This window comes from Candidatus Enterovibrio escicola, from assembly GCF_002464935.1.
GTDB lineage: Bacteria > Pseudomonadota > Gammaproteobacteria > Enterobacterales > Vibrionaceae > Enterovibrio > Enterovibrio escicola.
On record NZ_NBYY01000028.1, the window covers coordinates 1 to 115343 of the forward strand.

Sequence of the window (115343 nt, forward strand, 5' to 3'; positions counted from 1 at the left end):
CCGTTACATATCCGCAAATGGTCGTGTCCTGAATGCTCTAGTGAGCTAGACCGCGACCTAAATGCGGCACTAAATATAAAAGCTGTCGGGCAGACAGTGTTAGCCTGTGGAGCGTAAGTAAGACTTTAGATCCTCTCGGATTTAAAGCTATACGCTGTGAAACAGGAATCCCCTTCCTTTAGGTGGGGGAGGATGTCAAATTCAGACTTTGACAAACATTATTAAACGCGATTTTTTATTTCGAGTAATATCAAATAAACGATGCTTTAATCAGTATTACTTGCAGGTAACTCTGTTCTCTCGTATAACTTTCTTTTCTATACGACGTCGGCGAAAAAAGGCTCTAAGCTGTTCCCCACAAGCCTCTTTCATCACACCACTCTGATAAGTAACATGGTGGTTGACGCTGTCATAACGCAACAGGTTTATAATGCTACCCTCCACTCCCCTCTTTGTATCAGACGCACCAAAAATAACTTTACTAACTCTGCTGTGTACCATAGCGTATGCGCACATTGGACATGGTTCCAATGTGACATATAACACAGTATCGTGCAGACGATAGTTCTGTAGTATTTTCCCAGCTTGACGAAGTGCAATCATTTCCGCATGTGCTGTCGCATCGTGCTGTCCAACCAAACGATTCCATCCTTCACTGATTACAACGCCATCGTGCACCACAACAGCACCAACAGGTACCTCACCTTCAGCCTCCGCATTTGCAGCGAGCTCAATGGCGCGCTGCATAAATTGATGATCAATCTCGATTTGTGTCACTTTTAACCAACTTATTTATAAGCGTCCAATTTATACTGCAGAGTATATTTCAGTGTAAAATTAGACAATGTTTAAGTGAGGAACATTATTAACATTTTAGTCTGAAGCTTAAGTTGTTGTAAATTCCCGTGTAGAAACAGTTTTTAGACCAACTTCTCCATATCTTGGTAGTTATTAAGACTTTGAACTGTATAAAAACTTCTTGTTTATGCTGATTAATTTTAATAGCCCTGAATGTAAATCTGAAGTACGATTATTTCTAATAAAGCTACTAATGTTATTTCTTCATCCGTGACTATTCTCAAGTATGTTCCTTTCTTTGCGTACTGTCTCAAAAGCCCATTTTAATTTTCTATTTGATCCTATTACAAGGAAGTGTAGGAAAAGTAAATTTCAATATCCAAAGCTTTTGCTCTATTTAGGATGTATTTCTTAGTTAACCAAAGACTGTCATTGATGATAAATCGTTTTTCAAACATAAGACGATCCAAAAGCTTCATCACCTTTGATTTTATGTTTTGCCGTGTATTCGTGATGAGACTAACCCATTTTTCGTCGAATGTTTCTTCAAAGTAGCTAGACATATACCCCTGATCTCCATAAAGTGATCCTCAGAGATTATCTGGACGTGCCATGCACTGGTTTTCTGACATCAATATTGGCTGTTGTTACCTTTACCGAAATGATACCGCCTTGCTAGTTGAGCATAAGTGAAGTTTAAAGCCATATAACCATCCTATCGTCCCTAAACCTTGTTTAGCTACCCTCTCAAATAAGCGATGCCGTGGAATACGTAAGTTATGACAGACATGTAGCTTGGTTGAACCAACTAACTCGGTGCGAGTAAGTTGGGCTTGGCGGTGAAACAGATAAGAACAAAGGGAAATCAGAGCAATTTATATCAATTTATGCATTTGCGTATAGCTGACCAAATCAGGAAATTCACCTGTTAGGTGAAGGTAGATATATTGTATGTAATACCTTTTAAAATTACAAAATCCAGATTGATGAAAAGATACAATGATCGTTATTACTTCACTGATTGAAAGGCGAGAAGATTTATCTCTTGTTTTTACACCCAGAATCTGATTTTTTTCCAAAGTAGGAAGGAAAACCTGATAGGAATTGTCGATTTCGGTGAAAAAACAGTCTAATTTATTCATGATAACGTCCTTATGCGACTGATCATTTGATTGAAACGATTAGATCGCAACTTGAGCCTTTAGTTCATTTCGTATGTGCAGCTCAGGTTAATTAACAAATAGTTTCCGACTCTCTACAATCAACGGTATTTCATCGATTGATGTTGTATCTTAATAGCGGGTAATTTTTCGCGTCAACCTTCTAGATATCGCTGATGTTTCTGCTTTAAGTGACGATAGACAGCTTGTCTCCTTACCGTTTATTGGCTGCAACAAAACAACAATCCCACTTACGGATGACGGGAATCCCTAGATTAGTTAGTCTGTGCTATATCTGTTTGGGACACCAATCGTTCTTGATCAACAGATGAATAAAATCTCTTTGGTCTGTGGTATTTTTTTGATTACGCTTATTCATCGATAGATGTTAAGCAACTTTAGGGCAATAAGCACCTCCATTACTGTACCTTTTCAGCTCTCGATAAACGGAGGAACGATGGTACTTAATTGTCTATTTCCCTCCATCATCTGAAATGCACAGATGTTATGTCTGAAGCCGCCATTAAATACTCTAAAAAAACATCGTTAGGAGAGCGATACCTAGGACTTGCTCTATCACGTGTATTTAGGATGTGTTTTATCTTGGCAAATTTCTCATTACTAACCTCGTTGACGTCAGTTCCCTTGGATAAAAATTGCCTTATCAGATTATTGATATTTTAATTTAGTCCTCGATTACTTGACCGATAAGGGTTGGAGAAATAGAAATCAGAGGTTGTAATTTCAGCAACCTATTCATGATCTTCGAACACTGTAACGTTATCTGACGTGATGGTTCTGAAGTTATGGAAGGTGGGATTCACAATATCAATAAACGTTTCCACCCCTGTATCCGTCTTCTTATTAGGTATGTTTCTAATGCAGCAGAGTTTATTGCTTTTATCCACCAAGGTAAGTAGAAAAGATTTATGACCTGTTCCGAGGACTGTGTCAATTTTAAAATAACCAAACTCGGTCTTTTCATCTGGAATATCAGACCATTTCTCAATGCCAACTAAGTTAGTTGTCTTTATTTTATCGCCACCGCTCATCTTGATCTGTCAGTTTCTTCATGATGGGGAAGATCCTTGTATAGTACCCTGACATTACCCATGTCATACGATATATATCGGTCAAGCGTGCTTTTACTGAGTATCATATCGTGCTTTATAGTCAGTTCACCACTAATCACATTTGGTGATGTATGCCTGCTGAGGCGTTCATGAATGAACGCCTTCGTACTTTCTGAAATACAGCTAAAAACCAGCCAATTCGTAGTGTTGGAACGGGTTGCTTTAGCATGTTCTGATGCAAGTCTATGCTAGTATACGCTTTGAAAACTGTCTTGGATATGGCACTTTATTTCTTGACTAATCGTGGAGTGATCACAGGCAAGTGTTCAGTCAATCTATCTAAAGGAATTACCTTTAGCCAATCGTTTCTCATATATAAAATTGGTCATTGTCATTTAACTGTTTATGAGCCATGTAGATCTCGAAGCCAAAAGAGGACGCGTAGAGTGTACTTTAATTTGGCTAACTTTCCGCTAGGTTGTGCATTTTACCTGACGGAGGGTATACTTATTCTTCACGTTTACTGGGTATAGAACTTTGGATGCAGGAAGGCTATGACCAAAGCTAATACTTCATTTTCAGCTTTCCGAAAACGAGCTGTGTTATCATGTAAAACTCATAAAAATTCGTGAATAATTAGCAAGATTTTTACACTTAGATTTGCATGATGTAATCATATCTGATAAGTGTATGGCGCATTAATACCTAATGGTATATTCAGAGCCCAGTATGCCAACAGGAACATCGTCCAGCCGATGAACATCGAAATTGAATACGGTAACATCATTGAAGCTAACGTACCGATCCCCGTACTCTTCACGTAGCGTTGACAATAAACCACCACCAGCGGAAAGAACACCATCAATGGGGAAATGATATTGGATACAGAATCACCTATGCGGTATGCCGCTTGAGACAGTTCAGGTGCAATACCCAATCCCATTAATATTGGCACTAGAATTGGACCCATCAATGCCCATTTTGCAGATGCAGAGCCAATCAGCAGGTTAACGGTCGCCGTCAGTAGGATCATACAAACGATGGTCAGTTGACTTGGCATATTTATTTCTTTTAGAAACGCCGACCCTTCTAGAGCCAAAAATGTACCAATATTAGACTGGCTGAACGCGGCTAGGAATTGCGCGCAGAAGAACGACATGACCAAGTATGGACTCATGGCGGACATGCTATGATTCATCGCTTTGATGATGTCGTTTTGATTCTTGAAGGTACCTGCCACTCGGCCATATACCACACCGGAAATCATGAACATGATAAAAATAAGCGGAACGATGGACTTCATCAGTGGTGCAGAATGGACTATCAATGAACCCGATGGGGAACGCAATGCGGAAGCTTCAGGAATAGACAAGAGAATCAACAGTAAAATACCAGCTAGCATTGAAAATGCTGCACGGTTAAATGCTTTATTTTCAAGTTCAGAGTAGCTACCCATATCTTGGTTGCTTTCAGCATTTACATCAATTGAGAGTCTTTTCAGACGTGGCTCGATTATTCTTTCAGTAACATACCAAACAATACCCACAATAATAATTGAAGATAACCCAGTAAAATAAAGGTTAGACAGTGGATTAACCAAGTATTCTTTGTCGAGTACTTGTGCCGAAGATTGAGTAAAGCCCGCTAGTAGGGGATCGACGGCAGAAGGGATGAAGTTCGCAGAGAAACCACCGGAAACACCTGCAAACGCGGCAACGATACCTGCCAACGGGTGACGTCCGGCAGCGTGAAAGAGAATGCCACCTAGTGGAATGATCAACACATATCCCGCATCAGCCGCAGTGTGAGAAATAATAGCCACTAAAACCAGTGCTGGTGTCAGCAACTTTTTAGGTGTGACATTTAGCATTTTTTTGAGGCCTGTGGTAATAAAACCAGAGGCCTCAGCTACACCGACACCCAGCATTGCCACCAACACAATACCGATTGGGGCAAAACTAGTAAACGTGGTAACCATGTTGGTAAGTGAACCTGCCAAGGCGTGACCAGTAAGCAAGTTCTTAATCTCTACGGTTGTGCCTGTTACAGGGTGTATCAAGCCAAAATTAAACTGAGAAAGGAATGCAGACAGAATCCAGATAATTAACAATCCGTAAAAAAACAATAGAGCCGGATCAGGGATTTTGTTTCCTACGCGCTCAACTGAGTTAAGAAACTTGTCCATAACACTTCTTGATGCACACAGATTATTGTTCGTAGCATGATTACTCATGTAAAGCTCCACGATTAGAGGTGTATATTTACTTCTTCAATGAAAAACCAAGGAATAGATTGAAACAACACGATTTTCAAAAAAAACAGTATTAGATACACTAGTAATCCCGATAATTCCAGTAGAAACACCATATACAGGAAAATGAATGGGGCACAATATCATGAATACACAGCAACGGGTAATTATTCAAATAGGAATTTTACGTTAGTCTAAAAGCTTTAGTATCAAATAATGTCCCATATACAAATCGGTGCGATATCGAGGAAACGAGCTAGTTCGTGTTTAGACCCTCGTTGATAAACAATAAAAAAGCACATATACCCAGATAACTTTAAAATGCTTGATTTCAGAGGTTATCAGGGCGTTTAATTCAAAGTAAATCCGCATAGGAATAATTAGTTTATTGCACATGTAGTTACCAACGACATGTGCGCGCTATATGAATCCTAGTAGGTCAAGTTTACTAAGGTCATGCCTTGTGTTATCCCTTTCTGATGGAGCTGATTACCCTTATAAAGGGATTTCTTGATTATGACATCAGGACATCTTACTGAAACCTGTATCTTCAAGTTATTTAAGCACAGGTGACGTAGACAACTTTTGTTTAATATGTTTTAACGTCACGAGGCGTTGTTGATTAAATCTGGCCTCTAATGCATTAGAGACAAGTTTTTTTACAGTCTCAATTTGTTTGCTGGCGAACGGTCATATCGAGTCTTATAACTTTGTTTATCGCTTTCACATTTACCAACGCTTCACTAACTTAAGCATTGTAATCACGAAGAGTAGGTTGAGGATTTAATAATTGTTTATAGCGAAACATTACTGTCTCTACTAATACGCATTTATTATAACCCCCGTCCTTTTTTACTCCGCCAATTTATCTTTTTCTAATACCTTTACAGCTTCATTTTTAGAATGTTATTCCTCCCAGTATCCAGTGTTGATTCGAGGTGGAATACTGGGTGTTATTCCTTTATTTTTCAGTACGTGGTGACATGCTTTTGTATCATAGGCTCCATCAGCACTGACTTGCTGTATTTTTCGTTGTCATGGGTTAATCAATGTAGGTACAACCTTATTGTCACCCACAGAAACTGTGCTAACTTCTGCAGCAATAACCTCATGATGAGACACATTAACGGTAAAATGAAGTTTGAGCCAGATAGCCGCTTTTTCTTACCGCATTTACGCGTTTTTCATTCACCTTCGCCGTATACCTTTAGGCCTGTGACATCAATAAGGACATGGGCGACAGCTCCTCGACTAGGCAAACGGTACTTAACTTTTATGCTCTTTGAATGCTTACTAATGCAAGTGTATGTAGGGGATCTCAGTGAGAGATTCATCAACGTAAAAATCGAATTGAGAAAGTCTTTTAACCCACGAAGTGGGAGCTTAGAAATACCTTTCACCATCAGTGCCGTTTCAATCGAGGATTTAAAAATATAAATTCACGGCCACGATGACCGTGATGCTTTAGACAATACTCTGCCTTAATGGCAGTGGTGTTTATCCAAAAAGGGACTGAGCTACGGTTTACTAATGCTTGATTATATTATTTCCAGTTGCTAATTTTATGCTTGGCTTTTTACATCATCACCTCCCGCTTAATTCCATGAGGATCTGATCGTAAAAATGGAGATTAGTTCAGATATTTTAGAAACAACGCCGTGTTACCTCCTTCGTTTACGAGTTCCCGCTCCAATGAACTAGAAATATAACCTTTATCTCCGTATAAATACCCCCAAAGCTCGGCAATCATTTCCGGTACAGGTTTTCTATCATCCATGTTTGACGTCATCACTTTGACTGAGATAATGCTACCTTTATCATTGATCATAAGGTATGATTTGAAGCCGTAGAATCATCCCATCATTCCTTTTCCTCGCTTCGCAGTACCTTTAAAAACCTAATTTCTGAGAATGCGTAGGTTATAACAAACCTGTAGCTTGGACGAATCAACGAAAACAATCCCCGTCGGCCTTGCCTGACGGTGAGTGAGGTAAGAGCAAAGCGAACCAGAACACCTTGCATGAGCTTGAGCATTCACGTGTAGCTAACTCATTCAGGAAATTCGTTGGTGAAGTAGAGGCAAACAAAGTGGATGTAATAGGTTTTGAAGTCTCGATACCCCGATTAATGAAAATCTATTACTATAGTCATCATTTCGCTAACGGAGAAGCGAGAAGGCTTGTTTCTTTTTTTGATACCGAAAGAAATTAGGTGTTTTCCCATGCAGGGAGGAAAGTCTAGTAGAAGTCATCAACATTGAGGAAAACAGCGTCTAAGTTATTCATGACCAAGTCTTTATGCAAGGAATAGTTTTCTTCAAACGATCAGATTGCGACTTGGGATATATTCAGCACCTACAACCGTTTATTTGGTGTAAGATAGGAAAAACCGAACACAGTTCTTTATTCATGTTGGATGAATAACTCATGACAACTCTGTTGTGCTAGGAGATTTCGCACACATCACATTAAAAGGTATTAAGAACGGTTAGACATAGCGTATTCCCGTGCTTAAATATTCCGAAGACATTGTGTGTCAACGTATAAGAAAGAGGTGTACATATGCTTTTAGAAGGGTTTTCTAGCGTAAACTTACAAGAAACTTGGATACCATGAAGAAGTCGTTAGGTGATGCAGGTAACTTCGAGTTTATACCTAACGTGATGCTCCTCACGGTTAACAATACGGGATACTCCTAGGTAAATATCCCTCTAATTTCTGAGGTTCGGTTACTCAACTCCAGTAGCCAGATTATAGCTAAACGTTAAGTATATACATATACTTGGATTTTAATTGATCAGTTAGTTGATACGGTTAGTTTACCAGAAAACTTAGTAAACAATGGGCCTAATGTTCCAGAGTTGTTAGTGTGTATTCATGTCACAATGATGTTTTACATCACAAAAGAACAAATAGGAAACTAAATGCTACAGATACTTAACCGTTGGTATAAAAGACGGTGTTTTGATCCACACGCGGTCAGTTTGGTTGCTCTGCTTGTTGTGGGTTTCATTGTCATTTACTTTTTCGGTCATCTTATAGCACCACTGTTGGTTGCAATCGTACTCGCCTATTTGCTTGAATGGCCAGTATCTAAATTGGTGTCGATCGGCATGCCACGTCTTATGTCAGTGATTATGGTATTAACATTGTTCGTTGGTTTAATGCTCATGGCTTGTTTTGGTTTAATACCGACGATTTGGACCCAGATTGTCAATTTGGTGGCGGATATGCCCACCATGTTCAGCAACTTTCAGAATTTCGTATCTCACTTGCCTGAAACACATCCAGATCTGATTCATCCCTATATGGTTAATTCATTCATCGATACTGTACAAAACCGTGTTCTAGGTTTGGGAGCAACCGCAGTAAAAGGATCTTTATCGTCATTGATTAGCCTTGCTGCCTTAGCGGTTTATCTGATTATTGTTCCATTACTGGTCTTTTTCTTGTTAAAAGATAAACAAGAAATGTTGAGAATATTTGGTGTTGTGCTGCCACGTAACCGTCGCTTGACCAATAAAGTTGCGAGCGAAATGAATCAGCAAATATCGAATTACATTCGAGGTAAAGTAACTGAAATTATCATTGTTGGTGTGACTAGCTACATTACATTTTCCTTGCTAGATTTAAGGTATACAGCGTTGCTGAGTGTCGCGACAGGATTGTCAGTACTTATCCCGTATATAGGTGCAGCAGCAGTGACCTTTCCCATATTTATGGTAGCACTTTTCCAATGGGGTATCAGCCCAGCATTGGGTTACCTCATGCTTTCTTACGGTATTATTCAAACCTTAGACGGAAATGTCCTAGTGCCAGTTCTTTTCTCTGAAGCTGTGAACCTTCATCCTGTTGCAATCATTGTTTCAGTACTAGTCTTTGGTGGTTTGTGGGGCTTCTGGGGTGTATTTTTTGCAATTCCGCTGGCAACCTTGGTTAAAGCCGTATGGAATGCGTTAACTATAAGTGATGCAGATGAAGATCCTACCGAAAAATTGTAGTAGGTTAAAAAACAACAGTTGTCCTAAACGTTAAGTTTTAAATATTGAGTTTACTAACGCATGCTAGGTGTTATCATTTTCTTATAAAACTCACTACATATTATAGATGTACGCCTTGATCATCACATCAATAAGAATTAGCTGAAACCTTTATATTGCACATAGGCCTTCTACGGTAGAGTCTTACAGATTGCTACGTGTTTTCCATTGTAAACCTTGATGCCATCCCTTTACTCGCCGTTAGTTAACTTGAGCTGCGCATAAGAAATGAACTAAATGATAAAGTCGCGATCTGATCGTTTGAAAAAACTATTGATTGCATCAGGACTTTGGCATTAATAACTTAGACGGTATTTTCGTCGGTGTTGACGACTTCTTCCAGACTTTCCACCCTGCATGGGAAAAACACCTAATTTTTCTGGTGTTAAACAAAGAAATAAACCTTACACATTTCATGATCATCGTAAAGATGGTATTGACCAAAACACGCTCAATAAATTCGTAAATGTACTTGGTTGGGAGGTATTGATGAATAAACACAGGGCAACGTTCCGCGTCTTGTCTGAAGAGCAAAAAGACAACCTTGACGAAATCAACGCTATCGTTATGATGTTGGCACATCCAACAATGATTAAACGTCCTATACTAAAACATGAAGGTGGTTATTACCTAGGATTCAACAAACTGAAATATAATACTATTTTAGACTTGTAATACAAAAAGGGAAGTTGAACACAATGATAGACAGTGCTGTATTGTCCTTAACTAAGGATCTGATTGGACGTCCTTCTATCACTCCTATAGATGAAGGGTGCCAAGAGCTAATAATTCAACATCTAGAGGCAATAGGTTTCACCATAGAACGCATGCTTTTTGAAGACACCACCAACCTATGGGCGCGTAGAGGAACAGAAGCGCCTCTATTTGCTTTCTCAGGTCATACAGATGTTGTTCCATCAGGTTCTATTGACAAATGGGACACGCCACCATTCGAACCAACTGTGATAGATGAATACCTTCATGGCCGTGGCGCTGCGGACATGAAAGGTTCTCTGGCTGCTATGGTGGTTGCTGTTGAGCGATTTATTGCTGTACACCCAAACCATAAAGGTTCACTCGCTTTTCTTATTACATCAGACGAAGAAGGCTCCTTTATCAATGGAACAACCCGTGTCGTTGACATGCTTATAGCACGCAATGAAATCATCGATATGTGTGTTGTTGGCGAACCTTCAAGTACACATACGGTGGGTGATGTGATTAAAAATGGTCGGCGTGGATCTATCACTGGTAACTTAACCGTGAATGGTATTCAGGGGCACATTGCCTATCCGCAACTGGCTTGCAACCCGATCCATCAAGCGTTACCTGCACTTGTGGAGTTAACTACTATCCAGTGGGATTTAGGTAATGAGTATTTCCCACCGACCAGCTTTCAGATTCCAAGCGTGGTATCTGGAACGGGTGTCAGCAACGTTATTCCTAGTAATTTCCAGGTTCAATTCAATCTTCGTTTCAGTACTGAGCTCACGGCTGATAGCATCAAATCACGCATTCATGAGGTGCTGGATGCACATAAACTTGAATATAAACTAACATGGATCTTTAGTGGCTCTCCCTTTTTAACCGAAACGGGTACACTAATGAAGGCCGTTGTTGAGGCCGTGGATGAAGTCAATCATCAGAAACCAAAACTTCTAACAACAGGCGGAACCTCAGATGGACGCTTTATCGCCAAAATGGGCACACAAGTGATTGAGTTAGGTCCAGTGAACGCAACTATTCATAAAGTGAATGAATGCGTGAAAATTACTGATCTCGAAAAGCTCACGGATATGTACCAGAAGGTGCTAGAAAAATTGCTGACACACTGACTTAATAAATTTTGGCATTGATTTACTAACAGGTTGAACGCGTGATAACTTAATTAAAGTGAGTGATTACTTGGTGCAAGCTAATGTGAAATAAAGCGTTATTTACCTTCTGCACGTGAAAAAGATGAAGAATCCAATCTGATTTATTGCCAGTAATTTTCATGATTTTAATCGCCATAGTCTTCTTTAAAAGAACAAGTTTTCCGATCTTCGATCTCCCCTTTGAGGGTACCGGCGTTATTTTCTAAATATCTAAACTAATGGAAATTCCTACGATCAGATCATCATGGAATTAAGCGGGAGGGGAGGATGGGAAAAGTCAAGCACAAGATCAGAAACTGGAAATAATATAATCAAACATTAATAAACCGTGGCTCAGTGCATTATAAGTCTGATTTAATCAACAACGCTGATGGTATCGACAATGTCCTTGACCCTAACTTAACCTGAGTTGCGCATAAGCAATGAACCAAATGTCCGAGGCGCGATCTGATCGTTTGAAAAAAACTATTGATTGCATAAGGACTTGGGCATTAATAATTTAGATGGTATTTTCGTCGGTGTTGACGACTTCTTCCAGACTTTCCACCCTGCATGGTAAAAACACCTCATTTCTTCCGGTGTCAAAAAAGAAAAAAGTCTTTTCGCCTCTTAGTTAGCGAAGTGATAATTTTCCATTCATCGGGGTATCGATACTTTAAAACCTATTACATCTACTTTGTTTGCCGCTACCTCACCAATGAATATCGAGCCATGGTCAAATCTGGTGTACAGCTTCCAGAGAAGTATCCTGATAATTGACGTTTGTTTCACGAATACTATCTCTAAATTTCATACCTTTGATGATATCCGTGAGTAATTTAAAGCCACGCAGCCTACGCCAGTTAACCTTAGCGGTTCGCATTAATTTGCTGGACATTGCCTGCCAGTGTCGTTTTTCGGCTCCCACAATTCTTGGTTTTGTTCGTTCTTAGCTTCACCGTTGCAAACATTGATTCAATTGGGTTTATCGTTCGAATATGTATCTAGTGCTCGGCGGGGAAATCGTAAAATTTCAGCATTTTTACTTTATCTTTGGTCAGACACTCTGCTGCTTTGTGATATCGAGTATCATATCGTATTTTGAACTGTCCGAGGGCTTTATGTGCCTTTTGTTGTGTCTCTGCCATCCAGATATCGTGAGGTGTTTTTTTGATTCTTGGTTGAACAAATGTTGGGAGTTTGTTTAATACATTAGCCGTTTTATGTATCCAGCAGCGCTGATGACGCGTCATTAGCCAATTCTTTGTCACTGCAGTCCAAAAACAGAAAGCACCATCACCAATGGCGAGTTCAGTCGCGATATTGATACCTTTGGATGTTAGCTGTGACAGAACTTCAAGCCAACTTACTTCTGACTCCCTGTACCCCTCGATAACGGTTGGCACTTCCTTGCGGCTGAAGTCATCGAGGCCGATGACAACAAGTAGGTAAAGCTTGTCATCCATCTAAACTTTGCAGTAAAGATCAGCGACCAAAATGTAGATATAGCTCCGTTTATTTAGGTCGCATTTACGCCCTTAGTCATATTCTGATTCCCACTGCTTCTTGAGTCGAAAAATACTGTTTGTTGACAACCCCTTGGCTTGCTTACCTAAGAGCGATTCTAGAGTGGATTGCATATCGCCCGTAGAAATTTCCCGTAAATAGAGCCAAAGGATAAGTTCTTTTATGTTTTTAGTTCGCTTGCGATAGAGCGGAACCTGTGTGATATTGAACTTGATCCCACTCCCTGTTCTATCTCAAACTATTAGGACTTTGATGATAATGTCGCCGAACCAAGTTTGTAGGTGACGCTCAGAAAAATGGGCATTGCGAACCACTCCCTGCTTTCCGTTAGCTTGGAGTGATGTAATATTATCAAGCAAGGATTAAACCTCGGCTTCTATAGCTTGCGTCAACAACTGCTGTGCGCCTTGTTTCAGCAGTTCATTAAGCGGGTTTTCTAGTTTATGAAGCTCGGTAACGTTATGATTATTGTCCATGCGGTGTATTCCTTGTTGGTTGTTGATCTGGCGAGATTAATCAACAGGTTACATCGCATTATTTCCTACTCATACACCAGAAATTACTATAGCTCACGAATGTCCTGAATTAGTCAGCTACAGGTTTATTACAACCTACTTATTCCCAGATATCAGGTTTTTAAAGGTACCGCGAAGCGAGAAAAAGGAACGATGGGGTGGTTCTACAGCTTCAACTTACATCTCATTGTCAATGATAAAAGTGGCATTATCTTAGTTAAAGTGACGACGGCTAACGTGGATGATAGAAAGCCTGTGTCGGAAATGGCTGACGAGATTTGGGGTGTTTATACGAAGACAAAGGTTATATCTCTAGTCCATTGGAGTGGAAACTTGCAGACAAGGGAGTGATACTGATAACGGGTATGAAAAAGAATATGAAATCTAAGGTGATGAAATTTTGGGACCGCCTGATACTCCGGAAACGCTTTATTATTGAAACCGTTTTTAACCAACCAAAAAACATATCCAAAATCGAGCATTCTCGGCACCGTAGTTATATCAACTTTATAGTCAACTTGCTGAAGGGGTTCATCGCGTATTCATTTCAACTAAATAAGCTGAGTATCAAGATGACTTGGCTTGATAAGCAAGCACTTATGCAGATCTGAGGTTACTTAATTTTTACGGTCTTTGAACGCATTACTAATGCAGGTGTATGTAGGGGATTTCAGTGGGACATTCATCAACGTAAAAACCGAATGGAGAAAGCCTTCTAATCCACGAAGTGGGAGCTTAAACAGAGCTTTCACCATCAGTATCGTTTCAAGTGAGGTATTCAAAAATATAAACCAACGACCACGAAGACATGGCTGATTTAGACAATTTCATGCCTTAATAGCAGCGACGTCTATATAAAAAGTCACTGAGCTAAGGTTTACTAATGCTTGATTATATTGTTTCCAGTTTCTGATCTTGTGCTTGGCATTTCTCTTTCCCATTATAACCTCCTGCTTAATTCCATGATGATCTGATCTTAGGAATTGCCCTTAGTTCAGATATTCTGGAAACAACGGTTATAAAACCTGTGCATTTCACGGAGATATAACATCGAGATTGGCGTGCTGACGTCCTCCTGTAGGGAGAATTTGTTAATGCCATGCTTGGGATTATTCCTTTTTGATAGCTCTCACTACACTTACAAATTAGTGTCATGATCATGATATCAGTAAAGCTTGCTGAAACCTGCATCTTCAAGTTGATGGGATTATAGGCGCTCTGTCGGTGCTTGTTTTTGCTTGGCACGAAACGTACCATGGTATAAAACACACTTTTGGAGAAAAGAATGTTTTCAGGAAGTATCGTAGCATTAGTCACCCCGATGGATAACTATGGTGAAATTGACTATACTAGTTTAAGGAATCTTGTTAATTTCCATGTAGATGCCGGTACAAATGCAATCGTATCTGTAGGTACAACAGGCGAGTCTGCAACGGTTACCGTAGAAGAGCATATTAAAATTGTCCTGAAAACATTAGAGTTCGCTGATGGGAGAATCCAAATTATTGCGGGAACGGGTGGTAATGCGACCCATGAAGCCATCACCTTCAGCAAAATGTTTGCTGGTTCCGGTATTGCGGGATGCCTGAGTGTTGTTCCTTACTATAACAAGCCTTCCCAAGAAGGCCTCTATCAGCACTTTAAAGCTATCTCAGAATCTTCTGAACTACCACAGATCTTGTATAACGTACCAAGCCGTACTGTAACTGATATGTCTCCAGAAACCGTTGCGCTTTTGTCTGAATTTAAGAATATAGTCGGTATTAAAGATGCGACAGGCGATTTAGAACGAGTTCGAATCCATCGTGAATTCTGTGGCGAAGATTTTATTCTACTTAGTGGTGATGATTTGACTGGTATTGAATTCATTGCTAGAGGTGGAGATGGTATTATCTCGGTGAGTAATAACATCGCGGCTGTGCAAATGGCAAAAATGGTTAAGCTGGCCATGTCTGGTGAATTGGATGAAGCCCGTTCAATTAATGAAAAGCTGGTTCCGTTACACAAAGATCTGTTTGTGGAGGCAAATCCAATTCCTGTTAAATGGGCACTACATGAGATGGGTCTTATTGTAAATGGTACATTGCGACTACCATTGACTACGTTGAACATAGCGTTGCAACCAACGGTTAGACAGGCTTTGCTTGATGCGGGTATACTGTAGGAGACCTCATATTAATGAAGGATGTTTTTAAGCTAGTTCCCTATGTAATTATAGTAGTGTTTTTGGAAGCGTGTACAAACGGAAACTATCACCGTCAACCCTCAAACGGTTTTTCCTATTTGGATTCAACACAACTTTATCAATGGAAAACACTGGTTGATCAGAAGCTTGAATTTTCAAGTGCATATCATATACCTTCTGGCGATGTATCTGGCTCAATAGGACGTAGTGTAGATATTCGGCCACCCCAGCAAATCTTGGAATTTATTCAGGGAGCACACTATGAACATAATAGTGATGGTCTCACCGTTTTGATACCCTGCGAAGAAAAATCAGAATGTTTGTGGCAAACAATTAAATCAATGGTGACTGATAACCGAATCCCAATTCGCACTTTGTCTATTGATGGCATTGAAACCGATTGGTTGTCGTGGATCAGTGAGGATGACGATGAAGTAATTGAAAGCCGTTACTCCATTGTTCCTGTGGTTGACCGTGGTCGTGCAGGATTTCTCATTGATATGGTGGAATGGAAGAGTAATGGGCAAACTAGGGACATCAATGGTAATACACGTGATCGCTATACTACGAAAATGACCAATATGATCACTGAGCGTTATGATAGTAATTTACGTAAAAAAGTGCGTATGCTTGCTCAGCAACTGGTGAGTGATATTCCTATTGATTTTGGTAAAGATTATAGTGGATTTCCCGTTATCCTTGCTCTTTCTCCTTATCATGTATTCTGGGAAAAATTCCCCTCTATCTTAGCTCATCTTGGCTTTATAGTAAAAGATCGTAATCAATCACAAGGTACATTAGACGTGAAATATGAGGTTACAGATTATGTAGCAGAGCGAGGAATTGGTGGTAAACCTCTGCAGCTCTACCGCAAAAATTACAAATTCATATTAGGTGATTTGGGGAATCGTACATCGATCAACCTCATTGATAGTACAGGTAAACCAGTTAATGAAGAAATACTCTTGAACTTAAGTCAGGTGCTGGCTGCCGTGGTTGATAATATGAAGGATAACTAGAATTAGACATTAAGCAACCTGAGCTGCGCATACGAAATGAACTAAATGCCAAAGTCGCGATCTGATCGTTTAAAAAAACTATTAACAGCATAAGGACTTTAGTATGAATAACTCAGACGATGTTTTCGTCGATATCGACGACTTCTGCCAGACTTTCCTCCATAGCATGGGGAAAAACACCTAATTTCTTCCGGTATCAAACAAAAAACAAACATTCTCTCCTCTCAGTTAGAGAAGTGATAACTATCCATCAATCGGGGTATCGAGACTTTAAAACCTATTATATCTACTTTGTTTGCTGTTAGCTCACCAACGAATATCCTGTAGTTAGCTACATGCGAATGCTCAAGCTCATGTAAGGTGTTCTTATTCCGCTTTGCTCTTACCTCACTCACCGTCAGGCAAGGCCGACAGGAATTTCCTTCGTTGATTAGTTCAAGCTATAGGTTTATCACAACTTACGAATTCTAAGATATCAAGTTTTTAAAGGTACCGCGAAGTGAGGAAAAGGAAGGATGGGGGTGGTTATACGGTTTCAAATTACACCTTATTATTAACGACCAAGGTGCCTTATCTCAGTTATAGTGATGATGATTAACGTGGATGATAGGAGCCTGTTACGAGAATGGCTAACGAGCTTTGGGAGTGTTTATACGGAGATAAAGGTTAGATCAATGGTTCATTGTAGCGGGAACTTGCAGACTAAGGGAGTGACACTGATAACGGGTGTGAAAAAGAATATGAAACCCAAAGTGATGAAATTTTAGAACCGCTTGATGCTCCGGAAATGATTTATTATTGAAACCGTCTTTGACCAACTAAAAAACCTATCCCAAATCGAGTGTTTTCGGCACCGTAGTTGTATCAACTTTATGGTTACCTTGCAGGTGGTGATCATCGCGTATTCATTTTAACTAAAGAAGCCAAGTATCAAGATGACTCGGCTTGATAAGCAAGCGCTTATGCAGATCTAAGGTTAATTACAATGCTCAAGTTGGTGAATCGCTGGCAAATATAAAATAGGTCAGGATCATTTAACTATTTATGAACCATGCATATCTCCGAGCCAAAATAAGGGTGTGGAGAGTGTACTTTAGTTTTACTAACTCTCTGCTAGGTTGTACATTTCACCTGACGAATGGAGTTATCCATCAATTAGATCGTACTTATCTCTCAGAGTTGTAATGATTTCTTGCCTAGGATTATTGCTTAGGTGAATGGTATGTCCGATGATCCTCTCGGCGATATTAATGTAGGTCTTAGATATAGCCATGAGAACCTCAACCGGTAATTCGTTTTCTTGTGCTAATATTTCACGTTCAGGCATGCGTTCTTTATTGAGCAGGATATCTGGATCAAGAAAATAATTGAGCAGGAACTGACGGAAGTCTTCCTTCGAATTTTCGATGATCTCACCTGCTTGATATTTTGCTGTATCCCAAATGCGTGATGAATCAGGTGTACCTACTTCATCCATGTAGATCAGTTTCTCTTGACCTACTATATCGGTTACATAACCAAACTCAAACTTGGTATCGACCAATATTTGTCCGATGTCTGCTAGTGCATTGCTGATTACGTTAAAACCTTTTCTTAGGTAGTTTTCATACAACATAATGTCGTTTGTAGAAGAGAAGTTAAATGCCAAGAAGTTATCTTCTATATTTTTACGAGTGATATTTATGTCATTTATTTCCGGTATATCCGGTATGTCATTCAAGATGCCTTTAGTTGAAGGTGTGATGAGTAAGTTTGGCAGTAGCTTGTTTTGCATTAATCCTTCAGGCAGGGTAATACCACAAAATTCGCGTTTGCCTTGTGCGTATGTTCGCCACAGTGAACCCGTAATGTACTGGCGACAAACGGCTTCAATTTTTACTGGTTTGGTTTTTTGTACGATCCAAATGAACGGATGTGGGACGTCGAGAACATGGCTATCAGCAAGGCCTTTTTTTCTAAATAACTTAAACCAGTGATTAGAAATAGTGTTGAGTACTACTCCTTTTCCTAAAACGCCTTTCAGGCCGCATTCACCTTTCCAGATACAGTCGAAGGCCGAGATACGATCACTAATGATCATTATAGCCAGTGGTGCATCTGCTGCGGTATTATACCTTTTTTCTTTGATCAATCGCTGACTATCTTCTTCAGTTAGATAGTAAACGGCGCGAACTTTTCCGCTATGCACAGCTTGGTGAGTACGAATTGGAAGATCGTCGTTAACGGCAAGAACTTGATCCGAGAAGTTCATTGATACATTCCTATTTGTTGGGAACGTGGACTCATTTAGCCACTTCTTTACTTCAATTTTTTACCAAGAGACAATCATCCTTAATCATTATTATTGGTATATTGCTTGGTATTGTCTTGAATTGATTGTCGCTTTTATTTTTGAATCTTTGGATGTGATCCTTCACTTCATATCAAATTTTGTTCGTTTGGGGTATTTTAGTGTCATGATATTGCTGATAATTACGGCTATTACGATGAAAACAATCACATAAGAATCATTAATCAAGTCAGTGATCTGGATTCACACCTGTTAGATACAGACCGATAATATATCCAATTGAGCATTGTAAGAATAGTATAGTGCCCTTTAATCATTAGATAATCAGATGATATCAAAAATCTTTCCATCGTTAACCTATCAAATAGACCTATTATTAAAAATGCGAACGCGATATCTATTTTATCTCCTATTTCTTAAATGATGGGGAATAGAAGTTATTCGTGTTAAGATTCGTTTCTTACCCTGTAAGGAGTCAAATTAGGTGTTTTGATAAACATTCCTAAGATTCCAATTTCAGAGTTGATTTCTTCGTAATAGGTTAAGAGTATCGACATGGATATCCGTTCCCCAGTGGTAACAGTGAGTACCGAGTAAACCTCAGATCTGCATAAGAGCTTGCTTATCAAATCGAATCGATCGGCTTTTTTAGTTGAAATGAATACGCGATGAGCTCCACCAGAAAATTGACCATAAAGCTGATACAACTACGGTGCCAAGAATACTTGATTTGGGATAGATTTTTTAGTTGGTCAAAAACGGTTTCAATATTAAATCATTTCCGGAGTATCAGGCGGTTTCACAGTTTCATCACTTTTGGTTTCATATTTTTTTTCATACCCGTTATCAGTGTCACTTCCTTAGTCTGCAAGTTCCCGCTCCAATGGACCATTGATCTAACCTTTATCTCTATATAAACACTCCCAAAGTTCGTTAGCCATTCCCGTAACAGGCTCCTATCATCCACGTTAATCATCATCACTATAACTGAGATAAGGCACCTTGGTCGTTGATAATAAGGCGTAATTTGAAACCGTATAACCACCCCCATCCTTCCTTTTCCTCACTTCGCGGTACCTTTAAAAACTTGATATCTTAGAATTCGTAAGTTGTGATAAACCTATAGCTTGAACTAATCAACGAAGGAAATTCCTGTCGGCCTTGCCTGACGGTGAGTGAGGTAAGAGCAAAGCGGAATAAGAACACCTTACATGAGCTTGAGCATTCGCGTGTAGCTAACTACAGGATGTTCGTTGGTGAGCTAACAGCAAACAAAGTAGATATAATAGGTTTTAAAGTCTCGATACCCCGATTGATGGATAGTTATCACTTCTCTAACTGAGAGGAGAGAATGTTTGTTTTTTGTTTGATACCGGAAGAAATTAGGTGTTTTTCCCCATGCTATGGAGGAAAGTCTGGCAGAAGTCGTCGATATCGACGAAAACATCGTCTGAGTTATTCATACTAAAGTCCTTATGCTGTTAGTGGTTTTTTTAAACGATAAGATCGCGACTTTGGCATTTAGTTCATTTCGTATGCGCAGCTCAGGTTATTTGATATAGGACCCTATCTTTTATCACTGTCTTTATTTAAAACTATGCTGTATCAGCAATAGTGTATTATTCATCGGATATTGTTTTTATAGAGATTGTGTGAGCCGTAGTAACAGCTCCTTCTGTTTCAGGGATGATCCCTTTTAGGTCATTTACACTGTTCGCCTCAACGCCTTGTATTACTAGTGCTCGCCTTTGCTCATGGCCAATAATACTCTGGTAGTAACGGCGAATATTTTCTACGTAACTTTTCGCTTCATCACCGCGGGCATACCCATATCTGGTTTGCTTGTAGTATTGAGGCTGCGTTAGAAGTGGCAACCGTTGTTTGACGTCAGTCCATGAGTCAGGGTTAGCCTTTTGCGATTTAGTTAGTCGACGGACATCCATTATGTGGCTAAAACCCATATTGTAAGAGGCAAGAGCAAACCAAATACGTTCTTGTTCACTCACACTTATAGGCACACGATTTAACATTTTTCGAAGATAATCCGCACCACCACGAATACTTTGTTCAGGGTCAAGTCGATTTTGTACACCGACGGACTTTGCGGTTGGTAGTGTCAACATCATCATACCACGAACACCCGTCGGTGAAACGGCACGTGGATTCCAGTGTGATTCCTGATAGGCAATCGCGGCGAGTAACTGCCAGTCAAATTCGGCAGAATATTTCTGGAATAGGGGTTGCCATTTTGGCAATTTTCTGTCGATAGCCCGCAAAAACGCGCGAGTATCGACAAAGTCGAAACTGTTGACGTGCCCAAAGTACTTTTCTAACATCATAGCTAATTCACCGTCTTGGTCTTTCTGATCAAAAAACTCGAGCATCATCATGTATACACTGTCATCTTGTTTTTTTTTCATAAACCAAGCAACAGGTTCATCTTCGGTGAGTTCGAGAGCTACCGTGATTTCAGGGTGAGTTCGTTGGATTAGTGCAATATTAACAGAATCTGCGATTGTAAAATCTAGTTGTCCATCAGCTACTTGTTTTAGAAGCTCATTATTATCGGTACCTTTTACACTATCCCAGACAAGACTTGGATATTTGCGTTGAATAGATTGAAGTATGATAGCGTGGCTCGAGTTCTCCACCACGGCAATGCGTGCACCGTCTTTGTTTAGTTCTGTTAGGTTACGTGGACGCCAGTGACCCTTTTTGTACACCAATTGTTGGTTTACAAAGTAGTATTCAGGTCCAGAGCGAAAATGCTCCACTCGGCCTTCGGTGAGGGTTAATCCTGAGGCAATGATGTCGATATCACCATGCATTAGCGCGGAAAAAATACCGGAAATGGTATAGAATGACTGCATCTCAAGCTTAACGCCAAGGCTATTTGCGAACTGTAATGCCAATTCATAGTCAAGTCCAGTTGGACCATTCGGTCCAATGTAATAGGATAATTGATTGTTGAGTGTACCAACACGGAGGACATCACGCGCGAGGATTTTTTCAATCTCGGTTCTATAGTCGGGGGGCTGCTTGTAATAGGAAAGGGCTAACATAGTTATGGATAATATAGCCATGAAACTAGATAGAAGTTGATACATTCGTTTTGTAGAGTTGGGACTCAAAAAATATGCTCACTTTTTATTAAGTGGGGGATAGTTATATCAAAGCTGGCATGCTGCGAAAAGCAATGACTCATTCTTGGTGGTTTAATATTTCAGCAGGAAGACAATAAAAAGCTGTCAAGCAAAGTTAAGAAAATAATTGCCAAAGTGTTACGTCATTCATATTTCTCCTTTATAATACTTACACGAAGACCCTATTGCAGGATAAACATGGGTATTAATATGGTTTATCCATGATTTTCGATGATTATAAATCATGAAGTTAGCTCAATTATCACTTTAATCCTCTGCTAATCGAGAGACATACGTACATGGAAATTTTGCGTGGTCCCCCTGCTTTGTCTGATTTTCGAGGCAATAAACTTCTAGAAAACTGTCACGTAAACGATTTACCTGTTATTGGCCTGTATGCAGAGTATATTCACTTTGCCAATATCAATGCGTCACTCAGCAAGGATGAACAACAAAAATTGGGTCGATTATTAACGTATGGTTCGACCATCGCGGTGCATACCCCGAAAGGTACACTATTTCTCGTTACACCACGTCCTAGCACTATTTCCCCTTGGTCATCTAAAGCCACTGATATTGCACACAATTGCGGCCTAAATCAAGTCACACGTCTTGAGCGTGGAATTGCATACTACGTTGATCTTTCTACGGTGATGACACCTGCTCAAAAAAAAATATTTTTGACACTTTTACATGATCGTATGATTGAAGTTGTATTTACTAAAATGGAAACAGCGTCAGAACTCTTCAAACAAGCGGTTCCAGCACCTATCAAAATCGTTGATATTCTTGGAAGTGGTCGTGGTGCACTTAAAAAAATTAACGTAGAGCTGGGTCTTGCACTGGCGGAGGATGAGATTGAATATTTGCTTGCTAGCTTTATTAAGCTCGGTCGTAACCCTAATGATATTGAACTAATGATGTTTGCGCAAGCTAACTCTGAACATTGTCGGCACAAAATTTTTAATGCGGATTGGACGATCGATGGTATTAAGCAGGAAAACAGCCTATTCAAAATGATTAAGAATACCCTTGAGCAGAACAATGAATATGTGTTGTCAGCTTACAAAGATAACTCTGCTGTGATGAAAGGTTCTGAAGTTGGCCGCTTCTTCCCTGATCCGAAATCACGTCAATACAATTACCATCAGGAAGTAGCACATATCCTGATGAAAGTAGAAACCCATAATCACCCAACTGCAATTTCACCGTGGGCAGGTGCTTCAACTGGCTCAGGTGGTGAAATCCGTGATGAAGGTGCGACGGGTATAGGTGGTAAACCTAAAGCTAGCTTGGTTGGTTTTAGCGTATCAAATCTACGTATACCTGGTTTTGAGCAGCCTTGGGAAAGTGATTTTGGTAGACCCGATCGAATTGCTACAGCGCTTGATATTATGTTGGAGGGCCCTCTTGGCTGCGCTGCATTCAACAATGAATTTGGTCGGCCTAATATACTTGGTTATTTCCGTACCTACGAAGTAAAAGTCACTTCAAATGAAGGCGGAGAAGTACGTGGTTACCACAAACCAATCATGATCGCAGGTGGTATAGGTAATATCCGTGAACAGCATGTGAAGAAAAAAAACATTTTAATAGGTGCACAGCTTGTCATTCTTGGAGGTTCTTCGATGAATATTGGTTTGGGTGGCGGCGCCGTATCATCAATGGAATCAGGCCGTTCGGCAGAAGATTCTGACTTTGCCTCGGTACAGCGTGGAAATCCAGAAATGGAACGTCGCTGTCAGGAAGTGATTGACCGTTGTTGGCAGATGGGTGAAGACAATCCGATTGCATTTATTCATGATGTGGGCGCTGGTGGTATCTCCAATGCTCTGCCAGAATTAGTCAATGATGCTGCGCGAGGTGGTAAATTCCAGCTGCGAGATATACCGAACAGTGATCCGAGTATGAGTCCACTCGAAATCTGGTGTAACGAATCACAAGAGCGCTATGTAATAGCGATTGTACCAGGAAATATGGCTATATTTTCTGCAATTTGTAAGCGGGAACGTGCCCCGTATGCAATAGTGGGAGAAGCAACGGAAGAACGTCATTTAACATTGGGAGATAACCATTTCGGTAATAAACCAATCGATATACCATTGGATATATTGCTGGGTAAGCCACCGAAAATGCACCGTGATGTGAAAAGTAGAAAAATGGTAGGAAAAGTAATTGATCGCAGCGCGATCTTTCTCGAAGAGGCATCACATCGTGTATTGCGTTTACCATCTGTTGCTGAAAAAACGTTCCTGATCACTATCGGTGACCGTAGCGTGACGGGTTTGGTAGCACGAGACCAAATGGTAGGTCCTTGGCAGATTCCTGTAGCTGATTGTGGTGTAACCGCGGCAAGTTATGACACTTATCATGGTGAAGCCATGTCAATGGGTGAGCGTGCTCCAGTGGCTCTATTGGATTATGCTGCATCAGCGCGTCTAGCTGTAGCCGAAGCGTTGACCAATATTGCATGTGCAGATATCGGAGACTTGAAACGGATTAATCTCTCTGCAAACTGGATGGTCGCAGCGGACCACCCTGGCGAGGATGCGGGTCTTTACGAGGCAGTAAAAGCCATAGGTGAAGAACTGTGCCCAGCGTTGGATTTGACTATCCCCGTGGGTAAAGACTCTATGTCTATGAAAACTTACTGGGAACAAAACGGAGAAAAAAAAGAAAATATTTCTCCAATGTCTCTGGTGATCACTGCATTTGGTCGTGTTATTGATATTCGCAAGACTGTCACCCCACAGCTTCGCTGTGATAAAGGTTCAAGTGTTTTAGTGCTTGTGGATTTAGGTTTAGGCCAAAACCGCTTAGGCTCGACAGCTCTGGCTCAAGTTTATAACCAACAGGGAGATAAACCAGCAGATGTGGATAATCCAGAGCTTCTAAAAGGTTTTTTCAATGGAATACAATCATTGGTGCGTAATGAAAAGTTGTTGGCTTATCACGACCGTAGTGACGGTGGCTTGTATATCACGTTAGTAGAAATGGCGTTTGCAGGTCACATTGGTGTAGAAGTAGATATTAACGCCTTGTCGGCAACAGGTGACTGTGACGATGAATTAGCAGCTTTGTTTAACGAAGAATTAGGCGCGGTAATCCAAGTTCTAACTAAAGACCTCGATGAAGTACTATCAACATTATCATCTCACGGTCTTGAAACTTGTAGCCATGTTATAGGTACATTGTGTGATGAGGATACGGTTCGTATTTGGAATGGTGATGTGTTGGTATTAGATCAAATTCGTACCGAATTACGCAGCATTTGGGCTGAAACTACTCATAAAATACAGGCAATTCGTGATAATCCTTCATGTGCTGATCAAGAATTTAAATTCAAAAAAGACATCAGTGACCCTGGATTGAACGTCTCATTATCGTTTGATATCGAAAAAGATGTTGCTGCATTATATATTGCTATGGGTAGACGACCTAAAATGGCGATTCTGCGTGATCAAGGTATCAACTCTCACGTAGAAATGGCTGCTGCGTTCGACCGTGCTGGCTTTGATGCCAGAGATGTTCATATGACTGATATCTTAAGTGGAAACGTGACACTTGTAGGTTTTGATGGACTAGTAGCTTGCGGTGGTTTCTCCTACGGTGACGTGTTGGGAGCCGGTGAGGGTTGGGCGAAGTCCATTCTGTTTAATCATATGGCGCGTGATATGTTTGAACGCTTCTTCCAGCGAGGTGATTCATTTGCATTGGGTGTGTGTAATGGCTCTCAGATGCTATCAAACTTGAATGAATTGATCCCAGGTGCAGATTTATGGCCTCGCTTTGTACGCAATGAATCTGAACGTTTCGAAGCTCGATTTAGTTTGGTCGAAGTTCAGAAAAATCCATCTTTGTTCCTTAGTAGGATGGCAGGTTCACGTATGCCAATCGCAGTATCTCATGGTGAAGGACGTATAACAGTGCGCAACGCTGAACATTTGGCTGCAATTGAGCAATCAGGCATGGTTGCACTCCGCTATTTGGATAACTTCGGCAAGGTCACCACATCGTATCCTGCTAACCCGAATGGTTCCCCAAACGGTATTACAGGATTGACAACGATAGATGGTCGAGTAACGATCATGATGCCACATCCTGAGCGTGTTTTCCGCACCGTAACAAATTCATGGCATCCAGATGGCTGGGGTGAAGATAGTCCTTGGATGCGCATGTTTCGTGATGCGCGAGTGACACTGGGTTGATCGCTCAACTCTATCGTTAAATAGCAAATAGCTAATACTTATGACATAATTCACTACCCTCAAATAGCGCCTTTTTTATACATTACATTGTGCAGGGTAAGGACGAGAAGGTAGAGAAGCGTGATAATGTAAAGAGATATGCAAAGGGATAGTGCATATCCTTATTTATCTGTCTGAGCTGGGAGCACTGAGTTCTGAAAAGTAGAGAGACCATACAAATAGAGTGAATAAGATCTATCGTGTGAATTGTGATTACAATCATTATTAAATTGCAAGCAATAAGGGTCGATGTAAAAATGAAAGCTGCAAGATGTTAGTCGTCTAGGGTTACAATTAATTTATTGATGTCATTGTTGGTTCACGAGTCTGAGTCAAACTTAAAAGAGAATGTTATATGAAAAAGATCGAAGCTATTATAAAACCGTTTAAGCTGGATGATGTGCGGGAAGCACTGGCGGAAGTGGGTATTACAGGAATGACAGTGTCAGAAGTAAAAGGTTTTGGTCGTCAAAAAGGGCATACGGAACTTTACCGTGGTGCAGAATACGTCGTTGATTTTCTGCCGAAAGTGAAATTGGAAATCGTCGTATCCGATGAGATGTCGTATCAATGTGTAGACACGATCGTGGAAACGGCAAAATCTGGTAAGATTGGTGATGGTAAAATATTCGTCACTAACGTTGAACGTGTTATTCGTATCCGAACTGGTGAAGAAGACGAAGAGGCGGTTTGATTGCTCTATTATATGTTATGTTTAAACCCTTTCTGTTCGTTGATGGATGAAGAAAAGATTCTTTGTGAATCAGGTACACTGTGAATACTTACATTGCAGCTAATGGCTAGTTTTCTATGAATATGAAGTAAACTGATTACACCCGAGGTAGTGGTATACCGAAATGTAATCAGCATAGTTATATTTGCGCTTAGATTTTATTTCTGATGAGCGTTGTTGATTAAATCAGGTCCATAAAGTATTGCTTCCAATCTTTTTTATAGTCTTACTTTTTCTGCTGGTGAAGAGGCATACCGAGTCTTAGAACTTAGTTCATCGCTTTCACATTTTGCAGCGCTTCACCAACGTGAGAATTGTAATAACGAAGAGTGAGTTTAGAGCTGAGCAACTGTTTATAGCGAAATATTGCTGTCTCTGCTAATGAGAGTTGGTGATAACCCCTATCCTTTTCCCACTTCGTCAATTTATCTTCTTCTAACGCCTTTACAACTTCATTTATAGGATGCCATTCCTCCCAGTACCCCGCGTTGCTTTGAGGTAGAATACTGGGCGTTATTCTTCTGTTTTTCAGTATGTAGTGACATGATTTTGTGTAATAGGCTCTATTAGTACTTACTTGCTATATCTTGCGTCGTAATAGATTAATCAATATAGGTAAAACTGCATTGTCACCCATAGAAACTAGGCTAACTTCTGCAGCGATAACCTCATGAGTAGACACATCAAAGGCAAAATGAAGTTTGCGCCAGATACGCCGATTCACCTTACTGTGTTTACGTGTTTTCCACTCACCTTCACCGTATACCTTTAGGTCTGTCGCATCAATAACGATGTGAACGACAGTTCCTCGAGTCAGCAAACGGTATTTAACTTCTGCGTTCTTCAAACGCATTACTAATGTAGGTGTATGTAGGGAATTTAAGAGAGACATTCATCAACGTAAAAACCGAATTGAGAAAACCTTCTAATCTACGAAGTGGGAGCTAAAACGTACCTTTCACCATCAGTGATGTTTCAATCGCGGTATCAAAACAGTGACTGAGCTATGGTTTACTAATGCTTAATTATATTGTTTCCAGTTACTGAATTTGTGCTTGGCCTTCCCCTTCCCATTATAACCTCCCGCTTAACTCCATGATGATTTGATTGTAGGAATTGCGATTGTTTGATAAATGGAGATATTTTTTGTAGGGTATGCGTAAATCAATTGTGACTGCTGTGAAATTAGTTGCCGATTTCGATACTGCTTTTAAAATTAAGCTTAGATCTGCATAAGCGCTTTCTTATCAAGCCGAGTCATCTTGATGCTTGGTTTCTTTGGTTGAAATGAATACGCGATAAACCCCGCCAGCAAGTTAACCATAAAGAGGGTACAACTACGATACCGAGAATGCTCTATTTGGTATATGTGTTTTAGTTGGTTAAAAACAGTTTCAATAATAAATGGTTTCTGGAGTATCAGGAAGTCTCAAAGTTCGTCAGCCATTTCTGGTACGGGGTTCCTATAATTCACGTTAGTCGTGTCACGTTGAGTGAGATAATGCTACCTTGGTCATTGATAATGAGGTGTAATGTAAAGCCATAGAACTACCCCATCATTCCTTTTCCTCGCTTCGAGGAACCTTTAAAAACCTGATATCTGAAAATGTGTAGATTATGATAAACCTGTAGCTTGGACGAATCAACGAAGGCAATCCCTGTCAGCTTTTCCTGACGGTGAGTGAGGTAAGAGCAAAGCGGAACCAGAATACCTTGCATGAGCTTAAGCATTCGCATGTAGTTGAATAATTTAGGAAATTCGTTGGTGAAGTAACGGCAAACAAACTGGATGTAATAGGTTTTAAAGTCTGGCAAATGTCATCGACATCGATGAAAATAGTGTTTAAGTTATTTAGGATCAAGTTCTTATGTAGTCAATAGCGTTTTTAAAATGGTTAGCTCGCGATTTTGGCATTTAGTTCATTTCTTATGCGCAGCTCAGGTTACGTAAAATGTTTGGAACTCCCAGTAACCTGAAATCCCCTCCTTCAATTAAGTCAGTTCATCCCTAAATTCTGGTAATCACCTGCATACTCCATGAGAGCTTACAATTCTTTATCCAAAATCTCTGCGCGTACTGCGTCTTCTATCGTATGTTCATCAACATTCATTTGGGGTATGCGGATTTAGTGATTGATTTTCACAGGATGTATTAATTTGTAAAAATCGGATTTAATGATTGACATCATAAACTAAATACACTTGTATTAAGAACGTGGAGACATCCACAGCCGAACTCAGCGGCGACTCTGAGAAGACAAAATGATTTAACCATGAAAACTATCTCTATTGCTGAATTTGAAACTCTGGTAGCACGCAACGACTGGCAGCGAGAATAAAATTGCGAAGTTTTAGAGCGTCTTGATCGTCAGGTTGAAGAGTAGAACGAAGAAAATGAATCTTTTGATCTGAACGATATTCCTCATGTTTTTGGTTTGGCTTCTAAAACCTCAACCTTAGATGGTATTAAAATTACTTACACCGAAGGCTTTAACTACGAAGAATGCGACTCCGACTCTCTGTCTACAGGAACCGAGGGACAGGATGCTGTTTGGTCTGTAGAAAGCGTTACGGTTGTTGATGAAGAGGGTGACGAGCTGAATGCACACGAATTGGCTGACTATCTGGATTCTGATTTCAGCAGCATTAATTACAGTGTACTTGAGATAGAGCAAATAATTGACGGAGACGAGGACTCTGACATGGAAACATTTACACTTGATATTGATAACGCGCCAAACGTTCGCTTTACTGGTGAATTGGTAGCAAATGTGGCTTGTTCTGATAATCAAGCTATTGGCAGTAGTTATAACGGTCCAACTGGTCGTTGGATAGAGTTATCTCTTTACAAGACCAAAGGCGGAAAATTCATCTGTCATCAAGTTGGTCGCACTAGAAGGAAAGATGAGCGTGACCGTTTTAGCGGCAAGGTCTGTGAAACGCTGGAAGAGGTTAAAGAGTTTTTTGGCCACCGCTAGCTATCCAAAGAGTTGTACGCTGAGGCTAGCATTGATGATGTAGTAGAAGTGGAGTGACAGCAAGGGGCTTCGGCTCCTTTCTTTTTGACTATGACAAATTTTGACTATGACAAATATTTTGAATTGGTCTGACTACAATGTTAGTCAGGTTCATGAATCTAAGTATGATTATCAGGTTTACGCTGAACTAAAATACCCGCCTTCATTTTGCATCCACTGCTACACATCTGATCTCGTTGGTTTTGGGAAAAGAACCGAAATTATCATGGATATACCCATGCACGGCAAGCGTATCGGCATCCACCTAAATCGTAAACGTTTTAAGTGCCAAAGTTGTAATAAGACGTTCTACGAGCTTGTATCGCGCAAAGATGAAAAACGTAGGATGACTAAACGTCTTATTGAATACATCGAGCGAGAGAGCCAGAAACGTACATTTTTAAGTATTGCAGATGATATAGGTGTGGATGAAAAAACAATCCGTAACATATTTCAAGATTACTGCGAGCGTGAAGAAGAACGACTGAAATTCGAAATGCCAAAATGGTTAGGAATTGATGAAATTCATATCATTAAGAAACCTCGATGCGTGTTAACCAATATTGAGTATCAAACAGTCATTGATATGCTCGACAACCGTGATAAATCAACTCTACTTCGCTACTTTACAAAACGCGAAGACAGAGAGCATATTGAATTTGTCGCAATGGATATGTGGTGTCCTTATAAGGACACGGTAGAAACCATGATACCGAATTTCACTATCGTCATAGATAAGTTCCACGTAGTCAAAATGGCTAACGAGTCGTTAGAGCGTGCAAGAAAAGCAATACGTAGCCAACTTACGCCACAACAGCGCCGTGGACTACTAAAGGATAGGTTTGTACTGCTAAAGCGAAAGCACGAACTCTCAGATGCGGAATACTTACGTCATTCTGGCTGGATACTTAACTATCCCGAAATGGGAGAAGCTTACGAACTTAAAGAGTCTTTCTTTGTTATTTGGATCAGTCAGACGCGTGATGAAGCTCAGCAAGCTTACTACGCTTGGCTACGACTGGTTTCACCTGAAATGACGCGGTATTTTGATCCGCTAATCAAAGCTATGGGTAACTGGCACAATGAAGTTTTTGCGTACTTTGATCATCCAATAACGAATGCTTATACGGAAAGTCTCAACAACCTCATTCGAGTTATGAACCGTACTGGTCGAGGTTATAGCTTTGAAGCTTTTAGGGTTAAGATGCTATTTACTGAAGGATTCCAAAAAGTGAAACGTCCACTATATCAACGAGATCCAATTTCTGATGATGCCATTAGCTTGTTTGATATGGCTGCGGAACCGCAAATAGTAACGAACTATGGTTCGAGCATATCAACTTTGATCAAAGAATTTGAAAGGGATTAAAAAAGTCACATTTCACTCACTAAATCCGCATACCCTTCATTTGTTATATCCAGTAATTCACGGGTATTACTAGACAATCCAGCCTATCATCATGCTTTTAGCGCCCATTTTTCCATCGTCACTCACGCCATTTGGTAAAAGAGTCAGTAAGATACTTTAGCAACTATACTTGCCTGTCCCTCTCGATAAGTTTGTAGTCAACCACTAACTTATGTTGCATTATGACGGGTTTTAGCATATCGCTACTACGGCGTTATTTCTGGACGTGGTGCCTTATATCCTCGATATAGCAAGGGTAAATCCGGTTAACGAAAGGTCGTAGTAATTGACAAAACATGCTGTCACCTGAATTGGATTTATAAAAAATCTTATTTAACCTCAGACTCTGTATAAGCGCTTGCCTATGCAGATCTGAGGTTATTTACTTTATGCGCGCTGTTTCTGTAATTTTCGTTAAGTTCTGTGGGGCGTATGCTTCCAGCAGACTCAAAAATTTAACTAGAAAGATCGATGGAGACAGGCATGAGGCCAAGGCCAGTAATACTGAATATGAATTTATCAGTTGCATTCACTGTGTATTCAATATCATCCATATTACCGTTATGTCCTTAAGCGAGTCTTTCAAATATCTTATCTAAGGCATCTGCTTGGTCTGTGCTATATGTGTTTACTAATTCTTTCTCTAAGTGCTTTCCGTTCATGATGTTTTTGCCATCATAAGTGAAAGCAAAATCAAGGGTTACACTCTTTAAGAGGCATGTTGGTTGTTTAATATCTTCTTTTAGAGCTACTAGTGCTATATCGATTGCGCCATTGTTTGCTACAGTAAACTAACTCGCTTTCACCTCTAGTAGATGTGTGGGTGTTTTGCAAGGACCCTAATTAATTCCTCGGTTTTACGGGGTGACAGCGTAGGTTTACTGTTTGTTGCGATGTAATTTTTATCGTCTCGTAGAGCAGTAACGCTTCCTTGATTTGCTTTTTATTCATTAAGTCATTTCCTGTAAGTATCTTAATGATTTGATACTATTCATATTTTTCATACCCCAATGTCCTCTTGGCAGTAGGTTCATAAGTCATTGCTGCAAGGTTCGCTGTGTTAACTTCGCTTTAGATCTATCTTTCAGAGACCATACCATCACTATTCGTTGGTGTGTAATCTAGTCCCCCAAAGAAATATTACTGGTATTAACAAACTGTGTATCTCTATTAACACTAAAACCGTTCACGAAGATTTGCTTTAGTACCTCCTAAGGTAACTCACCCGTGGATAAACGTTCTCGAACACTTTCAGCGAGCTTAATATCAGCCTCCTTCACAAGGAGGGTTGATATACCAAGTTGATCCATAGTCACTTTACCGTGTAACCATACGTCACCCACTGAGTCAACCCGTACATGCTCAGCCCTGTTTGAGATTGCGTCTAAAATATGCTATTGCCATTTTTAGATGAAAATTAGGGGTTTGACTTACAGCCTTGGTTGCTTAACAGCTAGCTAACCAAAGGCTCTTTTTCTTGTTTAAATGCACTTCTCCTTACGTAGCGAAGTGCGTCCCTAGTTTGCCTAACTGCTGAAATGCATAGCTCTGGTGTGTTATATCCATTTGGGATATCGTTCAGTTCGTGACCACTTTTCTGAACGACTGCAAGAGACACTTCGTAGGTTAAGAAATCCAAAGGAAGATAGTTCAGTGATAACCAACGCATCTTGACGACGGCAAGGTATAGCTCGGGTGTTAAGTGTTCTTTTGGTACAGACCGAAGTGTGTAAGGGATGCCCATGACCGTGCAAGGAGCAACTCTGGTGCTTTATGTGTTTCGTGTACATATTGCAATGCATAACCGTCAACATTAACAGCTGTGAGACAAAGCTGGTAAGTCCGGTATATTTCCGGTACATCTTGGAGTGCGTAGCTACCTATCTAAACGGTTTTTTAAGCATCTTCCTTATCAATTTCAGGATGTTAACTTAACGTTGTTTCCCAAATATCTGAACTAATCGTAATTCCTGCGATTAGATCATTATGGAATTAATTGGGAATTTATAATAGGAAAGGCCAAGCACATGATCAGCAATTGGAAACAATATAATCAAGAATTAGTAAACCGTGGCTCAGTGACTTTTTGGATAAACATCGCTATTATTAAGGTATTGCATAGTCTAAAGCATCACGGTTATCGTGGATGTGGGTTTATATTTTCGGATACCGCGATTGAAACAGCACTGATGGTGAAAGATATTTTTAAACTCCCACTTCGTGAATTATAAGGCTTTCTCAATTCAATTTTCACGTTGATGAATGTCCCGCTGAAATCCCTTACATACATCTTCATTAGTAAGTGTTTGAAGACCGTAAAAATTAAGTACCGTTTGCCAAGTTTAGGAGCTGTCGTCAACGTCGTTATTGATGTCATAGGCCTAAAAGTATATGACGAAAGTGAATGTAAAACGCGTAAATATGGTAAGGAAAAGAGGTGTATCTGCGCAAACTGCATCTTGCAGTTTATGTGTCTACTCATGAGGTTATTACTGCAGAAGTTGATCATGTATTCAATAGATTCTTCTTCGTGTAAAATACCTGTTTTTGCAGGGTGATCATTATAGCTACCGTTGACGTTAAATATCGTTTTTACCAGCAAACAAGAACGGTTAAAAAGCATGGTATCGGACTTGGTGGACACACACTTTATGCTTGAAAAGCATGTTGCAGAACCTTCCAGCTTAAATATATATACAAGGCTTTTCAGGTGATGATAAAAGAATAACAAGTTAAACTTGCTATGAATAATTCAGGTATTCATGACTCCTAGCGAATGCTACACATCAGCATTAATGCCGTTGTCAGAGTTTTAAAAAACTTACACCACGCTGTGTAACCACATTACCTCTTGATGTACAGGAGGTGGTGCTTATCTGTGAAGTAGATGAGCAATGGTCTTTCGTAGGTAACAAATATATCCCTCGTTGGGTTTGGTATGCTAGGGACCTCGATTGAAAAAATCATTGCTCACGCATTCTGGTGTCGTAGAAGAAAGATACTTAATTTACTTCTCAATCGGTTATCCATATTTAATGTTTCATTTTGGTGTATGGACGGTCTCAATTCATACGATATCTCTTCCTGAGAATAAACACATTGTTGGCAAGTTATATACTCAACGCATTGAGAGGAAAGATTTAACCCTTCGTACACGCTTGAAACGACTCAACCGGAAATGATTGGATACTAAAATTAACGGAAATGCACGACAAAGTGATTGGTACATTCATTGAATGGGAGTATTCCCTTTAAACCATAATCAACCCCTTGAACACATGACCAAAGAGTTAGTACAGTTCCTGTGAGTGAAAATGATATTTTACCTATATTGCTTAACCCATTACGACGAAAGATACAGTAAGTTAGTGCTGATGGAGCTTATGACACAGGAGCATGTCACCACGTACTTAATAATAAAGGAATAAGCCCAGTATTCCACCTTGAAGCAACGTGGAGTACTGTGAGGACGGGCATCCTAGAAATAAACCTTCTCGCCTTTCAATCAGTGAAGTTATAAAGATTATTGTATCTCTTCATCAATCAAGTTTTCATGGTTTTAAAAAATATTACACGCAATTCATCTGTCGTCACCTAACAGGTGAATTCCATGATTTGGTTAGCTCTACGCGAGTGTTTAAGTTGATGCAAAGTGCTCTGGTTCCACTTTGCTCTTATCTGACTTCACGCCAAACCAAACTTGCTGGTATCGTGTTCGTTTATTCAACCAAACTACAAGTTTATCATAATTTACGTATTCCACGGCATCAAGTGTTTGAGGGGAGGGTTAAACGAGATAAGGAGATTATGGGAGGGTTTTATGCTTTAAACTTCCTCATATCATCAACGATCAAGGAAGTATCATTTTTGTAAAGGAAACGACAGCAAATGTTGATAACAGAAACCCCGTGGTTGATATGGCGGATAATCTCTTGAGAGCCATCTATGGAGATCAAGGATATCTCTCTAGCCCCCTTGAAACAAATCTCGCTCGAGCACAGGATTAGATCAACATGAATACATGTAAGAAAATGAAATAAAAGGTGATGAATCTTTGGGATCGTTTTATGTTGAGAAAACTATCGAGCATCGAGACAATCTTTGATTAACTAAAAAATATGTTTCAGGTGTGTGAGATTTATAGTCAACCTGATTGCTGGACTCATTACTTATACCTTCCAACAAAAATAGCCTAGCTTTAAAATTACTTGGTTTAAAGGAGTAGCTCCTATACAGATCTTAGATTGATTAATCAAAGTCCGTCGTTTATTTGTTGAACGAACGAACATTTTGTCTCAGGTAGGTTATTTTTACATCGGCGGTAATAAAGTAATTGAAAGTTTAGCAACTTTTCTATTAAATATCATACCTTCACATAACAATTCGCATGAATTGATCGAATAGTAATTACTGATTTCAACCTGTAATTTAGTTAGTATATTAGGAATACATATGAAAATTATAACTACTGGTCTACCCGCACCAGATTTTACACTTCTTGATCAAAATGGACATTCAGTGACGCTCAGTCAATTCGCAGGAAAACGAAAAGTATTGGTATATTTTTATCCAAAGGCTATGACACCGGGTTGTACCACACAAGCATGCTCATTGCGTGACAGCAAGAACGAATTAGAAGCGCTCAATACTGTGGTACTAGGTATTAGTCCTGATCCGGTAAAACGGTTGCTACAATTTACCGAGCGTGATAGACTCAACTTTACTTTGCTCAGCGATGAAGATCATGCAGTTGCCGAAGCGTTCGGTGTGTGGGGGTCGAAAAAATTTATGGGTCGTGAATACGACGGCATTCACCGTATGAGCTTTTTAATTGGCGAAGACGGAAACGTGGAACACGTATTTGATAAATTCAAAACTAAAGATCATCACAATATAGTGATAAACTCCCTGAAAGTCGAATAAATTACTCAATTTTAATAAACTCTTAATGAACATCAGACCTGTATAATCATGTTTTTTCCGAGCCTATTAATTGAAGGCTCGGCTTTCTTGATTTGAACGTATAAGTCTAAATTTAAGTCTGACTTGCGCCACTTTCTAATTAGCTTCTTAATGCCATTTATTTAAAAATAACGGTAGGTTTTTTAAACCCTAAACATTGCTTAAGCTGATGTTTGATCCTTACTTGAGAGAAGGTAATTTCTTCATCCGTGACCTTTCTTATAGTCTGCCTCTTTCTTTACGTACTGTCTCAAAAGCCCATTGAAATTTTCATTTATCCCTCGTTTTCATGAAGAGCAAGGCTGGGTAAAGTAAATCTCAACGTCCAAATCTTTTGCTATCTTTTCATGATGAACACACTCTTGACCATTATCTGTCATAATCATATGGAAATGTGTTTTGTTTGACATTAGTAAATCAACTTCAGATCTGCATTCCAGAGTCTTTCTGCAGTCGATAGTTTTTTCAAACAATCAAATCTCGACTTGGGTATTTAGTTCATTTCTTATGCGCAACTCAGGTTATGTCGGCATATCCAAGCTGGAAGGTATTTTCGAAGAGTTGGTAATGGAAGTGCGTACTCCTGCCAATTTCATATTTTCAAACAGCACGCGTTTGCTGGAAAACAACGACATTTGATGTCAATATTAGCCAAAAAGTATTTCATTAAAAAATGCAGTCTTTTATCATAAATGGCGATTTATTGGACATAGGATCATTCTCTACATTAGAATTAAACGCTAATATTTAGCGAGAGAGGAATTTCATTATGCCATCTTCATCTAATACATTAATGCCTAACTGCTTGGCTTTAATCAATTTGGAACCAGCCTCCTCACCCGCGACCAGTAAATCCGTTCTTTCAGAAACACTTCCGGTCACTTTTGCCCCGAGAGCTTGAAGTGCGAGCTTAGCATCACTACGCGACATTGTTGATAGCTTTCCAGTTAGTACGACAACCTTACCTTCCAATGGTAAAGGTACATATTCATATGGCACTTCAATATCCTCCCAGTGGACACCTACATCAATCAAAACATCAATAGCGGCCTGATTCAGTTTTTCGGTAAAAAAAGAGGATAGATGTTTAGCGACGATTACACCCACATTCTGCACTTCCATCAGTTGTTCTTCCGATGCGTTTCTGATCGCCTCAAATGTAAGAAAGTGATTAGCCAGATTAGTAGCTGTTGCTTCTCCAACTTCACGAATACCAAGGGAATAGATAAAACGAGGTAACGTGGTTTCTTTGGCTTTGTTTAGTGAATAAACCAAGTTTTGAGCTGACTTGTGTCCCATCCTATCGATCATTGTAATTTGTCCCTCAGTGAGCCTAAACAAATCAGCAGGAGCTTGGATTAATTCTTTTTTGATAAGTTTCTCAACAATCTTGTCACCTAGCCCATCGATATCAAGGGCTTTCCGTGAACAGAAATGTTTAATCGCTTCTTTACGTTGCGCACAACATACTAAACCACCAGAACAACGGGCAATCACCTCTCCTTTTATCCGCTCAATATGAGATTCGCACACGGGACATTCAGTAGGAAATTGAATACGTTTCGCGTTATCAGGGCGCCTACTCTCAACCACACTCACAATTTTAGGGATCACATCACCAGCTCGACGTACAATAACCGTATCGCCAATTTTTACACCCAACCGGACTATTTCATCCGCATTATGAAGGGTACAGTTTGAGACTGTAACACCACCTACAAAAATAGGATTTAGTTTAGCCACGGGAGTGACGATGCCAGTGCGACCTATCTGAAATTCAACATCAAGTAGTGTGGTTATTGCCTCTTGTGCTGGAAATTTGTACGCGATGGCCCAACGAGGTGCGCGAGCTACAGAACCAAGCTGTTCTTGCATTAGAATATTGTTAACCTTAATCACTACACCATCAATCTCGTACGGTAGGTTATTTCGACGATGCATGATGTCTTGATAGTAAAAGATCACATTTTTCAACCCCTTAACTTTTTTAACTTCTAAACTTAATGGAATACTCCATTTACGTAACTGTTTTAATCTACCTACATGTGAGTCACCAAATCCCTTTGACATAACGCCTACAGAGTAGGCGTAAAAACGCAGTGGACGTATGGCTGTAATTCTAGGATCAAACTGGCGAAGGCTGCCAGCAGCCGCATTTCTTGGATTTACAAACGCTTTCTCACCTTTTTTTAGGTTTTCTTCATTCAGTTTGATAAAGCCATCTTTCAGCATAACGACTTCTCCACGAACCTCGAGACGATTCGGCCAGCCAATACCTTGAAGCTGCAGGGGTACATTACGAATGGTCTTCACATTGTGAGTGATGTTTTCACCCGTGAAGCCATCACCACGTGTTACAGCTTGAACAAACATTCCCTTTTCGTACATAAGGCTAACAGCTAAACCATCGAGTTTAGGCTCGCAACTAAAAGTATAGTTTAAATGATTATTCAATTTGTCCTTTATGCGTTTGTTAAACGCATTTAACTCTTCTTCATTGAAGACATTGTTTAGTGACAACATAGGGACTTCGTGGCGTACTTGTACAAATGAATTGAGAGGTTGACCTCCAACACGCTGGCTAGGAGAATCTGAGGTGATAAGCTCAGGGTGTTCCGATTCAATCATTAGTAATTCCTGCATTAATCGGTCATACTCTGCGTCTGGGAGTTCTGGTTTGTCTTCTACATAGTAGAGGTGGCCATAATAGTTAAGCTGATCTTTGAGCGTTTGAAGTTGTCTTTGAGTATCCATGGTCATGAAATTTTCCTAGTATCTCCTCACCACTCGACACAATATGAATCTGTGAATAGAGGGAATGACAAGCTAGTCTAGTCCACGCTTTCAGCGTGGATGAATAAATACTTCCGAGAAATCATCTCTACTGCAAGTCCAATGGATGTTGAACATGGATCTCTCAAGTGACTTGAAATCTAATTTTCGTAACAGTTATTTCAAACGTCTTTCTTAGGTAAAACAGAGTCGTATATCGATCAGTTCTACGTTTATTTGTTTTCAGAAATAGTGTCTATCATCATCCAAACACTACGACTAGGTCTCTATTCCAAAACGATGATGATATGACAAATATCATCATCAGATGTCGATATATCAAGCCGATCATAGGGTTATATACTTAATAAGTTGAAGGCTTCGTCAGTATGACTTGCAATCAACTTGTCCATTACCACAGATCTCATGTATCCTTAATAGGATTTATAACCATAAGAAAATCTATTCTCTAGACGGGAACTAACTTATTGAACCTTCGACCCACTTATTGAATACCACAGAGTCCTTACCAGCCCAGTATAAGATCAACATTTAGCTGTTGCATGATCAATTGCATAGTATAGCACCGATGGACGTACTTGTTTCAAGTTAACTTTGTCCCCAGAATTCATGTGTTTTCGTCATTGTCAAACTACACCTTTTCATTGATGAAATTGAACAAAATACGGTCAGATATTCAATAGATTTTTCTTCGTATAAAAAGCCCTGTTTTTGCATGGTGATTATTATAACTACCGTTAAATATCATTTTTGCCCGCAAACAAAAACGGTTAAAAAGCATGGTATCGACCTTGGTGGACACCAACACTATCATTATTGAGCATGTTGCAAAACCTTCTAGCTTAAATATACATACAGGGCTTGTTAGGCAGGGATAAAAGAGCAAAAAGTTGAACTTGCTATGAATAATTCTGGTATTCGTGACTCCTCTCGAGTGCTACATATCAGCATTAATGAGGTTATCCAAGTTTTATTTCACCTAGGAATTCCCTCCCAGAAACCATATGTGGTGGGGCTTAAGGCATGCCCCTATCTGTGATACATTTTAAACGATTGAACAGATTAAAGGCATGAATAAATTTCAAAGGTATCAAATAGAAGCTGCTTCGCTTTAAACGTATTTTCACTACAACTTTGGGAATATTCCTATCCAGTTATCCCAGATATGACACCGATTATTATTATTCAGAAATCGCTAAGATGCTGAAGTGTGGAAGCTCAGAAAATGGTTTTGCCACTTACCAATGCTTGTGTTGCGATGAAGGGCAATATAAAGTTAACTTTAGTTGGTAAGGGGAAAGCTTGTCCGTAATGTGAAAAGCGTTATGTACGGGAGAGTATGGTCAAAATAGGAGACGCCTGTTTCCTAGAATGAGTTATCGGCGAGTTGTTTTAACATTGCCTGAACAACTTCGTATTCCTTTCCATAATCACTCCAATCAGAAGCATTTATATTCTGGGTTTATGGTCTTGGCGGAAGCCTGCTTATCAGAGTTGATTCGGTTCTCCCACCCAAGGCATGGTTTATTCTTCGATTTATTTGCTTCTGATAGTTGTTAATTGATATGGTTTTTATTCTCGTTATCGCTCCGCCTTTTGCACCATCTGACTGTTTCAGGATTCTGCAAAATACTATTGCCGAGAACTTAATTTTCAATATCAATTGGACTAGATGGATGGATGTTTGCGCGCGATATAATGTGACGCACATCGGTATGGATACCACGGGTGTTAGTTTAGGCGTTCGGTATACGAGAATCACCCCCTCGAAGCCGTCGCAATTCACTATAGCAACAAAACGAAGGAACGATGCACATTAAAAATGCTTAATGTGATAGACGTCAATCGGCTGCATTTCGATGTGGAATATAAAGACGTCATCCTAGTATTCATGGCTATAAAACGAGGGGTTCACTGAAGTGGAAATATGATTGATTTTATAGCGAAACATTGCTGTCTCTGCTAAGTGAGCATTTGTGATCATTCCTGTTTTTTTCCACTCCGACAATTTGTCCTATTTTAACACCTTTAACAGCTTCATTTCTAGGATGCCATTCCTCCCAGTACCCCGCGTTGCTTCGAGGTGGAATACTGGACGTTATTCCTTTGTTTTTCAGTACGTGGTGACATGCTTTTATGTGATAGGATCCATCAGCAGTGACTTAACTGTATCTTTCGTCGTAATTGGTTAAACAATATAGGTAAAATCTCATTATCACCAACAGAAACTAGGCTAACTTCTGCAGCAATAATCTCATGAGTAAATACATCAACGGAAAGATGAAGTTTGCGCCAGATCCGCCGCTTCTCCTTCCCGTATTTACGCGTTTTCGATTTACCTTTGTCATATACCTTCAGGCCTGTGGTATCAATATCGACATGGTCGATAGCTCCTTGATTCGGCAAATGGTACTTGATTTCTACGGTTCTCGAACGCATTACTAATGCAGGTGTATGTAGGGGTTTTAGCGGGACATTCATCAACGTGAAAACTGAATTGAGAAAGTCTTTTAATCCACGTAGTGGGAGCTTAGAAACACCTTTCCCATGATCACCTTCCGTTTAACTCAATGATGATCTAATCGTATGAATTACAATTAGTTTAGCTATTTGGGAAACAACATCTTGTCTACATATAAACAGCCATAAAGTTCGTCGGCCATTTCCGGAACAGGCTTATTATCATCCACGTTAGCCGTCGTCACTTTAACTGAGATAATGCCACTTTAGTCATTAATAATAAGGTATAATTTGAAGCCGTAGAACCACTCCATCATTCTTTTTCCTCGCTTCGCAACACCTTCAAAAACCTGATGTCTGAGAATGCGTAGATTCTGACAAACCTGTAGCTTGGATGAATCAACGAAGGTAATCCCTATCGACCTTGCCTGACGGTGAGTGAGGTAAGAGCAAAGCGGAACCAGAACATCTTGCATGAGCTTGAGCATTCGCGTGTAGTTGACTAATTCAGGAAATTCATTAATGAGGTAAAAGTAAACAAAATGGGTAGTGTGTTCAATAAGTTTATTTCCATCTCGAAAATGAATTCTTTCATATATTACAACTCCTTGTTAAGACACATGACATCTGCAGTAGTCAATAACTTGGTTGCCTGTCATACCAACGAACCATTCAACTTATTGAATATATAACCAACAAAGTAGAAATAGGTTTTGAAGTCTAGATATCCTGATTGATGGAAAGCTATCATTATCGTCATCACTTCGCTAACTGAGAGGCGAGAAGGTTTGTTTCTTTGTTTGATACCGGAAGAAATTGGATATTTTTTCCATGCAGGGAGGAAAATCTAGCAGAAGTCGTCGACATTGACGAAGATAGCGTCTAAGTTATTCATGCCCAAGTCCTTATGTAGGCTATAGTTGTTTTCAAACGATCAGATCGCGACTTGGGCATTTAGTTCATTTCTTACGCGCAACTCAGGTTAGATAGAATAGGAAATTTTATTATTGAACGGGGGATTACTTGTAAGAAAGCATATGTTTACTGTAAGTTCTCTAGATCTGTAGAAATGCCCGCAAACAATGCAGTACTTAGATATCGTTCTCCAGAGCTTGGCAGAACAGTAACGATAGTTTTACCTGCAAACTCACGGAGGTTCGCTATTTTGTTTGCGGCTGCCACCGCGGCTCCAGAAGATATACCCGCAAGGATACCTTCGTCTTCCATCAGACGTCTAGCCATGTAAATTGCTTCGTCAGAAGTAACATGAATCACCTTATCAATCAATGACAAGTCCAAATTTTTTGGTATGAAACCAGCGCCAATACCTTGAATTTTATGAGATGCCGGCTGTACTTCACTACCCTCAAGGGTTTGTGTAATGACAGGTGACTCTGTAGGTTCAACCGCCACGGTCGTAATTGCTTTACCTTTTGTATTTTTAATGTAGCGGCTAACGCCGGTTAACGTACCGCCAGTACCAACCCCAGAAACGAATACATCAATCGTACCGTCAGTATCTTCCCAAATTTCTGGCCCCGTTGTTTTTTCGTGTATCTCTGGATTTGCTGGGTTATCAAACTGTTGTAACAGTAAATATTTTTCTGGATTAGACGCTACAATTCCTTCAGCTTTCGCAATTGCACCCTTCATGCCTTTTGCTGCTTCGGTTAGTACCAAATTTGCACCTAGTGCTTTAAGCAATTTACGACGTTCAAGGCTCATTGATGTTGGCATAGTCAGTGTTAATTTGTAACCACGTGACGCAGCAACATATGCCAAGGCGATACCTGTATTACCACTGGTTGCTTCTACCAGCTCAACGAAGGGTTTTAACTTTCCTCTTTTTTCTGCGTCCCAAATCATATTCGATCCAATACGACATTTAACGCTGAAGCTAGGGTTCCTAGATTCAATTTTAACTAGTACCTTTCCATTAGATATACGATTCAGTCTTACTAAAGGTGTATTACCGATAGTAGTTGAATTATCTTCGTGAATTTTACCCATCTACTTCGTTCCTTAGCTTGCTCAAGTATGTATATAAAGCATATCCTTTTTTTTCTAATTCTAAAAATAATCGTTAGTTATATCTTATTGATAAACATTTAATTTTAGATAACACGTTTCAAATTTAGAAAACGATAAGAGCTAAAAGAACTCGGGAAGGTATGAGCAAGTTAAGCTTAGATACGCCATAGAGAGATGAACTACATGACCAAGTCACGGCCTGAATCATTTGACTAGGTCGTGTTAATCTTCAATGAGTGTATTTTGAACAGCGCGGAGAAGTGTTATCATTACTTCTCTAAAAACAACCTAGCCTACAATACCTTGCCTAGAACCTTGTTAAGTGATAATCACTGAGAATTATTACTTCAATTAATGAAGAATACTGGAGAGCGTTTATGACAAGCCAAAACATAGAATGACTTCTGAAGTCATTCCCTATCGGATGCGAACTGGTATTCCATGGTGAGATTTGCCTCGTTCATTTGGAAAGTGGAGCAACGATTGAATCGTTGGCCTAAAAAAGCATTCTAGAAAAATTTCTCGAGGAATTGTCTAAAAATAGTTGACTTTAGATGGGTCTTTATTGAGGAGTTATTGATCAAATCAGTCCTACAATGCACTGACAAAAATCTTTTTTAACAGTCTTCATTTATCTGTTGGCGAACTGGCATACTGAGTCTTATGATCTTGTTCATTGCTTTCATATTTACCAGAGCTTCACCAACTTGAGTTGTATAATCACGAAAAGTGAGTGTAGGACTGAGAAACTGCTTATAGCGATACATTTCTGTTTCGGCTACTAAGCGTTTGTGATAACCCCTGTCCTTTTTCCACTTCACCCGTTTCTCCTCTTTCAACGCCTTCATAGCTTCATTTTTAGGACGCCCTCCTCCCCGTACCCCGCGTTGCTTCGAAGTGGAATACTTGGCATTATTCCTTTATTTTTCAGTACGTGATGACCTGCTCTTGTGTCATAGGGTCTATCAGCACTGACTTATTGTATTTTTCGTCGTAATGGGTTAAGTAATCTAGGTAAAACCTCATTATCACCCATAGAAACTAAGCTAACTTCTGCAGCAACAACCTCATGAGTAGACACATCAACGGCAAGATGAAGTTTTCGGCAGATACGCCGCTTCTACTTACCGTGTTTACGTGTTTTTCATTCACCTTTGCCGTATACTTTTAGGCCTGTGGCATCAATAATAACGTGGGTGATAGCTCCTCTATTTAGCAAATGGTACTTAACTTTTACGGTCTTCGAACGCTTACTCATGCAGGTGTATGTAGGAGATTTTAGCGGGACATTCATCAACGTAAAAATCAAATTGAGAAGGCCTTATTATCCACAAAAGTAGGATCTTGAAAATACTTTTCACCATCAGTGCCGTTTTAATCGCGGTATCCGAAAATATAAACCCGCGGCCACAATGACCGTGATGATTTAGACAATGGCATGCCATTAATGCTTAATGGCAGCGACATCTATCCAGAAAGTGACTGAGCCTCGGTTTACTAATGCTTGATTATATTGTTCAAGTACATCAAAAAATCACTGGGCTAGTGACTCCAAATCATGAGCGAATAGAGAAAAGCAGTGGCGATAGTTTCATAAATATTTATTTTTCCATGAAATAGTAGCGAATTGTGTACCTATTTTGAATTTTCAAAAGAAGAAAAGCACGATATTGTTCATGCAGACAGTCTTGTAGAGCACCCTTATATTATTTTAAAAAAGGGTGGTATTAGTAGCTTGATTGGGAAATAGAACACTTGAAACTTGAATTTAGGGGTAATTTAAGCTAAGAATGAATTTTTTGGTATTAGCTTTGTCAAAATGTGATTAGGAAAGGTACTTTTGGGTATACTTACGGGTTGAGCATTAACTTTTGTGTGCTTTTTGTTATAGTATAAGCAAAAAAACTTATAACATTGGCAATGCTTGTTCCAAGGTGTTTAGATTGAGGTTGATCTAGGATTTCTCGTTGCTAATTGTATAAATACTGAGATTTAATGATGCAGGAATTACGCCTTGTATTGATTGTTGTTGGAGTTGTAGCTATTACAGCACTTCTACTCCATGGTCTGTGGATCATTAGGAAAGAAAAGCCTAAAAAGTTTACTGAAAAGCTGCTTGGTAAGCGAACTGGCAAGAATTATCCTAGATTTTATCAGGATGTTACCAGATCTACTCATGTTATTAAAGTGAGTGCTGACAAGCAGAAAATAGGAAGGAAAGAGCTTGAGTTAAACCCTGATGATAGATCAAGCGTCGATCCACTCTTCCTAGATGTGAATTGGGTCTCTACAGAAGAAAATGATGTGGAACTAAGTGTAGATTTTAATCGATATAGAAAACCCTACAACGTAACAGAGGAAGAGAAGATCGTTCTTCCAGCATTTTCTGCCACTGATGTGGAGGATGAATTTGAGCAGGTTGGTGTCTCGGTTGTATCTAAGAAAGCTACTATCGATTTCTATCAGGCCACCTTGTCCCATAATGATGTGCCTGAAAAAAATAAATTAAAGAAAACGATCTCAGAGCCTCAAAATGAACCAACTGTTACTAAGGAAGTTGAGGTAAATACCAAAAATCCTGAGCAGCAGGAAAAAATCCAAGAGCTAGTTCTGATCATGAATGTACAAGCTGTCAAAAATCAGAAATTTGACGGCACAGAACTCATCAACAGTCTTGAACAACACGGTCTGCTTTATGGTGAAATGGAGATTTTTCATCGGCATGCTGAACCAGTAGATACTGGAAAGATACTGTTTAGTGTAGCTAATATGTTCAATCCAGGCAGTTTCCCGCAAAAAACGATTAATCAATTCAGTACACAGGGTATCACCCTGTTTATGACCTTACCTTGTTACGGTGACGCTGGACAAAACTTTAAATTAATGCTAAAAACGGCTCAGCAAGTTGCTGACCAATTAGGTGGTTTGGTGACAGACGATAGGCGCAGTATGATGACACCACAACGTTTGGACTGTTATCGAAAGAAGATCAAAGAGTTTAATTTACACGAACAATAGAGGAACCGCTAGAATGAACGTTTGTATGAGCTAAAATAAGGTACTGTTTCGCATATTGTCAAAACTTTGTTAACATTGACTCAAAATAAATGCACTTAACTGTATTATCGCCGATCTAAAACTGATCTACCCACGTAATTAACCTCAGATCTGCATAGGCGCTTGCTTATCAAGCTAATTCATCTTGATGATCGGCTTCTTCGGTTGAAATGAATACGTGATGAGACCCGAGAGCAAGTTGTCCATAAAGCTGATACAATTGCAGTGCCGAGAATGCTCAATTTGGGATATGTTTTTTAGTTGGTCAAAAACTGTTTCAATAATAAATCGTTTCCGGAGCATCAGGCGGTTCTAAATTTTTATCACTTTGGGTTTCATATTCTTTTTTACACCCGTTATCAGTGTCACTCCCTTGTTTGCAAGTTCCCGCTCCAATGGATCAGAGATATAACCTTTATCTTCATATAAACACCCCTAAGGCTCGTCAACCCTTTCTGATATAGGCTTTCTATCATCCAAGTTAGCCGTCGTCACTTTGACTGAGATAATGTTACTTTAGTCATTGATAATAAGGTGTAATTTAAAACTGTAGAACCACCCCTAGTTTTTTCTCGCTTCGCGGTACCTTTAAAAACCTGATATCTGAGAATGGGTAAGTTGTGACAAACCTGTAGCTTAGATGAATCAACGAAGGCAATCCCTGTCAGCTTTGCCTGATGGTGAAGTAGTGACAAACAAAGTGGATGTAATAGGTTTTCAAGTCTCGATAGCCAGATTGATGGAAAACGATCACTATCGTCATCACTTCGCTAACTGAGAGGCAAGAAAGCTTATTTCTTTGTTTGATACCGGAAGAAATTAGGTATTTTTCCCCATGCAGGAAGGAAAGTCTGGTAGAAGTCGTCGACATCGACGAAAACGGCGTCTGAGTTATTCATACCCAAGTCCTTATACAGTTAATAGGTTATTTCAAACAATCAGATCGCGACTTTGGCACTTAGTTCATTTCTTATGCGCAGCTCAGGTTATTTAATATACTTTTACACGTGAATAAGGGTTCAAGGTAATCTTCATGCAAACTAGTAAATACTCAAAATCGATGAAAATAGATAAGAAGGTGATCGGTATATCCATTGAACACTAATTTTTGAACACTAATTTTGGATATAAACCTCAATCAATCTATTGAATATATCTCCTTAAAATGTCATGGAAAATTGATTTGAGTTAAGTATAGCAATTCAAATCTTCGTTAGTTTATCGTCGATTGATAGCTAAAACAGATCAATCAGTTTAAGCTGTTCACAGATTTAATTACACAAACTGGAATAAACAATGTATCGAGGTAAGTCATGTATCAAAAGCAAGTAGAAATCACTGCTGAAAACGGTCTGCACACTCGTCCTGCTGCTCAGTTCGTTAAAGAAGCAAAAAACTTCGATGCTAAAATTATTGTAGAATCTGCAGGTAAAGTAGCTAGTGCAACGAGCTTGTTCAAGCTACAAACTCTAGGCCTGAGCAAAGGTACCGTCGTGACCATTCAAGCAGAAGGTACACAAGCTAAAGAAGCTGTTGATTGCCTAGTTAAACTTATGAAGAAGCTGGAATAGTCCAGCTTTTTTTCTCTCTAATTGATTATTTAATTTGGTCAACGTAAGGTAAGGCTATGATTTCAGGTATCCTGGCATCCCCAGGTATTGCTTTTGGCAAAGCGCTGCTACTTCAAAAAAACGAAATCGTTATCAATAAAAATCCAGTTTCTTCTGATCAACTGGATACGGAGATTCAACGTCTATTCCATGCACGCGACAAATCTAAACAACAACTTGAAGCAATCAAAGATAGGGCTCGTATCATTTTTGGTGAAGAAAAAGAGGCTATATTCGAAGGTCACATAATGTTGCTGGAAGATGAAGAGCTAGAAGAAGAAATCATAGCTTTCATCAAACGAAACCATGCTTCTGCTGATCACGCAATTTATAGCGCATTCGAAGAGCAGGCGTTGGCTCTAGAATCTCTTGATGATGAGTACCTGAAAGAACGTGCAACCGATATTCGCGATATAGGTTCCCGTTTTGTTAAGAATGCTCTAGGTCTGAATATTATTTCCTTGAGTACAATTCACGAGGAGGTCATTCTGGTTGCTAATGACCTATCTCCTTCTGAAACAGCACAAATCAACCTAGATTATGTTCAAGGATTCATTACAGATATTGGTGGCCGTACATCTCACACGTCTATCATGGCGCGTTCCCTAGAACTACCGGCAATCGTCGGTACGATTGATATAACCAAACGTGTAAAAAACGGCGATATGCTGGTGCTTGATGCAATCAATAACAAAATTGTGATCAATCCCATTGAAAAAGAACTGACTAAATTCAAAGCAATCCGTGATGACTACATGGTAGAAAAAGAAGATCTGGCAGAACTGAAAGACCTGCCCGCTATAACTCTGGATGGTCATCAAGTAGCAGTTTGTGGTAACATCGGTACAGTTAAAGACTGTAAGGGTGTAAATCGAAACGGCGCTGAAGGTGTGGGTCTTTACCGTACGGAGTTTCTGTTCATGGATCGTGACTCACTACCGACTGAAGAAGAGCAGTATAACGCATACAAAGACGTTGCAATAGCAATGAAAGACTACTCAGTGATTGTTCGTACTATGGATATTGGTGGCGATAAAGATCTACCATATATGGATTTGCCTAAAGAGGCGAATCCATTCCTAGGTTGGCGTGCAGTACGCATCAGTCTAGATCGTCGTGATATTCTGCGTGACCAGATGCGTGCAATCCTTCGTGCTTCTGCACACGGTAAACTGCGTGTGATGTTCCCAATGATCATATCAGTCGAGGAAATTCGTGAGCTGAAGAAGGCTATCGAAGAATACAAAGTAGAATTGTGTGCTGAAGGTTTAGTATTTGACGAGAAGATCGAAATCGGTGTTATGGTTGAGACACCCGCCGCAGCGGCAATTGCTCACCATCTAGCAAAAGAAGTTGAATTCTTTAGCATTGGTACAAATGACTTAACCCAGTATACTCTTGCAGTTGACCGTGGCAATGAAATGATCTCTCACCTGTATAACCCACTTTATCCAGCAGTACTAACTGTCATCAAGCAGGTCATTGATGCTTCCCACAAAGAAGGAAAATGGACAGGCATGTGTGGTGAACTTGCAGGAGACGAACGTGCCACTCTGCTGCTATTGGGTATGGGTCTTGATGAATTCAGTATGAGTGCTCTTTCTATTCCACGTATTAAAAAAATTATCCGTAATGCTAATTACTTTGATGTAAAAGCCATGGCAGAAAAGGCTCTGGAAATGCCTACAGCAGCAGAAATCGTCGCACACGTAGATAAATTCATTGCTGACAAGACTGACAAGTAAACTACTGCAGCAAGTTACTATAACGCTTAGGAGCAAACACAATGAGTCTGTTTGATAAACTAAAGAAGCTTGTTTATGCGAACAATAGCAATGCAGGTGTGATTGAAATCATTGCACCCCTATCTGGGGATATTGTAAACATTGAAGACGTACCAGATGTTGTTTTCGCTGAGAAAATAGTTGGAGACGGTATTGCAATTAAGCCAACGGGTGATAGAATGGTTGCACCCGTTAATGGTACCCTTGGCAAGATTTTTGAGACCAATCACGCTTTCTCTATCAAATCTGAAGACGGTGTTGAGCTATTTGTTCACTTCGGTATTGATACTGTTGAGTTGAAAGGAAAAGGATTCAAGCGGATTACTCAAGAAGGACAAACGGTTAAAGTTGGCGATACCATAATCGAATTCGATCTGGCAATGCTGCAACAAAAAGCTAAGTCTACCCTAACCCCTGTTGTTATCTCTAACATGGACGAGTTCAAAGAGCTGAATAAGCTTTCTGGTTCTGTTATTGTTGGTGTAACTCCAGTACTACACATCAAAAAGTAATTGTTGATTAGAGAAAAGCGTAGCTGACGTTGCGCTTCTCTCCCTGTTAACATTCAAAAAGTGATAGAATATTTCTAGGCAAGGTATGTTATTGTTAGTATCATTTATTTAAAAATAACAAAATACCTCTTAAAACCCTAAATATCTCTTAGGTCGATGATTGATCCTTGCTCAAGCGAAGGTAATATTTTCATCCGTGATCCTTTTAAAGATTGTCCTTTTCTTTGCGTACTGTCGAAAAAGCCGATTAGCTTTTTATTTACCCCTCGTTTCCCTGGATTAGTAAGGGAGGAAAGAGTAAATCTTAACACCTAAATCTTTTACTATCTTTTCATGATGAGCAAGCTTTCGACCACTATTTGCCGTAATAGTATGGACCTGTTTTTTGTATGGCATAAGTAAATCTATTGTTTCTTCAGTGACATTAACTGCCAATTTCGGTGTCACTTGTTTAATTAATCTCAGATCTGCATAAGAGCGTGCTTATCAAGCCGAGTCATCTTGATGTTAGCTTTCTTTGATTAAATGAACTCCACCAGTAAATTGACCATAAAGCTGACACAACTACAGTGCCGAGAATGCCTTATTTGTGATATGTTTTTTAGTTGATCAAAGACTATTTCAATAATAATTTATTTTTTAAGAAAAGATGATCCCAAAGCTTCATCACTTTTGGTTTCATGTTTTTCCGTGTATTCGTGATGAGAGTAATTACTTTTTCGGTGAGTCTCTCCTTAAGGTAGCTAAATATAAACCCCTTATCTCCACAGATCATCGGCCATATTAGGCACGGGCATCCGTGCCTTCTCTCGAGTGCGATACATCAACATTAATGAATGTTATTTTAGTTGTAAAAAACTTACAGCCTGCTGTGCAACTACATTCCATCTTGATGTACAGGAAGAGGTGTTTATCTGAGAAGTAGATGATGAATAGTATTTTGTGGGTAAGAAAAATATCTGTCGCTGGCTCTAGTATATTTTGGAGCCTCGATTGAAGGAAATTATTTCTGCCGAATTCGGTTCTTGTAGAAGGAAGATATTCAATTTACTTTTCAATATGTTATCCATATTTAATGTTAGATTTTGAGTGCACTTCTTTAATAAAAGAAAAACGAATTTTGTATCCTAATATCGTGCTTATAATGCCAGTACTATTTTTTTTCATACATCTAATAGGTTGTAAGGTGCGTTAGCATGACTGGTAAAGTGGTAGCGATAGCATCTACCATTACAGACGTCATAGTTTCTAATAGAAGTTTTTACGATAAATAGAGATCTCTTTTTTACGGAGACCAAATTATTAAACATATAGTAGATATGCTTATTAAGCAGTTACTGTTTCATTTGGCGTTCTCTAATAAACGTAAGTGCTTTTCTAATACGTGAAACAAGTCTTTTTTTACCTACGAGATACATAACAGCATCTATAGATGGTGATTGACTAACACCTGTGATCGCAACTCGTAAAGGCATACCTACTTTACTCATCCCGACTTCTAGTTCTGTACAGGTATCAGAAATCACGTTATGCAGCGAATTGATACTCCAATCTTCTAGAGATTCAATTTTGGATAAAGTTAGATCAAGCACTTCTTTTGCGACGGGTCGTAGGTGTTTCTTTGCTGCATCTGCATCAACAGTTTGGTTCTCTTGATAAAAATAACGGCTTTGATCGGCTAGTTCGATGAGTGTATTACAGCGTTCACCAATAAGTTTGATTACGTCTCTAATGTCTGGACCGTTTGAAATATCAATGTTTTTTTGGTCAAGATGCCATTGAAGATACTTAGATACATACTCTGGATCAGACGATTTAATGTAGTGATTATTCAACCAAAGTAGTTTATCCGCATTAAATGCAGATGCAGATTTACTGATCGAATTTAAGTCGAAAAGGTTAATCATCTCTTCGATTGAGAAAATTTCCTGATCACCATGTGACCAACCTAATCGGACTAGATAGTTAAGCAGAGCATGAGGTAGGTAGCCATCATCACGATACTGCATTACGTTGACTGCTCCATGTCGTTTGGAAAGCTTTGATCCATCATCACCTAAGATCATTGCACAATGAGCAAACTCAGGAATGCTAGCACCGAGTGCTTTATAAATATTGATTTGACGAGGGGTGTTATTGATGTGATCATCGCCACGTATAACTTGAGTAATTCCCATGTCCCAATCATCAACTACGACGCAGAAATTATAGGTAGGAGCGCCGTCCGACCGCCGAATAATAAGATCATCCAGTTCAGAGTTAGAGATTTCAATGTTGCCACGAATCTTGTCATCAAAAATGACACTACCTTCTTTTGGATTCCGAAAGCGAATAGCAAAAGGCCACTCTTCCGTTGCTATTGAATTTACTTCAATGACTTTTGGATGAGTGGCATCGTAGTGGGGTTTTAATCCTGCAGCCACTTGCTCTTCGCGAATTTCGTCAAGCAATTCTTTCGGAGCGTAGCACTTGTATGCTTTATTTTTTGCCAACAATTCATCAAGGAGTTGGTTATAGCGGTCAAGACGTTTAGTTTGGTAGTATGGTCCTTCGTTCCAAGTCAACCCTAACCATTCGAGGCCTTCAATTATGGCATCAATTGCTTTTTGCGTAGAACGTTCAAAATCACTGTCTTCTATTCTCAAAACAAACTTTCCATCGGTGTGTTTAGCATAGAGCCAAGAGTAAAGGGCAGTTCTCACACCGCCTACGTGTAAAAATCCTGTAGGGCTGGGAGCAAAGCGAGTTTTTACGGTCATGTAGCTTACCTTGTACAATGCTAAAGAAAGCAGGGATAGGCCTGCCAGTAAATTTGCATATAGTAGCACTAATACTCTGCTCTACAATCATATTGACTTAGTACAATATGTAAGTCTTAGTTGATAACTTACCTTGTATATCAAAACAACTTGAAAATGCAGGTTTCAGTGAGCTTTACTGATGTCATGATCAAGGCATCTCTTTGTAGGTATCGTCAGCTCTATCAAAAATGGATAACACTGAGTATAACGTCAGTAAAGTCATCCTACTGGAAGTTAGTGGTGTGCCCATTCCGTTGTTAACTTTTATAAAATATATTAATTAACCTCAGATCTGCATAGACGCTTGCTTATCAAACCTAGTCATCTTGAAGCTCGGCTTCTTTGGTTAAAATAAATACACGATAAGCCCCGCCAGCAAGTTGACGATAAATCTGATACAATTACGGTGCCGTAAATACTCGATTTGGGAGATGTTTTTTAGTTGGTCAAAAATGGTTTCAATAATAAATCGTTTCTGGAGCAACCGGCGGTTCCAAAGTTTCATCACTTTGGGTTTCATGTTTTTTTACACCCGTTATCAGTGTCACTCCCTTGATTGCAAGATCCCGCTCCAATGGATCAGAGATATAACCTTTATCTTCATATAAACACCCCCAAAGCTCGTCGACCCTTTCCGATATAGGCTTTCTATCATCCAAGTTAGCCGTCGTCACTTTGACTGAGATAATGCCACCTTGGTCATTGATAATAAGGTGTAATTTGAAACCGTAGAACCACCCCATAGTTTTTTTCCTCGCTTCGCGGTACCTTTGAAAACCTGATATCTGAGAATGGGTAGGTTGTGACAAACCTGTAGCTTAGATGAGTCAACGAAGGAAATCTCTGTCAGCCTTGCCTGACGGTGAGGTAGCTACAAATAAAGTGGATGTAATAGGTTTTGAAGTCTCGATAGCCAGATTGATGGAAAGCGATCACTATCGTCATCACTTCGCTAACTTGAGAGGCGAGAAAGCTTATTTCTTTGTTTGATACCGGAAGAAATTAGGTGTCCTTCCCCATACAGGAAGGAAAGCCTGGTAGAAGTCGTCGACATCGACGAAAACGGCGTCTGAGTTATTCATACCCAAGTCATTATGTAGTCAATAGGTTATTTCAAACGATCAGATTGCAATTTTAGCATTTAGTTCATTTCTTATGCGCAGCTCAGGTTAATTAAACTTCTCAAGTTAGTGAAGAGTTTGCAAATGTGAAAGCGATGAACAAAGTTCTAAGACTCAGTCTGTCTGTTCGCCAGCAGACAAATTAAGACTGTAAAAAACATTGGGAGCAGTGCGTTATAGGCCTGATTTAATCAACAACGGAAAGGAATGGTATTAATAGCTTGTTTGGAAAATTGTCGGACTTCCGTCTCTAAGTCAAGTATAACAATAATGGATTTGTTAATCCATTGTTTTCTATTAGATTTCTATCTAGAATAAACAATCAATTTAAATTGGTTGTTTAGGAACTTAGAAAATAAGCACATTATTTGGTGGAACATGGTGTGATTCATCATACTTTGCCATTTCCTTCATCTTACGTAAATTAAGCTCCAGTTCAGTAACGTAGCTATCACCAACAGGATAACTACTTATCACTTCTGCTGCGCGTATAATACCGTCAACCATGCCAAGCGTTCTATCTTCACCTAACGTTTGGTCATCAACTTTCATTAAGTTACTAACTCGAATGCCGTATACTTGCTCGGATAATTCTTTATACGCTTCAAGCTTAGATGCACGCATCGCTTTAAGCTGTTTTTCTTCTAATGTATCACCGTGTTGAATACTTATGGAGGCTGTTCCCACGGCGTTCAGGAGCTCATCCGAACGCATTTGTGTCAGGGGATGGCACGCATTTAATAGAAGCAACATCACCATTATAAGCCATGTTTTCATGTGCTCTCCATTCTTCAAGATAGGTTTCAACGTAATTTAAATATTTATATGATTATGGTTAGATTATCTAGTCAATCTGTTATATACAGTAAAAGTATGTTCTTTTAGCTGTCAGCGATCTTGATGTCCACTACTTTAGATATCATGCTTTCTCATAAAGGTTACCTCCATGAATCATGAATAAAGAAACGTTCTTCACGGAGACCCACTTATTGAACACATGATCTAAGGTTTCAACATAATCGTTTCTGGAGTGTGTTTATGTTTGTCACCACGAATAATGACACCATCTTCAATACGCACTTTTCTCAAGGTATCAAGATCTCGACCAATACGATCAGCTGGCAAGAAACCTTGTGCCGCCGCAATAACCACCCGAGAACGCATACCAACAATACGAGCATTGACCAGTATTCCACCACCTTGTCGTAACATGGTACCTGTCAATACGTAATCAATGTTCTGCTCTGGATTAAGTTCTTTCCAATTACGGCTTAAAGTAAAGTCACCCTTGTGTGTAACGCGAATAGAGCCCGTATTCTTGAAATCTATGACTGTAAAGCCGCGACGTTGTAGTTGGTATATCATGCCTTCAGTTACCGTATTACCAAGCCAATTTGACTCACTCATGTCTTCAATGTCGACAAACGAAACGATTGCCATAGGTGTTTTGGCCGTAAGGTAATTATTGGTTTCAAGCAATTCTATTGTTAAACCATTGAGAAAATAATCGAGAGTATGCCGAGGTTTTTGTTGTAATAAAAACGGACTACCAGAATACGGTTCTTTACCATTATATATTGGATTATAAGCACAAGATGCGGTTGCAAGACTCAGTAATATCACTATCCAATTTTTCATTGTCGTCTGGCTCCGGACACATTTAATTTCTGACTTTTTACTTATTCACCATTCACTTGACTTTGGTAACAGTCAAATCCAAGTTGCGACCACTTTTTGGGAATATTATTTGCAGCTATGCAGTGAAATATTTCACGATGATTGCTCATTACCTAGTAGGTTTTTCTGTTATGCTTCTTGTTGATTTAGCAATTTTCATACCTACTATTGGGAATAGAGGTCATGCACAAACATCTTCTTAAGACCTTGGTCGCTTATATAGCACTATTCACGGTGTCAGTAAACGCTGTCTGGTATGAAGTCACTAGTATCAGTGCTGTACTGGGGAATAAAGCACGAATGCGAGAGCGCGCACTAGAAGATGCTGTTTATCAAGCGATCTTATTTTCTGGAGCGGATATTTCTGGATTAATTGGGATACGTCCTTACTTGAAAGAAATACGGAGTGATTATCAATTCAGTGGTAATGAGATCCGTCGTATACAAGTTCTAGATACAAAGCAAGAAAAAGGTGTCATAAAATTGACAGCTCGGATAGATATCTATCCTATGGCAAATGCTTGCCACAAGAATCAATATCGAAAGGATCTTTTGATAGGTCGATTCAAAATCGTTTCGCCAGCTCATGCCGCCCTAGGTGGAATCTTTCAGTTTGGTGATGATTTTACTGCCCTGCTACAGCGACAGTTCGAAACACAGGCGCAAAGTTTCGTTGTTAAGGGAATTTCCTCCCACACAATTTCTTCAATACAACCTCATGTGGCTACGATGATCGCAGAAGACATGGGCGCACAGTATTTACTGATTGGTACAATCACAGACATGACGGCAACCATAGGAACAAAGGTGCAGGGAAAAGATAAAATTAACCGACAACTCGCATTATCCATTGATGTATTAGATGGTAAATCAGGCGAAGTAATTTATCAAAATATATATCGTGATATAGCCACGTGGTCATTTGAAAAACACAGTAAGGTTGATACAAAAACTGCACATTTTTGGACATCCACGTATGGAGAAATGGCACGGACAATGAGTCGTAATATCTTACTCGACCTTGAAAATAACCTCGCTTGTCGGGCGACAACACCAGAGGTTGTATCTATAAATAGTCAAGGTGGGCAAATTAATGCAGGGCGAATTCACGGAGTAAAATATGGTGATAAATTATCACTCTGGCACAATGCATCATTCACTGATCAATATGGTGTAAATCGCACCAGATTGAAGAAAAGTGATATACAGCTTACTGTTGTCCGCGTTTATGAAAGCTCTGCAGAAATAACCATTTCCCCCGTGGAATTCAGCACAAGCATTCAACTTGGCGACATAGTAACCAAATATACACGATAAGATCACTTTTCACTTAACCTAAGACCAGAATCTCAGTATACTTAATTTAGATCTTGCGATGAACTACTACACAACCACCTGCTTCCATAGCTCAACGGGATAGAGCAGTCGCCTCCTAAGCGATCGATCTGGGTTCGATTCCCTGTGGAAGCGCCATTGGAGCACAAACCCTAAGTCTTCATTAAAATACCAACTCTATATCAATTCCGTACGCTTTCTCTAGCCAGTTTTTACACGCATATTGACTAGTTGTTAACTTCAAATCTGCATAAGTGCTGGCTTATCAAGCTCAAACTTGGTCATCTTGATGCTAGGTTTCTTTGGTTAGAATGAATACGTGATGATCTCCGCCAGCAAGTTAACCGTGAAGCTGATATAATGACAGTGTCGAAAATGATTGATTTTGGGTATATTTTTTTACACCCGTTATTAGGGTCACTCTCTTATCTATAAGTTCCCGCTCCAATAGACCAGAGATATAATCTTTATCTCCGTATCAACACCCCCAAATATTGTCAGCTATTTCCGACACAGGCTTTCTATCATCCACGTTAGTCGCCGTCACTTCGACTGAGATAATGCCACCTTGGTCATTGATAATAAGGTGTAATTTGAAACCGTAGAACCACTCCATCGCTCTTTTTCCTCACTTCGCGGTATCTTTAAAAACCTGATGTCTGAGAATTCACAGTTTGTAACAAACCTGTAGCTTGGACGAATCAACGAAGGCAATCGCTGTCGGCCTTAGCTGACGGTGAGTGAGGTAAGAGCAAAGCGGAACCAAAAGACCTTGCATGAGCTTGAGCATTCGCATGTAGCTAACTAATTCAGAAAATTCGTTGGTGAGGTAACGGCAAACAAAGTGGATGTAATAAGTTTTAAAGTTTCGATATCCAGATTGATGGAAAGCTATCACTATAGTCATCACTTTGCCAACTGAAAGGCGAGAAGATTTATTTCTTTGACACCGGAAGACATTAGGTATTTTTTTCATGCCGGAAGGAAAGTATGGCAGAAGTTATCGACATCAACGAAAACAGCGTCTGAGTTATTCAAACCCAAGTCCTTATGTAGGTAATAGTTTTTTTTCAAACGATCAGATCGCAATTTTGCCATTTAGTTTATCTCTTATGCGCAGCTCAGGTTGATTAATTGATGCCATACAAGAAGTATGTCCATACGATTACGGCAGATAATGATCAAAAGTTCGTACATCATGAAAAAATAGCAAAAGCTTTGGATGTTGAAGTTTACTTTGCCCACCCTTACTTTTCATGGGATCTGGGGATAAATAAAAATATTAATGAGCTTTTGAGACAGTACCTATTACGTATATAAAGAAGGGATATTCTTACGAATGGTCACCGATGAATAGATTAGCTTCGAGCAAGCAAGGATCAATCATCTGCCTAAGCAATTTTCAGGATTTAATCAGCCTGCCTTTATTCTTAAAGAAAGGGCATGAGCAGCTTGATTGGAAAGTGTAGCATTTCAGATATGAATTCAGGGACTGTTTTTCTTCTACGACAACTGAATGTTGTGAGTAATGATTTTCTTCAATCTAGGCTACCAAACTTAGCAGAGCCTGCGTTAGTTATTTTCATTACCTAGGAAAGACTATTGCTCATCTACTTCACAAATAAGCAGGACTTACTGTACATAAAGAGGGAAAGTAGTTACACAGCGGGGTGTAAGTTTTTGGAAACTTGGCCAACTAGATTAATGCTGATATGTCACACTCGAAAGGAGTTTCGTATACCCGTATTGTTCATATGAAGCTGAACAATTTGCTCGTTGATCTTCACCGGCCAAGCCGTATATGTATATTCAAACTGGAAGGTTCTGCAACCTAACTGGTGACAGTGGCTTGGGTGTTCACCCCAGATCATAGCCTACTATTTAACCGTTCTTTTAACCGTTTTTGTGGACTGATAATAACGACATTTATACCAAAACAACTTGAATAGGAAGGTTTTAACTAGCTCTGATGATATCATCATCAAGGCATCCATTTGTAGGTGTAGTGAGCTCCATCAAAAAGGTATAATACTGAATGAGGTATCAAAAAATTCACCTTATTGGAGGGTATCGATGAGACCATTTCGTCGTTAAATCCAGATGAAATAGACTGCTTATTTGTCGAGAACTGAACGTACTGATGACCTCTGAGATCGAGCATCTTCAAGTTATTTTGGTATAACTTCCATAGTGATGACGGTGGCCATGATGTAAAGATAGCCACCTCACACCATGAGCAACGTATTGAGAACATGCACTTAATTTCTAGAATTAGGCTTTAATATTAGTTCCTAGCGTGCGACGCCCGAATGCTTGACCTTCACTGTCGTAGGTTAGTTCATTTTTACCGCCAGTTTCTTCAAATAAATTACGTAGCTTACGCATGCTCAGTTGAGCACGTTGAAGTGCAGAACCATTGGCGTCATTCAGTTGTTGGCAGCGCTTAAGAGTATCTTTAATGGCCAACACGTAACGTTTAATATCATCAGAAGGGGATGATATCTCTGGGCATTGAGCCAATAGTATATCTCGGTATTGAATGGCATTGATTAAAACCAGTTTTTGTTTAGCATTGATGTTAATATCGGGCACTTTTCGGGAAGCTATCGCAGACGTCTCGGTCTTTATTACTTCGAAGAGCATGTTGATATCATCTGATTGCGCGTTGAGGTGTTGCTCAAAGGTGAGCGTTTCGTTTTGCATAATTAATTATTTGAGACTACGAATCTCGTCTTCATATTTCATGATATTGGTAGCAAGCTTGTCAGCATTCACTTTGTATACGCCATTAGTAATAGCTGCTTTAATTGCTGCAACTTTTGTACTGTCAAAATGTATTTCATTTGCCATTTGTTGATTAAGTGCTTCAATGGCACGACTTTGATCACTTATGGAAAAGGCATCACTACGAGGCTGGAGGACTTCGCGTGACGAACCCTCTTTGACGAGAGTACTATGTAAATCGTTTTGGTTTGTTCTGCTCGTTTCTAACGGTTGACCAGAACGCAACTGATCGATACTTGTCATATTAAAGCCTTTGTATATACCTGAATCCTCTGCTATCTACTACATCGGCAGTGCTCGTGTAAACTTTAGCATCTAAATCGTAGAAACTTAGAATTTTACAGTCACTTGGTCGACTGAAATGATTGTAGCATCTACGATCTTGTTGGATTTACTGTTGCGGATTTTAATTTGTTCGCCTAGAGCGCCGTCACCTAAGGCTGTTCCTTTTGTAATAATATTTAACCCATTACTGCTTGCAGTTATCATAACTTCATCACTTCTGCATACCATGCAAATGTCATTTCCTTGCACTGGTTGTCCTATTCCAACAACACGCTTAATACGAGAACCAATAATGGATACAGTATCAGTGTAGGTTTGACCGCGTTGAAACCTAGCATCGACGAGTTGGATGGTTAAATCGTCATTTGTCAGTGTAATACCTCGATCTAAGGGTCTACGAGCAACAACTATGGGTGTAAGCAAGCTAATTTGTGTAGGCACATAGACCTGCCACGCGTTGTTAGGACAACGTACCAAGACTGTAACACTTTTATTCAGTGTTTGTCGGCCTGGCACTGAAACATCCAGCGCGAAAGGACAATTCGAGAGGTGTAATCGAGAATCAATATTTCCTGCTTGTACGTTGAGTTCACCATGTTTAGGTGGTGTGATTAAGGTTCTAACATATTTCTCTGCAGCTTCTTGTACTGCCTGAAGTTGATTTGTTGGCGCAGAGGCTATAATGGAGCTAAAGATAATGAGAAATATGCCGATGAAAAGACAAGTTAATCGTGAATAAAACATAAATTACATATTGGTTAATATGGTAAACAATAGCTGCAGTGTTCCACGAATTTGCTCGCTGATGAAGCATGTTGAGCAAATATTTGCTGCAATACAATAAAAAAAACAGTGTAATATGGAGTTTATCTTATGTCGGGGATTCTTGATTCTGTCAACCAACGTACACAGTTAGTGGGACAAAACCGCTTAGAGTTATTGACATTCCGATTAATGCTAAAACAACGTTACGGTATTAACGTATTTAAAGTAAAGGAAGTTCTCCAGTGCCCTCGACTCACGTTACTACCGAATTTACACCGATTGGTGAAAGGTATTGCGCATATTCGTGGAAAAACGATATCGGTCATTGATATGAGCCTTGCGACAGGTGGTTTGCCTATTAATGATCATGAAAATCGTTTCATTATCATTTCTGAATTTAATCGTTCCACACAGGGCTTCTTGGTCGGTTCTGTAGAACGGATTGTAAATATGCATTGGGAGTCGATTCTTCCTCCACCTGAAGGGATGGGGAGTTCAAGTTACTTGACAGCAGTCACTGAAATCGACGGTGAGTTAGTTGAGATTCTGGATGTGGAAAAAATTCTCAACGAAATTTCACCTGTTAATGAACAGATGAGTGACGAAACATTGGCTCAGAAACCAGTGATTACTAAAAAAGGCGCAGGTCCGAATAAAGTTCTTGTCGCTGATGACTCTAGTGTGGCGCGTCGTCAAGTTAAACGTGCTGTTGAAACTCTCGGGTATGAAGTTATGCTTGCTTACGATGGACGAGATGCATTAAATCAGTTGCAGGCTATGGCACTAGAAGGTGATATTTATCAACAAGTTGCGTTGGTTATTTCTGATATTGAAATGCCAGAAATGGATGGCTATACGTTGACCACAGAAATTAAAAAGGATACGAATCTAAAAGATCTTCATGTAGTATTGCATTCCTCGTTGAGCGGTGTGTTTAATGAATCTATGGTTCAGAGGGTTGGTGCTGATGCATTTATTCCAAAATTTGATCCAGATGAATTAGCTGCTGCAGTGATTAAATCGGTTAAATACCAAGATAATTAATTCATGAAGAATATAACGTTCTCAGAACAAGAATATCGTGACTTTTGTAAATATCTCGAAAAGAAATGTGGAATTATTCTTGGTGATAGCAAACAATACCTCCTAAGAAGTCGGCTTAGTCCATTGCTTAGTCGTTTCAAGCTAGTGTCGATGACTGAGTTATTACAACTCGTTTTCACTAATTGTAATAGTGAACTCTCGGTTGCTGTACTTGATGCCATGACCACTAATGAAACCCTGTGGTTCCGTGACACCTATCCCTTTGATGTTTTAGCAAATCAACTGTTGCCGGAGGTAGCTGCAAGTAAACGTCAGATTAAAATGTGGTCTGCCGCAAGTTCGTCAGGGCAGGAGCCGTATTCAATTGCGATGATCATCCAAGAAAAATTAGGTAAAAAAACAGGATTATTGAGCAACGTGCAAATTACAGCAACAGATATATCTTCGAGCATGTTGGAAAACTGTCGTAAGGGAGTTTACGACAATCTGGCACTGAGCCGTGGCCTCTCCCAAGAACGGCAACGTCAGTTTTTTGAAGATGCGGGTACAGATCGTATGAAGATCAAAGATACACTCAAGCGAATGGTTACCTTTAAACCTCTTAATTTGATGGGTAGCTATGGTAAACTTGGAAAGTTTGATATCATTTTTTGTCGCAATGTTCTGATCTATTTCTCACCAGAGATAAAATCACAAGTAATCAATAAAATGGCCAAAAGTTTAAATCCAAAAGGTTACTTGTTGCTGGGGGCATCTGAATCACTAACTAGTCTGACTGACCGGTTTGAGATGATTCGATGTAACCCAGGGATCATTTATAAACTTAAATAAAACGTTTACCTAACTAAAGGTGGTGTATTTATTGCCAATTTTTTATGTCTTGAATGTGGAAAATACTATTTGAAGTGTTTTGAAATAAGCTTAAAGTATTGATAATTACGTTTGTTGTTCCATTGTGTTTCTTCAAGGTAAAGTTGGCGCCTATATTGCTTTAATATGTAGGAAATATATAGGAGGTGACCACATGGTAATGTCGTTCGACAAAGTGCTCGGAATTCATCAATACTCGGTAGGAGTTCGTGCTCAACGGGGTGAAATATTAGCAAGTAACCTTGCAAACGCAAATACACCTGGTTATAAGGCTCAGGATCTCGATTTTGAACGTACGCTTCAGGCGGTAACCTTTGGGGTAAACATTGGGTTGAGCCGAACAAATGGCCGGCATATTTATTCCTTATCAGAGGTGAATGGAAAAAAAATGTACCGTATCCCCAACCAGCCAGACACGGGTGACGGCAATACAGTTGATGCACAAGTTGAAAGTAATTTATTCATGAAAAATGCACTTGAGTATCAATCTTCATTATATTTTCTTGGATCAAAGTTCAAAAGGATCTCAAAGGCATTGAGAGGGGATTAATTAATGAGTTTGTTTAATATTTTCGATGTGGCAGGTTCTGCCATGAGTGCAGAGTCAATACGACTAAACACTACGTCAAGTAACCTAGCAAACTCAAATTCAGTAAGCAGTTCTGAGGGTGAAACGTATAAAGCTCGCCACCCTATCTTTGCAGCAGAGTTGAACAAATACACTTCACAACAGGGAGCAAGTGTACCTGTGTGGGTTGCAGGAATTGTTGAAAGTCAAAAACCACTCCGTGCTGAGTATAACCCCGATCACCCGATGGCAAACGTAGAAGGTTACATTTTTAAACCAAACGTGAATGTAATGGAAGAGATGGCAAACATGATTTCTGCCTCTCGTTCCTATCAAACCAATGTTGAGGTTGCAGAAGCAAGTAAACAAATGTTGATGCGTACCTTGCAGTTGGGTCAGTAAGAGTAGGGGGACAATGCTATGAATCCAATTGAGGGTACAGGTGGTGCGGGTAGTGGCAGCTACATTGACAAACTAAAAGCCGTACAGGAAAACCAACGCAACGGGCTGGGTGGTGAAAAAGTCACTGGTCCGTCAGTACTAAAGCAAGAAGATTTCCTGTCGCTCCTTACGCAACAATTGGCGCATCAAGATCCGTTTAAGCCAGTTAACAACGAACAGATGATTGCGCAGATGGCGTCGTTTTCTACTGTCGATGGTATTGGAAAGATGAATAAGCAGTTTGCTTCGCTAAATACTGCCATGACATCTAGCCAAGCTCTTCAAGCTTCATCGTTGGTTGGTCAGGATGTACTGGTTCTAGGAAATTATGGGTTTAAGTCCGCATTGGGCAGTATAGTCTCAATGGTGAAATTACCACAAGCTCTTAATGATATCGTAGTGCGAATTCATAACGAGCAAGGGCAACTTCTTCGTAGTTTTAGTACGGGTGCTAGGTCTCAGGGTGATCATCGTATTGAGTGGGATGGAATGGATGATAGCGGCAAGATTCTGCCTGCAGGAAAATATAAAATAAATGTAGGTGGTATGATAGGTGGTAGGTTACAGGACTTAGAACTATCTACTTATGCTAATGTGAACAGTGTCTTACTCGGAAATGGCGATGGTAAGGTACTGTTGAATATCGCAGGTCATGTATCTCCGGTCGAACTTACCGAAGTGCTTGAAGTAGGTAATGCTAGGGCTGATAGCATGAGCCAAAGCTAAAGGATAGGAGATTTTCAGAAATGGCATTGAATATAGCACTAAGCGGTCTCGCCGCAGCTCAGAAAGATATGAATACTACTAGTAACAACATTGCGAATGCTAACACTTTTGGTTTTAAAGAATCACGTTCTGAATTTGGTGATGTTTATTCAGCATCTATTTTTTCGAATGCAAAGACGACCACAGGGAGTGGTGTGCAAACCGCTATCGTGGCACAGCAGTTCCATGAAGGATCAAGTATATATACCAACAATCCTTTAGATTTACGTATTAGTGGCAATGGTTATTTTGCGGTGGCGAATGACAAGTTAGTAACGAACGATAACCTACTAACGCGTAATGGCGCGTTTCATCTAGATAAAAATAACAATATTGTTAACTCTGAAGGGCAATTTCTGTTGGGTTATAAGGTTGACAATGACACCTTACAAGTGGGATCATTTGAACCAAATTCTTTGAATGTTCCAGATCAATTCGGTCAACCTCGTGCATCTGACAATGTAGAAATTGGCCTAAATTTGCCCGCTGGAGCGGCGAAGAAGGATCCAACATTGTTTAATCCTGAAGACCCTGATACATACAATAAAGCAACATCATCGACCATTTTCGATTCGTTGGGACAGCCGTATAAACTGACGAGCTATTATGTAAAAGATAATTTGATACCGAACAAATGGGCAGTGTACTATTCAGCGACTGACCCTTCCGGCGAAAAGCCACTTAATCTGACTACGGGTGAATTTACCAGTACCAAAGGCCATGTTGGTCATTCAGTTGAATTTAACACTGACGGTTCTATAAATACAGTCAATGGCGGTGTACCGATTACCACGGTCGAGTTTGGTTCTAATGGATCTGGCATGGAAATGAACGGTGCGGATGAATCGCAATCACTGATCATAAAATTTGACACTCCAACGCAATACGCATCACCATTTGAAATGCGTAAATTTACTGAAAATGGTGCAACAACAGGTTATCTATCGAAGGTGGATATCGACCCAAAAGGCACAATCATGGCTATGTATAGCAATGGGGAAAACATTGCGTTGGGTCGTCTTGCGATGGTTCGAGTTTCGAATCAACAGGGCATGTCTCAAGCAGGGAATACTCAGTGGAAAGTGACACAACAATCTGGTAATGCCATGTGGGGTGAAGCAATGCAAGGTGCTTTTGGTAAAATCAAGAGTGGTACCATCGAGCAATCTAATATTGACATGACCCAAGAACTGGTCGATCTTATCACAGCACAACGCAATTTCCAAGCTAACTCACGCTCATTGGAAGTGGGCAACCAAATGCAACAAACTATCCTTCAGATTCGTTAATAGATTTGCTCAATACGAAAAGTTGCCGCTTTCGCCTTGGTGTTATGTGGCAATTCATTTCCTAATATTCGCTTATATTCTCTTCAAAATTATTGATATTTAATCTTAACAGATTGTAAAACAACACATAAATTATTCGGTATATTCTTTGCATAAAAATCTTAAACGATTAGGAGAACGTCAAAAAATGGATCGTGCATTATTCCTTTCCATGAGTGGTGCAAAACAGGATATGCAAAGCCTGCAATTGCGTGCCAATAACTTGGCTAACGTTAGTACCACAGGTTTTAGGGCTGACTTAGAACAAGCCAGAGCAATGCAGGTTTACGGTGAAGGTTTTCCTACACGTGTATTTAACATGACAGAACGTCCAAGCTACAATTATACCCAAGGATCTACTATTACCACTGGTCGTGAACTTGATGTTGCGATTAAAGGTGACGGTTGGCTGGCCGTGTACGATGGTTCAGGACAAGAAAGTTATACTCGAGTGGGCAACTTAAAATTGGATCAAACTGGTTTATTGCGAAATGGTCAAGGTCACTTGATTCTGGGTGAAGGTGATGCACCTATTTCCTTGCCATTGTCGGTGTCAACGATTGAAATCGGTACTGACGGTACTGTATCGGTGTTGCCTCAAGGGGCTCAACTAGAAGCGATGGAAAAAGTGAACCGTATAAAACTGGTTCGTCCTGATCAAGTTGAACTTTTTAAAGACAAGAACGGAGTATTTAAACCTATTATCCCAGGTACTATATATGCAGCCGATGCCAGCGTTACCTTACTTACGGGGGCACTTGAGGGCAGCAATGTCAATGCCATAGGTGAAATGACGGGTATTATTAACCTCCAAAGACACTTCGAAATGCAAATTAAACTCATGAAAACGGTAGAAGAAATGGATCAAGCATCCAATTCATTGCTGAGTATGGGTTAACTTAAAGAGGTAATTATTATGCATCCAGCTTTATGGGTGAGCAAAACTGGTCTAGATGCACAGCAAATCAATATTTCGACGATTTCGAATAACTTGGCAAATGCCTCTACCATAGGTTTTAAAAAGTCCCGTGCTGTGTTTGAAGATCTATTTTATCAAAACATTAATCAACCGGGTGGACAATCTTCTCAAAATACCAAACTACCAAGTGGTTTGATGTTGGGTGCAGGTGCGAAAGTGGTCGCGACGCAACGTGTTCATAGCAGTGGTAATGCGCAGACAACCAGCAATGCACTGGATCTGATGATCGAAGGTGATGGTTTCTTTCAGGTGTTGATGCCTGATGGAAATATGGGTTATCAGCGAAACGGGCAATTCACTTTAAATGATGAAGGTGTCATTGTGACAACAGGTGCAGGTTATTCTTTGCAGCCTGAAATTGTCGTGCCACCAGATGCAATTCAAGTAAGCATAGGTACGGACGGGGAAGTCTCTGCGCGTCTTCGTGGTCAAACTGAAAATGCGGTGTTGGGTCAGATCATCACCGTAGATTTCATTAATCCTAGTGGCCTTGAACCCATAGGTCAAAATCTATACTTGCCGACTGGTTCCAGTGGTGATCCACAGGAAGGAGTGCCGAGTTTGGATGGTTTAGGTAGTATACGACAGTCAATGTTGGAAACATCGAATGTTAATGTAACTGAAGAACTGGTTAACATGATCGAAGCGCAACGAGTGTATGAAATGAACTCAAAGGTCATTTCATCTGTTGATCAGATGCTGAGTTACGTGAATCAGCAACTGTAACCGAGTAACTCTCAGATGAAGAAATTACTATTTTCTGGCCTTATGTTGGTGACGTTGTCAGGGTGTATTAATCCTGAAGCCTTGATGTTGCAAAATGAGGTTGCACAGGAAACCATTGAAACGGATGCAGTCGAAGGCAATACTGATCTAGGTAGTGAAGGCTTAATTAGTTTATTGCGACAGCGTGAGGATGCTATCTCTGGTGACCCTTCTTGGGCAGAACTTCATCCACCTCGGCCACCTGATCACTATGTTTCGGCAACGGGTTCATTATTCAGTACTCCGAAATCACAGAACTTGTACGATGACACCAAACCTCGTGGTATTGGCGATATAGTAACTGTGTTGCTGGAAGAAAAAACACAAGCCAAGAAAAGTGCAAGTAGTGATGCTAATAAATCAAGTGATTTGAGTATGGATCCACTCGAAATGGGTGGACTGGAAACGACGATTGGTGAATCTAACTTTTCTTATACGGCTAGTCATGACAATAAGACTCGTGGCTCAACTAGTGCCGACCAGAGTAATAGTATTAGTGGCTCAATTTCGGTAGAGGTGATTGATGTATTGGTGAACAGCAATCTAATTATACGTGGAGAAAAATGGCTGACGTTGAACACCGGCGATGAATACATTCGATTGAGTGGTACCATTCGTCAGGATGATATTAGTAAAGAAAATACCGTGGATTCCACCCGTATTTCGAATGCGCATATTCAGTATTCAGGTACGGGAGATCGTCAAGATACTCAAGACCAGGGTTGGTTTGCACGGTTCTTTAATGTGGTTCTTTAAACACATTGACGTTGTCGGAGATTTGACGTGAAAAATTGGCTACGACTTATATTGATAGTCACTCTGGTGAACAATGTTGCACAAGCAGCTAGAATTAAAGATGTATCGGAAGTCGCAGGTGTCCGCAGTAACCAGTTGGTCGGCTATGGCTTGGTAGTTGGCTTGGCGGGAACGGGGGAAAGTACATCTTTTACAGATCAAAGCTTTACCGCTATGTTGAGAAACTTGGGTATTCAACTGATCCCTGGAACTAAACCTAAGACTAAAAACGTGGCTGCTGTAGCTGTTAGTGCAGAGCTAGAAGCCTTCGCGAAACAAGGTCAACGAATTGACACTACAGTATCATCTATCGGTTCGGCAAAAAGTCTTCGTGGTGGAACTTTGGTACAAACCTTCCTCAAAGGCCTTGACGGTAAGACGTATGCCGTTGCGCAAGGGAATCTTATCGTCGGTGGTTTTAGTGCCGTAGGGGCTGATGGTTCATCTATTATTGGGAATACACCGACTGTTGGACGTATTACTAATGGTGCTACGGTAGAACAAGAAGTACCATCACCGTTTGGTCGTGGTAACCACATTACCTTTAATCTGTTTGAATCTGACTTTACGACTGCTCAACGCCTAGCAGACTCTATCAATAGTTTTCTAGGATCCAATACTGCATCTGCAATGGATGCAACCTCGATTCGTGTTCGTGCACCGCGTGATTTATCTCAGCGCGTTGCGTTTCTTTCTACCATTGAAAATATTGAATTTGTCCCTGCGGAAGCTGCTGCGAAAATAATAGTTAATAGTCGTACAGGTACTATTGTTGTGGGTCAAAAAGTGAAACTTCGCCCAGCGGCGATCACTCACGGCGGCATGACCGTGACTATTAGTGAAAATTTACAAGTGAGTCAACCGAGTGTATTTAAGGGTGGTGAAACTATGGTAGTGCCGAATTCAGGTATTAAAGTGGCAGAAGATGACGGACGTATGTTCCATTTTAAACCGGGTGTTACGTTGGACGAATTGGCGCGTGCAGTGAATAGTGTGGGTGCTGCGCCATCTGATTTGATGGCTATTTTACAAGCCCTCAAACAGGCGGGAGCCATTGACGGTCAACTGATAGTGATTTAAGCCTATGAGTGATCCGATAGATACTGGTTTTATTCATGATTTTAGTCGTCTAAATGTGTTGCGGCAAAAAGCTATCGATGGTGATCGATCAGGTGATGCCCTACGTGTTGTGGCAGAGCAATTTGAATCATTATTTACACATATCCTATTTAAATCGATGCGGGAAGCGAACGAAGTTTTTAAGTCAGATATGATCGATAATCGAACATCTCAGTTCTATCAAGAAATGGCTGATGAACAAATGTCAAGTGTATTCGCAAGAGAAGGTGCATTAGGTTTGGCAGAGTTGATTATTCAGCAAGTTAAAGGGTTGGACAGTACTAAGCAGATGGAAGGTAGTGTTAACCTCTTAAGAGGCCGCATGAATGTATTACCGACAATGAGTGCAGTGGCTATACGTCCTTTGGAAGATGAAGCGAATACTGTTGCTGTAGAACTGGCTACAGCTGTGACACCGAGTTCACATATGCGGGTAAGGCAGAATGTGGAACCACTGAAAATTGACGTGAAAGGATTTAAATCTCCTGAGGAATTTGTATCTCAATTGACACTGTATGCCAACCGAGCGGCAAGAGCATTGGGTACCGATCCTGCAATGTTAATTGCACAAGCCGCGTTGGAAACAGGCTGGGGAAAAAAGATCATTTCAAATGTTCGTGGTAACAGTCGAAATTTATTTAACATTAAAGCAGATCCTAAATGGACTGGGCAGAAAATAGTGACACAAACACTGGAATTTGATGGTGACATCCCAGTGCAGCAAATAGCTTCATTTCGTGCCTACGCTTCATATCAGGACAGTTTTAATGATTACGTCTACTTTTTAAAGGCAAATCCTCGTTATGATACTGCATTGCAACAATCGATGGAACCAGATCAATTTATTCGTGGGTTACACCAAGCAGGATATTCTACCGATCCACACTATCCTGATAAAGTCATCAGTGTGTTTAGCCGAGTGAAGGATTTGATGGGGAACTAGGTGATAATTTTACTTCATCAGAGATTACAGAATTATACAGTTGAGTGTATAAATCGAAAGTGTGATTATAAAACATAACAAGGAAATCTGATCTGAATTTACAGGGGATCTACGTGGAAAATAGATTAGACCAGAGTGCCATCCAGAGCAATTATTTCATTGGTGATGTTATGGAAAATTTCCGATGACGTCACTAGCGGTGGATATCGATCAATTATACTATGCAGTATAAATTTTCATCATGTTAATGGGAGCATTGATTTCCTATCCTTGGTGGTTATCTCGTTTCACCTGTTAAAATCATATGCGATAATCACAATATTGTTTCTACAGCCATGATAAATATAAAATAGAGTATGATTATTGATGTAGTATTACATTAAGTTGTAGGCAATTTATTTCCACATACGGGAGGGCGATATGGGTTTTGATCTGCTGACGTTGGGTTCACAAGGCGTTCTAACTGCACAACGGCAACTGAATACGACTGGCCACAATATTGCTAACATTAGTACGGATGGTTATAGTCGCCAGTCTGTGGAGCAACGTGCCAACGACACTGTTTATTGGTCTGCTAATCAGTGGGGACAGGGGGTGCATGCAGCTGCGGTGAGACGAAATTACGATAAATTTACGGTCAATGAATTAAATATTGCCACTTCTTCTCTGGCTTATGCTGCAACTCGTGAAAGTCAACTCACCCTGCTTGATGAGATCATGTCACAATCGGCCAAAGTAATACCGGGAAACATAAACGAATTCTATGGGGCGATCAAAAGTTTATCAGATAGTCCGAGTGATATGGGATCGCGTGGTATTGTGTTGGAAAAGTCTCGGTTGGTGGTAGCAGGACTTAATGACATTAATATTGTTCTTCAATCTCTAGAAATGGATACTTCTGACGAGATTGACGCCACGCTAAGGCGTATCAATGATATCGGCATCGAAATTGTCGATATTCACAAAGCATTGCTAAAAAGTCCTGCGGTAGATAATGATCTTCTTGACCGTCATCAAAGCCTGATCAATGAACTGTCTGAATTAAGCCAAGTCAGTGTTAACCAACGTGACGATGGCCTTTACAACATCATTATTGGTAGCGGACATACATTGGTATCAGGCCTATATTCCAGCGAATTGAAAACCATTCACGGTGATCCGGATCATCAAAAACGGCGTTTAGCGCTGATAGAAGGAAAATCACCAAAGGTAATTAATAATAAAGATATGCACGGTAAACTTGGTGCTATGTTTGAATTCCGTGACAATACATTGGTACAGGTGCGAGATGAGTTGGGTCGTCTTGCGGCAGGGTTCGTGATTTCATTGAATGACATGCAATCTCAAGGTATTGATTTAAAAGGTAATTCCGGTGTAAATATCTTTACTGATTTAAATAGCGAGGCTATTGCACGAGGTCGTGTGATTCAAGGGAAGATGTCGACTGCAGACATTAAAGTCTACATCGAAGATTTATCCGCATTGAAGACAGGTGATTACCAGCTAAAATTTGATGATAATCAGTACACTTTAGTCGACTCTAAAAAAAACATGACCAGGGTTACCCCAACCGGAACGCCTCCTTCGTTTATCATTGATGGTCTCAAGATCCAAATTGATTCAGATTTAAGTATTGGAGAACGAATGGTTATCCGTCCTGTCAGACAAGCAGCAGGCCAGATTGAAATCATAATGAATGAACCGGAAAAAATTGCTGCACAGAGTTATGTTAGTTCAGTATCGAGAGTTACAGGTCAAGGTGACATCAAGATTTTGACTCAAGGATTGCAGAAAGAATTCCAAGTTATTATCTCTCCTGATGCCTCTAAGTTTGCTGTTTTAGATATGAAGGGTAATATCTTTCTGGATCCACAAACTTATCCACCATCTAGCCCTATATCGGTAAACGGAACAGTGTTTGAGTTATATGCAGGTGCAGCTCCAGGTGATGTATTCGCAATCAACTTATTACCAGCAGACGGTGAAAACGGCAATTTGATCCGTATGCAGAAACTACAAACCAAAAAGCTGATGGATGGTGGACATTCAACCTTGATTGATGTTTATGAAGGGCTGAACACCGATTTAGGTGCACAAAGATCCTCGTTAGCGCGGTTGGAAAATATCAGTCGAGTTGAACATGATGCAGCCATAGGACGAGTAGCTGAAATTTCTGGGGTTAATTTGGATGAAGAAGCTAGCAATATGATGAAATTTCAACAAGCCTATATGGCCTCGTCTCGCATTATGACGGTAGCCAATGAAATATTTGAGTCCCTACTGAATTCAACTCGATAAGGATCTGAGTGATGATTAGCCGTATTGCGAGTTTTCATAATTATCAGTCAGTGTCTAATGATCTGATGCGTCAGAAAATAGAGTTACAAGACATCCAAGAGCAGCTTGCGACCGGTAAGCGTGTACTTACGTCTGGAGATGATCCTGTGGCATCTATCTATATTCAAAATTTTCATCAACAGGACAAGCAACTCGACCAATACATTGACTCAATCACATTGGCACGTAACCGTCAAACTCGTGTAGAAATTGCTATTGATTATTCAGAACAATTGATCGATAGCTCCAAGCGTAAAACTATGGAAATGATCAATGGTTCTCTATCTGAAAATGACCGCAGTGCACACCGACAAGACCTTAAAGGCTTATACAATAATCTTGTGAACTTGGCTAACGAAAAAGATGAGTCGGGAAATTTCCTGTTTTCAGGAACGCAATCGAGTAAGCAGCCATTTTTCCGAGATGGTTCTGGGAATGTGTTATATGCGGGAGATAGTTATCATAGAACTGCACAAATTGCTCCCGATGTTGAAGTACAAACCAGCATCCCTGGTAGCTCAGTTTATATGGAAATCAAAAATCCTTTCGGAGATTATCAGCCTGAATATGAACTTAAAAATGGATCATTGCTGTTACTTGTGTCAGCAAGAAATGCCAATAAGGCTGATAACTCAGCCTATGCGATCAATTTCGGTGTGGATGTAAATGGCCAGATAAAATATGAATTAACACAAAATGGTACTGTTGTTAATACGGAACATTACGATCCGAAAATAGGCGTACAATGGGAAACTATTAGCTTGATCTTTAAAGGAGAAATACTGGATGGTGATACAATGTTACTTAAACGGCAGGATACCTTTAATGTGTTTGATGCTTTTAAAAGAGGTATGGAGTTATCCCACGAAAGTATTTTTGATGCTTCGTCGACAGCAGAACTTCATCAAGTAACTGAACAGTTCTCTGCAGCTTTTAAACATTTAAACCAAGTCAGGTCGGTAGTAGGGACACGCCTTAATAGGCTTGACCTACAGGAAAATATGCACCTCGATTTTAAACTTGTACTGAACCGTTCGCTGGGTACCATGGAAGACTTAGATTATTCCACTGCAATCATTGATATGAATGAAAAGCTGCTAGCGCTACAAGCCTTACAAAAAGCGTTTACTAAGACTAAAGAGCTTAATTTATTCAACTATCTTTAATAAAATTGGGTAGTAGGATCTTCCTATAATTCTCAATTCGCACCTTAATCAACCTCAGATCTGTATAAGCAAACGCTTATGCAGATCTGAGGTAGCACAAACCAAGTGGATGTAATAGGTTTTGGAGTCTTGAAACCCTGATTGATGGAAAGCTATCACTATAGTGATCTCTTCGCTAATGGAGAGATGAGAAGGCTTGTTTCTTTGTTTGATATCGGAAGAAATGAAGTATTTTCCCATGTAGGGAGCAAAATATGGCAGAAGTCGTCGATATCGACGAAAACAGAGTCTAACGTATTCATGCCAAAGTCCTTATGAGAGTCGATAGTTTTTTAAACAATCAGATCCAGACTTGGGCATTTAGTTCATTTCTTATGCGTAGCTCAGGTTAATTATCAACGACCAAGGAGCTATCATTTCAGTAAATGTAGCACCCGCAAATGTTGATGACAAAAAAACGGTGCCAGATATGGCAGATGATCTCTTTGGATTACTTTGTAAAATAACACCCATTGAGAGGGAAAATTTGATCCTTCGTACACGCTTAAAATAACTCAATCTGAAAATGATTGGATACTCAGAATTAACCGAAATGCATGACAAAGTGATCAGTACCTTCATTGAACGTGAGTTTTACCTTTTAATCTTAATCAACTTATTGAATATATAACCATCACGAATACACGGAAGAGGTCATGTATTTAATAGGTTTTTCTTCGTGTAAAATGCCTATTTTTGCATGGTAACCATTATAGCTGCCGTTGACGTTAAATGTCGTTTTTGCCTGCAAACAAAAACAGTTAAAAAGCGTGATATCAGAGTTGGTGGATACCAACTCTATCGTTGACAAGCATGTTTCCGAAGCTTCCAGCTTGAATATACATACAGGGCTTATCAGGCGGGGATAAAAGAATAACTTGTTGAAGTTGCTATGAATAGTTTTGGTATTCGTGACTTATCTCGAGTGCTAGACATTATCATTAAATGCAGTTATCCGAGTTTTAAAAAATTTACACCACGTTGTGTAACCACATTCCATCTTGATGTATAGGAAGTGGTTCGTATTTGCGAAGTAGATGAGCAATGGTCTTTCGTAGGTAACAAAAATACCCCGCGCTGGCTTTGGTAGGCTTGGTAGCTTCGATTGAAAAAATAATTGCTCATGCATTCTGGTGTCGTGGAAGAAAGACATTCAATTTACTTTTCAATCGATTATCCGAATTCAATGTTTCATTTGGGTGCTCAGACGATTTTAATGTGTACGATATCTCTTCCCGAGAATAAACACATTGTTAGCAAGCTCTATACACAACGCATTGAGAGGAAAAATTTAACCCTGCGTACACGCTTGAAACGACTCAACCGGAAAACGATTGGATACTCAAAAACAACGGAAATATACGATAGAGTGATCGGTACATTCATTGAAAGAGAGTATTACCTTTAAACTATAATCAACCTATTGAATACGTGACCCACGTAAGAATAGGAAACTTAAAGGTGATGAAGCTTTTTAAGCGTTTTATGTTTATAAAACGATTTATCATCGAAATAGTCTTTAATCAACTAAAAATATATCCCAAATAGAGCATTATCAGTACCAAAAGATGGGTGAGCTGTATAGTCAACTTGATTGCGGGAGTCATTGCTTATACATTTACGTTTCAACTAAAAATCTTGGAATTAAAATTCCATGCCTTAAAAAGTCGCGCTTATACAAATTTGAAGTTGATCACTACCTTTCACAGGGTAGGTACCCAACCCAATCGTACGTTCTGTCTCTTGCTCATGGATACAGATAACTTATTTCTTAGCACCAATTACAGTTAGGTATAAAGTACGTGCTATCAGCTACCTATAGCTTCGTTCCTTGCTGATTCTATCGTCTATCCTAACTGATGAGTGACTTTTTATTGGACCTTAATAAAATACATATTGTTATTAAAGTTGTAAGATAAAGTTAAGGTCATCTATCAGTGTGAGAATTCTGTTAGAGTCCTCACCTTTATGGTAGCTTATCTTCATTTATAGTGTGTGAGGAAAAAGGTGTAAAGATTTTATCTATGGTGCCGTTATAGTAATCGTGAGAGTTTTAGAACAGGTTTTCCCTAGTTTGCTGGGCGGAAGCCAGACTTAGTATCAAAGGAGAATAGTTATGGCTATTACAGTGAACACTAATGTGCCTGCAATGACCGCTCAGCGCTACTTGAACAGTTCAAGCGACTCGCTGAATGCATCAATGGAACGCCTGTCCTCAGGTTACCGTATTAATAGTGCAAAAGATGATGCAGCAGGTCTGCAAATTTCTAACAGATTGATCTCACAAAGTCGTGGATTGGATGTTGCTGTGCGTAACGCCAATGATGGTATTTCAGTGGCTCAAACTGCTGAAGGTGCGATGGAAGAATCTAGTAACATACTGCAGCGTATGCGTGATTTGTCATTACAATCTGCTAACGGTACAAACGGCGTAGAAGAACGGAAAGCGATTCAGCAAGAAGTTGTTGCTTTGCAAGATGAATTGAATCGTATCGCAGAAACTACGTCGTTTGGTGGTTCAAAGCTGTTAAACGGCACATACGGGACTAAAGCATTTCAAGTCGGTGCAGACGCGGGTGAAGCGGTAATGATAGAGCTTAAAAACATGCGTGCCGATGAGACTCTGATGGGAGGTAGTACCTTTAAAGCAACGGTTTCTGAAAGTGTTGACATGGCTGAGTGGACCGCAACAGCTACTTCTACCCTAAGCATGTCAATCACCCATCCTGATGGTTTGACATCGACGATTGACATCACAGCAAAAGTGGGTGATGACATTGAAGAAATTGCGACCTATATTAATGGTCAATCTGACAGTAAAATTAACGCATCAGTTACTGAAAATGGCGAACTGCAAATTGTATCTTCTGCTGGCTCTGACATTATATTCTCGGGTGAATTAGCTATTTCTCTCGGAATGGATGCTGCGACTAAGATAGCTGAAACTGTTCAGGATGTAGATGTGGGTACTGTGGGTGGTGCACAAAAAGCAGTGGGTCTGATTGATAACGCGATGCAGTACATTGATTCTCACCGCGCAGAGTTGGGTGCTAAGCAAAACCGTTTGAGCCACACGATTGCTAACCTAGATAATGTAAACGAGAACGTGAGAGCATCTAATAGTCGTATCCGTGATGTGGACTTTGCAAAAGAGACCACGGAATTGACTAAAGCACAAATCCTGCAGCAGGCGGGTACGTCTATACTTGCGCAAGCGAAGCAAGCGCCCTCAACAGCATTGAGCCTGTTAGGATAGTAGACACAGAGGCAGTTGACGATGAGTTCACCTCTCATCGTCATCATTCAACAGGAGGTGAACAGCAATGGAACTAATGTCCGTTTCAACGCCATCTCTGTCTCATGTGACACCAATGTCTGATACGAAAGTTATCAGCAAGAAACAATATGTTGAAGGTGCTCCACTCGGAATTACACATCAACAACAAATGGCCGAAAATACGGAAAAGCTTATTCAGAACCGTGTAGAGAAAATTAAGCGACTTGAAGGTTCTCAGGAAATTCAGCAAGAACATCTTGAGAGGCTACTTGAGCAACTAGATGAGTTCGTTTCTACTTTTAATACAGGCTTGTCATTTCGACTTGACGAGGAATCCGGAAAAAACATCATCACTGTTTATGAAATGAGTAGTGGCGATATTATTAGACAAATTCCTGAGAAAGCAATGTTAGAGCTAGCACAACAACTATCTCTTCATGCTAGGGGGTTGGTTGCAGAAAAGGTATAACTGAGGTGAGTATAAGATGGATCTGAGTACAACGGGACTCGGCAGTGGAATGGATATCCATTCCATTGTTAACAAGATTGTTGAGTCTGTAGCTGCACCTAAGCAAGAACGTATATTCAAGCGTATGAATGATGTTGAAACTAACATCAGCGCATTTGGCAGGTTTAGAAACTCGCTTGATGCGATGAAAGATTTGATGTATGACTTACGCCATAATAATACCTTTGCGGCAAAGGTCATAACTTCTGATAACTTGGATGCCGTTTTTGCATCTGCAAACCACCAAGCCGTTATTGGTGTGTATTCCATCGCTGTAGAACAGTTGGCGCAATCCCATAAGCTTATTTCTGATGGCTTAGATGCAGATAATGATTTTGGGGCTGGTCAATTGATAGTCAGTCTTGGAGGACGTACTTCCACTATTGAAATTCCTCAAGCCAGCAGTTCATTACGGGATATTGTTCACACCATCAATAGAAAGACATCTAGATCTGGTGTAAAAGCTTCTGTGATCAACGATAATAAAAGTGTTCGTTTAATTCTAGGTGGGGATAAAACTGGAGCAGAGAATCAAATTTCTGTGACAATCAATGCAGCGATGACCAGTCCACTTCAAGCATTGGCTTATAACTCGGTAAGTGAATCTAATGCGATGAATGAAATACATTCTGCAAAAGATGCTCGTATTTTGATTGATGGTTTAGTATCTATATCCAGTGAAACCAACTCATTTTCCGATGTGATTAGGGGTGTCAATATTGATGTTTTGCAACTAACGTTAGCTGAAGATGGGTTTGTGACGGTTGTTGTCGACGAAGACCGTGATGCCGTAAAAGCGTCAATTAGTAAATTTGTTGATTCATACAACGCGTTCTATCAAGTGATGCAATCACTGTCTAAGTATGATTCACAAAAACAAATGGGTGGATCATTGGTAGGTGACAGTGTCATTCGGTCAGTAACAAGTCAACTTCGGAGTTTATTTTCTACCCCAATTGAGGGTGCATCTAAATCTCTTAGAACACTGAGCGAGTTGGGCGTTGTTACCACTATGGAGGGTAGACTGGAAATTAACCATAGCTTACTGGATAACCAATTGAGGCATAATTTCTCTGCGTTAGAAGATTTCTTTGGAGGCAATGATGGTTTTGCCAAGAAAGTGGAAGAAATGATCCATTCTTTCACAGGCATTACGGGTACGCTCCGCAACCGAGAAAATACACTGAATAAGCAAAAAGAACGTTTGCATAATGATCAAGAGACATTAGATCGTCACATGGTGGATTTAGAGAACAGGACAATTCGGCAGTTTTCTTCTATGGATGGTGCCATGATGGAAATGCGGTCACAGATTTCCACCATGATGAGCATCATGCCCACGTAGGTGAGTAACAATGTCACAAGACTTATCCCGTTTAGATACTATTGATAAACATTTATTGGCTGTACTTACTGCATCGATAATGGATGTCGATGAAATATCACGGTTATTGAATGAAAGAAGACAATGTTTGGAAGAGATCAAGATGTTGCCGAAACCTCCAGAAGGAAATGCTTGGTCTTCCGCGTTACGAAGAACTAAGCGAATAGTCAATTTGATGGAAATATATCGTAATACCGTTGCAGTCCAAGCAAGACCTTTTATTAAAGGTCGTAAATTAGTACAAACTTATAAGAAATTTGAGTAGGTGAGGAATATTATGAGGGGGTCGCTCCAAGCCTATAAAAGAGTCTCTGTAGACAGTCAACTGAGCTCAGCATCGCCACATAAAGTGATTCAGATGCTGATGTCAGGTGCGATTGAGCGGTTGATTCAGGGAAAAGCTGCTATGTTACAGGGGGATATAGCCGTGAAAGGAGAACGTTTAGGTAAAGCCTTAGATATTATTATTAGCTTGAGAAGTTGTCTTTCTATGTCTGACGGCGGTGAGATAGCAACGAATTTAGATGCACTTTATGACTTTATCATTCGTAAGATCTCAGAAGCTAATCGAGATAATGTAGATGTGCCTATTGATGATGTTATCGATATATTGCGCGCAATTAGGTCAGCGTGGGATCAAATACCTGTCGAGTATCACAATATTACCCAAGTAAACGCATAAAACCCCACCACTTTCACTACAATCCTACTTGTCTTGGCACAGGAGTCACAGTTCTTTTGTGTCTCTGGTTGCCTTATATACAGCGATAATTACAATGGCTGGATTATTCTGTTGTTGGCGCTAATATGTACGCGACAATAATCGAAGTTGTTTTGGGGCAGATATATCTCACACATGCAAGGTTTAACGAAGATTCTTGTTATCGAGGATGATGAAAAATTTCGTCACGATTTAGGCGTTATCTTGGAGTTCATTGGTGAGCAATACCAGCTATGTTCAACCATTAAGCTCAACGATATGCACTGGAAACAAGCTGATGGACCTTGTTTTCTGGGTAACATTAATTCAACTCAAAGTTTATCCCAGATTCTAGGTAATCTGGTTATCAACAACCATATTCCGATCATTGCGCTTTCCAAACATAAAGCTAAATTGTCTGGTTTGCCGAATTTTGTAGGTGGATTAGAACAACCTTTAAATTACTCACAATTGGCAGATGCACTGCGTCATTGTCAGGAGTTTCTAGGTAAACAGGCTACTAATATCGCACAACTAAGCCGAAAAAATACTTTATTCCGGAGCATGGTGGGACGTAGTGATGCTATTAGTGACGTTCGACATTTGATTGAACAGGTTGCAGGTACTGATGCCAGTGTACTTATTCTTGGTGAATCTGGTACAGGTAAAGAAATTGTAGCGCGTAATATTCACTACTATTCTCGTCGTGGAAAAGGACCATTTGTTCCTGTTAACTGCGGTGCTATACCAGCTGAGTTATTAGAAAGTGAATTGTTTGGTCATGAAAAAGGCGCATTTACTGGTGCCATTTCAACCCGAAAAGGTCGCTTTGAGTTGGCCGAAAGTGGCACATTATTTCTTGATGAAATCGGGGATATGCCTCCAGCGATGCAAGTGAAGTTACTCCGTATATTACAAGAACGCTCTTTTGAACGTGTAGGTGGAAATAAGACCATTCAAGCGAACGTGCGTGTTGTGGCGGCAACACATCGAAATCTTGACAGCATGATCCAAGAAGGAACGTTCCGTGAGGATTTATTCTATCGCTTGAATGTATTCCCGATTGAGATGCCAGCACTACGTGAGAGAATCGAAGATATTCCGTCGCTTATTCAGGAACTTATGTCTCGCTTGGAAGCGGACGGTGGAAATCAAGTCTACCTAACACCGCGTACTATTATGTCCTTGATGGAACATGAATGGGCGGGTAATGTGCGTGAGTTAGCTAACCTAATTGAGCGTTTGGTGATTCTCTATCCAGCGCAAATGGTTGACGTGAATCGTTTACCTAAGAAATATCGCTACAAGGATATCCCTGAATTTCAACCGGAAGTTATTTCTGCATTGGAAAATTGTGAAGAACTGGAACGTGACGCACTGAGTGCTGTTTTTACGATAAATGCTCTTGATGATAATGATCACCAGAGGTTTGGGAATAGATTCTCAGGGCTTCCACCTGAAGGGATCGATCTCAAAGCCATGCTTTCTGATCTGGAAGTAGATATGATTCGTCAAGCATTAGAAGCTCAGATGGGTATCGTTGCGAGAGCGGCTGATATGCTTGGCATGCGACGAACGACTCTAGTTGAGAAAATGCGGAAATATGGGTTGAACAGAGCAGGTGTAGCCTGAATAGATATCATATTTCAGTATTATTGCACAGATAAAAGTCAAGAAATTGGCTGATCTCTTTTGATGGATTAGATCATAATACTATGAAATTCATTTAGTTATAATTGGCATAGTATCTGCTTAGTTGTATTAAGTATCAAAAGAATGGAGCTGAATGTCTAGGAAAATGGAAGTAAAAAACTCACTACTCGGAACTGTCGAACAACAGGTACTTCGATACAAACAAGTATTGGATGTGATGCCTGCAGGTGTCATTTTGCTCGATCTTTATGGTTGCGTTGCAGAAGCAAATCCAGAAGCACGTCGTTTGTTAAGTGAACCCCTCGATCAAATACGTTGGATTGACGTGATTAATCGTGCTTTTTCGCCACGTAAGGATGATGGTCATGAAGTGTCACTTCTCGATGGTAGGCGTGTAAAGCTTGCGATTTCAGCTTCAGATGCTGGACAACTGATTTTGATCACGGACATGACCGAAACCCGTTTGCTCCAATCACGCTTCAGCGATCTTCAGCGACTATCCTCGCTAGGAAAAATGGTAGCATCGTTGGTGCATCAGGTCAGAACACCTCTTTCTAGTGCGTTGCTATATGCGGCTAACCTAGGTATGCCTAACATAAAGGAACTAACTAGGAAGAACTTCCAAGTAAAGCTCATCGATCGACTACATGATCTTGAAAAACAAATGAACGACATGCTGTTGTTTGCTAAGGGTAGTGATAACCGAGTGGTGAGTTTGTTTACACTGGAGCATTTACTCAGTGAGTTCAAACCTATGGTTGAAGCGCTTGTAAACAGCAAAGAGGTGGACTTACAAATTAACTACGTTGCTGAATCTCATTTCTTACTTGGGAATGTTAATTCTTTGGCGAGTGCTGTATCAAACCTCGTGATTAATGCCATTCAAGTGGCGGGGACAGGTTGTGAAATAGTGCTTGATGCAAGAGCAATTAATAACCAATTGCTGCTCTCGGTGTCTGATAACGGCCCCGGTATTCCACACGAATTACAAAGTAAAATACTTGAACCATTTTTTACTACGCGCCCACAAGGAACTGGCCTTGGTCTTGCTGTAGTCCAGATGATTTGTTACGCCCATAAAGGCCAATTGACGCTAAAATCTCAACCGAATCAAGGAGCCTGCTTTACGATCTGCCTTCCTTTAGCAGAAAATAGTGATACGGACCAAAATCCAGTATCAGGAGAAGCAATATGAACAATAGCAAAATACTTATCGTTGAAGATGATGAAGGGCTACGTGAAGCTTTGGTCGACACTTTAACATTAGCAGGTTACCAGTGGATAGAGGTTAATAGTGCGGAGCAGGCCTTGTTGATATTGAAAAAAGAACCTGTTGATATTGTTGTGACAGATGTCCAAATGGCAGGGATGGATGGATTGATATTACTTCGTAACATCAAAATAAACTATCCTAAACTACCGGTGTTATTGATGACAGCGTATGCCAACATTCAAGACGCTGTTGATGCGATTAAAGAAGGTGCTATCGACTATATGTCAAAACCGTTTGCACCAGAAGTATTGCTTAATATGATCAGTCGTTACGCACCAGTGAAAACTGATACCAATGATACGGTGGTAGCAGATCCAAAAAGCTTGGCATTAATTACCCTTGCTAACAAAGTATCAAGAACTGATGCTAATGTGATGATCTTAGGGCCGAGTGGCTCAGGAAAAGAAGTCATGGCACGACATATTCATCGTCAATCGCAGCGTGCTAATGGCTCATTTGTTGCAATTAACTGTGCTGCTATTCCAGAAAATATGTTAGAAGCAACATTGTTTGGTTACGAAAAAGGTGCCTTTACAGGGGCTATTCAAGCTTGTCCTGGTAAGTTTGAACAAGCCCAGGGTGGCACCATTCTACTGGACGAGATCAGTGAGATGGATATATCGTTACAAGCCAAGTTGTTGCGTGTTCTACAAGAACGGGAAGTTGAGCGACTTGGTAGCCGTAAGAGCATTAAGCTAGATTTACGTGTGTTAGCGACTAGTAATCGAGATCTGAAAAAATATGTAAAAGATGGTTTCTTTCGTGAAGACCTCTACTACCGCCTGAATGTATTTCCAATCACCTGGCTGCCGCTTGTAGAAAGGAAAGGTGATATCATTCCATTGGCGAATCACTTGCTTCAACGCCAATGTTGCAAGGTCGGGGAAGTTGTGCCAACACTTGACTCCCTAGCGACAGATAAACTGTTATCTTATCACTGGCCAGGTAACGTGCGCGAATTAGACAATGTCATGCAACGTGCGTTAATTTTATGCCAGTATGGACAAATTAATACCTCTGATATCTTGCTTGAAGGGGTTGATTGGAACGATGCGGGGGATTTGCAATTACTGATTACAAACAACCGAATCACGACTCCTCTGAACCAAAAACAAACTAAGAATTTTGACCAAATAAACACTCAGAACCCACAATATAGCTACACAGCAACCAAACCTGTTGGTTTCACGGCGGAAAGCCTAGAAGGTGAACTTCGAGAACAGGAATTTACTATTATTATTGATATGATCCGTACCTGTGAAGGTCGAAGGAAAGACGTGGCAGAACGTTTAGGTATTAGTCCTAGAACCTTACGCTATAAATTAGCAAAAATGCGTGATGCTGGTGTAAATATTCCTCAGTAGAGAGATGCTTACTAGAGAGTAATTGTGCTATACTTTCTGGCCTGATAATTGCATTCTTTTTCAAAGAAAACTAAACGTTTTATTTGGTGTTCGTTGCCAAGGGTTTGATAGCGAGGATGACTGATGAAAATTAATCCTATGCAGGATGAAATGCAGAATATCGCATTAGAAATGCGAAGCTTAGGTCGCACAGAAACTAGTCAGGAAGTAAACCAAGACTTTGGTACATTATTGTCTTCAGCAATACAAAAGGTCAATGGATTACAAAAAACATCTAGCGATCTGGCAGTACGTTTCGATCGAGGTGATCGAAGTCTCAGTCTGTCAGATGTGATGATTGCTAGCAACAAATCTAGTGTTGCGTTTGAAGCTACGGTGCAAACCCGCAATAAGTTGGTTGAAGCATACAAAGAACTCATGAATATGCCTGTTTAATGTAGAGAAGTGAACAGTGGCAGAAGAAGGTGAAAACACTCAATTGGCTCTTGCAGATAGTGTAGGGTCGCTACCAACAGCATCGAAGAACCCTGATATGATGGAGGAGGGTTTCACACTTGCCTCTGGGCAACTGGGCAGTGTAGATGTTATTCGTCAACTTATCCTTGTTGCTGCTGTTGCTATTTGCATTTCCCTTATCGTGATTCTGTTTATTTGGGTACAAGAGCCAGATATGCGTCCATTAGGCACGTATGATACAGAAGAACTTATCCCTATACTAGATTATTTTGACCAGAAAAAAACCGAATATCAGCTTGATGGAAACACCATTCGTGTCCTCACTAAAGAGTACTCAACAATCAAGCTTAACTTGAGCCGTGTAGGTTTAAATTCTATACAGGAAGCAGGTGATGACATTTTGCTTAATGACATGGGTTTTGGTGTTTCTCAGCAACTTGAGCGTGAACGTTTGAAATTGAGTCGAGAGCGTCAACTTGCTGCCGCAATTGCAAAAATTCGCTCGGTGATTAAAGTGCGTGTCTTATTGGTAATGCCAAAGCAAAGTGTTTTTGTACGTCATCATCAAGATGCGACAGCAACTGTATTTTTAACAGTGCGTGGTACAACTATGTTGGGACAAGAAGAAGTCGATTCCATTGTCGATATGGTGGCATCTGCGGTACCTAATCTTAAACCATCCCGTGTTACTGTTACTGACCAGCATGGCCGTTTACTTAGCTCAGGTAGCCGAGACCCAATGGCTTCACAACACCGTAAAGAATATGAACTAGAGCGTCAGCAGGAGCAAGTACTAAGAGAAAAAATTGATTCAATCTTAATCCCAATTCTTGGTTTGGGCAATTATACCTCGCAAGTGGATGTAACCATGGACTTCAGTGTCTTTGAAGAAACTCGCAAGCATTTTGATCCAGCCACGCCTTCCACTCGTAGTGAACACACACGTGAAAACTATAACAGCAGTGATTTGGTCGCGGGGATACCTGGAGCATTGAGTAATCAGCCTCCCGTTGACTCTGCGATTCCTGAAGATATTCAAGATTTAAAAAAGCGTGGATCGGGGGACAAAGGTTCTGTCAGCCGTGAGGCGACGCGTAACTTTGAGTTGGACACCACAATCAACCACCGCCGTGCCCAAACAGGGATGATCTCACGCCAAACGGTGTCCGTTGCTGTTGATTATATTGAGAAAGCTAATTCAGAATCTGGAGACATTATTAGGATACCAGTCGGTGATGCTCAGCTTGAGAAGATACGTCGACTTTTGATTGGTGGTGTTGGCTATTCTAAATCACGTGGTGATATAATCGAATTGGTTTCGGTACCATTTGCTGTGCCAGAGTTTGAGAAACTAGGTGACGTACCTATTTGGGAACATCCTAACTTCAATGATTGGGTTCGTTGGTTAGCTGCATCATTATTTTTTGTTGTAGTAATATTTGTATTGATCCGTCCTGCATTGTCAAAACTGCTTAATCCGTACAAAGATGACGATAGTATGCTTGGACCAAACGGTGAAATGCTGGGTTCGGATGGTTTGCCATTGATCCCTGATGATGATATTGGTTTGATTGGATCGGATTTGGATGGATCTAGCAGTTTCTCGATGAGTTCATCAAACCTCAATCTACCGGATCTTCATAAAGATGAAGATTTGTTGAAAGCTGTGCGTGCATTGGTTGCTAATGAGCCTGATCTTGCAGCTCAGGTTGTGAAAAGTTGGGTGAATAATGATGCCTAGAGAAGATCAAAATGGGTCAGGTGACGATTTCGACGTTTCACAACTATCTGGACTCGAGAAAGCCGCAATATTACTCCTTAGTCTGACAGAGCAAGATGCAGCAAGCATCATTCGCCACTTAGAGCCGAAACAGGTTCAGAAAGTAGGTAGTAAGATGACCATGATGAAAGAGCTCAACCAAGAACAACTCAGTGCGGTGCACGGGGCATTTTTGGAAGATATACAAAAATTCACTACCATTGGTATGGGTAGTGAAGATTTTGTGCGTAATGCACTGGTGGCAGCGTTGGGTGAAGATAAAGCAAATAACTTAGTTGACCAAATTTTGCTTGGTAGTGGATCCAAAGGTTTAGATTCACTTAAATGGATGGATCCTCGTCAGGTCGCCTCGATCATTATCAATGAACATCCTCAAATTCAGACCATTGTTTTATCTTATTTAGAACCAGAGCAGTCTGCAGAAATCCTAACCCAATTTGCAGAGCGTGATGCTCTCGACTTAGTGATGCGTATTGCCAATCTTGAGGAAGTGCAACCTGCAGCATTGCATGAGCTTAATGAGATCATGGAGAAACAATTTGCGGGTCAATCGGGTGCTCAAGCGGCAAAAATTGGTGGTTTGAAAGCCGCTGCCGATATCATGAACTACATGGATAATGCACTCGAGTCCACTTTGATGGAGAAAATTGAACAAAATGACGAAGAAATGGCATCGCAAATTCAAGATCTTATGTTTGTTTTTGGTAATTTATCTGAAGTGGATGACCGTGGTATTCAAACTATTCTTAAAGACGTTCCTCAAGAAGTATTGCAAAAAGCGCTTAAGGGAGCAGACGAGGGATTACGAGACAAGATCCTCCGCAACATGTCGAAGCGAGCAGCAGAAATGTTGCAGGATGATCTGGAAGCCATGGGGCCTATTCGCGTTGCTGATGTGGAAGCAGCACAAAAGGAGATTCTTTCTGTTGCCCGTCGATTGTCCGATGCTGGTGAAATTATGCTAAGCAGTGGTGGTGCAGATGAGTTTCTTTAATCATGTATACCAAAATAACTTGAAAATGCAGGTTTTATAGGTTATCTGTGCGTTCAGTTCGAGGTAAAACTTAAAAAACCTAATAGGAAGAATTAGGAGGAATCAGTCTATTTCACAGGGATTTAATGACGAAATCTGCATACTACTCCTTTCCCGTAGGGCGTGTGTACCGTAGCCATGCTAGGTGTTATCCCTTTTTGATGTAGCGAATTACACTTACAAATGGATGCCTTGATTATCATATCAGGAGAGTCAACTGAAACCTACATATTCAAGTTAGTTGGGTATAGTAAATTCATTATTACATCAAAACAAAAGGTAGTGATATGAGTATAGATCGTCGTCGTGGGTATATTCGTGCTACCGAGCATTCTGACGATGTTCTTAAACGTTGGACGCTACCTAGCTATGTCTCAAATAGTATGCAGCCAAAAGAAACGGCATTGAACTACGATCCTAGTTGGGAATCGCCTGAACTGGAAGATCAGGTATCTGAACTCGATCTTTCTTTGCTGACAGCCGATGCGCTAGAACAGATTCGGCATTTGGCTTATGAAGAAGGAATGGAAGAAGGTCGTGTATCAGGACTTAAAAAAGGACGAAAAGCTGGTTTTAAAAAAGGTAAATCTGAAGGCTTTGAAGAAGGTAAAAATGAAGGTTTCCAACATGGCCTCACTGATGGTAAGAAACTGATTGAAACCCGCTGCCAACATCTTGACGTTATCGTGGATAAGTTAGTATTCCCATTAATGCAAGTTGATCATCAGGTACAACAAAAGATGTTAAACATAGTGATTCAGTTAGCCAAAGCTGTAATTCAAACCGAAGTCAAGACTAACTCTGAAGTTATTTTAACAACGTTACGAGAAGCGGTGTTGGCTCTGCCAATGGCAGAGCGTCAAATTTCTGTTTACCTTCATCCCAAAGATTTAGAAGTAGTTACCGAGGTTCACAGCGTTAAATCGTTGCAAGACCGCCAATGGAAATTGGTTGCTGCACCTTCTTTAAATCGCGGTGATATCCAAGTGACATGTGGCGATTCCATGGTGGATTACTGCATGGAAGATCGCCTTAAACCGCTTTTGAATCGTTTTTTAGGTCTGAATACTTCGTGTGAACCTGAAGCGCCAAAAAATAAGTTGTACTCAAATGTATTGCGCATGGAAGATATTTCTTCAATGCCTGATAGTGAAAAACTTGGACCAGATCTTTCACAAATCGACCATACAAATTCCTCAAAAGATGAAACGGATGAACTTGTTCAAGTGACTCCTGTGATGGAACACACTGATCTACCTGTAAATAATAGTTCCACAGTGGAGAATATTGATGATGACGATCCTATCGATGAGGTAAAAGTCCATGAAGGACAACCTGTCTGAATGCTTCGATTCCCTTAAGTTCGATAATATCGTAATACCTCCAGTCGCATCTGGAAAGCTGGTGCGTGTTGTGGGTTTGACACTTGAAGCTATTGGCTGTCGAGCGGCAGTTGGTAGTTTATGCTGTGTTGAAACCATAAAAGGTAACATCAAAGCAGAAGTGGTTGGTTTTTCAGGGGAAACTTTGTATTTAATGCCGAGTGAACATATTTTCGGAGTGTTACCGAATGCGCGCGTGACGCCAATATCCGGAGAGCAAGGTATTCCGGTTGGATTTGAATTGCTTGGTAGAGTGATTGATGGTACCGGTAAACCTCTGGATGGTTTGGGCGACATTCATACGGATAAAATGGCGCCTTTTATACCTGCAATAATTAACCCATTGTCAAGAAAACCTATTAACACTCCACTTGATGTTGGTATTAAAGCCATTAATGGATTGCTTACCGTCGGAAAAGGACAGCGTATTGGTTTATTTGCAGGCTCAGGTGTTGGCAAATCCGTTACTCTGGGTATGATGACTAGAGGCACAACAGCGCAAGTGGTTGTGGTAGGACTGATTGGTGAACGTGGACGTGAAGTAAAAGAATTTATAGATGAAATACTAGAGGAGGAAGATCGCGCTCGTTCGGTTATCATCGCTGCTCCAGCTGATTCATCTCCATTGATGCGACTAAAAGGTTGTCAAACGGCTCTGACTATTGCTGAATATTTTCGTGACCAAGGACTAGACGTGCTGCTGCTCATGGATTCATTGACCCGATTCGCTCAAGCGCAACGTGAAATTGCCTTGTCAGTGGGTGAACCACCTGCCACCAAAGGATATCCTCCATCAGTATTTGCCAAATTACCTGCACTGGTCGAACGTGCAGGTAATGGGAGTAATGATCAGGGCTCAATTACTGCGTTCTTTACCGTGTTAACAGAAGGTGATGATTTGCAAGACCCAATTGCGGATGCTGCACGTGCAATTCTTGACGGTCACATTGTCTTGTCGCGAGAAATGGCAAATGCAGGTCATTATCCTGCTATTGATGTAGAACGTTCTGTCAGCCGTGTCATGTCAAATATCGTTAACGACGAACATTTGTTGATGGCACGCACAGTGCGGAAAGCGCTGTCCGTCTGTAGGAAAAATCAAGATTTTGTGTCTATTGGTGCCTATAAACTAGGTACAGATAAAGCTATTGATCAGGCTTTCACTTTGAAGCCTCACCTCGATGATTACCTACAACAGGGTATGAAAGATGTAGTGTCATATGACATGTGTGTAAATATGCTGCGTTCGACGTTGAAGATATAGGTGAAACATGTCTGAAAATACGATGTTACTGTTGCTTAAACAAGATAAAAATCTGGAATATCAAGCGTATCTGGCGTTGGTATCGGCGCAGCAAGAGTTGCAAAGTTATTATAAGCAACTGGAAGAAATCGAACGATATAGATTGGATTATTTTAGTCAAATGTTAGAGCGAGGAAAAATAGGTCTGAGCTCTAGCAGCTTTGGTCACCTCAATCGATTTATTATCCAACTGGATAAAACACTAGCAAAACAACATCAAGGGGCAATTTACTTTGAAGACAATGTAGAACGTTGCAGAGAGCACTGGCAACATTGTTTGAAAAAGACACGTTCGTTAGAATGGTTGATAGAAAAATGCCAGAAAGAAGCAAAAATACGAGCTGAACGACTTGAACAAAAACAACTGGACGAATTTTCTATGTTAATATTTATTCGGAAACAACACAAATCTTACTAAGATGGCTTAATAATTGCTTAAAGCTTTGTTATGTGAGCAATAAGTGGTAGGGCACGTAAGTATGGTGGATAACAGGGAAACGTTGGTATCCACCATTACAGATACCATGCTTTCTAACAGTGCTTATCAACATGGAAAAGTAAGAATTTTTACACGAAAATTTACTTATTGAATATATGACCTAAAACTTGTAAAAATTGCCCAGCGAGTAGTTACGATGACTGATCAAGACAAAGCATCTGAAGTAGAATCACCATGAATTCAATTAGTTTCTTACTTACTGATCTGCCCACTAGGAAAACATCTTTTGACGAAACGAAAGGCCTATTATTCTCTGATGTGCTTAGCTCTGATGATAAAGTTTTTTTTGCACAACTCGTGCAATTGGTGTCAGGGAACGGTGAAGTTCGTAGTGTCTCACCAAAAGGTGTTTCAGCGAGTAAGGATGTTGCTAGTAAAAAAATCTCAAGCGGAGAATTTCGACAAAATATGTTTCTTTCAGAGAAAGGTGGAGAAAGAACATTACTGACAACGGCAGACGTTGATACTGAAAATATCGGATTGAATACAGGTAAAAATATGTCAACTACGGCTGCAGAAATCGAAGTGCTAGCAATGACCTTCCATACAGAAAATGGCAAGGATATGAATGTTAATTCAATGCTGAAATCTCATACAAAAGAAGAGGGAGAAGTATTGTTACGACGTCTCAATAAAGAAAACACTGTACTACAAAATATGGATTATAAACCTGCAAAAAGTAGGATACATGTTGCATTAGAGGGGAAAAGATTTAAAGGATGCCAAGGCAAAGGCTTGCCGTTTCTTGGAAAGATAGAAAGCTCACTCGGGAAGGCTACTGTACAGGTAGCTCAACATATTGTTGCTGATCATAATTTTGATTTTATACCACAAGTGCAACAACAATCGATATCTAATGCGCCCAAAATGAAGCGGCAGATAGAGGGTACAATTTTACTAAAAAATGTATCTGATGATGATCTGTCGGTATTGGCTTATGCTGTCAGTCAGATTTCATCTGATGAAGAAATTAGTGGGAGAATGTATGAACCAGTGCTGCCGTCACAAGTTGATGTTCCGAGTGATCCGAATGAAAAATTAATATCATCACTACAAACGGAAGTTCAACACTCAGATAATGTGGAAGAATTAACTACGATTGAGTCGTTATTAACCTCGGCAACTATAACCTTGTTGTACCCACAAATAAAACCTCTACCTGCATTGGTTGAAGGAAAAACGAATACTGAGCAGTTTATAAAAATTAATTTCGATCAAGAATGGGTTGGAAAAGCAAGTCAAAAATCGCAGATGCAAGATGCAGTGAAGGTTATACTACCCTTTATTATTGAGGGTGATGCATTAACCCCGATAAACGAACTGACCACCCAAGGACTTACTCCTCCGGCACAGGCGATCATGAGTGAAGCTTCGGCAGTGGTATATACCGCTATCACTCCACAAGCACAGCAAACAATAGAAATATTAGAGTCTTGTGCCATTCCTTTTCCCATCTCTACAATGAAAGTGAATCATCAACCACGACAGTTAGCAGTGAGTGTCTTGTCGTCAACCCAGCAGCTTGGTGAGGTTAAACAAATTGTCTCAGGAGTAAAAGCGGAGCATCTTGTACAGCAACTAGCATCAAGCTTTGGAAACCTAGGCTTAATTACTTCCGCAAAGCTTGATTCTCTGGTAACACCAACTGCAATACAAATGAACCAAAATCAGGATGAAGTCGCTGATATTTTATCTGAACGCATTAATAGAATGTTGGCGAAAAACCTTAAGCTTGTTGATATTCGTCTCGATCCACCTGAACTGGGCCGAATACAAATAAAATTATCAATGAATCAAGATCAAGCGTCAGTGCAGTTTACAGTTTTAAATCAACAGGTAAAGGAGCTGGTGGAGCAAACTATTCCGAGGTTGCGTGACATGCTGCAGCAGCAAGGATTACAATTAACACAGTCCTCGGTTCAACATCAAGATGCCGTAGACCGGCAAGGATTTTCGGAAAATCAGAGTTCACCAAGTAGTGGCAAAAAGGATCAGCAAAAGGGATTACGCTCTATTCATGGTGACGATGAACAAGATACAGACCTAACAAGGATGAATCATGATTCTGATGTTAAGGTATCAAAAGTTCGTGTTGACTATTATGCTTAATGTGGCGTATTTACACTGTGTGATGTAGCTATCAAACACAGTGATATTTGACTGAGTACTGAGGATAATCATGGCAGACGAAGGTAATGAAACGGGCAGCGGTAAAAATAAACTTATCATTATAGCTGTAGCTGCATTACTTTCATTTAGCGGAAGTGGTATGTTTTTTTTCTTTGATGGTGAAAAACCTTTACCTAAAAGAGATATTTTTATTGAAAATACTGAACCTGTCAATCTTCAAGCGATCTATGTCACCTTACCGCATCCTTTCGTATTCAACATAACAGGTGATCGGCAACAACGGTTGGTGCAGGTCAAAATTAAGTTGATGGTGCGCGGAGGAAATAATGAAAAACTGGCTAAACAGAATTTACCGTTAGTTGAATATAGTCTTTTGACTATGTTTGCAGCGGCGACTGTTGAGCAATTAAAAACACCGCAAGGACAACTCGAAATCCGTCAACAAGCCGTCGAGACAGTTCAGGCTGCTATGCAAAAAATAACGAGTAAAAAGGTAGTTGAAAGGGTGTTGTTTACGGGCTTTGTAATGCAATAGGTGCGATGTGGATCTATTAAGTCAAGATGAAATTGATGCGCTTCTTCATGGCGTGGATGATAAAAAAGACGAAGAACTAGAAGTGGCTGATGGGAATATATCTTCCACCGCTAATTTTGATTTCTCATCTCAAGACCGTATTGTTCGTGGGAGAATGCCGACTCTAGAACTGATAAATGAGCGCTTTGCGCGTCATATGCGTATCAGTTTATTTAATATGTTACGAAAAACGGCTGAAGTATCGATAAACGGCGTACAAATGATCAAATTTGATGAATACCAAAATACGCTATTTGTCCCAACTAGTTTAAATATGGTGAGATTTCGTCCCTTAAAAGGGACAGGATTAATTACTATGGAAGCACGATTGGTATTTATATTGGTTGAAAATTTCTTTGGAGGTGATGGACGTTTTCACGCACGAATTGAAGGGCGGGAATTCACTCCAACTGAGCGTCGTGTGATTCAGATGTTGTTGAAGCTTGTATTTGAAGACTACAAAGAAGCGTGGACTCCTGTCATGAAGGTGGAGTTCGAATATTTAGATTCTGAAGTGAACCCATCGATGGCGAATATTGTTAGTCCGACTGAAGTGATTGTCGTTAGTTCTTTCCACATTGAGCTTGATGGTGGTGGCGGTGATTTCCACGTCGTTATGCCATATTCGATGGTGGAACCTATTCGGGAACTACTTGATGCGGGTATCCAGAGTGACAATATGGATACCGACTTTCGTTGGTCGAAAGCACTGCAGGATGAAGTAATGGATGTAGAAGTTGAACTTACAGCGAAGTTACTGGAAACGACATTGTCGTTACGAGACATGATGGAGCTACAAGTCGGTGATGTCATTCCGGTCAAAATGCCGGAAGCATGCACTGTATATATCGAAGATTTACCAACATTTCGTGGCAAAATGGGGAAATTGAATGATAATCTTGCGGTTAAAATCACAGAGAGATTGGAGCGCCCAGAGGGAGTAAAAAGTGATGTCATGTTATTGAGTGATGAAAATGAACTGTCTTTTGTCAATTTAGAAAATAACTACAATCTGGTTGATATCAATAAGTAATAGAAAGATCTGGTAATTTATTATGAGTGATGTAGAAGACGATTGGGCTGCAGCTCTTGCGGAACAAGCTAATGTGGAGGGTGGTGGTGATGTTCAAACTGCACCACTAGATGAATTGGTGAATGAAGCTCCACCAATTAACGTAGATGAACATCGTAAACTGGACGCTATTCTTGATATTCCTGTTATCATATCGATGGAAGTAGGACGGACTAACATTAACATTCGTAACTTGCTACAATTGAATCAAGGATCAGTGGTAGAATTAGACCGCTTGGCTGGTGAGTCCCTCGATGTGCTGGTAAATGGCACACTGATCGCTCACGGTGAAGTAGTTGTTATTAACGATAAGTTTGGGATACGTTTGACGGATGTAATCAGCCAAACTGAGCGTATTAAGAAACTTCGTTAAAGATTAATTGTTCTTGAACATTGGTATTTGTTTATCAATAAACGTCGTAAATCAACATCAATATATATCTACCATAGATGTTGGTATTGTCGAGAAGTGCTTTCTGGCTTGAATATTGCATTTATTGTGTGAATCTTTCGTAAATATAAATTTAGGTTAAGTATTCATGGTCTTGATGTTTTTAGCGATATTTGGACTACTGTTCGTTCCAACCGCTTTCTCAGCACCTCTCTCTAGTGTGAATATTGCTACCCCCTTTGTGGCCTTGTTGTTGGTGATCGGTATTATCTTTGCTCTGACATGGATTCTTAGACGTCTGCGAATACCGTCTTTAATGACTGAAAAATCAAAAATGAAAGTTGTGAGCCGATTACAGTTGGGGCATAAAGAGCAAATAGTGATATTAGATGTCAACGGTGCGCAACTACTCTTGGGTATCACTACACAGCAAATTACATTTTTAAAAGAACTTGACATACCTTTTAATACTGGAAAGGCTCCACCGAAAACTGCTGGAGAAACTGGGAATTCTTCGTCTCAACTCAAACAGATCTTCAAACAAAATGATGCGTCTTAAATCCGTTACTGCTGTTTTCTTAGCGCTTTGCTGGTTTTTTTCCGTACCGTTGGTTTTTGCGGAAAAAGAGTTTATACCAGAATCTAGAACAGTCACTGAAACTTTGATTAATGATGTAAGTAATTCGTCAATGAGCCTAGTTGGAAATGGGGTTGGAATCCCTGCGTTTACCATGAAAGTAAACCCTAGTGGAAGCGAAGATTATTCGGTTACGTTGCAAATTTTAGCGTTGATGACGATACTAGGATTTTTGCCTGCGATTATTATCTTGATGACGTGTTTTACCCGTATTGTCGTGGTTATATCAATTCTACGTCAGGCAATGGGTCTACAGCAAACACCATCGAATCAGGTCATTATTGGCATCTCATTGTTCCTGACCTTGTTTATAATGTCACCGGTTATTGACAGGATGAACGTCTTGGCTGTACAGCCATATCTCAATGAAAAAATCTCGGCACGAGAAGCGTTTGATCTTGTTCAAATTCCACTTCGTGAGTTCATGCTCAAACAAACGAGAGTGAAAGATTTAGAAACATTTGTTGATATGTCAAGTTCGGATGTAACGGATCCAGAAGATGTGCCGATGACAACCCTAATCCCTGCATTCATTACTTCTGAGTTAAAAACCGCTTTCCAGATTGGATTTATGCTATTTTTGCCCTTCCTTATTATAGACCTAGTTGTAGCATCTGTACTAATGGCTATGGGTATGATGATGCTGTCACCTATGATTGTATCATTACCGTTCAAGCTGATGCTATTTGTTTTAGTTGATGGTTGGAACCTTATACTCTCGACCCTAGCGGTCAGTTTCGGGTAAGAGTGAGTTATGGAACCAGAAGCGTTTGTGGAACTATTCCAGAATGCCCTATTTCAAGTGTTGGTGATGGTTTCAGTCATTATTATTCCAGGTTTAGTCGTGGGATTGGTGGTTGCAATTTTCCAAGCAGCGACATCGATTAACGAACAAACTTTGAGTTTCCTACCACGTCTTATTGCAACTTTGTTGGCGCTGATGTTTTTTGGCCATTCGATGACTCGGATGTTGATGGAGTATTTCTTCCGTCTGGTGGAGGAAATTCCACATTTGCTGTACTAACTGAGACAGACTGTATGGAATACCTAGCAAATATGTTGCTTGACTGGATGGCACAATTCTTTTTGCCACTGACACGTATTTCATCCATGTTGATGACGGTGACTTTTTTTGGTGCCCGTTTCGTACCTATTAGAGTAAGACTGTATTTATCATTTGCAATCACTTTTACAGTAATGCCTGTTCTACCAATAGTACCTATCACTGTGGAGTTTTTGTCTTTTAGTGGATGTATGCTATTGATACAGCAAATATTGATAGGTATAGCAATGGGTACAGTCACTCAATTTGTGATCCAGACTTTCGTATTACTTGGCCAAATACTTGGGATGCAGTCTAGTTTGGGGTTTGCCTCAATGGTTGATCCAGCTAATGGTCAAAATACCCCCCTGTTAGGTCAGTTATTCATGTTCGTGGCAACCATGATTTTTCTTTCCACCAATGGACATTTGCAAATACTCAATCTGATGGTTATGAGTTTTAAAAGTTTGCCGATAGGAGAAAGTCTTCAATCCGCAGATTATCGTGCAATGGCGAGTTGGTTTGGGACCATGTTTAGCGTTGGGTTAGGAATGTCGCTAGCAGGTATTATCGCGCTACTCACTGTAAACCTATCTTTTGGTATCATGACCCGTGCTGCACCACAGTTAAATATATTTTCTCTCGGGTTCTCATTTTCATTGTTGGTTGGGTTGCTGATCTGTTGGTATTTATTGTTTGATATTCTGCCCCAGTATCTTAATCATTGGAAAATGGGTCTGAATAGTATCTGTGACTTGATTCGTCTTGATTGCTACCTGGATGGAGGTGGTTGATGGCTGAAAATAATGATCAAGAACGTACAGAAGAGGCTACGTTAAAAAGACTGGAACAGGCACGGGAAAAAGGTCAGGTTCCGCGTTCAAGGGAATTAGTATCGATTGTTGTCCTTCTTATGGGTGCGGTGGCACTGATGTGGTTTGGTGGAGGGATGGGCGGTGAGCTACTAAAAATCATGCAAAAATTTTTCACCTTAACCCGTGAAGAAATTCTTGATGTCACATCGCTAGGTTTGATTATCTATAGCGCTATTTTCCATTTAGCTTGGCAGCTTTCCTTAATTTTGCTGATCTTGTTTTTTGCTGGACTAGTTGGAGCATCGGCATTGGGAGGAGTGTCATTTTCTTGGAAAGCTGTGCGACCAACATTCTCTAAAATTAGTCCTATTCAAGGCATTAAAAGGATGTTTGGTAAACAGAGTATGGTTGAGTTGATCAAGTCAATACTTAAAGTATTTCTGGTATCCGGTGCTGCTTTCTATCTTATGTGGACCAGTGTTTATGATTTCTACCAGCTGAACATTGAGACTTTTCCTGCCAACATCTACCACGCCTTAGATATTTTGCTAAATTTTGTAATGATTATCTGTAGTTCATTATTAGTGGTCGTTGCGATCGATGTACCGTTTCAAATTTGGCAGTACAAGAAGCAGCTAAAAATGACCAAACAGGAAATTAAAGACGAATATAAAGACAGTGAAGGTAAACCTGAAGTAAAAGGGCGTATTCGTATGTTGCAACGGGAAATGGCACAGGGTCGTATGATGACAAAAGTCTCCTCTGCCGACGTAGTAATCACTAATCCAGATCACTACTCAGTGGCATTGTGTTACGACAGCAAAATTTATCGTGCGCCGATTGTTGTGGCGAAGGGATCCGATTTTATGGCAATAAAAATCCGTGAAATTGCTGCTGCCCATGATATTACCATTGTATCTGCGGCTTCTTTGGCTCGTGCGGTGTATTTCAGTACCGAACTTGAGCAACAAATTCCTGATGGCTTATTCGTGGCGATTGCGCAATTATTGGCATATGTCTTTCAACTTAAACAGTACAAGAAAGGATCTGGTCGCAAACCTAAGTCATTGGAGGAAAAACAATTTCAGATACCGACAGAATTACGTCGCTGATCAGAGCGAACTATACCAAATATACTAATAACCACACATAACTGGATAAAAATATGGCATGCTTTTTGCTTAATATATTGGTAACGTTTAATACGCTTGATAACATATGAAGATCTCTTTGCTGTCTTACGACAAGGTTCACGATAAATTTCTGTTCATACTCGGACATCAGATGCCTGCCATCGGAGCACCAATTGTGGTGTTATCAGCATTGGCAATGGTGGTGTTGCCCGTGCCTTCACTGCTGCTAGACCTGTCGTTCACTTTTAATATCGCGTTGTCTCTAGTTGTATTGTTGGTCACAATATATACTCGGAGACCGCTAGACTTTGCTGCATTTCCTACCATTCTCCTGATCTCAACTTTGTTGCGCTTAGCGCTAAATGTCGCTTCAACGCGTGTAGTATTATTACATGGACATGAAGGACCCTCCGCGGCGGGACAGGTAATTGAAGCTTTTGGTTCGGTAGTGATCGGTGGTAACTATACGGTTGGTTTGATTGTATTCATCATATTGATGATAATTAACTTTATAGTTATTACTAAAGGTGCCGGACGTATATCAGAAGTGAGTGCTCGGTTTACATTGGACGCCTTGCCAGGTAAACAGATGGCGATTGATGCCGATTTGAATGCTGGTCTTATCAACCAAGATCAAGCTAGGGTTCGCCGTGAAGAAGTGACTAAGGAAGCAGATTTTTATGGCTCAATGGATGGTGCATCAAAATTTGTAAAAGGGGATGCTATTGCAGGTATTTTAATTCTGGTGATGAATATCGTCGGTGGTTTCGCTATTGGTATGATTCAACATGATTTAGAATTTACGGAAGCAATTGGAATTTATATTCTTCTGACTATTGGTGATGGCCTAGTTGCACAAATTCCATCGTTGTTGCTGTCTATTGGCGCTGCGATCATGGTAACTCGTCAAAATATAGATGAAGACATGGGGCAGGAGTTAGTATTCCAGTTGGTCTCAAACCCTAAAGCATTGATCATATCGACGTGTATCTTGGTAGTTATGGGAATTGTTCCTGGTATGCCGCATATTCCATTTTTATCAATGGCTTTAGTATGTGGTGGTTTTTCTTACTGGAAAATTAAGAAGAAAGAAACAGCTGAGTTAATAACACAAAATACACCTGAACAGGAAACTATCTCGTCTAAACACAAAGACCTTTCTTGGGATGATGTACAGCCTGTCGATGTAATCGGTCTGGAAGTTGGTTACCGTCTTATTTCAATGGTTGATCGCGACCAAGGTGGAGAACTTCTTGATCGTGTTAAAGGTGTGCGTAAAAAGTTGTCGCAAGATTTTGGTTTCCTTATTCCTCCGGTTCACATTCGAGATAACCTTGAACTGCCACCAAACAGTTACCGTATTACGTTGATGGGAGTAGCTGTAGGCGAAGCTAATATCCGCCCTGACAATGAATTAGCGATTAACCCAGGACAGATTTTTGGCTCGATTGAGGGTGAATCAACGATTGATCCTGCATTTGGTTTGGAAGCTGTGTGGATTGAAAAATCTCAACGTGAACACGCACAGGCGCTGGGTTATACCGTGGTTGATTCAGCGACTGTTCTGGCAACACATTTAAGTCAAATGCTGACGAATAATGCGGAGCAATTGTTAGGGTATGAAGAAGCACAGAGCCTTATTTCGCTGTTAGCGAAGCAGGCACCACGACTGGTAGAAGGGCTAATCCCTGATATCCTTTCATTAGGTGTGGTGGTAAAAGTAATGCAGAACCTGCTGAATGAAGCCATTCCTATTAGAGATATACGAACCATCGTACAAACTCTTTCTGAGTACGCGCCAAAAAGTCAAGATCCTGACATCTTGACCTCAGCAGTTCGCATCTCTCTAAAGCGTTTAATCGTTCAAGAAATCAATGGAGTCGGTCAAGAATTACCTGTGATTACTTTAGTTCCAGAATTGGAGCAAATATTGCATAAAACTATGCAAGTGTCGGGGGGCGAGTCTACTGGAATTGAACCTGGTTTGGCAGAGCGTTTACAGCAAAGTTTGGCGGAAGCGACACAGCAGCAAGAATTGTTGGGTGAGCCCGCCGTGTTGTTAACATCCGGTGTACTGCGCTCAACTTTAGCTAAGTTTGTAAAGAACACTATTCCTACGCTTCGGGTTCTTTCTTACCAAGAAGTGTCTGATGAAAAACAAATAAGAATTGTGAGAGCGGTTGGGAACTGATGTTGAACATCAGTAAATCAGGACAACGATTTTGAAAATTAAACGATTTTTTGCGAAAAACATGCGAACGGCATTGGCTGAAGTGAAAGAAGCGTTAGGTGCTGATGCAGTCATTATGTCCAATAAAAAAGTGACGGGGGGAGTCGAAATTGTGGCGGCCATAGATACAGAAACGCCAACACACTATGTGGATAACAAGGTTGTTCGCTCACAAATGTCATCAGGCAGGGATCGATCACAACAAAAATCCCAGCTCGCAGATGATAAGATCTCTATACGTCGATATGTAGACCAAGAAACCACAAAAAAACCGTTAGGAAGTGCACTTGGAAATAAGTTTTCAAGTTTGCTAGATTGTTATCAATCTAATTTACCTGAAAGTCAGAGTATCGATGATACTGGAAATGTGGTGCGTCGTAGTCAAAGTGAATCTTTATACAAGGCACAGTTATCAGTAGAAGGTCAGAACGGAAATAGTAGTAATGACGTATCGCAAGATGCATTGATGCAACACAGTTCTGCAGACAATAGGGGTGTACGAAAATATGATTTTTCTCATAGATATGGCAGTTCTCAGAACCATGCCATTTCGCAACGTAACAATGTTAATTCGCACTCCCAGCAACAAGCAAAAAGCCAAGATCTGGATAGGTTATATTGTCAAAAACGTGTTGAAGTCAATCGGAGAGAGATGCGTGTTGAATCGTGTAATTCGTCTCCTCGTCAAATAAGTGAAATGGAAGCCGTGCGTACAGAAATGTTAACTATCCGTAACCTGCTCGAACATCAGTTAGCAGGTTTGATGTGGCAAGAAGTTGAGCGAAAAGAACCGCTCAGGGCTATGTTGATTAAACGATTGGAGAGAATGGGTCTTTCTCCGGTGCTTGCTGATCAACTTGCTGGCTATATTCCAGAAGAAACTTCACCGAGTGAGGCATGGTCAGAATTGCTTAATTTACTGGCGGATCAGGTGATTACATCGAACGAGAATTTATCAGAAATGCTCGGTGTAGTAGCTCTTTTAGGACCAACAGGTGTAGGAAAAACCACCACAATCGCAAAATTAGCGGCTCGGGCTGCTATGGACTTTGGTTCAGAAGAAATTGCGTTGGTGACAACGGATACATTTCGTATCGGTGCGCACGAGCAACTTACTACGTACGGTAGAATATTAGGTTGCACGGTTAAAGTTGCCAAAGATGCTGATGCATTGGCCGATATCTTATACCAGTTACGTCATCGACGACTGATTTTATTGGATACAGCGGGGATGGGACAACGGGATCTCAGATTATCCGAACAACTAGATACTCTAATTCAGAGCAAGGATTCACATATCCGGAGTCTACTAGTGTTACCAGCGACGTCACAACGTCGTGTGTTACAGGAAACGATCGACCATTTCCGGCGTATTCCATTATCAGGGTGTGTTTTGACGAAGCTGGATGAATCCCTTAGTCTTGGGGAATTACTCAGTGTTACCATTGAAAATGCTCTTCCAGTAATGTATCTAGCTGAGGGTCAGAGGGTACCGGAAGATATTCGCCAAGCTAGTGGTCGATATTTGGTTAACAAGGCCAGTGAATTAATGGATCAAGATTCAGAGCAGCAAAACCATTACTGGAGTCATGATATACCAGAGCCGAATGTGGCGGACTTTTATGATTGATACAACTATCCATGATCAAGCAAGCGGTCTCCGACGACTAACAAACTCTACTCGTACCAAAGTAATAACTGTTACGGGCGGTAAAGGTGGTGTGGGTAAAACAAACATTACACTCGGTATGGCCACTTCAATGGCGAAGCAGGGTAAAAAAGTGATGGTGTTGGATGCTGATTTAGGACTGGCAAATATCGACGTGTTGCTTGGTCTGCGCGTAGGAAAAAATCTCAGTCATGTTATGCAAGGTATTTGTGACCTGAAGGATATTATCGTAGAAGGTCCACATGGTATGCGCATTATACCTGCATCATCGGGTATGCGTGGAATGACAGAGCTTTCTACCTCTCAACATGCAGGTCTTATCCGTGCATTTGGTTCCTTAGATGAAGGAGTTGATGTTTTGTTGGTTGATACAGCGGCAGGGATTTCAGACATGGTATTAAGTTTTTCTCGGGCGGCGCAAGATGTTGTTATAGTAGTATGCGACGAACCTACCTCTATCACTGATGCTTATGCGTTGATTAAACTATTAAGTCGTGAACATGGTGTTACTCGATTCAAAATTGTGACTAATATGATACATAGTTACCGAGAGGGTCATGAGCTTTTCATGAAATTAACTCGTGTAACGGAGAGATTTTTAAATGCTAATCTAGAATTAGTAGCATGTGTACCATTAGATGAACGTGTGCGTCAGGCGGTGAAGAGACAAAAGGTCGTGGTTGATGCATACCCCAGTTCTCCCGCAGCGCTGGCGGTCAATACTTTGGCAAACAAAGCACTGACATGGCCAGTACCTCGCATCCTTAGTGGACATTTAGAATTTTTTGTTGAGCGATTGCTCATTCGAGACGAAGCAGCTGGAGATTACCTAAGTGAGTAGGGTTCTCACCTATAGAAGATCAGGAGAATCAACCGCGTCAGTTGTAAAACAATATTCCACACTGGTCAAACGTATTGCCCATCATTTAGTCGCTAAATTGCCTCCAAATGTTCAGGTTCAGGATTTGATACAGGCTGGCATGATTGGCCTGCTAGAAGCGCAAAAAAACTATAAACCGTCAAAGGGGGCGAGTTTTGAAACCTATGCAGGTATTAGGATTCGTGGTTCGATGCTTGATGACATTCGCAAAGGAGATTGGGTACCGCGCTCAGTACACAAAAATAACCGTCAGATTAGGGATGCGATCGCGCAACTGGAAGGAGAATTAGGACGAGATCCTAATGACAGTGAAATAGCAAAACGCTTGGCTATGAGTCTTACTCAATACCATAATGCGTTAAACGACATTTATTCTGGGCGTCTCATTGGGATGGAGGGTTTGGAGGTTCAAGAAGATACTTTTGTTATAAAAAATAATAGAGAAGAGAACCTTCCCTTTCAGCAAGTTGTAGAAGATAGATTTAAAGAGCACCTAGCTAGAGCTATCAGGGGACTTCCTGAAAGAGAGGTTCTGGTACTCTCTCTTTATTATGATGAGGAACTTAATCTTAAAGAGATAGGTGCCATTATTGGGGTTAGTGAATCCCGAGTTTGCCAGATACAAAATCAAGCAATGCATCGGTTACGAACCAAGTTATCTGCTTGGTCAAAGTAAGTTTCGACAATTATAAGGGATCTCACTGGAGGCAACTTTGGACACAAGCGTGAAAATCCTCATTGTTGACGACTTTTCAACAATGCGTCGTATCGTTAAAAACCTTCTCCGTGATCTGGGCTTCAGCAATACTGTTGAAGCAGATGACGGCTTAACAGCTCTGCCAATCCTAAAGAAAGGTGGTATTGATTTCGTAGTTACTGATTGGAATATGCCAGGCATGCAGGGCATTGATTTACTTAAGAACATTCGTGCAGATGATAGTCTAAAACATCTACCAGTACTGATGATTACCGCTGAAGCAAAGCGTGAACAAATCGTTGAAGCAGCTCAAGCTGGTGTTAATGGTTATATAGTTAAACCATTTACAGCCACTACGTTAAAGGAAAAAATTGATAAGATTTTTCAGCGTATGTGATCTGTTTCTTCGCCTAGTGAAGGATTATAAATACGATGATTACACTCGAGCAAGCTAAAAAATTGGTCAGTTTTCTCGAAGAAGGGAATAAGAAGGATGCAAATGAATTACTGGTAAAAATGTCCAGTGACCCATACAATCCGCTCTTTAAAGAAGTAGGAAAATTGACTCGGCAACTGCACGATTCTCTTGCTAATTTCCGTTTGGATCCAAGAATTAGTGATTTAGCGACGACTGAGATCCCTGATGCGAAAAACCGCCTTAAATTTGTTATAGAAACAACGGAGATTGCTGCAAATCGAACTATGGATGTAGTAGAAGCTACGTTGCCAATTGCGGATAACCTTCATAAATGCCTGTCTCAGGTTCGTCCACAGTGGGATAACCTAATGGGAGGTCGAATTGACCTAGTTAGCTTTAAAGATCTCTGTTATAAGATTGACGGATTATTGACGCAAGTGGAAGGAGATACGGCGAAGCTACATGGTCAATTGACCGAAATTCTGATGGCGCAAGATTTCCAAGATTTAACTGGACAGGTTATTCGTCGTGTTATCGATTTAGTGCAGGAAGTTGAAAACCAATTAGTTGATATCCTGACTGCATTTGGTTTGGATGATGACCACAAACAAATAGAACAAAAAACAGAAATCGAAGCTGAGGGGCCTATTGTTACTAAAGATCTTCGTCAGGAAAAAGAAGTGATGAAAAGTCAGGATGATGTAGACGATTTACTTTTAAGTCTTGGTTTTTAGGGGTGTGTCATGAGCTTTGAAATGGATGAAGAAATCCTGCATGACTTTCTGATTGAAGCAGGTGAAATCCTAGAATTGTTGTCCGAACAGTTGGTCGATTTAGAGAAATCTCCAAATGATCGCGATTTACTCAATGCCATTTTTCGTGGCTTCCACACGGTTAAAGGCGGGGCAGGATTTTTATCACTGCAAGAGTTGGTTGAGACTTGTCATGGTGCAGAGAGTATTTTTGATAACCTTCGCAATGGAGGTCGTCAGTTGACATCTGAAATGATGGATATCATCCTTCAAGCACTTGATACCGCTAATGCTCAATTTTCTTGCGTGCAAACTAATGAAACTACTAATGTAGCAGATCCTGTGTTATTAGAAGCTCTGCACAAATACAGTAGACCGGTTTCTTCTGAAGAGGAACTGATCGAAGAAGCTGTTACAACTGATCCATCTGGAATCTCTGTAGATGGTGGTGTGATCGCAGGGTGCTCAGTTGATGAAATTACTGATGATGAATTTGATATTTTGTTGGATCAGTTACATGGCAAAGGCCAAGACCCTAAGAGTAATCCGTTACAAAATGCTGAAGCACTAGCCCCTTCTTCTAATAGTGATGACATCACTGATGATGAATTTGAGAAACTCCTCGACGATTTGCATGGTTTAGGTAAAAGTCCTACTGTTACTTGTAACGCTGTTCCAGCGGAATCACTATCTAAATATGTAACAGTTGAGAGTCCAAGCTCTGGTGAAATAACAGACGATGAGTTCGAAAATCTGTTGGATGAGCTTCACGGTAAAGGTAAAAGCCCATTAGAAAGCAATGTTAAGAAGGCAGATGCTCCAAAAGTTGAGGCTAAACCTATAGATGTATCTTCTCCCAAGATGGGATCGAAGCCAACATCTAAACCAACATATAGATCGGAAGAATTGGAGGTTAAGAGATCTACTGTTTCAGTACAAAAACCAGTAAAAATGGAAGATAAAAGATCATTAACGTCTCAGATTGATCAAACTGTCCGTGTTAATACCTCGACGCTTGATACCATCATGAACATGGTTGGAGAACTGGTTCTGGTTCGCAACCGATTAGTTAGCTTAGGAGCCGACTGTGATGATGAAAACATGGCGAAAGCCGTTACCAACTTGGATGTGGTAACTGCTGACTTGCAAGGCGCGGTAATGCAGACTCGTATGCAACCCATTAAAAAAATTTTCGGGCGCTTCCCTAGAGTTGTTCGAGATTTGGCACGAGTTCTGAAGAAAGATATCGTGCTGGAAATGCGTGGTGAAGATACTGATTTGGATAAAAACTTGGTTGAAGCACTGGCTGACCCAATGGTTCACTTGGTACGAAATTCTGTTGATCACGGTATCGAAATGCCTGGCGTTCGTGAAAAAATCGGTAAATCCCGCGTGGGTACAGTGACTTTAGCTGCATCACAAGAAGGAGACCATATTCTACTCACTATAGAAGATGATGGAGGTGGCATGGATGCTGTCAAGCTTCGTAGCATTGCGGTTGATCGTGGTGTGATGGACGTAGATGCCGCCGCACGACTGTCAGATTTAGAATCATTTAACCTAATTTTTGCACCAGGATTTTCGACGAAAATAGAGATCTCGGATATTTCAGGGCGTGGTGTGGGGATGGATGTGGTGAAAACCGCAATCACTCAGCTCAATGGTACGATCTCTATCGATTCAGTGTTAGGTCGTGGTACCATAATTTCAATCAAAGTTCCCCTAACACTCGCGATCCTACCTACTTTGATGGTGGGTATCGGGAAGAACCCGTTCGCATTTCCGTTATCCAATGTTAATGAAATTATTACGTTAGATTTGTCTAAAACCAATACTGTTGATGGTCAGCTGACACTTATTGTCCGTGATAAAGCCATCCCACTATTTTATTTACAGGAGTGGTTATGTAAAACAGGTGTTGAGAATTTAGGAAGCGGGCACGTGGTAATAGTTCAAATGGGACACAAATCCGTTGCGTTTGTGGTTGATTCACTTATTGGGCAAGAAGAGGTGGTCATAAAACCATTAGATGAATTACTTAAAGGCACCCCTGGAATGGCGGGTGCAACAATTACCAGTGATGGGCACATTGCCTTGATTTTGGATGTTCAAAATCTGCTGAAACGTTACGCTAGACGATAACAGTAAACAGGAATGACATGGTAGTGAAAGTATTGGTGGTAGATGATTCAATTTTTTTCCGTCGCCGTGTTAGTGAAATTATCAATGGTGATCCTCGTCTTCAAGTCATCGAATGTGCAGTAAATGGAAAGGACGCTGTTGAGAAAGTAGCGTTACTGAAGCCTGATATCATCACAATGGATATTGAAATGCCTGTGATGGATGGGATAACAGCTGTTCGTGAAATCATGAAGTCAAACCCTAGGCCAATTTTGATGTTCTCTTCGCTAACGCATGACGGTGCAAAAGCAACACTCAATGCATTGGATGCGGGAGCCCTCGACTTTTTACCAAAGAAATTTGAAGACATTGCACTTAATCGTGATGATGCTGCAACTTTGTTGCAGCAGCGTATCGTTGAAATTTCACGGAAACGTTTATTTATGCGATGTCCTCCAGATATCGTTTGTTCAGCAATGGCTGTGCCCCTTGGAACAGAGTCTTCTATGAGAAAGCAATTAAATTCCATTTCGAATGGAAGAGCCTCTAAATTTCTATCTGTTGGCAGATGTTTTGAAGCCAGTGGTAAGCGGTATAGATTGGTGGTAATTGGTACGTCAACAGGTGGTCCGGTTGCGTTACAGCAAGTATTAAAGGCCCTGCCAGCGAATTTTCCTATACCAATAGTGTTAATCCAGCATATGCCATCAACATTTACAGGTGCTTTTGCGCAACGTCTCAATGGTCTATGCAAAATTTCAGTAAAAGAAGCGGAAGATGGAGACAAGCTACAGGCCGGTATTGCTTACCTAGCACCTGGAGGTATGCAAATGATGATTAAAGGTCATCATAGTACTGCTCGTATTAGACTTATTGAGGGTGGAAACCGAATGAATTATAAACCCAGTGTCGATGTGACCTTTTGTTCAGCCGCCAAGACCTATGGTGATAAAGTATTATCCCTAGTATTGACAGGGATGGGAGCAGATGGTCGTGAGGGTGCAAGAATGTTAAAGGAAGTGGGTGCTACAGTATGGGCTCAGGATGAAGAAAGCTGTGTTGTCTATGGTATGCCTCGTGCTGTTGTTAAAGCAGGGATTTCTACCGAAGATCTTCCCCTCGATAGAGTTGCTGAACGCATCCTCGTCGAACTCAATCTAGTATAAGGATTTGTTTTGATAGTCTGGAGCATTGCAAACCAGAAAGGTGGTGTTGGAAAAACAACTTCAACGATTGCCTTAGCTGGTCTTCTCAGTGAGAGAAATAAGCGTGTATTGCTGATTGATACAGATCCTCATGCGTCTCTGACGATTTATCTGAATTATGATTCAGATAAACTTCCTTATTCCTTGTTTGATCTCTTTCAGTTGCAGACTATCAACCGTGACATGATTAAGCCACTGATCCTAAATACTATGTATAAAAATCTCGATCTATTAGCATCGCATATGTCATTGGCGACGTTAGATCGTGCAATGGGTAACCGCGGTGGTATGGGTTTGATGCTGAAAAAAACCTTGGCATGTTTAAAAGAAGAGTACGATTTCGCACTCATTGATTGCCCACCAATTCTAGGAGTTATGATGGTGAACGCTATGGCAGCTAGTACCCGCATTCTTATTCCTGTTCAAACGGAGTTTCTCGCTATGAAGGGACTCGAGCGGATGATGCGTACGCTTCAAATTATGCAAAAAACTCGGAGTTCAGCTTTTAAGGTGTGTATTATACCGACCATGTATGACAAACGTACACGTGCCTCTCTTGAAACCCTCCAAAAACTAAAAGTACTGTATCCAGGTCAAATTTGGTCATCGGCGGTACCTATTGATACTAAATTTCGTGATGCTAGTTTAAAGCATATACCACCTTCGTATTACGCTAAGAATTGTCGTGGTGTGTTTGCATATAAAACATTGCTCTCTTATTTAGAACGACTTGAGCAGGATGAAAGATAATCGCGATATATCCAGTATTCAGGCACTGGATTCTTATTTTGAGGCGTTGTTGCTCGACGAAGTTCTGTTTCAGTTCGAAGATATAGATATGATATTGAAATCGGTTGCAGATCTTAATGTGACACCAACACTTAGGCTTCAGTCTAGATTGATCAACAATTCAGTGGAGTCTACAGGTGTATCATCAATGCAAGCAGAGCTTGATCTTTCACATGTTGAAAAACTGTTTGGTCAGTTAAAACTAGATGAAAACATGGAAGTGGAAATCATTTCTGAGCAAAAATTGGTTATTGATACTGATGTTATGGCAAACAAAGAGGTCTTGGTTGAAATAAAGACTGAAAATACTGAAAACGCATTCATGGCATATGCGGATGAAGTGATTGAGCCTGTGAAAGAGGTTATGGCTTCATATCCACATGTAGATACAGAAATCTACGTTAATGATGAGTCTGAGGTACAAACAAAGAGAGAGATAGTCTCTCCTTGGCAAAATATCACGACAAAAGATGTGTTTCAGGTTTTGTTTTTTGAATCCGTAGGTGTGACCTATGCTGTACCATTAGCAGAACTTGGTGGAATTCATCGTCTGAAAGAGTGTAATCACTTGATGGGTCGACCTGCTTGGTATTTGGGATTACAGACCGAACGGAACCATCAATTTGATATTGTGGATACCGGAAAGTGGATGATGGCTGAAAGAATAACATATGATAACCATCGAGATGACTATAATTATATTGTACTCTTAGGCGACAGTAAATGGGGCTTGGCTTGTGATGTCCTACAAGGGACTGAATTACTCAAAATTGAGCAAGTGCAGTGGAGATTACAAGTGGGTAAACGGCCATGGTTAACTGGATTAGTCAAAGAGAAAATGTGTGCACTTCTCCATGTCGAAGCTCTTGTTACCCTGCTTAATCAAGGTGTTGATGCCAAGGCGTTGATGTAGAACAGCACGTTAAGGGAGGAATGAATGTCTCAAGTTTCTGAAGTTCAAAAAGAAAATGTGAGTGATGAGATCCTGCAGTGGGTAACCTTCCAGCTAGAAAACGAAACCTATGGCATTAATGTCATGCAGGTACGGGAAGTTTTACGTTATTCTGAAATTGCACCTGTCCCAGGTGCACCAGACTATGTTCATGGTATCATTAATCTTCGTGGTAATGTTGTTACAGTGATTGATACACGTTCGCGCTTTGGTTTGATACAAGGTGAGCTCAGTGACAACACGCGCGTGATCGTTATTGAAGCGGGATCCCAAGTTATTGGGATCATGGTCGATAGTGTGGCAGAGGTAGTTTACCTAAAAACCTCTGAAATCGATACTACACCAAGTGTAGGTACGGATGAGAGCGCTAAATTTATCCAAGGAGTGAGCAATCGTAACGGTAACCTATTGATTCTCGTAGACCTGAATAAACTGCTCTCTGACGAAGAGTGGTCTGATATGAGTGTGTTGTGAATGTTTGACTTTGTATTGTATTGGTTTCCATTCTGGGTTTCTACCGTCGTCAGTTTGGTTGTTTCTTTGTTGCTTTATCGAGGGAACAAGTCTAGGATAAAATTAGAAGTCAAGTTTCAAGCTATGGAACTTTTATGTAAACATTTCCGTCAGAAACAAGAGAGCCTAATAAAGCAGTTCAATGAATTACGTTCAGGTTCGATGGGTATGAGTCAAAAACTTGCAGAATTGTCTGAACGTTTCGACAATCTTATTGAGAAACAAAACGAGTTGGAGATGTGTGATCCAGAAGGGCGTCTCTACAGTCGTGCAAATAAAATGGTAGAGTTAGGTGCAGATATTTATGAATTGATGGAAGAGTGTGATCTTCCAAAAGCGGAAGCTGAACTTCTCCTCAGCATCAAAAAACAGCGTATAGTTAGGTAAGTCTTAGCACCCTCTGTGGCAGATTCATAACAAGTGATTCAAGCTGATATGGCCAGATAATATTAGGGGATCATTATCTATAGCGATAAAAAATATTTAGTTGTCTCCCTTGAAGCAACACTCATCGAGAAAGGGGTTACTATCATCATGAATACACGGAAGAACAGGACACGAAAGGTGATGAGGCTTTGGAATTGTCTTATTTTAAGAAAGTGCTATACACCATATTTACTCCCTGTCGCCCTGTGCTTATCGACAAGGCTAAGTACCTCTAATAGAGGTAAATATGGCGTGTTGATCTTTCATGAGTGTTCTCTGAACTGCACGGTGAAGCCTTTTAATCACTTCACCAAAAATAAATTTAGCCTGCAACACTATGCCTAAAACCATGTTAACTGATAATTGCTATGAACTCTGTTACTCCAACTAATGAAAATATTGGTCGTTTTTATGACAAGTTTGAACATAAAATGACTATTAAAAGTATTCAACATCAGATGTGAACTGGTATTCTATGGTGACATTTACCATGTTTATTTGAAGGGTTAAGAAGTGTGAATTAACGATTTAAACTTTGGCCTAAAAAAGGCAGTTTAGAAAAAATTTTTGAAGAGTTATTTAAAATTTCTGAACTCAAATGGGTCTGTATTGAAGGCTCAATTGTTTGAGCGCATCCACACAGTACTGGGGTAGTGATTTCAAAGCATGATAAATAGGAAAAAACTGTAGCGGTAATTCGCTAAAGAGGCGTCTTGCTTAACTACTTCTAATTATCAAAAGGACAAAGGTACGATATTATTCATGCAAAAAGTTTTTTAAACTACCTTTTCGAAGTCAATAGTATAGTTACTGATAAGGCTTATGACAGCAGGTAATTCAGAGAACATGTAAAGCCTACAGGTGGAAAAAATATCATTCCTAAGCGAAATTATCGGCAAGTATATCGTATACATTGAAATCAGCTGTGCACTAAAATGCAACATGGAATAGGGATAACAGATTGAAAAGTAAATTGAATGTCCTTCTTTTACGACAACCACCTGCGTGAGTAATGATTTTCTTCAATCGAAGCACTCATTCGTAACAAAATGAGTGCTGGCTATTTCGGAATCTAAGCAAAACCATTGCTCATCTGCTTCCTATATAAAAAGAGGGAATGTGGTTAAAAACAGCATTTATAGCAAGTTTAATAATTTACTCTTATATCCCTGCCTGACATACCGTGTATGTATATTTAAACTGTAAGGCTTAGAAATATGACTGCTTTCTAACTGTTTTAGTGTGTGGGAAAAACGATATCTAGTACCAATGGTAGTTATAATGATTTCCATGAAAAAACAGATATTTTATACAAAACAATCTATATGAGTAGCGGATAGAAGAATAATCTGTTTCTTAACAGGACCATAAAAAAGTGAAACATATGGTACTAATACGGCGTGGTGTTGTTTCCTAAATATCTGCACTAATTGCAATTCCTACGATCAAATTATCATGGAGTTAAGCTGGAGGTTATGATGGGGAAGGGCAAACACAAGATCAGCACCTGGAAACAATATAATCAAGTATTAGTAAACCGAAGTTCAGTTACTTTTTGGATAAACGTCGCTGCCATTAAGGCATGGCATTATCTAAATCATCACGGCCGTGGGTTTATATTTTCAGATACCAAGATTGAACCCGCACTAACGGCGAAAGATATTTTCAGGCTTCTAAATCGTGGATTAGAAGGTTTTTTCAGTACGGTTCTTACGTTGATGGATATCCCGCTTAAATTCCCTACATACACCTGCATTAGTAAGCGTTCGAAGACCGTAGAACTTAAGTACCGTTTACCGCGTCAAGGAGCTGTTGCCCACGTCGTTATTGATACCACAGGTCGTAAAGGTATACGTCAAAGGTGAATGGAAAACGCGTAAACAAGGTAAGGATAAGCGGCGTATCTGGCGAAAACTTCATCTTGCCGTTGATGTGTTTACGCATGAGGTTATTGCTGCAGAAGTTAGTCTAGTTTATGTGGGTGACAATGAAGTTTTACCTACATTGATTAATCCATCATGACGAAAGATACAGCAAGTCAGTGCTAATGGATACTATGACACAAAAGCATGTCACCACGTATTGAAAACCAAAGGACTAACGCTCAGTATTCCACCTCTAAGCGACGCGGGGTACTGGGAGGAAGGGTATTCTAGAAATGAAGCAGTAAAGGCGTTGAAAGAGGATAAACTGGCGTAGTGGAAAAGGAGAGTGGTTATCACCAACGCTCATTAGCAGAGACAGCAATGTTTCTCTATAAACAGTTGTTCAGATCTAAACTCGCTCTTCGTAATTAAAATGCTAGAATTGGTGAAGTGCTGGCAAATATGAAAGAGATTAACAAAGTTATAAGACTCTATATGACTGCTCGCCATCAAACAAATTAAGACTGTAAAAAAGATTGGGATCAGTGAGTTATAGGCTTGATTTAATCAACAATGCCGTAGGGAGTTAGTTTTGTTGACCCCTGAAAAAGTTAACTAATGTGCGTCATTGATGAAACATAAATTTAATAATTACTGCATGAAAACTTCGGGGTGGTTTCCTTATCGAGGAGAGAGATGTTTGTAATGATTTTTAGAATCCCTATGTTATCTCTCCGTTAGATTGTGCATATCTTTATGGGAAAACGATATTTGTCATGTTGGAAATGTGTCAACTAAGCTGCATGCGTGGAATACAAGTATTATTTGAAGACCTGAGTTTTACCATATTCCCCGGTGATCTTGTACAAGTGCAAGGTTCTAATGGCACAGGTAAAACAACCTTGCTTCGAATTATTGCTGGGTTGAAATTAGCAGAGTCTGGAGATGTACTTTGGTACGGTAATTCGATTTATAGAGAAAAAGATGAATTTAGTAGAGAACTTCTATTTCTGGGACACATCACAGGTGTGAAACGTGACTTGACTGCTTATGAGAATCTTGCATTTTATCAAAAAATGCATGGTGTGATTGATGAGGTATGCCTGTGTGAAGCACTTATTCGTGTCGGTTTGGTGGGCAGAGAAGATGTACCAGCAGCAAAATTGTCGGCAGGTCAAAATCGACGTATTGCACTTGCACGGTTATGGATTAGTACATCTAAATTATGGATTCTCGATGAACCACTTACCTCCATCGATAAGGAGGGCGTTAAGGTATTGGAATACTTATTCCAACAACATGTTGACAATGGAGGTATGGTTATATTTACGACTCACCAAGATATATTCGAAGGTAACACTATGTTACGTCGCGTTAGGTTGGGGGTGTAATGGTTAGTGCATTAGTTAAAATGATACGGCACGAATTGCTGATTGCATACCGGCGTCAATCGGATATATTAAACCCGCTGTGGTTTTTTATTATCGTCATTACTTTGTTTCCACTGGGTGTCGGTTCAGGATCGAAGCTTTTAGCTGACATTGCTCCTAGCATTATTTGGGTGGCAGCGCTACTAGCAACTGTTGTATCATTGGAACGATTGTTCAGAGATGATTTTAGCGATGGCTCATTAGAGCAAATGTTATTGATGCCGTCACCACTACCAGTCCTTGCTTTTGCAAAGATTCTTGCACACTGGTTATTGACAGGTTTACCTCTGTTAATCATAAGCCCACTGTTAGCCGTGTTACTTTCACTTGACTGGTTATCTTATAAGGCCGTAGTAATAACACTGTTACTTGGTACTCCAACTCTGAACTTTATGGGTGCCATTGGCGTTGCTCTGACAGTTAGGTTGAGAAACGGTGGTGTTCTTCTCAGTCTTCTAGTCTTACCTCTTTTTATTCCAGTATTGATATTCGCTACGTCGGCGATTGATATGGCTTCCCATGGATTTTCAATCAATGGGCAGCTTGCCATTCTTACTGCCATGCTGGTGGGATCGGCAACATTGTCTCCCTTT

At 40.2% G+C, this 115343-nt stretch carries 94 protein-coding genes, 1 tRNA gene and 25 pseudogenes (1 of these 120 running past the window's edge); 85 read left to right on the forward strand and 35 right to left on the reverse strand.

The annotated features are described in order from the left end of the window. The first annotated feature begins 9 nt into the window (after positions 1-9). Complete coding sequence (locus BTN49_RS08830; protein WP_223823911.1) at positions 10-117, forward strand: zinc ribbon domain-containing protein; 108 nt, start codon at positions 10-12, stop codon at positions 115-117. Between the two features lie 159 nt (positions 118-276). Here BTN49_RS08830 and tadA read toward each other — a convergent pair whose 3' ends face one another. The 7 genes and pseudogenes from tadA to BTN49_RS22450 form a co-directional block, all read right to left on the reverse strand. Further along, a complete protein-coding gene (tadA, locus tag BTN49_RS08835; RefSeq protein ID WP_097356884.1) occupies positions 277-777 on the reverse strand; it encodes a tRNA adenosine(34) deaminase TadA in 501 nt (166 codons plus the stop codon). Between the two features lie 365 nt (positions 778-1142). Further along, a pseudogene (locus tag BTN49_RS18145) lies at positions 1143-1673 on the reverse strand (transposase). After that, entirely contained in the window at positions 1674-1940 is a 267-nt protein-coding gene (locus BTN49_RS08850; RefSeq protein ID WP_097356886.1) for a hypothetical protein, read from the reverse strand. It lies immediately after the preceding pseudogene. Positions 1941-2710: 770 nt separating this feature from the next. Beyond that, positions 2711-3010, reverse strand: coding sequence for a hypothetical protein (locus BTN49_RS16025; protein WP_199399513.1), 300 nt, complete (start codon positions 3008-3010; stop codon positions 2711-2713). 694 nt (positions 3011-3704) lie between these two features. Then, positions 3705-5264, reverse strand: a complete 1560-nt coding sequence (locus tag BTN49_RS08860) for an AbgT family transporter (protein WP_097356887.1) — start codon at positions 5262-5264, stop codon at positions 3705-3707. Positions 5265-5949: 685 nt separating this feature from the next. After that, a pseudogene (locus BTN49_RS08865) lies at positions 5950-6843 on the reverse strand (IS5 family transposase). 105 nt (positions 6844-6948) lie between these two features. Next, positions 6949-7567: pseudogene (locus BTN49_RS22450) on the reverse strand (IS982 family transposase); the annotation flags it as partial. A 638-nt stretch (positions 7568-8205) separates the two neighbouring features. On the opposite strand from BTN49_RS22450, the gene BTN49_RS08875 reads away from it, so the two are divergent. The 4 genes from BTN49_RS08875 (at position 8206) to BTN49_RS13255 (ending at position 11957) form a co-directional block, all read left to right on the forward strand. After that, positions 8206-9282, forward strand: coding sequence for an AI-2E family transporter (locus tag BTN49_RS08875; protein WP_097356889.1), 1077 nt, complete (start codon positions 8206-8208; stop codon positions 9280-9282). A 396-nt stretch (positions 9283-9678) separates the two neighbouring features. Further along, a complete protein-coding gene (locus tag BTN49_RS08880) occupies positions 9679-9996 on the forward strand; it encodes an ArsC/Spx/MgsR family protein (protein WP_097356890.1) in 318 nt (105 codons plus the stop codon). A 23-nt stretch (positions 9997-10019) separates the two neighbouring features. Beyond that, positions 10020-11156, forward strand: a complete 1137-nt coding sequence (gene dapE, locus BTN49_RS08885) for a succinyl-diaminopimelate desuccinylase (RefSeq protein WP_097356891.1) — start codon at positions 10020-10022, stop codon at positions 11154-11156. 594 nt (positions 11157-11750) lie between these two features. Continuing rightward, complete coding sequence (locus BTN49_RS13255; RefSeq protein WP_146679322.1) at positions 11751-11957, forward strand: hypothetical protein; 207 nt, start codon at positions 11751-11753, stop codon at positions 11955-11957. Here BTN49_RS13255 and BTN49_RS08890 read toward each other — a convergent pair. Further along, positions 11914-13180: pseudogene (locus tag BTN49_RS08890) on the reverse strand (IS256 family transposase). The gene BTN49_RS13255 and the pseudogene BTN49_RS08890 overlap by 44 nt on opposite strands. A gap of 111 nt (positions 13181-13291) precedes the next feature. Between BTN49_RS08890 and BTN49_RS08900 the strand changes: the two are divergent. Further along, positions 13292-13830, forward strand: a pseudogene (locus tag BTN49_RS08900) (IS982 family transposase); the annotation flags it as partial. A gap of 6 nt (positions 13831-13836) precedes the next feature. Here the strand turns inward: BTN49_RS08900 and BTN49_RS08905 are convergent. After that, positions 13837-14010: pseudogene (locus BTN49_RS08905) on the reverse strand (transposase); the annotation flags it as partial. A gap of 494 nt (positions 14011-14504) precedes the next feature. Between BTN49_RS08905 and dapA the strand changes: the two are divergent. The 6 genes from dapA to BTN49_RS21045 all read left to right on the forward strand — a co-directional run bounded on the left by dapA (position 14505) and on the right by BTN49_RS21045 (position 17337). Beyond that, a complete protein-coding gene (gene dapA / locus BTN49_RS08910; protein WP_097356895.1) occupies positions 14505-15383 on the forward strand; it encodes a 4-hydroxy-tetrahydrodipicolinate synthase in 879 nt (292 codons plus the stop codon). A gap of 14 nt (positions 15384-15397) precedes the next feature. Beyond that, positions 15398-16423, forward strand: coding sequence for an outer membrane protein assembly factor BamC (gene bamC / locus BTN49_RS08915; protein WP_097356896.1), 1026 nt, complete (start codon positions 15398-15400; stop codon positions 16421-16423). 119 nt (positions 16424-16542) lie between these two features. Then, positions 16543-16728 carry a hypothetical protein gene (locus BTN49_RS16030; protein WP_150143238.1) on the forward strand — a complete coding sequence of 62 codons (186 nt, stop codon included), beginning with the start codon at positions 16543-16545 and terminating at the stop codon, positions 16726-16728. Between the two features lie 169 nt (positions 16729-16897). Then, positions 16898-17008, forward strand: a complete 111-nt coding sequence (locus BTN49_RS21040) for a transposase (protein WP_150142891.1) — start codon at positions 16898-16900, stop codon at positions 17006-17008. Next, positions 17008-17190, forward strand: coding sequence for a hypothetical protein (locus BTN49_RS16040; protein WP_150142889.1), 183 nt, complete (start codon positions 17008-17010; stop codon positions 17188-17190). The genes BTN49_RS21040 and BTN49_RS16040 overlap by 1 nt, the downstream gene beginning before the upstream one ends. Before the next feature lie 30 nt (positions 17191-17220). Beyond that, positions 17221-17337, forward strand: a complete 117-nt coding sequence (locus BTN49_RS21045; protein ID WP_394336669.1) for a hypothetical protein — start codon at positions 17221-17223, stop codon at positions 17335-17337. A gap of 230 nt (positions 17338-17567) precedes the next feature. On the opposite strand, the gene BTN49_RS08925 is transcribed toward BTN49_RS21045, so the two are convergent. The 4 genes and pseudogenes from BTN49_RS08925 to mltF form a co-directional block, all read right to left on the reverse strand. After that, the gene (locus BTN49_RS08925) at positions 17568-18674 is read right to left on the reverse strand and encodes a phosphoribosylaminoimidazolesuccinocarboxamide synthase (protein ID WP_097356897.1); all 1107 of its coding nucleotides are present in this window, start codon (positions 18672-18674) and stop codon (positions 17568-17570) included. 162 nt (positions 18675-18836) lie between these two features. Continuing rightward, on the reverse strand, positions 18837-18923 hold the full coding sequence (locus tag BTN49_RS21050) for a DUF2897 family protein (protein ID WP_223823917.1): 87 nt from the start codon (positions 18921-18923) through the stop codon (positions 18837-18839). A gap of 390 nt (positions 18924-19313) precedes the next feature. Then, a pseudogene (locus tag BTN49_RS22455) lies at positions 19314-20176 on the reverse strand (IS982 family transposase). A 156-nt stretch (positions 20177-20332) separates the two neighbouring features. Beyond that, positions 20333-21796, reverse strand: coding sequence for a membrane-bound lytic murein transglycosylase MltF (gene mltF, locus BTN49_RS08935; RefSeq protein WP_241896493.1), 1464 nt, complete (start codon positions 21794-21796; stop codon positions 20333-20335). Positions 21797-22155: 359 nt separating this feature from the next. Between mltF and purL the strand changes: the two genes are divergently transcribed. Together purL and glnB are read left to right on the forward strand one after the other, a co-directional pair. Beyond that, complete coding sequence (gene purL, locus BTN49_RS08940; protein WP_097356899.1) at positions 22156-26064, forward strand: phosphoribosylformylglycinamidine synthase; 3909 nt, start codon at positions 22156-22158, stop codon at positions 26062-26064. Between the two features lie 394 nt (positions 26065-26458). Further along, entirely contained in the window at positions 26459-26797 is a 339-nt protein-coding gene (gene glnB, locus BTN49_RS08945; protein ID WP_097356900.1) for a nitrogen regulatory protein P-II, read from the forward strand. A 307-nt stretch (positions 26798-27104) separates the two neighbouring features. Here the strand turns inward: glnB and BTN49_RS08950 are convergent. Together BTN49_RS08950 and BTN49_RS22460 are read right to left on the reverse strand one after the other, a co-directional pair. Further along, a pseudogene (locus BTN49_RS08950) lies at positions 27105-27905 on the reverse strand (IS5 family transposase); the annotation flags it as partial. A 153-nt stretch (positions 27906-28058) separates the two neighbouring features. Continuing rightward, a pseudogene (locus BTN49_RS22460) lies at positions 28059-28645 on the reverse strand (transposase); the annotation flags it as partial. 626 nt (positions 28646-29271) lie between these two features. On the opposite strand from BTN49_RS22460, the gene BTN49_RS08965 reads away from it, so the two are divergent. Both BTN49_RS08965 and BTN49_RS08970 read left to right on the forward strand, forming a co-directional pair. Further along, positions 29272-29814 carry a hypothetical protein gene (locus BTN49_RS08965; protein ID WP_199399514.1) on the forward strand — a complete coding sequence of 181 codons (543 nt, stop codon included), beginning with the start codon at positions 29272-29274 and terminating at the stop codon, positions 29812-29814. A 118-nt stretch (positions 29815-29932) separates the two neighbouring features. After that, the gene (locus BTN49_RS08970) at positions 29933-31222 is read left to right on the forward strand and encodes an ISL3 family transposase (RefSeq protein ID WP_206746261.1); all 1290 of its coding nucleotides are present in this window, start codon (positions 29933-29935) and stop codon (positions 31220-31222) included. Positions 31223-32714: 1492 nt separating this feature from the next. Here the strand turns inward: BTN49_RS08970 and BTN49_RS08975 are convergent. Continuing rightward, entirely contained in the window at positions 32715-33005 is a 291-nt protein-coding gene (locus tag BTN49_RS08975) for a hypothetical protein (protein WP_097356903.1), read from the reverse strand. A 265-nt stretch (positions 33006-33270) separates the two neighbouring features. Between BTN49_RS08975 and BTN49_RS18155 the strand changes: the two are divergent. From BTN49_RS18155 to bcp, 4 genes and pseudogenes are all read left to right on the forward strand, one after another. Then, positions 33271-33773, forward strand: a pseudogene (locus BTN49_RS18155) (transposase); the annotation flags it as partial. Between the two features lie 51 nt (positions 33774-33824). Further along, a pseudogene (locus BTN49_RS19340) lies at positions 33825-34516 on the forward strand (IS1 family transposase). 390 nt (positions 34517-34906) lie between these two features. Continuing rightward, positions 34907-35268: pseudogene (locus BTN49_RS21065) on the forward strand (transposase). Between the two features lie 445 nt (positions 35269-35713). Continuing rightward, on the forward strand, positions 35714-36184 hold the full coding sequence (gene bcp / locus BTN49_RS09000) for a thioredoxin-dependent thiol peroxidase (protein ID WP_097356907.1): 471 nt from the start codon (positions 35714-35716) through the stop codon (positions 36182-36184). 786 nt (positions 36185-36970) lie between these two features. Here the strand turns inward: bcp and ligA are convergent. Beyond that, entirely contained in the window at positions 36971-38983 is a 2013-nt protein-coding gene (gene ligA, locus BTN49_RS09005) for an NAD-dependent DNA ligase LigA (protein ID WP_097356908.1), read from the reverse strand. A 907-nt stretch (positions 38984-39890) separates the two neighbouring features. Between ligA and BTN49_RS21070 the strand changes: the two genes are divergently transcribed. Together BTN49_RS21070 and BTN49_RS13275 are read left to right on the forward strand one after the other, a co-directional pair. Next, the gene (locus tag BTN49_RS21070) at positions 39891-40055 is read left to right on the forward strand and encodes an IS1-like element transposase (RefSeq protein WP_394336670.1); all 165 of its coding nucleotides are present in this window, start codon (positions 39891-39893) and stop codon (positions 40053-40055) included. 332 nt (positions 40056-40387) lie between these two features. After that, positions 40388-40576, forward strand: a complete 189-nt coding sequence (locus tag BTN49_RS13275) for a hypothetical protein (RefSeq protein ID WP_146679328.1) — start codon at positions 40388-40390, stop codon at positions 40574-40576. Between the two features lie 591 nt (positions 40577-41167). On the opposite strand, the gene BTN49_RS09015 is transcribed toward BTN49_RS13275, so the two are convergent. The 4 genes and pseudogenes from BTN49_RS09015 to cysK all read right to left on the reverse strand — a co-directional run bounded on the left by BTN49_RS09015 (position 41168) and on the right by cysK (position 43486). After that, positions 41168-41497 carry a transposase gene (locus BTN49_RS09015; protein WP_146679330.1) on the reverse strand — a complete coding sequence of 110 codons (330 nt, stop codon included), beginning with the start codon at positions 41495-41497 and terminating at the stop codon, positions 41168-41170. Positions 41498-41640: 143 nt separating this feature from the next. Next, positions 41641-42024, reverse strand: a pseudogene (locus tag BTN49_RS18180) (transposase); the annotation flags it as partial. 155 nt (positions 42025-42179) lie between these two features. Next, a pseudogene (locus BTN49_RS22465) lies at positions 42180-42323 on the reverse strand (IS982 family transposase); the annotation flags it as partial. 194 nt (positions 42324-42517) lie between these two features. Continuing rightward, the gene (cysK, locus tag BTN49_RS09030) at positions 42518-43486 is read right to left on the reverse strand and encodes a cysteine synthase A (protein ID WP_097356912.1); all 969 of its coding nucleotides are present in this window, start codon (positions 43484-43486) and stop codon (positions 42518-42520) included. A 324-nt stretch (positions 43487-43810) separates the two neighbouring features. Between cysK and BTN49_RS16055 the strand changes: the two are divergent. Continuing rightward, a pseudogene (locus tag BTN49_RS16055) lies at positions 43811-43952 on the forward strand (IS5/IS1182 family transposase); the annotation flags it as partial. 172 nt (positions 43953-44124) lie between these two features. Here the strand turns inward: BTN49_RS16055 and BTN49_RS09035 are convergent. Continuing rightward, a pseudogene (locus BTN49_RS09035) lies at positions 44125-45026 on the reverse strand (IS5 family transposase); the annotation flags it as partial. A 476-nt stretch (positions 45027-45502) separates the two neighbouring features. Here BTN49_RS09035 and zipA point away from each other — a divergent pair. Continuing rightward, the gene (gene zipA / locus BTN49_RS09040; protein ID WP_097356913.1) at positions 45503-46525 is read left to right on the forward strand and encodes a cell division protein ZipA; all 1023 of its coding nucleotides are present in this window, start codon (positions 45503-45505) and stop codon (positions 46523-46525) included. Positions 46526-46699: 174 nt separating this feature from the next. Here zipA and BTN49_RS09045 read toward each other — a convergent pair. Then, positions 46700-47463 (reverse strand): annotated as a pseudogene (locus tag BTN49_RS09045) (IS982 family transposase). Positions 47464-47877: 414 nt separating this feature from the next. Between BTN49_RS09045 and BTN49_RS09050 the strand changes: the two are divergent. Genes BTN49_RS09050 through crr form a run of 3 tightly spaced genes read left to right on the forward strand, consistent with a single transcriptional unit; the run spans position 47878 to position 50470 of the window. Next, positions 47878-48135 (forward strand): HPr family phosphocarrier protein, encoded by a 258-nt coding sequence (locus BTN49_RS09050; RefSeq protein WP_097356914.1) that lies wholly within the window; start codon positions 47878-47880, stop codon positions 48133-48135. Positions 48136-48191: 56 nt separating this feature from the next. Then, the gene (ptsI, locus tag BTN49_RS09055) at positions 48192-49919 is read left to right on the forward strand and encodes a phosphoenolpyruvate-protein phosphotransferase PtsI (protein WP_097356915.1); all 1728 of its coding nucleotides are present in this window, start codon (positions 48192-48194) and stop codon (positions 49917-49919) included. 41 nt (positions 49920-49960) lie between these two features. Continuing rightward, complete coding sequence (gene crr, locus BTN49_RS09060) at positions 49961-50470, forward strand: PTS glucose transporter subunit IIA (protein WP_097356916.1); 510 nt, start codon at positions 49961-49963, stop codon at positions 50468-50470. A 279-nt stretch (positions 50471-50749) separates the two neighbouring features. On the opposite strand, the gene BTN49_RS14140 is transcribed toward crr, so the two are convergent. From BTN49_RS14140 to BTN49_RS09085, 7 genes and pseudogenes are all read right to left on the reverse strand, one after another. Then, the gene (locus BTN49_RS14140) at positions 50750-50917 is read right to left on the reverse strand and encodes a hypothetical protein (protein ID WP_158523719.1); all 168 of its coding nucleotides are present in this window, start codon (positions 50915-50917) and stop codon (positions 50750-50752) included. 77 nt (positions 50918-50994) lie between these two features. Then, positions 50995-51254: pseudogene (locus BTN49_RS21075) on the reverse strand (transposase); the annotation flags it as partial. A 550-nt stretch (positions 51255-51804) separates the two neighbouring features. After that, positions 51805-53229 carry a glutamate--tRNA ligase gene (gene gltX, locus BTN49_RS09070; protein ID WP_097356918.1) on the reverse strand — a complete coding sequence of 475 codons (1425 nt, stop codon included), beginning with the start codon at positions 53227-53229 and terminating at the stop codon, positions 51805-51807. 388 nt (positions 53230-53617) lie between these two features. Beyond that, a pseudogene (locus tag BTN49_RS19705) lies at positions 53618-54121 on the reverse strand (IS982 family transposase). Between the two features lie 41 nt (positions 54122-54162). Further along, positions 54163-54353, reverse strand: a pseudogene (locus tag BTN49_RS22470) (IS982 family transposase); the annotation flags it as partial. A gap of 387 nt (positions 54354-54740) precedes the next feature. Continuing rightward, positions 54741-55169, reverse strand: coding sequence for an LPP20 family lipoprotein (locus tag BTN49_RS09080; protein WP_097356919.1), 429 nt, complete (start codon positions 55167-55169; stop codon positions 54741-54743). A 225-nt stretch (positions 55170-55394) separates the two neighbouring features. After that, complete coding sequence (locus BTN49_RS09085) at positions 55395-56030, reverse strand: FlgO family outer membrane protein (protein WP_097356920.1); 636 nt, start codon at positions 56028-56030, stop codon at positions 55395-55397. Between the two features lie 222 nt (positions 56031-56252). Here BTN49_RS09085 and BTN49_RS09090 point away from each other — a divergent pair, with 222 nt between their 5' ends. Both BTN49_RS09090 and BTN49_RS09095 read left to right on the forward strand, forming a co-directional pair. Continuing rightward, positions 56253-57386: a flagella assembly protein FlgT gene (locus BTN49_RS09090; RefSeq protein WP_097356921.1), complete on the forward strand. Its 1134-nt coding sequence runs from the start codon at positions 56253-56255 to the stop codon at positions 57384-57386. Positions 57387-57466: 80 nt separating this feature from the next. Further along, a tRNA-Arg gene (locus BTN49_RS09095) sits at positions 57467-57542 on the forward strand. A 102-nt stretch (positions 57543-57644) separates the two neighbouring features. Here the strand turns inward: BTN49_RS09095 and BTN49_RS22475 are convergent. Continuing rightward, positions 57645-58442 (reverse strand): annotated as a pseudogene (locus BTN49_RS22475) (IS982 family transposase). A gap of 405 nt (positions 58443-58847) precedes the next feature. On the opposite strand from BTN49_RS22475, the gene BTN49_RS14145 reads away from it, so the two are divergent. Further along, the gene (locus BTN49_RS14145; protein ID WP_158523720.1) at positions 58848-58997 is read left to right on the forward strand and encodes a hypothetical protein; all 150 of its coding nucleotides are present in this window, start codon (positions 58848-58850) and stop codon (positions 58995-58997) included. Between the two features lie 678 nt (positions 58998-59675). On the opposite strand, the gene flgN is transcribed toward BTN49_RS14145, so the two are convergent. The 3 genes from flgN to flgA form a co-directional block, all read right to left on the reverse strand. Beyond that, on the reverse strand, positions 59676-60107 hold the full coding sequence (gene flgN / locus BTN49_RS09110; RefSeq protein WP_097356924.1) for a flagellar export chaperone FlgN: 432 nt from the start codon (positions 60105-60107) through the stop codon (positions 59676-59678). 6 nt (positions 60108-60113) lie between these two features. Next, positions 60114-60431, reverse strand: coding sequence for a flagellar biosynthesis anti-sigma factor FlgM (gene flgM / locus BTN49_RS09115; protein ID WP_097356925.1), 318 nt, complete (start codon positions 60429-60431; stop codon positions 60114-60116). Positions 60432-60518: 87 nt separating this feature from the next. After that, positions 60519-61217, reverse strand: a complete 699-nt coding sequence (gene flgA / locus BTN49_RS09120) for a flagellar basal body P-ring formation chaperone FlgA (RefSeq protein ID WP_097356926.1) — start codon at positions 61215-61217, stop codon at positions 60519-60521. A gap of 129 nt (positions 61218-61346) precedes the next feature. Here flgA and BTN49_RS09125 point away from each other — a divergent pair, with 129 nt between their 5' ends. The 13 genes from BTN49_RS09125 (at position 61347) to flgL (ending at position 74358) form a co-directional block, all read left to right on the forward strand. Further along, the gene (locus BTN49_RS09125) at positions 61347-62282 is read left to right on the forward strand and encodes a chemotaxis protein CheV (RefSeq protein ID WP_097356927.1); all 936 of its coding nucleotides are present in this window, start codon (positions 61347-61349) and stop codon (positions 62280-62282) included. A gap of 3 nt (positions 62283-62285) precedes the next feature. After that, positions 62286-63113 carry a CheR family methyltransferase gene (locus BTN49_RS09130; protein ID WP_097356928.1) on the forward strand — a complete coding sequence of 276 codons (828 nt, stop codon included), beginning with the start codon at positions 62286-62288 and terminating at the stop codon, positions 63111-63113. A gap of 193 nt (positions 63114-63306) precedes the next feature. Continuing rightward, positions 63307-63702: a flagellar basal body rod protein FlgB gene (gene flgB / locus BTN49_RS09135; protein ID WP_097356929.1), complete on the forward strand. Its 396-nt coding sequence runs from the start codon at positions 63307-63309 to the stop codon at positions 63700-63702. A 3-nt stretch (positions 63703-63705) separates the two neighbouring features. Beyond that, the gene (gene flgC, locus BTN49_RS09140; RefSeq protein WP_097356930.1) at positions 63706-64122 is read left to right on the forward strand and encodes a flagellar basal body rod protein FlgC; all 417 of its coding nucleotides are present in this window, start codon (positions 63706-63708) and stop codon (positions 64120-64122) included. Between the two features lie 18 nt (positions 64123-64140). Next, positions 64141-64887, forward strand: a complete 747-nt coding sequence (locus BTN49_RS09145; protein WP_097356931.1) for a flagellar hook assembly protein FlgD — start codon at positions 64141-64143, stop codon at positions 64885-64887. Between the two features lie 20 nt (positions 64888-64907). Continuing rightward, entirely contained in the window at positions 64908-66215 is a 1308-nt protein-coding gene (gene flgE / locus BTN49_RS09150; RefSeq protein ID WP_097356932.1) for a flagellar hook protein FlgE, read from the forward strand. A 187-nt stretch (positions 66216-66402) separates the two neighbouring features. Then, complete coding sequence (locus BTN49_RS09155) at positions 66403-67152, forward strand: flagellar basal body rod protein FlgF (protein ID WP_097356933.1); 750 nt, start codon at positions 66403-66405, stop codon at positions 67150-67152. An 18-nt stretch (positions 67153-67170) separates the two neighbouring features. Next, on the forward strand, positions 67171-67959 hold the full coding sequence (gene flgG / locus BTN49_RS09160) for a flagellar basal-body rod protein FlgG (protein ID WP_097356934.1): 789 nt from the start codon (positions 67171-67173) through the stop codon (positions 67957-67959). Positions 67960-67974: 15 nt separating this feature from the next. Continuing rightward, positions 67975-68754 (forward strand): flagellar basal body L-ring protein FlgH, encoded by a 780-nt coding sequence (locus BTN49_RS09165; protein WP_097356935.1) that lies wholly within the window; start codon positions 67975-67977, stop codon positions 68752-68754. Between the two features lie 27 nt (positions 68755-68781). Continuing rightward, on the forward strand, positions 68782-69873 hold the full coding sequence (locus BTN49_RS09170) for a flagellar basal body P-ring protein FlgI (protein ID WP_097356936.1): 1092 nt from the start codon (positions 68782-68784) through the stop codon (positions 69871-69873). Between the two features lie 4 nt (positions 69874-69877). Further along, on the forward strand, positions 69878-70855 hold the full coding sequence (gene flgJ / locus BTN49_RS09175; RefSeq protein ID WP_097356937.1) for a flagellar assembly peptidoglycan hydrolase FlgJ: 978 nt from the start codon (positions 69878-69880) through the stop codon (positions 70853-70855). A 420-nt stretch (positions 70856-71275) separates the two neighbouring features. Beyond that, complete coding sequence (gene flgK / locus BTN49_RS09180; protein WP_097356938.1) at positions 71276-73153, forward strand: flagellar hook-associated protein FlgK; 1878 nt, start codon at positions 71276-71278, stop codon at positions 73151-73153. A gap of 11 nt (positions 73154-73164) precedes the next feature. Next, complete coding sequence (gene flgL, locus BTN49_RS09185) at positions 73165-74358, forward strand: flagellar hook-associated protein FlgL (RefSeq protein WP_097356939.1); 1194 nt, start codon at positions 73165-73167, stop codon at positions 74356-74358. A gap of 54 nt (positions 74359-74412) precedes the next feature. Here the strand turns inward: flgL and BTN49_RS13300 are convergent, their stop codons facing one another. Beyond that, positions 74413-74598: a hypothetical protein gene (locus BTN49_RS13300; RefSeq protein WP_146679335.1), complete on the reverse strand. Its 186-nt coding sequence runs from the start codon at positions 74596-74598 to the stop codon at positions 74413-74415. A 154-nt stretch (positions 74599-74752) separates the two neighbouring features. Here BTN49_RS13300 and BTN49_RS21080 point away from each other — a divergent pair. The 42 genes and pseudogenes from BTN49_RS21080 to ccmB form a co-directional block, all read left to right on the forward strand. Further along, positions 74753-74842: pseudogene (locus BTN49_RS21080) on the forward strand (IS982 family transposase); the annotation flags it as partial. 27 nt (positions 74843-74869) lie between these two features. Beyond that, positions 74870-75028 (forward strand): annotated as a pseudogene (locus BTN49_RS18210) (IS1 family transposase); the annotation flags it as partial. A 384-nt stretch (positions 75029-75412) separates the two neighbouring features. Continuing rightward, positions 75413-75805, forward strand: a pseudogene (locus tag BTN49_RS21085) (IS1 family transposase). 708 nt (positions 75806-76513) lie between these two features. After that, a complete protein-coding gene (locus tag BTN49_RS09195; RefSeq protein WP_097356940.1) occupies positions 76514-77653 on the forward strand; it encodes a flagellin in 1140 nt (379 codons plus the stop codon). Between the two features lie 67 nt (positions 77654-77720). Next, positions 77721-78143: a flagellar protein FlaG gene (locus BTN49_RS09200; RefSeq protein ID WP_097356941.1), complete on the forward strand. Its 423-nt coding sequence runs from the start codon at positions 77721-77723 to the stop codon at positions 78141-78143. Between the two features lie 16 nt (positions 78144-78159). After that, positions 78160-79527, forward strand: a complete 1368-nt coding sequence (gene fliD / locus BTN49_RS09205; protein ID WP_097356942.1) for a flagellar filament capping protein FliD — start codon at positions 78160-78162, stop codon at positions 79525-79527. A 10-nt stretch (positions 79528-79537) separates the two neighbouring features. Further along, positions 79538-79831, forward strand: a complete 294-nt coding sequence (locus BTN49_RS09210; RefSeq protein WP_097356943.1) for a hypothetical protein — start codon at positions 79538-79540, stop codon at positions 79829-79831. A gap of 12 nt (positions 79832-79843) precedes the next feature. Further along, complete coding sequence (gene fliS / locus BTN49_RS09215) at positions 79844-80248, forward strand: flagellar export chaperone FliS (protein WP_097356944.1); 405 nt, start codon at positions 79844-79846, stop codon at positions 80246-80248. Positions 80249-80422: 174 nt separating this feature from the next. Next, positions 80423-81898 carry a sigma-54 dependent transcriptional regulator gene (locus tag BTN49_RS09220; RefSeq protein ID WP_097356945.1) on the forward strand — a complete coding sequence of 492 codons (1476 nt, stop codon included), beginning with the start codon at positions 80423-80425 and terminating at the stop codon, positions 81896-81898. Positions 81899-82064: 166 nt separating this feature from the next. After that, positions 82065-83114 carry a sensor histidine kinase gene (locus tag BTN49_RS09225; protein WP_097356946.1) on the forward strand — a complete coding sequence of 350 codons (1050 nt, stop codon included), beginning with the start codon at positions 82065-82067 and terminating at the stop codon, positions 83112-83114. After that, positions 83111-84556: a sigma-54-dependent transcriptional regulator gene (locus BTN49_RS09230; RefSeq protein WP_097356947.1), complete on the forward strand. Its 1446-nt coding sequence runs from the start codon at positions 83111-83113 to the stop codon at positions 84554-84556. Before BTN49_RS09225 ends, BTN49_RS09230 begins: the two co-directional genes overlap by 4 nt. Before the next feature lie 123 nt (positions 84557-84679). After that, positions 84680-84991: a flagellar hook-basal body complex protein FliE gene (gene fliE / locus BTN49_RS09235; RefSeq protein WP_097356948.1), complete on the forward strand. Its 312-nt coding sequence runs from the start codon at positions 84680-84682 to the stop codon at positions 84989-84991. A gap of 16 nt (positions 84992-85007) precedes the next feature. After that, on the forward strand, positions 85008-86753 hold the full coding sequence (gene fliF / locus BTN49_RS09240) for a flagellar basal-body MS-ring/collar protein FliF (RefSeq protein ID WP_097356949.1): 1746 nt from the start codon (positions 85008-85010) through the stop codon (positions 86751-86753). Further along, a complete protein-coding gene (gene fliG, locus BTN49_RS09245; protein ID WP_394336666.1) occupies positions 86743-87786 on the forward strand; it encodes a flagellar motor switch protein FliG in 1044 nt (347 codons plus the stop codon). The genes fliF and fliG overlap by 11 nt, the downstream gene beginning before the upstream one ends. Before the next feature lie 422 nt (positions 87787-88208). Beyond that, on the forward strand, positions 88209-89168 hold the full coding sequence (locus BTN49_RS09250; RefSeq protein WP_223824054.1) for a flagellar assembly protein FliH: 960 nt from the start codon (positions 88209-88211) through the stop codon (positions 89166-89168). Continuing rightward, positions 89149-90471: a flagellar protein export ATPase FliI gene (gene fliI / locus BTN49_RS09255; protein ID WP_097356951.1), complete on the forward strand. Its 1323-nt coding sequence runs from the start codon at positions 89149-89151 to the stop codon at positions 90469-90471. The genes BTN49_RS09250 and fliI overlap by 20 nt, the downstream gene beginning before the upstream one ends. Before the next feature lie 7 nt (positions 90472-90478). Next, positions 90479-90928: a flagellar export protein FliJ gene (gene fliJ, locus BTN49_RS09260; protein WP_097356952.1), complete on the forward strand. Its 450-nt coding sequence runs from the start codon at positions 90479-90481 to the stop codon at positions 90926-90928. 255 nt (positions 90929-91183) lie between these two features. Next, on the forward strand, positions 91184-93118 hold the full coding sequence (locus BTN49_RS09265; RefSeq protein ID WP_223823688.1) for a flagellar hook-length control protein FliK: 1935 nt from the start codon (positions 91184-91186) through the stop codon (positions 93116-93118). Between the two features lie 70 nt (positions 93119-93188). Next, on the forward strand, positions 93189-93674 hold the full coding sequence (locus tag BTN49_RS09270; RefSeq protein WP_097356953.1) for a flagellar basal body-associated FliL family protein: 486 nt from the start codon (positions 93189-93191) through the stop codon (positions 93672-93674). 7 nt (positions 93675-93681) lie between these two features. Then, positions 93682-94746 (forward strand): flagellar motor switch protein FliM, encoded by a 1065-nt coding sequence (gene fliM / locus BTN49_RS09275; RefSeq protein ID WP_097356954.1) that lies wholly within the window; start codon positions 93682-93684, stop codon positions 94744-94746. A 22-nt stretch (positions 94747-94768) separates the two neighbouring features. Continuing rightward, complete coding sequence (fliN, locus tag BTN49_RS09280) at positions 94769-95158, forward strand: flagellar motor switch protein FliN (protein ID WP_097356955.1); 390 nt, start codon at positions 94769-94771, stop codon at positions 95156-95158. A 166-nt stretch (positions 95159-95324) separates the two neighbouring features. Next, on the forward strand, positions 95325-95735 hold the full coding sequence (fliO, locus tag BTN49_RS09285) for a flagellar biosynthetic protein FliO (protein WP_097356956.1): 411 nt from the start codon (positions 95325-95327) through the stop codon (positions 95733-95735). Continuing rightward, a complete protein-coding gene (gene fliP / locus BTN49_RS09290) occupies positions 95725-96558 on the forward strand; it encodes a flagellar type III secretion system pore protein FliP (RefSeq protein ID WP_097356996.1) in 834 nt (277 codons plus the stop codon). Before fliO ends, fliP begins: the two co-directional genes overlap by 11 nt. A 9-nt stretch (positions 96559-96567) precedes the next feature. After that, on the forward strand, positions 96568-96837 hold the full coding sequence (gene fliQ / locus BTN49_RS09295; protein ID WP_097356957.1) for a flagellar biosynthesis protein FliQ: 270 nt from the start codon (positions 96568-96570) through the stop codon (positions 96835-96837). Positions 96838-96851: 14 nt separating this feature from the next. Continuing rightward, complete coding sequence (gene fliR / locus BTN49_RS09300; protein WP_097356958.1) at positions 96852-97649, forward strand: flagellar biosynthetic protein FliR; 798 nt, start codon at positions 96852-96854, stop codon at positions 97647-97649. After that, complete coding sequence (gene flhB / locus BTN49_RS09305) at positions 97649-98782, forward strand: flagellar biosynthesis protein FlhB (protein ID WP_097356959.1); 1134 nt, start codon at positions 97649-97651, stop codon at positions 98780-98782. The genes fliR and flhB overlap by 1 nt, the downstream gene beginning before the upstream one ends. 106 nt (positions 98783-98888) lie before the next feature. Then, complete coding sequence (gene flhA, locus BTN49_RS09310; RefSeq protein WP_097356960.1) at positions 98889-100994, forward strand: flagellar biosynthesis protein FlhA; 2106 nt, start codon at positions 98889-98891, stop codon at positions 100992-100994. Positions 100995-101025: 31 nt separating this feature from the next. Beyond that, positions 101026-102663, forward strand: a complete 1638-nt coding sequence (gene flhF, locus BTN49_RS09315) for a flagellar biosynthesis protein FlhF (RefSeq protein ID WP_097356961.1) — start codon at positions 101026-101028, stop codon at positions 102661-102663. Then, positions 102656-103543 carry a MinD/ParA family protein gene (locus BTN49_RS09320; protein WP_097356962.1) on the forward strand — a complete coding sequence of 296 codons (888 nt, stop codon included), beginning with the start codon at positions 102656-102658 and terminating at the stop codon, positions 103541-103543. The genes flhF and BTN49_RS09320 overlap by 8 nt, the downstream gene beginning before the upstream one ends. Continuing rightward, the gene (locus BTN49_RS09325; protein ID WP_097356963.1) at positions 103536-104258 is read left to right on the forward strand and encodes an RNA polymerase sigma factor FliA; all 723 of its coding nucleotides are present in this window, start codon (positions 103536-103538) and stop codon (positions 104256-104258) included. Before BTN49_RS09320 ends, BTN49_RS09325 begins: the two co-directional genes overlap by 8 nt. Positions 104259-104307: 49 nt before the next feature. Beyond that, complete coding sequence (locus BTN49_RS09330) at positions 104308-104676, forward strand: chemotaxis response regulator CheY (RefSeq protein ID WP_097356997.1); 369 nt, start codon at positions 104308-104310, stop codon at positions 104674-104676. Positions 104677-104711: 35 nt separating this feature from the next. Continuing rightward, positions 104712-105431: a protein phosphatase CheZ gene (locus BTN49_RS09335; RefSeq protein ID WP_097356964.1), complete on the forward strand. Its 720-nt coding sequence runs from the start codon at positions 104712-104714 to the stop codon at positions 105429-105431. A gap of 9 nt (positions 105432-105440) precedes the next feature. Further along, the gene (locus tag BTN49_RS09340; protein WP_097356965.1) at positions 105441-107591 is read left to right on the forward strand and encodes a chemotaxis protein CheA; all 2151 of its coding nucleotides are present in this window, start codon (positions 105441-105443) and stop codon (positions 107589-107591) included. A gap of 17 nt (positions 107592-107608) precedes the next feature. Further along, entirely contained in the window at positions 107609-108736 is a 1128-nt protein-coding gene (locus BTN49_RS09345; protein WP_097356966.1) for a protein-glutamate methylesterase/protein-glutamine glutaminase, read from the forward strand. A 9-nt stretch (positions 108737-108745) separates the two neighbouring features. Beyond that, positions 108746-109525, forward strand: a complete 780-nt coding sequence (locus tag BTN49_RS09350) for a ParA family protein (protein WP_097356967.1) — start codon at positions 108746-108748, stop codon at positions 109523-109525. Further along, the gene (locus BTN49_RS09355) at positions 109515-110477 is read left to right on the forward strand and encodes a chemotaxis protein CheW (protein WP_097356968.1); all 963 of its coding nucleotides are present in this window, start codon (positions 109515-109517) and stop codon (positions 110475-110477) included. Before BTN49_RS09350 ends, BTN49_RS09355 begins: the two co-directional genes overlap by 11 nt. A 24-nt stretch (positions 110478-110501) precedes the next feature. Continuing rightward, a complete protein-coding gene (locus tag BTN49_RS09360) occupies positions 110502-110990 on the forward strand; it encodes a chemotaxis protein CheW (RefSeq protein WP_097356969.1) in 489 nt (162 codons plus the stop codon). Further along, a complete protein-coding gene (locus BTN49_RS09365) occupies positions 110991-111416 on the forward strand; it encodes a DUF2802 domain-containing protein (RefSeq protein WP_097356970.1) in 426 nt (141 codons plus the stop codon). Positions 111417-111491: 75 nt separating this feature from the next. Then, positions 111492-111800 carry a hypothetical protein gene (locus BTN49_RS21090; RefSeq protein ID WP_394336671.1) on the forward strand — a complete coding sequence of 103 codons (309 nt, stop codon included), beginning with the start codon at positions 111492-111494 and terminating at the stop codon, positions 111798-111800. 1133 nt (positions 111801-112933) lie between these two features. Next, positions 112934-113842 (forward strand): annotated as a pseudogene (locus BTN49_RS09370) (IS5 family transposase). A 254-nt stretch (positions 113843-114096) separates the two neighbouring features. Further along, positions 114097-114711, forward strand: a complete 615-nt coding sequence (gene ccmA, locus BTN49_RS09375; RefSeq protein ID WP_097356971.1) for a cytochrome c biogenesis heme-transporting ATPase CcmA — start codon at positions 114097-114099, stop codon at positions 114709-114711. Further along, positions 114711-115343 carry the 5' portion of a heme exporter protein CcmB gene (gene ccmB / locus BTN49_RS09380; RefSeq protein ID WP_097356972.1) on the forward strand. 36 nt of this gene lie beyond the right edge of the window, so only the first 633 of its 669 coding nucleotides appear in the window; its start codon is at positions 114711-114713; its stop codon lies off the right edge, out of view. Before ccmA ends, ccmB begins: the two co-directional genes overlap by 1 nt.

Bases quoted from the DNA above. Each gene is read 5' to 3' on its own strand.
- BTN49_RS08850 (WP_097356886.1), bottom strand. From the start codon at position 1,940: ATGAATAAATTAGACTGTTTTTTCACCGAAATCGACAATTCCTATCAG.
- fliD (WP_097356942.1), top strand. From the start codon at position 78,160: ATGGATCTGAGTACAACGGGACTCGGCAGTGGAATGGATATCCATTCC.
- BTN49_RS14145 (WP_158523720.1), top strand. From the start codon at position 58,848: ATGAGCAGCTTGATTGGAAAGTGTAGCATTTCAGATATGAATTCAGGG.
- BTN49_RS09050 (WP_097356914.1), top strand. From the start codon at position 47,878: ATGTATCAAAAGCAAGTAGAAATCACTGCTGAAAACGGTCTGCACACT.
- BTN49_RS08925 (WP_097356897.1), bottom strand. From the start codon at position 18,674: ATGAACTTCTCGGATCAAGTTCTTGCCGTTAACGACGATCTTCCAATT.
- fliE (WP_097356948.1), top strand. From the start codon at position 84,680: ATGAAAATTAATCCTATGCAGGATGAAATGCAGAATATCGCATTAGAA.
- BTN49_RS09165 (WP_097356935.1), top strand. From the start codon at position 67,975: ATGAAGAAATTACTATTTTCTGGCCTTATGTTGGTGACGTTGTCAGGG.
- BTN49_RS09015 (WP_146679330.1), bottom strand. From the start codon at position 41,497: ATGAATGTCCCGCTAAAACCCCTACATACACCTGCATTAGTAATGCGT.
- BTN49_RS09335 (WP_097356964.1), top strand. From the start codon at position 104,712: ATGATTACACTCGAGCAAGCTAAAAAATTGGTCAGTTTTCTCGAAGAA.
- BTN49_RS09360 (WP_097356969.1), top strand. From the start codon at position 110,502: ATGTCTCAAGTTTCTGAAGTTCAAAAAGAAAATGTGAGTGATGAGATC.
- fliP (WP_097356996.1), top strand. From the start codon at position 95,725: ATGCGTCTTAAATCCGTTACTGCTGTTTTCTTAGCGCTTTGCTGGTTT.
- BTN49_RS08975 (WP_097356903.1), bottom strand. From the start codon at position 33,005: ATGGGCATCCCTTACACACTTCGGTCTGTACCAAAAGAACACTTAACA.
- flgE (WP_097356932.1), top strand. From the start codon at position 64,908: ATGGCATTGAATATAGCACTAAGCGGTCTCGCCGCAGCTCAGAAAGAT.
- flgG (WP_097356934.1), top strand. From the start codon at position 67,171: ATGCATCCAGCTTTATGGGTGAGCAAAACTGGTCTAGATGCACAGCAA.
- BTN49_RS09085 (WP_097356920.1), bottom strand. From the start codon at position 56,030: ATGAAAAATTGGATAGTGATATTACTGAGTCTTGCAACCGCATCTTGT.
- BTN49_RS09365 (WP_097356970.1), top strand. From the start codon at position 110,991: ATGTTTGACTTTGTATTGTATTGGTTTCCATTCTGGGTTTCTACCGTC.
- BTN49_RS09130 (WP_097356928.1), top strand. From the start codon at position 62,286: ATGAAGAATATAACGTTCTCAGAACAAGAATATCGTGACTTTTGTAAA.
- BTN49_RS16030 (WP_150143238.1), top strand. From the start codon at position 16,543: ATGTTTTCGTCGATATCGACGACTTCTGCCAGACTTTCCTCCATAGCA.
- zipA (WP_097356913.1), top strand. From the start codon at position 45,503: ATGATGCAGGAATTACGCCTTGTATTGATTGTTGTTGGAGTTGTAGCT.
- mltF (WP_241896493.1), bottom strand. From the start codon at position 21,796: ATGGCTATATTATCCATAACTATGTTAGCCCTTTCCTATTACAAGCAG.
- purL (WP_097356899.1), top strand. From the start codon at position 22,156: ATGGAAATTTTGCGTGGTCCCCCTGCTTTGTCTGATTTTCGAGGCAAT.
- BTN49_RS09125 (WP_097356927.1), top strand. From the start codon at position 61,347: ATGTCGGGGATTCTTGATTCTGTCAACCAACGTACACAGTTAGTGGGA.
- BTN49_RS09080 (WP_097356919.1), bottom strand. From the start codon at position 55,169: ATGAAAACATGGCTTATAATGGTGATGTTGCTTCTATTAAATGCGTGC.
- ligA (WP_097356908.1), bottom strand. From the start codon at position 38,983: ATGACCATGGATACTCAAAGACAACTTCAAACGCTCAAAGATCAGCTT.
- ptsI (WP_097356915.1), top strand. From the start codon at position 48,192: ATGATTTCAGGTATCCTGGCATCCCCAGGTATTGCTTTTGGCAAAGCG.
- glnB (WP_097356900.1), top strand. From the start codon at position 26,459: ATGAAAAAGATCGAAGCTATTATAAAACCGTTTAAGCTGGATGATGTG.
- flgJ (WP_097356937.1), top strand. From the start codon at position 69,878: ATGAGTGATCCGATAGATACTGGTTTTATTCATGATTTTAGTCGTCTA.
- BTN49_RS08880 (WP_097356890.1), top strand. From the start codon at position 9,679: ATGGGAAAAACACCTAATTTTTCTGGTGTTAAACAAAGAAATAAACCT.
- BTN49_RS09200 (WP_097356941.1), top strand. From the start codon at position 77,721: ATGGAACTAATGTCCGTTTCAACGCCATCTCTGTCTCATGTGACACCA.
- fliQ (WP_097356957.1), top strand. From the start codon at position 96,568: ATGGAACCAGAAGCGTTTGTGGAACTATTCCAGAATGCCCTATTTCAA.
- dapA (WP_097356895.1), top strand. From the start codon at position 14,505: ATGTTTTCAGGAAGTATCGTAGCATTAGTCACCCCGATGGATAACTAT.
- BTN49_RS08860 (WP_097356887.1), bottom strand. From the start codon at position 5,264: ATGAGTAATCATGCTACGAACAATAATCTGTGTGCATCAAGAAGTGTT.
- BTN49_RS09265 (WP_223823688.1), top strand. From the start codon at position 91,184: ATGAATTCAATTAGTTTCTTACTTACTGATCTGCCCACTAGGAAAACA.
- BTN49_RS09340 (WP_097356965.1), top strand. From the start codon at position 105,441: ATGAGCTTTGAAATGGATGAAGAAATCCTGCATGACTTTCTGATTGAA.
- BTN49_RS09250 (WP_223824054.1), top strand. From the start codon at position 88,209: ATGCAGCCAAAAGAAACGGCATTGAACTACGATCCTAGTTGGGAATCG.
- BTN49_RS16025 (WP_199399513.1), bottom strand. From the start codon at position 3,010: ATGAGCGGTGGCGATAAAATAAAGACAACTAACTTAGTTGGCATTGAG.
- BTN49_RS13300 (WP_146679335.1), bottom strand. From the start codon at position 74,598: ATGGGAAAATACTTCATTTCTTCCGATATCAAACAAAGAAACAAGCCT.
- fliG (WP_394336666.1), top strand. From the start codon at position 86,743: ATGATGCCTAGAGAAGATCAAAATGGGTCAGGTGACGATTTCGACGTT.
- BTN49_RS09210 (WP_097356943.1), top strand. From the start codon at position 79,538: ATGTCACAAGACTTATCCCGTTTAGATACTATTGATAAACATTTATTG.
- dapE (WP_097356891.1), top strand. From the start codon at position 10,020: ATGATAGACAGTGCTGTATTGTCCTTAACTAAGGATCTGATTGGACGT.
- BTN49_RS13255 (WP_146679322.1), top strand. From the start codon at position 11,751: ATGGTAAAAACACCTCATTTCTTCCGGTGTCAAAAAAGAAAAAAGTCT.
- fliR (WP_097356958.1), top strand. From the start codon at position 96,852: ATGGAATACCTAGCAAATATGTTGCTTGACTGGATGGCACAATTCTTT.
- BTN49_RS09225 (WP_097356946.1), top strand. From the start codon at position 82,065: ATGGAAGTAAAAAACTCACTACTCGGAACTGTCGAACAACAGGTACTT.
- flgL (WP_097356939.1), top strand. From the start codon at position 73,165: ATGATTAGCCGTATTGCGAGTTTTCATAATTATCAGTCAGTGTCTAAT.
- fliJ (WP_097356952.1), top strand. From the start codon at position 90,479: ATGTCTGAAAATACGATGTTACTGTTGCTTAAACAAGATAAAAATCTG.
- BTN49_RS09230 (WP_097356947.1), top strand. From the start codon at position 83,111: ATGAACAATAGCAAAATACTTATCGTTGAAGATGATGAAGGGCTACGT.
- crr (WP_097356916.1), top strand. From the start codon at position 49,961: ATGAGTCTGTTTGATAAACTAAAGAAGCTTGTTTATGCGAACAATAGC.
- BTN49_RS09355 (WP_097356968.1), top strand. From the start codon at position 109,515: ATGAAAGATAATCGCGATATATCCAGTATTCAGGCACTGGATTCTTAT.
- BTN49_RS09270 (WP_097356953.1), top strand. From the start codon at position 93,189: ATGGCAGACGAAGGTAATGAAACGGGCAGCGGTAAAAATAAACTTATC.
- ccmA (WP_097356971.1), top strand. From the start codon at position 114,097: ATGTTGGAAATGTGTCAACTAAGCTGCATGCGTGGAATACAAGTATTA.
- flgC (WP_097356930.1), top strand. From the start codon at position 63,706: ATGAGTTTGTTTAATATTTTCGATGTGGCAGGTTCTGCCATGAGTGCA.
- flgB (WP_097356929.1), top strand. From the start codon at position 63,307: ATGGTAATGTCGTTCGACAAAGTGCTCGGAATTCATCAATACTCGGTA.
- fliI (WP_097356951.1), top strand. From the start codon at position 89,149: ATGAAGGACAACCTGTCTGAATGCTTCGATTCCCTTAAGTTCGATAAT.
- fliO (WP_097356956.1), top strand. From the start codon at position 95,325: ATGGTCTTGATGTTTTTAGCGATATTTGGACTACTGTTCGTTCCAACC.
- BTN49_RS09145 (WP_097356931.1), top strand. From the start codon at position 64,141: ATGAATCCAATTGAGGGTACAGGTGGTGCGGGTAGTGGCAGCTACATT.
- BTN49_RS08875 (WP_097356889.1), top strand. From the start codon at position 8,206: ATGCTACAGATACTTAACCGTTGGTATAAAAGACGGTGTTTTGATCCA.
- flgK (WP_097356938.1), top strand. From the start codon at position 71,276: ATGGGTTTTGATCTGCTGACGTTGGGTTCACAAGGCGTTCTAACTGCA.
- gltX (WP_097356918.1), bottom strand. From the start codon at position 53,229: ATGACCGTAAAAACTCGCTTTGCTCCCAGCCCTACAGGATTTTTACAC.
- fliS (WP_097356944.1), top strand. From the start codon at position 79,844: ATGAGGGGGTCGCTCCAAGCCTATAAAAGAGTCTCTGTAGACAGTCAA.
- BTN49_RS09345 (WP_097356966.1), top strand. From the start codon at position 107,609: ATGGTAGTGAAAGTATTGGTGGTAGATGATTCAATTTTTTTCCGTCGC.
- bcp (WP_097356907.1), top strand. From the start codon at position 35,714: ATGAAAATTATAACTACTGGTCTACCCGCACCAGATTTTACACTTCTT.
- flhA (WP_097356960.1), top strand. From the start codon at position 98,889: ATGAAGATCTCTTTGCTGTCTTACGACAAGGTTCACGATAAATTTCTG.
- BTN49_RS13275 (WP_146679328.1), top strand. From the start codon at position 40,388: ATGAGTTATCGGCGAGTTGTTTTAACATTGCCTGAACAACTTCGTATT.
- BTN49_RS09220 (WP_097356945.1), top strand. From the start codon at position 80,423: ATGCAAGGTTTAACGAAGATTCTTGTTATCGAGGATGATGAAAAATTT.
- BTN49_RS09155 (WP_097356933.1), top strand. From the start codon at position 66,403: ATGGATCGTGCATTATTCCTTTCCATGAGTGGTGCAAAACAGGATATG.
- flhB (WP_097356959.1), top strand. From the start codon at position 97,649: ATGGCTGAAAATAATGATCAAGAACGTACAGAAGAGGCTACGTTAAAA.
- BTN49_RS09090 (WP_097356921.1), top strand. From the start codon at position 56,253: ATGCACAAACATCTTCTTAAGACCTTGGTCGCTTATATAGCACTATTC.
- cysK (WP_097356912.1), bottom strand. From the start codon at position 43,486: ATGGGTAAAATTCACGAAGATAATTCAACTACTATCGGTAATACACCT.
- flgA (WP_097356926.1), bottom strand. From the start codon at position 61,217: ATGTTTTATTCACGATTAACTTGTCTTTTCATCGGCATATTTCTCATT.
- BTN49_RS09320 (WP_097356962.1), top strand. From the start codon at position 102,656: ATGATTGATACAACTATCCATGATCAAGCAAGCGGTCTCCGACGACTA.
- flgN (WP_097356924.1), bottom strand. From the start codon at position 60,107: ATGCAAAACGAAACGCTCACCTTTGAGCAACACCTCAACGCGCAATCA.
- BTN49_RS09195 (WP_097356940.1), top strand. From the start codon at position 76,514: ATGGCTATTACAGTGAACACTAATGTGCCTGCAATGACCGCTCAGCGC.
- bamC (WP_097356896.1), top strand. From the start codon at position 15,398: ATGAAGGATGTTTTTAAGCTAGTTCCCTATGTAATTATAGTAGTGTTT.
- fliN (WP_097356955.1), top strand. From the start codon at position 94,769: ATGAGTGATGTAGAAGACGATTGGGCTGCAGCTCTTGCGGAACAAGCT.
- flgM (WP_097356925.1), bottom strand. From the start codon at position 60,431: ATGACAAGTATCGATCAGTTGCGTTCTGGTCAACCGTTAGAAACGAGC.